This is a genomic window from Neorhizobium sp. AL 9.2.2 (assembly GCF_013317225.1).
In the GTDB taxonomy this organism is placed as follows: domain Bacteria; phylum Pseudomonadota; class Alphaproteobacteria; order Rhizobiales; family Rhizobiaceae; genus Neorhizobium; species Neorhizobium soli.
Window position 1 is genome coordinate 1 of sequence record NZ_JAALXU010000006.1, and the last position, 114,126, is coordinate 114,126.

105 protein-coding genes, 1 tRNA gene and 6 pseudogenes (1 of these 112 only partly in view) are annotated in these 114,126 nt (G+C 59.5%); 56 read left to right on the forward strand and 56 right to left on the reverse strand.

What is annotated here, in order from left to right; genetic code table 11:
• The first annotated feature begins 21 nt into the window (after window positions 1-21).
• Window positions 22-98 (forward strand) — tRNA-Met (locus tag G6K99_RS13975).
• Window positions 99-378: 280 nt separating this feature from the next.
• Here G6K99_RS13975 and G6K99_RS13980 read toward each other — a convergent pair.
• Window positions 379-543, reverse strand: coding sequence for a hypothetical protein (locus tag G6K99_RS13980; RefSeq protein WP_174196884.1), 165 nt, complete (start codon window positions 541-543; stop codon window positions 379-381).
• A gap of 413 nt (window positions 544-956) precedes the next feature.
• Here G6K99_RS13980 and G6K99_RS13985 point away from each other — a divergent pair.
• Window positions 957-1,414: pseudogene (locus G6K99_RS13985) on the forward strand (hypothetical protein); the annotation flags it as partial.
• A 45-nt stretch (window positions 1,415-1,459) separates the two neighbouring features.
• Here G6K99_RS13985 and G6K99_RS13990 read toward each other — a convergent pair.
• The 10 genes from G6K99_RS13990 to G6K99_RS14035 all read right to left on the reverse strand — a co-directional run bounded on the left by G6K99_RS13990 (window position 1,460) and on the right by G6K99_RS14035 (window position 10,982).
• The gene (locus G6K99_RS13990; RefSeq protein WP_174196885.1) at window positions 1,460-2,266 is read right to left on the reverse strand and encodes a GntR family transcriptional regulator; all 807 of its coding nucleotides are present in this window, start codon (window positions 2,264-2,266) and stop codon (window positions 1,460-1,462) included.
• Window positions 2,267-2,331: 65 nt separating this feature from the next.
• Window positions 2,332-3,183, reverse strand: a complete 852-nt coding sequence (locus tag G6K99_RS13995; RefSeq protein ID WP_174196886.1) for an amidohydrolase family protein — start codon at window positions 3,181-3,183, stop codon at window positions 2,332-2,334.
• Window positions 3,184-3,200: 17 nt separating this feature from the next.
• Window positions 3,201-3,971, reverse strand: coding sequence for an ABC transporter permease (locus tag G6K99_RS14000; protein WP_113110307.1), 771 nt, complete (start codon window positions 3,969-3,971; stop codon window positions 3,201-3,203).
• A gap of 23 nt (window positions 3,972-3,994) precedes the next feature.
• Complete coding sequence (locus tag G6K99_RS14005; protein WP_174196887.1) at window positions 3,995-4,834, reverse strand: ABC transporter ATP-binding protein; 840 nt, start codon at window positions 4,832-4,834, stop codon at window positions 3,995-3,997.
• The gene (locus G6K99_RS14010) at window positions 4,821-5,453 is read right to left on the reverse strand and encodes a cysteine hydrolase family protein (RefSeq protein ID WP_174196888.1); all 633 of its coding nucleotides are present in this window, start codon (window positions 5,451-5,453) and stop codon (window positions 4,821-4,823) included. Before G6K99_RS14010 ends, G6K99_RS14005 begins: the two co-directional genes overlap by 14 nt.
• The gene (locus G6K99_RS14015) at window positions 5,453-6,481 is read right to left on the reverse strand and encodes an ABC transporter substrate-binding protein (protein ID WP_174197010.1); all 1,029 of its coding nucleotides are present in this window, start codon (window positions 6,479-6,481) and stop codon (window positions 5,453-5,455) included. Before G6K99_RS14015 ends, G6K99_RS14010 begins: the two co-directional genes overlap by 1 nt.
• A gap of 37 nt (window positions 6,482-6,518) precedes the next feature.
• Window positions 6,519-7,340, reverse strand: coding sequence for an acetoacetate decarboxylase family protein (locus G6K99_RS14020; protein ID WP_174196889.1), 822 nt, complete (start codon window positions 7,338-7,340; stop codon window positions 6,519-6,521).
• Between the two features lie 132 nt (window positions 7,341-7,472).
• On the reverse strand, window positions 7,473-8,651 hold the full coding sequence (locus G6K99_RS14025) for a serine hydrolase (protein ID WP_174196890.1): 1,179 nt from the start codon (window positions 8,649-8,651) through the stop codon (window positions 7,473-7,475).
• Between the two features lie 22 nt (window positions 8,652-8,673).
• On the reverse strand, window positions 8,674-10,122 hold the full coding sequence (locus G6K99_RS14030) for a class I adenylate-forming enzyme family protein (protein ID WP_174196891.1): 1,449 nt from the start codon (window positions 10,120-10,122) through the stop codon (window positions 8,674-8,676).
• Window positions 10,122-10,982 (reverse strand): amidohydrolase family protein, encoded by an 861-nt coding sequence (locus G6K99_RS14035; protein WP_174196892.1) that lies wholly within the window; start codon window positions 10,980-10,982, stop codon window positions 10,122-10,124. Before G6K99_RS14035 ends, G6K99_RS14030 begins: the two co-directional genes overlap by 1 nt.
• A 157-nt stretch (window positions 10,983-11,139) precedes the next feature.
• Between G6K99_RS14035 and G6K99_RS14040 the strand changes: the two genes are divergently transcribed.
• The 4 genes and pseudogenes from G6K99_RS14040 to istB all read left to right on the forward strand — a co-directional run bounded on the left by G6K99_RS14040 (window position 11,140) and on the right by istB (window position 15,682).
• Window positions 11,140-12,099: a carbon-nitrogen hydrolase family protein gene (locus tag G6K99_RS14040; protein ID WP_162728294.1), complete on the forward strand. Its 960-nt coding sequence runs from the start codon at window positions 11,140-11,142 to the stop codon at window positions 12,097-12,099.
• Window positions 12,100-12,350: 251 nt separating this feature from the next.
• Window positions 12,351-13,226 (forward strand): oxaloacetate decarboxylase, encoded by an 876-nt coding sequence (locus tag G6K99_RS14045; RefSeq protein WP_113110316.1) that lies wholly within the window; start codon window positions 12,351-12,353, stop codon window positions 13,224-13,226.
• 136 nt (window positions 13,227-13,362) lie between these two features.
• Window positions 13,363-14,879 (forward strand): annotated as a pseudogene (gene istA, locus G6K99_RS14050) (IS21 family transposase).
• Window positions 14,869-15,682, forward strand: a pseudogene (gene istB, locus G6K99_RS14055) (IS21-like element helper ATPase IstB). The pseudogenes istA and istB overlap by 11 nt, the downstream one beginning before the upstream one ends.
• A 100-nt stretch (window positions 15,683-15,782) precedes the next feature.
• Here istB and G6K99_RS14060 read toward each other — a convergent pair.
• Entirely contained in the window at window positions 15,783-16,259 is a 477-nt protein-coding gene (locus G6K99_RS14060) for an Lrp/AsnC family transcriptional regulator (RefSeq protein WP_174196893.1), read from the reverse strand.
• Between the two features lie 124 nt (window positions 16,260-16,383).
• Here G6K99_RS14060 and G6K99_RS14065 point away from each other — a divergent pair, with 124 nt between their 5' ends.
• The gene (locus G6K99_RS14065; RefSeq protein WP_174196894.1) at window positions 16,384-17,577 is read left to right on the forward strand and encodes a saccharopine dehydrogenase family protein; all 1,194 of its coding nucleotides are present in this window, start codon (window positions 16,384-16,386) and stop codon (window positions 17,575-17,577) included.
• A gap of 302 nt (window positions 17,578-17,879) precedes the next feature.
• On the opposite strand, the gene G6K99_RS14070 is transcribed toward G6K99_RS14065, so the two are convergent.
• The 12 genes from G6K99_RS14070 to G6K99_RS14125 form a co-directional block, all read right to left on the reverse strand.
• Complete coding sequence (locus tag G6K99_RS14070; RefSeq protein WP_174196895.1) at window positions 17,880-18,662, reverse strand: SDR family oxidoreductase; 783 nt, start codon at window positions 18,660-18,662, stop codon at window positions 17,880-17,882.
• Window positions 18,662-19,591: a dihydrodipicolinate synthase family protein gene (locus G6K99_RS14075; protein ID WP_174196896.1), complete on the reverse strand. Its 930-nt coding sequence runs from the start codon at window positions 19,589-19,591 to the stop codon at window positions 18,662-18,664. Before G6K99_RS14075 ends, G6K99_RS14070 begins: the two co-directional genes overlap by 1 nt.
• Window positions 19,588-21,048, reverse strand: a complete 1,461-nt coding sequence (locus G6K99_RS14080) for an amidohydrolase family protein (protein WP_174196897.1) — start codon at window positions 21,046-21,048, stop codon at window positions 19,588-19,590. Before G6K99_RS14080 ends, G6K99_RS14075 begins: the two co-directional genes overlap by 4 nt.
• Entirely contained in the window at window positions 21,045-22,514 is a 1,470-nt protein-coding gene (locus tag G6K99_RS14085) for an ABC transporter substrate-binding protein (RefSeq protein WP_174196898.1), read from the reverse strand. The genes G6K99_RS14080 and G6K99_RS14085 overlap by 4 nt, the downstream gene beginning before the upstream one ends.
• On the reverse strand, window positions 22,511-23,539 hold the full coding sequence (locus G6K99_RS14090) for an ABC transporter ATP-binding protein (protein WP_174196899.1): 1,029 nt from the start codon (window positions 23,537-23,539) through the stop codon (window positions 22,511-22,513). The genes G6K99_RS14085 and G6K99_RS14090 overlap by 4 nt, the downstream gene beginning before the upstream one ends.
• The gene (locus tag G6K99_RS14095) at window positions 23,539-24,516 is read right to left on the reverse strand and encodes an ABC transporter ATP-binding protein (protein WP_174196900.1); all 978 of its coding nucleotides are present in this window, start codon (window positions 24,514-24,516) and stop codon (window positions 23,539-23,541) included. Before G6K99_RS14095 ends, G6K99_RS14090 begins: the two co-directional genes overlap by 1 nt.
• Window positions 24,517-24,533: 17 nt before the next feature.
• Window positions 24,534-25,406, reverse strand: coding sequence for an ABC transporter permease (locus G6K99_RS14100; protein WP_174196901.1), 873 nt, complete (start codon window positions 25,404-25,406; stop codon window positions 24,534-24,536).
• A 7-nt stretch (window positions 25,407-25,413) separates the two neighbouring features.
• Window positions 25,414-26,379, reverse strand: coding sequence for an ABC transporter permease (locus tag G6K99_RS14105; protein ID WP_174196902.1), 966 nt, complete (start codon window positions 26,377-26,379; stop codon window positions 25,414-25,416).
• An 83-nt stretch (window positions 26,380-26,462) separates the two neighbouring features.
• Entirely contained in the window at window positions 26,463-28,031 is a 1,569-nt protein-coding gene (locus G6K99_RS14110; RefSeq protein WP_113110326.1) for an ABC transporter substrate-binding protein, read from the reverse strand.
• Window positions 28,032-28,077: 46 nt separating this feature from the next.
• Complete coding sequence (locus tag G6K99_RS14115; protein ID WP_113110327.1) at window positions 28,078-28,473, reverse strand: VOC family protein; 396 nt, start codon at window positions 28,471-28,473, stop codon at window positions 28,078-28,080.
• A complete protein-coding gene (locus G6K99_RS14120) occupies window positions 28,470-29,849 on the reverse strand; it encodes an amidohydrolase family protein (protein ID WP_113110328.1) in 1,380 nt (459 codons plus the stop codon). The genes G6K99_RS14115 and G6K99_RS14120 overlap by 4 nt, the downstream gene beginning before the upstream one ends.
• A complete protein-coding gene (locus G6K99_RS14125) occupies window positions 29,846-30,505 on the reverse strand; it encodes an aspartate/glutamate racemase family protein (RefSeq protein WP_113110329.1) in 660 nt (219 codons plus the stop codon). The genes G6K99_RS14120 and G6K99_RS14125 overlap by 4 nt, the downstream gene beginning before the upstream one ends.
• A 191-nt stretch (window positions 30,506-30,696) precedes the next feature.
• Here G6K99_RS14125 and G6K99_RS14130 point away from each other — a divergent pair, with 191 nt between their 5' ends.
• Window positions 30,697-31,404, forward strand: a complete 708-nt coding sequence (locus G6K99_RS14130; protein ID WP_113110330.1) for a GntR family transcriptional regulator — start codon at window positions 30,697-30,699, stop codon at window positions 31,402-31,404.
• Between the two features lie 1,086 nt (window positions 31,405-32,490).
• Entirely contained in the window at window positions 32,491-32,997 is a 507-nt protein-coding gene (locus tag G6K99_RS14135; RefSeq protein ID WP_113110332.1) for a DUF427 domain-containing protein, read from the forward strand.
• 243 nt (window positions 32,998-33,240) lie between these two features.
• On the opposite strand, the gene G6K99_RS14140 is transcribed toward G6K99_RS14135, so the two are convergent.
• Window positions 33,241-33,921: an FCD domain-containing protein gene (locus G6K99_RS14140; protein ID WP_180215536.1), complete on the reverse strand. Its 681-nt coding sequence runs from the start codon at window positions 33,919-33,921 to the stop codon at window positions 33,241-33,243.
• Between the two features lie 170 nt (window positions 33,922-34,091).
• Here G6K99_RS14140 and G6K99_RS14145 point away from each other — a divergent pair, with 170 nt between their 5' ends.
• The 11 genes from G6K99_RS14145 to G6K99_RS14195 all read left to right on the forward strand — a co-directional run bounded on the left by G6K99_RS14145 (window position 34,092) and on the right by G6K99_RS14195 (window position 47,356).
• Window positions 34,092-35,156 (forward strand): zinc-binding dehydrogenase, encoded by a 1,065-nt coding sequence (locus G6K99_RS14145; protein ID WP_174196903.1) that lies wholly within the window; start codon window positions 34,092-34,094, stop codon window positions 35,154-35,156.
• Window positions 35,153-36,154, forward strand: coding sequence for an NAD(P)H-quinone oxidoreductase (locus G6K99_RS14150; RefSeq protein ID WP_174196904.1), 1,002 nt, complete (start codon window positions 35,153-35,155; stop codon window positions 36,152-36,154). Before G6K99_RS14145 ends, G6K99_RS14150 begins: the two co-directional genes overlap by 4 nt.
• Before the next feature lie 29 nt (window positions 36,155-36,183).
• Window positions 36,184-37,929 carry an acetolactate synthase catalytic subunit gene (locus G6K99_RS14155; RefSeq protein ID WP_371816194.1) on the forward strand — a complete coding sequence of 582 codons (1,746 nt, stop codon included), beginning with the start codon at window positions 36,184-36,186 and terminating at the stop codon, window positions 37,927-37,929.
• Window positions 37,930-37,973: 44 nt separating this feature from the next.
• A complete protein-coding gene (locus tag G6K99_RS14160) occupies window positions 37,974-39,176 on the forward strand; it encodes an ABC transporter substrate-binding protein (protein WP_113110337.1) in 1,203 nt (400 codons plus the stop codon).
• Window positions 39,177-39,263: 87 nt separating this feature from the next.
• Window positions 39,264-40,151 (forward strand): branched-chain amino acid ABC transporter permease, encoded by an 888-nt coding sequence (locus G6K99_RS14165; protein WP_113110338.1) that lies wholly within the window; start codon window positions 39,264-39,266, stop codon window positions 40,149-40,151.
• A 35-nt stretch (window positions 40,152-40,186) separates the two neighbouring features.
• The gene (locus tag G6K99_RS14170) at window positions 40,187-41,968 is read left to right on the forward strand and encodes a branched-chain amino acid ABC transporter ATP-binding protein/permease (protein WP_174197011.1); all 1,782 of its coding nucleotides are present in this window, start codon (window positions 40,187-40,189) and stop codon (window positions 41,966-41,968) included.
• Window positions 41,955-42,659, forward strand: coding sequence for an ABC transporter ATP-binding protein (locus tag G6K99_RS14175; RefSeq protein WP_174196906.1), 705 nt, complete (start codon window positions 41,955-41,957; stop codon window positions 42,657-42,659). Before G6K99_RS14170 ends, G6K99_RS14175 begins: the two co-directional genes overlap by 14 nt.
• Window positions 42,660-42,661: 2 nt before the next feature.
• Window positions 42,662-43,471, forward strand: a complete 810-nt coding sequence (fabG, locus tag G6K99_RS14180) for a 3-oxoacyl-ACP reductase FabG (RefSeq protein ID WP_174196907.1) — start codon at window positions 42,662-42,664, stop codon at window positions 43,469-43,471.
• Window positions 43,472-43,515: 44 nt separating this feature from the next.
• On the forward strand, window positions 43,516-44,331 hold the full coding sequence (locus G6K99_RS14185) for a shikimate dehydrogenase (RefSeq protein ID WP_174196908.1): 816 nt from the start codon (window positions 43,516-43,518) through the stop codon (window positions 44,329-44,331).
• Window positions 44,328-45,731 (forward strand): FAD-binding oxidoreductase, encoded by a 1,404-nt coding sequence (locus G6K99_RS14190; RefSeq protein WP_174196909.1) that lies wholly within the window; start codon window positions 44,328-44,330, stop codon window positions 45,729-45,731. The genes G6K99_RS14185 and G6K99_RS14190 overlap by 4 nt, the downstream gene beginning before the upstream one ends.
• On the forward strand, window positions 45,728-47,356 hold the full coding sequence (locus tag G6K99_RS14195; protein WP_174196910.1) for a GMC family oxidoreductase: 1,629 nt from the start codon (window positions 45,728-45,730) through the stop codon (window positions 47,354-47,356). The genes G6K99_RS14190 and G6K99_RS14195 overlap by 4 nt, the downstream gene beginning before the upstream one ends.
• Window positions 47,357-47,563: 207 nt before the next feature.
• Here the strand turns inward: G6K99_RS14195 and G6K99_RS14200 are convergent, their stop codons facing one another.
• Window positions 47,564-48,502, reverse strand: a complete 939-nt coding sequence (locus G6K99_RS14200; RefSeq protein WP_162728295.1) for a GntR family transcriptional regulator — start codon at window positions 48,500-48,502, stop codon at window positions 47,564-47,566.
• Window positions 48,503-48,779: 277 nt separating this feature from the next.
• Between G6K99_RS14200 and G6K99_RS14205 the strand changes: the two genes are divergently transcribed.
• Genes G6K99_RS14205 through G6K99_RS14250 form a run of 10 tightly spaced genes read left to right on the forward strand, consistent with a single transcriptional unit; the run spans window position 48,780 to window position 58,144 of the window.
• Window positions 48,780-49,589, forward strand: a complete 810-nt coding sequence (locus G6K99_RS14205) for an ABC transporter substrate-binding protein (protein ID WP_113110346.1) — start codon at window positions 48,780-48,782, stop codon at window positions 49,587-49,589.
• Window positions 49,590-49,622: 33 nt separating this feature from the next.
• Window positions 49,623-50,351 carry an amino acid ABC transporter permease gene (locus G6K99_RS14210; RefSeq protein ID WP_174196911.1) on the forward strand — a complete coding sequence of 243 codons (729 nt, stop codon included), beginning with the start codon at window positions 49,623-49,625 and terminating at the stop codon, window positions 50,349-50,351.
• Window positions 50,352-50,380: 29 nt separating this feature from the next.
• The gene (locus G6K99_RS14215; protein WP_174196912.1) at window positions 50,381-51,130 is read left to right on the forward strand and encodes an amino acid ABC transporter ATP-binding protein; all 750 of its coding nucleotides are present in this window, start codon (window positions 50,381-50,383) and stop codon (window positions 51,128-51,130) included.
• Window positions 51,131-51,143: 13 nt separating this feature from the next.
• A complete protein-coding gene (locus tag G6K99_RS14220) occupies window positions 51,144-52,307 on the forward strand; it encodes a M20 family metallopeptidase (protein ID WP_113110348.1) in 1,164 nt (387 codons plus the stop codon).
• Window positions 52,304-53,401, forward strand: a complete 1,098-nt coding sequence (locus G6K99_RS14225; protein WP_113110349.1) for a mandelate racemase/muconate lactonizing enzyme family protein — start codon at window positions 52,304-52,306, stop codon at window positions 53,399-53,401. Before G6K99_RS14220 ends, G6K99_RS14225 begins: the two co-directional genes overlap by 4 nt.
• Entirely contained in the window at window positions 53,398-54,567 is a 1,170-nt protein-coding gene (locus G6K99_RS14230; RefSeq protein WP_113110350.1) for a Xaa-Pro peptidase family protein, read from the forward strand. Before G6K99_RS14225 ends, G6K99_RS14230 begins: the two co-directional genes overlap by 4 nt.
• Before the next feature lie 26 nt (window positions 54,568-54,593).
• The gene (locus tag G6K99_RS14235; RefSeq protein WP_113110351.1) at window positions 54,594-55,802 is read left to right on the forward strand and encodes a gamma-glutamyl-gamma-aminobutyrate hydrolase family protein; all 1,209 of its coding nucleotides are present in this window, start codon (window positions 54,594-54,596) and stop codon (window positions 55,800-55,802) included.
• 36 nt (window positions 55,803-55,838) lie between these two features.
• Complete coding sequence (locus G6K99_RS14240) at window positions 55,839-56,252, forward strand: VOC family protein (protein ID WP_113110352.1); 414 nt, start codon at window positions 55,839-55,841, stop codon at window positions 56,250-56,252.
• A 32-nt stretch (window positions 56,253-56,284) separates the two neighbouring features.
• Window positions 56,285-57,220: a glyoxylate/hydroxypyruvate reductase A gene (locus G6K99_RS14245; RefSeq protein WP_113110353.1), complete on the forward strand. Its 936-nt coding sequence runs from the start codon at window positions 56,285-56,287 to the stop codon at window positions 57,218-57,220.
• A 57-nt stretch (window positions 57,221-57,277) separates the two neighbouring features.
• Complete coding sequence (locus G6K99_RS14250) at window positions 57,278-58,144, forward strand: D-amino-acid transaminase (RefSeq protein ID WP_174196913.1); 867 nt, start codon at window positions 57,278-57,280, stop codon at window positions 58,142-58,144.
• A gap of 212 nt (window positions 58,145-58,356) precedes the next feature.
• On the opposite strand, the pseudogene G6K99_RS14255 reads toward G6K99_RS14250, so the two are convergent.
• Window positions 58,357-60,715, reverse strand: a pseudogene (locus tag G6K99_RS14255) (hypothetical protein).
• Window positions 60,716-60,922: 207 nt separating this feature from the next.
• Between G6K99_RS14255 and G6K99_RS14260 the strand changes: the two are divergent.
• On the forward strand, window positions 60,923-62,029 hold the full coding sequence (locus G6K99_RS14260) for a Fic family protein (protein ID WP_174196914.1): 1,107 nt from the start codon (window positions 60,923-60,925) through the stop codon (window positions 62,027-62,029).
• Between the two features lie 142 nt (window positions 62,030-62,171).
• On the opposite strand, the gene G6K99_RS14265 is transcribed toward G6K99_RS14260, so the two are convergent.
• The gene (locus G6K99_RS14265) at window positions 62,172-62,843 is read right to left on the reverse strand and encodes a GntR family transcriptional regulator (RefSeq protein WP_174196915.1); all 672 of its coding nucleotides are present in this window, start codon (window positions 62,841-62,843) and stop codon (window positions 62,172-62,174) included.
• A 240-nt stretch (window positions 62,844-63,083) separates the two neighbouring features.
• Between G6K99_RS14265 and G6K99_RS14270 the strand changes: the two genes are divergently transcribed.
• The 9 genes from G6K99_RS14270 (at window position 63,084) to G6K99_RS14310 (ending at window position 69,838) form a co-directional block, all read left to right on the forward strand.
• Window positions 63,084-63,560 (forward strand): ureidoglycolate lyase, encoded by a 477-nt coding sequence (locus G6K99_RS14270; protein WP_174196916.1) that lies wholly within the window; start codon window positions 63,084-63,086, stop codon window positions 63,558-63,560.
• Window positions 63,560-64,492 (forward strand): polysaccharide deacetylase family protein, encoded by a 933-nt coding sequence (locus G6K99_RS14275; RefSeq protein ID WP_174196917.1) that lies wholly within the window; start codon window positions 63,560-63,562, stop codon window positions 64,490-64,492. Before G6K99_RS14270 ends, G6K99_RS14275 begins: the two co-directional genes overlap by 1 nt.
• A 2-nt stretch (window positions 64,493-64,494) precedes the next feature.
• On the forward strand, window positions 64,495-65,349 hold the full coding sequence (locus G6K99_RS14280) for an ABC transporter substrate-binding protein (protein ID WP_174196918.1): 855 nt from the start codon (window positions 64,495-64,497) through the stop codon (window positions 65,347-65,349).
• 60 nt (window positions 65,350-65,409) lie between these two features.
• Entirely contained in the window at window positions 65,410-66,075 is a 666-nt protein-coding gene (locus tag G6K99_RS14285; protein ID WP_174196919.1) for an amino acid ABC transporter permease, read from the forward strand.
• A 14-nt stretch (window positions 66,076-66,089) separates the two neighbouring features.
• Window positions 66,090-66,764, forward strand: a complete 675-nt coding sequence (locus G6K99_RS14290; protein WP_174196920.1) for an amino acid ABC transporter permease — start codon at window positions 66,090-66,092, stop codon at window positions 66,762-66,764.
• A 3-nt stretch (window positions 66,765-66,767) separates the two neighbouring features.
• Entirely contained in the window at window positions 66,768-67,763 is a 996-nt protein-coding gene (locus G6K99_RS14295) for an NAD(P)-dependent oxidoreductase (RefSeq protein WP_174196921.1), read from the forward strand.
• On the forward strand, window positions 67,760-68,515 hold the full coding sequence (locus tag G6K99_RS14300) for an amino acid ABC transporter ATP-binding protein (protein WP_174196922.1): 756 nt from the start codon (window positions 67,760-67,762) through the stop codon (window positions 68,513-68,515). The genes G6K99_RS14295 and G6K99_RS14300 overlap by 4 nt, the downstream gene beginning before the upstream one ends.
• 9 nt (window positions 68,516-68,524) lie before the next feature.
• Window positions 68,525-69,295 carry an SDR family NAD(P)-dependent oxidoreductase gene (locus tag G6K99_RS14305; protein ID WP_113110363.1) on the forward strand — a complete coding sequence of 257 codons (771 nt, stop codon included), beginning with the start codon at window positions 68,525-68,527 and terminating at the stop codon, window positions 69,293-69,295.
• Window positions 69,296-69,424: 129 nt separating this feature from the next.
• Window positions 69,425-69,838, forward strand: a complete 414-nt coding sequence (locus tag G6K99_RS14310; RefSeq protein ID WP_113110364.1) for a VOC family protein — start codon at window positions 69,425-69,427, stop codon at window positions 69,836-69,838.
• Between the two features lie 197 nt (window positions 69,839-70,035).
• Here G6K99_RS14310 and araH read toward each other — a convergent pair whose 3' ends face one another.
• The 4 genes from araH to G6K99_RS14330 form a co-directional block, all read right to left on the reverse strand.
• Window positions 70,036-70,989 (reverse strand): L-arabinose ABC transporter permease AraH, encoded by a 954-nt coding sequence (gene araH / locus G6K99_RS14315; protein WP_174196923.1) that lies wholly within the window; start codon window positions 70,987-70,989, stop codon window positions 70,036-70,038.
• A 16-nt stretch (window positions 70,990-71,005) separates the two neighbouring features.
• The gene (gene araG, locus G6K99_RS14320; protein ID WP_113110469.1) at window positions 71,006-72,511 is read right to left on the reverse strand and encodes an L-arabinose ABC transporter ATP-binding protein AraG; all 1,506 of its coding nucleotides are present in this window, start codon (window positions 72,509-72,511) and stop codon (window positions 71,006-71,008) included.
• 71 nt (window positions 72,512-72,582) lie between these two features.
• On the reverse strand, window positions 72,583-73,563 hold the full coding sequence (locus tag G6K99_RS14325) for an arabinose ABC transporter substrate-binding protein (protein ID WP_113110366.1): 981 nt from the start codon (window positions 73,561-73,563) through the stop codon (window positions 72,583-72,585).
• A 101-nt stretch (window positions 73,564-73,664) separates the two neighbouring features.
• A complete protein-coding gene (locus G6K99_RS14330; RefSeq protein ID WP_113110367.1) occupies window positions 73,665-74,438 on the reverse strand; it encodes a FadR/GntR family transcriptional regulator in 774 nt (257 codons plus the stop codon).
• Window positions 74,439-74,685: 247 nt separating this feature from the next.
• Between G6K99_RS14330 and G6K99_RS14335 the strand changes: the two genes are divergently transcribed.
• From G6K99_RS14335 to G6K99_RS14365, 7 genes are all read left to right on the forward strand, one after another.
• Window positions 74,686-75,657: a substrate-binding domain-containing protein gene (locus G6K99_RS14335; RefSeq protein WP_174196924.1), complete on the forward strand. Its 972-nt coding sequence runs from the start codon at window positions 74,686-74,688 to the stop codon at window positions 75,655-75,657.
• Between the two features lie 97 nt (window positions 75,658-75,754).
• A complete protein-coding gene (locus tag G6K99_RS14340; protein WP_174196925.1) occupies window positions 75,755-77,281 on the forward strand; it encodes a sugar ABC transporter ATP-binding protein in 1,527 nt (508 codons plus the stop codon).
• A gap of 12 nt (window positions 77,282-77,293) precedes the next feature.
• Window positions 77,294-78,301, forward strand: a complete 1,008-nt coding sequence (locus G6K99_RS14345; RefSeq protein ID WP_113110369.1) for an ABC transporter permease — start codon at window positions 77,294-77,296, stop codon at window positions 78,299-78,301.
• A gap of 7 nt (window positions 78,302-78,308) precedes the next feature.
• Window positions 78,309-79,199: an aldose 1-epimerase gene (locus G6K99_RS14350; protein WP_174196926.1), complete on the forward strand. Its 891-nt coding sequence runs from the start codon at window positions 78,309-78,311 to the stop codon at window positions 79,197-79,199.
• Between the two features lie 27 nt (window positions 79,200-79,226).
• A complete protein-coding gene (locus G6K99_RS14355) occupies window positions 79,227-80,855 on the forward strand; it encodes a GMC family oxidoreductase (protein WP_174196927.1) in 1,629 nt (542 codons plus the stop codon).
• Window positions 80,856-80,868: 13 nt separating this feature from the next.
• Window positions 80,869-82,017, forward strand: a complete 1,149-nt coding sequence (gene dgoD / locus G6K99_RS14360; protein ID WP_174196928.1) for a galactonate dehydratase — start codon at window positions 80,869-80,871, stop codon at window positions 82,015-82,017.
• Between the two features lie 10 nt (window positions 82,018-82,027).
• Window positions 82,028-82,807, forward strand: a complete 780-nt coding sequence (locus G6K99_RS14365; RefSeq protein WP_174196929.1) for an SDR family oxidoreductase — start codon at window positions 82,028-82,030, stop codon at window positions 82,805-82,807.
• A 361-nt stretch (window positions 82,808-83,168) separates the two neighbouring features.
• Here the strand turns inward: G6K99_RS14365 and G6K99_RS14370 are convergent, their stop codons facing one another.
• Window positions 83,169-84,188 (reverse strand): NAD(P)-dependent alcohol dehydrogenase, encoded by a 1,020-nt coding sequence (locus tag G6K99_RS14370; protein WP_174196930.1) that lies wholly within the window; start codon window positions 84,186-84,188, stop codon window positions 83,169-83,171.
• A gap of 12 nt (window positions 84,189-84,200) precedes the next feature.
• Window positions 84,201-85,421 (reverse strand): MFS transporter, encoded by a 1,221-nt coding sequence (locus tag G6K99_RS14375; protein WP_174196931.1) that lies wholly within the window; start codon window positions 85,419-85,421, stop codon window positions 84,201-84,203.
• Between the two features lie 162 nt (window positions 85,422-85,583).
• Here G6K99_RS14375 and G6K99_RS14380 point away from each other — a divergent pair, with 162 nt between their 5' ends.
• A complete protein-coding gene (locus tag G6K99_RS14380) occupies window positions 85,584-86,135 on the forward strand; it encodes a TetR/AcrR family transcriptional regulator (protein ID WP_202048830.1) in 552 nt (183 codons plus the stop codon).
• A gap of 101 nt (window positions 86,136-86,236) precedes the next feature.
• Here the strand turns inward: G6K99_RS14380 and G6K99_RS14385 are convergent.
• Window positions 86,237-86,666: pseudogene (locus G6K99_RS14385) on the reverse strand (PIN domain-containing protein).
• 145 nt (window positions 86,667-86,811) lie between these two features.
• Between G6K99_RS14385 and G6K99_RS14390 the strand changes: the two are divergent.
• Both G6K99_RS14390 and G6K99_RS14395 read left to right on the forward strand, forming a co-directional pair.
• Entirely contained in the window at window positions 86,812-88,446 is a 1,635-nt protein-coding gene (locus G6K99_RS14390) for an FGGY-family carbohydrate kinase (RefSeq protein ID WP_113110471.1), read from the forward strand.
• 36 nt (window positions 88,447-88,482) lie between these two features.
• Window positions 88,483-89,031 (forward strand): annotated as a pseudogene (locus G6K99_RS14395) (SDR family NAD(P)-dependent oxidoreductase); the annotation flags it as partial.
• A 126-nt stretch (window positions 89,032-89,157) separates the two neighbouring features.
• On the opposite strand, the gene G6K99_RS14400 reads toward G6K99_RS14395, so the two are convergent.
• The 6 genes from G6K99_RS14400 to G6K99_RS14425 form a co-directional block, all read right to left on the reverse strand.
• Complete coding sequence (locus G6K99_RS14400; protein ID WP_174196932.1) at window positions 89,158-89,796, reverse strand: dihydroxyacetone kinase family protein; 639 nt, start codon at window positions 89,794-89,796, stop codon at window positions 89,158-89,160.
• Window positions 89,797-89,806: 10 nt separating this feature from the next.
• Complete coding sequence (locus G6K99_RS14405) at window positions 89,807-90,808, reverse strand: dihydroxyacetone kinase subunit DhaK (RefSeq protein ID WP_174196933.1); 1,002 nt, start codon at window positions 90,806-90,808, stop codon at window positions 89,807-89,809.
• Between the two features lie 20 nt (window positions 90,809-90,828).
• The gene (locus G6K99_RS14410; RefSeq protein WP_113110379.1) at window positions 90,829-91,863 is read right to left on the reverse strand and encodes an ABC transporter permease; all 1,035 of its coding nucleotides are present in this window, start codon (window positions 91,861-91,863) and stop codon (window positions 90,829-90,831) included.
• Window positions 91,860-93,413 (reverse strand): sugar ABC transporter ATP-binding protein, encoded by a 1,554-nt coding sequence (locus tag G6K99_RS14415; protein ID WP_244631481.1) that lies wholly within the window; start codon window positions 93,411-93,413, stop codon window positions 91,860-91,862. The genes G6K99_RS14410 and G6K99_RS14415 overlap by 4 nt, the downstream gene beginning before the upstream one ends.
• 91 nt (window positions 93,414-93,504) lie before the next feature.
• Window positions 93,505-94,515 (reverse strand): substrate-binding domain-containing protein, encoded by a 1,011-nt coding sequence (locus tag G6K99_RS14420; RefSeq protein ID WP_174196935.1) that lies wholly within the window; start codon window positions 94,513-94,515, stop codon window positions 93,505-93,507.
• A gap of 20 nt (window positions 94,516-94,535) precedes the next feature.
• Window positions 94,536-95,567, reverse strand: coding sequence for an ABC transporter permease (locus tag G6K99_RS14425; RefSeq protein WP_174196936.1), 1,032 nt, complete (start codon window positions 95,565-95,567; stop codon window positions 94,536-94,538).
• Between the two features lie 197 nt (window positions 95,568-95,764).
• Between G6K99_RS14425 and G6K99_RS14430 the strand changes: the two genes are divergently transcribed.
• Window positions 95,765-96,859 carry a LacI family DNA-binding transcriptional regulator gene (locus tag G6K99_RS14430; RefSeq protein ID WP_113110382.1) on the forward strand — a complete coding sequence of 365 codons (1,095 nt, stop codon included), beginning with the start codon at window positions 95,765-95,767 and terminating at the stop codon, window positions 96,857-96,859.
• A gap of 69 nt (window positions 96,860-96,928) precedes the next feature.
• Window positions 96,929-97,990 (forward strand): aldo/keto reductase, encoded by a 1,062-nt coding sequence (locus G6K99_RS14435; RefSeq protein ID WP_174196937.1) that lies wholly within the window; start codon window positions 96,929-96,931, stop codon window positions 97,988-97,990.
• A 96-nt stretch (window positions 97,991-98,086) separates the two neighbouring features.
• Here the strand turns inward: G6K99_RS14435 and G6K99_RS14440 are convergent, their stop codons facing one another.
• The 6 genes from G6K99_RS14440 to G6K99_RS14465 all read right to left on the reverse strand — a co-directional run bounded on the left by G6K99_RS14440 (window position 98,087) and on the right by G6K99_RS14465 (window position 104,055).
• Window positions 98,087-98,962, reverse strand: a complete 876-nt coding sequence (locus tag G6K99_RS14440; RefSeq protein ID WP_174196938.1) for a hypothetical protein — start codon at window positions 98,960-98,962, stop codon at window positions 98,087-98,089.
• Window positions 98,963-99,035: 73 nt separating this feature from the next.
• Complete coding sequence (locus tag G6K99_RS14445) at window positions 99,036-100,064, reverse strand: hypothetical protein (protein ID WP_174196939.1); 1,029 nt, start codon at window positions 100,062-100,064, stop codon at window positions 99,036-99,038.
• 443 nt (window positions 100,065-100,507) lie between these two features.
• Window positions 100,508-101,323 (reverse strand): ABC transporter ATP-binding protein, encoded by an 816-nt coding sequence (locus G6K99_RS14450; RefSeq protein ID WP_202048831.1) that lies wholly within the window; start codon window positions 101,321-101,323, stop codon window positions 100,508-100,510.
• A 3-nt stretch (window positions 101,324-101,326) separates the two neighbouring features.
• Window positions 101,327-102,355: an ABC transporter substrate-binding protein gene (locus tag G6K99_RS14455; protein ID WP_113110386.1), complete on the reverse strand. Its 1,029-nt coding sequence runs from the start codon at window positions 102,353-102,355 to the stop codon at window positions 101,327-101,329.
• 31 nt (window positions 102,356-102,386) lie between these two features.
• Window positions 102,387-103,178 (reverse strand): ABC transporter permease, encoded by a 792-nt coding sequence (locus tag G6K99_RS14460; RefSeq protein ID WP_113110387.1) that lies wholly within the window; start codon window positions 103,176-103,178, stop codon window positions 102,387-102,389.
• Window positions 103,171-104,055, reverse strand: coding sequence for a shikimate dehydrogenase (locus G6K99_RS14465; RefSeq protein ID WP_174196940.1), 885 nt, complete (start codon window positions 104,053-104,055; stop codon window positions 103,171-103,173). Before G6K99_RS14465 ends, G6K99_RS14460 begins: the two co-directional genes overlap by 8 nt.
• 247 nt (window positions 104,056-104,302) lie before the next feature.
• Here G6K99_RS14465 and G6K99_RS14470 point away from each other — a divergent pair, with 247 nt between their 5' ends.
• Window positions 104,303-105,055: a 3-ketoacyl-ACP reductase gene (locus G6K99_RS14470; RefSeq protein ID WP_174196941.1), complete on the forward strand. Its 753-nt coding sequence runs from the start codon at window positions 104,303-104,305 to the stop codon at window positions 105,053-105,055.
• Between the two features lie 2 nt (window positions 105,056-105,057).
• Here the strand turns inward: G6K99_RS14470 and G6K99_RS14475 are convergent, their stop codons facing one another.
• From G6K99_RS14475 to G6K99_RS14490, 4 genes are all read right to left on the reverse strand, one after another.
• Window positions 105,058-106,146 (reverse strand): LacI family DNA-binding transcriptional regulator, encoded by a 1,089-nt coding sequence (locus G6K99_RS14475; protein ID WP_174196942.1) that lies wholly within the window; start codon window positions 106,144-106,146, stop codon window positions 105,058-105,060.
• Window positions 106,147-106,243: 97 nt separating this feature from the next.
• Window positions 106,244-107,080: a fumarylacetoacetate hydrolase family protein gene (locus tag G6K99_RS14480; RefSeq protein WP_174196943.1), complete on the reverse strand. Its 837-nt coding sequence runs from the start codon at window positions 107,078-107,080 to the stop codon at window positions 106,244-106,246.
• Between the two features lie 13 nt (window positions 107,081-107,093).
• Entirely contained in the window at window positions 107,094-107,789 is a 696-nt protein-coding gene (locus tag G6K99_RS14485) for a DUF4286 family protein (RefSeq protein ID WP_174196944.1), read from the reverse strand.
• Entirely contained in the window at window positions 107,789-108,262 is a 474-nt protein-coding gene (locus G6K99_RS14490) for a MaoC/PaaZ C-terminal domain-containing protein (RefSeq protein WP_174196945.1), read from the reverse strand. Before G6K99_RS14490 ends, G6K99_RS14485 begins: the two co-directional genes overlap by 1 nt.
• A 151-nt stretch (window positions 108,263-108,413) precedes the next feature.
• On the opposite strand from G6K99_RS14490, the gene G6K99_RS14495 reads away from it, so the two are divergent.
• Genes G6K99_RS14495 through denD form a run of 3 tightly spaced genes read left to right on the forward strand, consistent with a single transcriptional unit; the run spans window position 108,414 to window position 111,822 of the window.
• Window positions 108,414-110,012, forward strand: a complete 1,599-nt coding sequence (locus tag G6K99_RS14495) for an acyl CoA:acetate/3-ketoacid CoA transferase (RefSeq protein WP_174196946.1) — start codon at window positions 108,414-108,416, stop codon at window positions 110,010-110,012.
• A complete protein-coding gene (locus G6K99_RS14500; protein ID WP_174196947.1) occupies window positions 110,009-110,818 on the forward strand; it encodes a hydroxypyruvate isomerase family protein in 810 nt (269 codons plus the stop codon). Before G6K99_RS14495 ends, G6K99_RS14500 begins: the two co-directional genes overlap by 4 nt.
• 35 nt (window positions 110,819-110,853) lie before the next feature.
• Window positions 110,854-111,822, forward strand: a complete 969-nt coding sequence (gene denD / locus G6K99_RS14505) for a D-erythronate dehydrogenase (RefSeq protein WP_174196948.1) — start codon at window positions 110,854-110,856, stop codon at window positions 111,820-111,822.
• 746 nt (window positions 111,823-112,568) lie between these two features.
• Here denD and G6K99_RS14510 read toward each other — a convergent pair.
• From G6K99_RS14510 to G6K99_RS14530, 5 genes are all read right to left on the reverse strand, one after another.
• Window positions 112,569-112,853, reverse strand: coding sequence for a hypothetical protein (locus G6K99_RS14510; protein ID WP_174196949.1), 285 nt, complete (start codon window positions 112,851-112,853; stop codon window positions 112,569-112,571).
• Between the two features lie 37 nt (window positions 112,854-112,890).
• A complete protein-coding gene (locus G6K99_RS14515; RefSeq protein WP_174196950.1) occupies window positions 112,891-113,202 on the reverse strand; it encodes a hypothetical protein in 312 nt (103 codons plus the stop codon).
• Between the two features lie 77 nt (window positions 113,203-113,279).
• Window positions 113,280-113,486: a hypothetical protein gene (locus G6K99_RS14520; RefSeq protein ID WP_174196951.1), complete on the reverse strand. Its 207-nt coding sequence runs from the start codon at window positions 113,484-113,486 to the stop codon at window positions 113,280-113,282.
• 90 nt (window positions 113,487-113,576) lie between these two features.
• The gene (locus G6K99_RS14525; RefSeq protein WP_139283871.1) at window positions 113,577-113,813 is read right to left on the reverse strand and encodes a hypothetical protein; all 237 of its coding nucleotides are present in this window, start codon (window positions 113,811-113,813) and stop codon (window positions 113,577-113,579) included.
• Between the two features lie 280 nt (window positions 113,814-114,093).
• A protein-coding gene (locus tag G6K99_RS14530) for a LysR family transcriptional regulator (RefSeq protein ID WP_062463095.1) crosses the window boundary here: on the reverse strand, window positions 114,094-114,126 show its final stretch. 864 nt of this gene lie beyond the right edge of the window; the window shows 33 of its 897 coding nt (coding positions 865-897); its start codon lies beyond the right edge, outside the window; its stop codon occupies window positions 114,094-114,096.

Here is a 114,126-nt window from a genome sequence, read left to right on the forward strand (position 1 = left end):
GGCAACGCCAAATTCGCTTGGCGCGGGGTGGAGCAGCCCGGTAGCTCGTCAGGCTCATAACCTGAAGGCCGCAGGTTCAAATCCTGCCCCCGCAACCAACAAAACGTGTAACAGCATCCATTCCTGCTTGCGCTCGGCCAGCAAGGCTTCGCAGCGCAGGAATTTTGTTTTGTCCGCCAATGACTTGAATTCGCCAGCGGAACTCTTACGGCCAAACTCCGCCGATTGTTCACTGCGTAGTTCCCGTGAGACATCTCGCCACGCTTCTTGCGCCGCCAGAATGGCCGCGAGGCGGCCATGGATCGTCAACTCAGCCGACTTGCCATCGGCGGATGGTGCGATCACCACCTTTTGCACGAGTTGTCGAGCAATCGATATTCAGCCTTCCTCGACCCCATTCTCCCGCGTTGACACCATAGCCTTGACGGCGGATAGCGCGCTCTTGAGCATGCCGACATTAAGGGGATGGGTCACGTCAGGCGCGGACGAGGAAGGCACTGCAGCCAACTGCGCGGCCACGGTCAGCCTAATATTCCAGTTCATCGAGCATGTGATCCAAGGCCGGGATGGCGGCGTGTCCGGCCATGAGACGTTCGGGGATCTTTTCACCGATCGCCTTTTGCTTGGCTTCGATCGACTTGATCTCGCCACGGAGCCGTTCTGGTCCCGCCGCTGCTTCCGATTGGCCACGTACGATTGCCGATTTGATGTCGCGGTTGTTTCGATCGAGATTGCCTGCACACCTGCGCTTTCGCTTTTGGGTTCAACTGGCCATCGGCAATCTCACCTACCAAGGCATGGCCCTTCGGCCCCCACGCCCAGCCGTTGCTGGTCGTCATCAGCAGAACCGTAACGCATGTCAGAATTCGCAAGATCATCGCACATCGCCCAACCCCTTAGCGTTGAGGTTGCAACATCTCGCGCTCTTCTAATTTTTGTCAAAGAAATTCGGTGGTGGCCGTCGGTTGATGGCCGCGGGCCTCGTCCTCGTCCATCAGATGCCCGGTTCGGCCAAGTGTGGGATGTTCCTGACGATCGAGGACGAGACCAGTCCGGCAAACATCTTCGTGTGGCCAAAGCTCTTCGAGCGGCGCCGGCGCGTCGTGCTCGGATCGAGCATGATGGCGATCAACGTCCGCGTTCAACGGGAAGGGATGCCGTGCATCTCATCGCCCAGCAACTGTTCGATCTCTTTATCCGCGTTGGCGGATCGTGACGGGGACTTCAAACTGCCGACGGCCGCGGCGACGAGTTTGCTCACGCGCCGGGCAGCCAAGACGCGCGGGATCGAGCGTCGGCGGTGAAGCCGAGGGATATTGTAATCCTGACTTTTCATATCGTACTCGCTTTCAGAACCATTGTTGCCCGATCCTTCAGCGCGGCATTGAAGGACTTCGCCTCGGGATGGGCGTAGACGATAAAGGCTTTCACTGCAAATCCACGATACTTGGCAGGCGGATCAGCCGCCGTTCTTGATCTGCGTGCCGGCCGCGGTCTTGAAGCGCGAGGAGCCTTGCTTGTCGCGCTCCATTGTCATCCGATACTGGTAGCGGTCGGTGCGGTAGAGGATGCGGATGTATTCCACCCCGCGCTCCTCTATGTCCAGGACGGTGCGGGTGATGGCGAGCAGCGGTGTACCGACCGGAACGGCGAGCGCCTGGCCAATCTTGGGATCCGCGAGCGCTGCGCTGAAGCTTTGCCGCGCGCTGCCAATCTTGATGCCGTGTCTCTCGAACAGGCTCATCAGCGAGCCAGCATTCATGTCTTCCTCGGACAAATGTTGACCGATGTAACCGGGCACGAAACTAGTGAGATATGAAAATGGCTCGCCATTGTGGCTGCGCACGCGCACTGCCCGCTGGACAAGCTCGTTCGGCCCGACTTGGAGTTCCTGCCGGGCTTCGAGCGGCGGCAGCACGAAACCGAATTCCAGCACCTTGGCCTTGGTGCGGTTACCCATGTCCGCGAGGTTCTCTAGCAGTCCGTCGATGTTGGCAGGCACTGGCGGTGGCAGGTCACGGGTGACGATGCGGGTGCCGGCACCGCGCCGGCGCTCGACGAAACCCTGCTGCGCCAACTCATTGATGGCGCGCGCAACGGTTATGCGAGAGACGTCGAATTCCCGCGCCAGTTCCATCTCCGCCGGCAACATGCCGTTCGGCCCGTAATAACCCTGCTCGATGCGTTCGCGCAGCACTAAGTGAACCTGATGATAGAGCGGGGTCGGAATTTCGCCGGCCGATCGCACCAGCGGACTGTCTGCCATTTAAAATCCTTCCTGCCAAGGTTCCGCAGCCACGAACGCTTGTCCGGGCCTGCGGGCCGTCCTTGTTACTTTTCCGCCGTCACGTCGAGCTTCAGGATCCTGATGGCGTTTTCGCCGAGCAGGCCTTCCAGAGCTTCCTGCGGGATGCCCAGCGCACGGACTTCTTCAAGCGATTTCGTCAGGTTCTGGACAGGCCAGTCCGTGCCCCACATGACCTTGCGTATTCCATCACGATTAACAAATCCGGTCTTGGAAACATAGTCGATGAAATGCTGGGACCAAGTGCTCGGCGGATGCGCGTCGGCGATGATGTAGACGTTCTCGTGCGAAATTGCCGCGCTGGTCATTTCCCAGTCGAACGGCACGCCAATATGAAGACCGATCAGCGTAAGTTCTGGGAAGTCGAAGGCCGCATCCTCCAGCCATTCCGGCTTGGCGCAGAGCTTGGCGCCCGAGCGCGGCGACTGGCGGCCGACCTGTAGGGTGATCGGAACTTCAAGCTCGCAGCATTTGGCATAGATCGGCCAATAGGTACGGTCGTTGATCGGCACGCCGAACCAGTGCGGATAGACATGCACGCCCTTGAATCCGAGTTCCTTCACCGCGTATTCGATGTAGCGCAGTGTTTCCATGCCGCCGAGCGGATTGATGCCGCACCAGCCGAAGAAGCGGTCCGGATGTTTCTGCAGCACCGGATACACTTCATCGACATGGGTGGCGAGCAGTTCGCCCCTCACGCCGTTCTGCACGACGTTGGCGATGACGCCGGTCATGGTGACGGCATTGCGGTCCATCTCGGCGATATAGGTTTCCGCGTCGAGCTTCTGGGCCTTGGAGCGGTCGATGCCGAGCACGTCGTAAAGTTTCAGCTGGGTATGCGGCTTGAAATTTGTCGAGACGTCAATGATGCAGGCCACTTGCCTTCCTCCGTTTTTCAATCGCGTGTGGCCGCAGCGTGCCACGGGGTCAGGTACCGCCGCAGCATGACGACAAGGAAATACAGAATCAGTCCGAGCACCGTCAGGATCAGGATGACGCCGAACATCGACTGCACGTCAAAGGCATTCAGCGTTGCGACCGCCATGTAGCCAAGCCCTTGGCTGCCGCCTAGATATTCGCCGACGATGGCGCCGATGGTGGCAAGGACGATGCCCACTTCCATTCCGGTCAGGATGAAGGGCAGTGCGCTTGGCAACTCGACGTCGCGGAAGGTCTGCCAGCGGCTGGCATTGAGGGCCAGCATCACATCGCGGTGGCCCGTTTCCACCGACTTAATGCCGAGGATGGTGTTGGTCATGATTGGGAAGAAGGAAATGACGGCGGCAAGCACGATCTTCGACGTCACGCCAAAACCGAACCAGACGATGAAAAGCGGGATTAGTGCCACCTTGGGCATCACCTGCAGGCCGACGATCAGCGGGTTGAGTGTTTGTTCGAGCCAGCGGATCTTCCCGAGGAAGCCGCCGAACACGATACCGATGATGACAGCCAGGATGAAGCCAAAAACGATCTCGTAGAGCGTGATGAGCGTGTGGCTCCAGGTCCGTGGATCGGCGACCAGCACCAACACGGCCTGCCAGACAGCAAGCGGTGACGGCAGGATGAAAGGTGAGACCGAAAAGATTGTCACGTAGCCGTGCCAGATGGCGACGAGGACGATCAGGACGAGAGGGGTCGCGATCCAGGAAGTGTTGAATTTGGGCATGGGATGAAATCCTATTCCTGCGGTCAGGCGAACGTATCGAGGCGCTTGCGCAGTTCCAGCTCATAAGCTTGGAATTCCGGCGTCGACTGGTCGTAGCTGCTGCGTGGTCGCGGGATGTCGATGTTGCGCAAGGTGTCCATCTTGCCCGGCCGCGGCGACAGTAGCAGCACCCGGTCGGCCAAGAAAACAGCCTCGCGGATCGAATGGGTGACAAGTACCACGGTGCAGCCGCTCTCCATCCAGATGCGTTGCAGTTCGAGGTTCATCTGCTCACGGGTCATCGCGTCGAGCGCTCCGAAGGGCTCGTCCATCAGCAGGATCTGCGGCCGGCAGCTGAGGGCGCGGGCAATGGCCGCCCTTTGCCGCATGCCGCCGGAAAGCTCGCGGGGCCAGCGTTTCTCGAAGCCCTTGATTCCGACGAGCTCGCAAAGTTCGCCTGCCCGCTTGCGCCTCTCGGTCTTGGAGACGCCGCGTAGTTTGAGGGGCAGGGCGATATTGTCCTCGATCGTTAGCCAGGGGAACATGTTGGCATCCTGGAAGACGACGCCGAGTTCCTGCATGACCTTGTCGTTCCGCCGGTCCTTGAGCCACAGCGGCTGGCCGTCGATCTCCACCGTTCCGCCAGTCGATTTCAGAAGGCCGGCGACGATGCGCAACAAGGTGGTCTTGCCACAGCCGGACGGACCAAGCAGCACCAGGAACTCGCCCCTGCCGATCTCCAGGTCAACGCCCGTCAGCGCGAGCACGGAGGACGACGGCGCGCCGTAGCGTTGCTCGACACCCTTGAGCTTGATGCCTGCTCCCTTGGTTCCAATGCCTGTGGCGCTGGCGCGATCGAGGCCTGATTGTTCAGTCACGCTCATTCGATGTCCTATTCAGCAAATGCTCGGCCTCGGTAAGGCTTAGCGGTTTAGCAAAGCCGAATTCCATCGATGCAAGCGACGCCTCGTGCCTTGCTTGATCGAAATCGGCGCAACAATCGGCGACGAAAAAGGTCTTGAAATCGCGCTGCCCAAGATCCCGCACCGTGCTCTCGACACACATCGAGGTCGTCACGCCGCCGACCAGCACGCGCTCGATGCAACGCTTGCGCAGCACCGCCTCCAGTTCTGTCCCGATCAGGGCGGAATACCGTGTCTTGTCGAGAACGATGTCCTCGGCTTGCGGATGCACCACTTCCGAGAGGCACTCGTCGCCGCTGCCGCGTTTTAACGCCCCGATCGTTACGAGCCCTGGCCGGATGGAACCGGTGAGCTCGCCACCATCGGAATAGTCCGGCGCAAACACCATGCGCGTCCAGATCACCGTGGCGCCGCTCGTACGCGCCTTGTCGGCCAACAGGTCGCATCTTTCAGCGGCGGCCCGCATCGTCTCTATCGACCGGCCCTGGCGCGCCATCGATCCCTCGGCGTCGCAGAACGACACCTGGAGATCGATGACGATAAGGGCTGTGGCAGTGGCGCCCAAACTCGCCTGAGGCATCAGAGGAATGCCATCTCGCGGGCAGAGTCGTCGTAGAAGTTCTGATCGGCCAGTTCGGGAATGAGCTTGGCTTTGACCATCAGCGCATAGGCCGACTTCCACGCTTCGGCGTTCGACTTGAGCTTTTCCGTATGGGCACGCTTATAGTTGTCGGACGCGTATTGGAGAACTGCCAAGCCCTTGTCGGGACGGGTGCCTTCAGCAAGCTGGTACTTCTCGCTGACCGAGGCGAGGACAGGCGACAGATCCTTCGCGTTTATCATCTCGCCAAGCGATTCGTAGACCGCCGCCATAAACTTGGCGATGGTTTCCTTCTTCTCCTTCAACTGCGCCTTCGAGGTCATGTAAACCTGGCCCGGGCAGAGGGCGACATCGTCGGTCGACCATGCAGTAACTGGTTCGCCAGCGGTCTGCAACTGGTAGGCCGTATCGTTGGTGGCGATGAAGCCGGCGATGCGCCCTTGCTTTATCAGCTGAAAGGCGGCTGGTGCATTGCCGACGACTTCGCGCTTGACGCTGTCTTTTGAAACATCCTTGGCGGCCAGCATCATGTCGAGGATGTTTTCGGTGGCACCGGCGGCGGAAACGATGCCAATCGTCTTTCCGGCCATGTCTTCCGGCTTCTGGATGGGCGCATCCTTGGAGCTGATCATGTAGAAGATGTCGCGCTGGTAGATTTCGCCGACCGCAACAATCGACGGATCCTTGGCATAGGCCTTGATCAGATCGGTACCGCCGGTACGCGAGACGAGCGCATTTCCGGCAGTGACCTGCTGGACCGCCATCGAAGAACCGCGCCCGCCTTCGACAGTAACGTCGAGGCCGTGCTTCTTGAAGATACCGGCGGTATCCGCATACATCGTCTCGGCGAAACCTACGATATAACCGAACGGTGTAAGGTAGGTCATCTTGGTAAGGTCGGCGGCGTGGGCAATCCCGGGCACGCTTAGGCCCGGCAACGCAGCACCGATAGTCAGCGCCTGCGCCCCGACCAGGAAATTACGACGGTTTATCTCGAATTTCTGCATTGTTCCCTCTCTTGTTGGTCAGCACTTCCCAGGCAGTTCAACCTCTTTCCTTGCCCGCATAGTCGTGAAGCAGCGTGGCAGTCCGGTCGGTCGTCCAACCGCGCTGGTAGGAAAATCCGCCGGTGATCTCGACTTTGCCGAGAGAACTCAGTTCTTCGTTCGGCGCATCGAAGAATTCGAGCGTACCTTGTCCGGCGCGGATGTTGCGCATAGAGACGTTTGTGAAGGACAGTTCCATCAGTTGCTCGACCTCCGGAATTTCCGGGCCGGGGCTGGCGATATAACGGTAGAGGAAAGTCGAACCGCCGTGGCCGGGCAGCGCCGCCAGCGTTTCCCCTTCGCCGTCGAAAGTCACCGACATGCGCAGGATTGCGCTACCATAACGGGTCACAGTCCCGCCGAGGCGTTGGGTTTCGCCGGCCAGCGCCGGATTGGCGAGCTGCGCTCGTGTCCGGTCGACCGCGGCAAGCCGCTTGCCCCATCCGAAGATTGCACCCATGCCGAGCGACCAGTCCCGATCCACCCAGACAAGCGCGCTGTAGCGGCCGATCTTCTCGCCAAACCGGCAATAGAAGCCGAGCACGCATTCGTTATAAGAGGATCGCGCCGGATCCTGCCACATTTGGTCTAGATTGCTGGTGCTGACCTTGGCCATTTCGGCGATCATCACCCAAGCGTCTCCACTTTCGAGCGGCTCAACGCCAGGCGGCAGGAAATTTGCGACCAGCGCCGGGTCAGTGCGGAAATTCACATGCAGCGCGTCGCAGCTGATATGGTGCGGCAGCCGCTCAACCAGTGATGAAAAACCCGTCGATGTGCGCGGTAGGGATTGCCCCGCCCACGGCCTTGAAGCTGGCATGTCACCCTCGTTTTTTCTTATATGTTATATTGGCATAACATTATGTTGAAGCCGTTTCTCTTGCAATAGAAAAGATCGAATTCGTCGTTGTTTGGCCCCTGAAAGCCTCCCTAGGAAAGGGCCTCTCGGGTCTCAGTTAAGTGCGGCATAGGTCATACGCCGGATGACACTGCGGTAGTGATCGTGCCGGTTCGGCGACTGCATGAGCAGTAGCCCGGCAAGCTCGTGGGCGGGATCGACCCAGCAATAGGTTCCCGAAAGCCCGGACCAGAAGAAATCGCCCGCTGAACCCGGCAAAGGGTTGCGGCCGTCATCAAGGCGAATGGCAAAACCGAGGCCGAAACCCTGGCCGTTGGCGGGCGTCGGCGCCAGCGGTCCGAAGGATTCGATGTCAGGACCATAAGCGCAATCGGGCGACAGATGGTTGCTGACCATCCAGGTGAATGTCTGCGGCGAAACGAGGCGGGCGCCGTCCAGCGTGCCGCGACCCCGCAGCATCCCAGCAAAACGAGTGAAATCGCTGGCGGTCGAGAACAGTCCGTGACCGCCCGAAAGCCAGCCGGCCTCGTAAAAATCGCGAGACCCGAGAACCGGAACCTCGCCGGTCAAGGGATCGATCTGCGACTGGGCTATGTTAGCTAGCCGGAGCTGCGGTGGCCGGAACCACGACGACGTCATGCCGAGCGGACCGGTGATGGTGTGGGCAACTACGTCCTCAAGGTCACGGTCGGCGAGCTTTTCCAGCACCCACCCTAGTACGTCGGTAGACATGCCGTATTCGAAAGTCGTACCGGGCCGGAAGGCAAGCGGCAAGCCGGCAAGCTTGTCGATGATGTCGTCGCGGCTCTGTTCGTGGGCCGAAATGCCTGCCTCGCGATAGGCTTTCTGCACTAAAGAATCGGAGAACTGTCCGTAGGTGAGGCCCGATGTATGCCGCAGCAGATCATGGACAGTCATCTGCCGACCGGCGGGTTCGAGCACGAGGCTCGCCGTGCCGTCTGCGTCCCGCCTGGTGACGCCAACCTTTAGATCGGCAAGCGTTGGAAAGAAGCGGGATATGGGGTCGCTGAGGTCGAGCTTGCCGGCCTCCACAAACGTCATCGCCGCGACCGATGTCACCATCTTGGTCATCGACGCGACCCGGAACAGCGTATCGCCCCTCAGCGGCAGGCCGGCCGCGCGGTCGCGATACCCGCCCATCCATTCGAAGCGTTCGCCGCGGTAAAGCACGCTCAGATGAGCGCCGGGAATGTCTCCCGCCTCGACCGCTTCGGAAAAGAACTGCGCCAATTTATGGAAGCGGTCGGTCATCGTCTTATCTCACATTTCTAGCTCACAGCGGCTGAAGCTTTGAGGCGAGCGAAACCTTGAGCACCTTGCCCGCGCTGTTTCGGGGAAGGTCGCCGATCTGCAGGAAAGTTTTCGGCAGCTTGTAGGGCGCCAGCCGCTCGGCGCACCAGGCCCTCAGGTCGGCTTCATCAATCGGCGCCGGCGCTACCACGAAGGCGGCGATCTCCTCGCCGAGCCGGGAAGACGGCCAGCCGACCACGGCCGCCTCGCTGATGGCCGGATGTTCGCGCAAGATCATCTCGATTTCACCCGGATAGATGTTGATCCCACCGCGGATAATCAGGTCCTTGGAGCGACCGCGCAGCAGGACATGCCCCGCCACGTCGATCTCGGCGAGGTCGCCCGGATAGAACCAGCCGTCTCGGAACGTATCCTGGCCGACATCCGCTTCGTTGAAATAACCGCTCGCGACGCCGGGCCCGCGATAACGCAGGCGGCCGATCATGTCGGGGGGGAGCGGCAGGTGATCCTCGTCGACCACTTCGACATCGACGCCGAAAACCGGGCGGCCGACGGAATTCGGCTGCAACAACCGCGTGTCGCGGGTGCCGATCGATACGCCGCCGCCTTCTGTCGAAGCATAGTATTCGATGAAATTGACACACAGCGCGTCAATCGCCACCCGCTCGTCGGCATCGAGCGGAGCGCCGCTGGAAATCAGCAGACGCAGCGCGCGAACCGGATCCAGGCCGTCGCTGTCATGGATGAGCAGCTTGCGGATCTGCGTCGGCACAAGAAAGGTGCTGGTAGCCGAGACACGTAAAAGTTCGGCGCAAAGTTCGGACGCATCGAAGGGCGGCGGAAACAAGATGACCGTACCGCCGGCAAAGAGCACCGACATTGCGAAGGTCCGACCGCCGCCAAAATAGAGCGGGGTCGCCGACACGTATCGATCTGTGCTGTTGAGGCCGAGATTGATCCAGTGCGTCCAGAAACGCCGCAGCATTTGGTAGTGACTGATCCTTGGCCCCTTGGGCCGGCCGGTTGTACCGGATGAAAGCGACAGCAGGAGCGGGATTTCCACCGCCTGAAATACTTCCTTGTCCTGCATTTCGGAGGCCGGCGGCAGATCCGCGATGGCTAGCGTTTCAATTGCGCCGAGCGGTGCAGCGCCCTCTTCGGCAATCACCAGGCGAGCACCGAAATGCTCGACCAGCCGGGTCTTTTCGGCATCCGTCCAGCGCACGTCCATCGGCAGGATCACCGCGCCGATCCGGGCGATCGCATAGATGAAGACCATGTGGTCGATAGTGTCGCCGAGGCAGAGACCAACGACATCGCCGGCGCTAACGCCCTTTGCCGTAAGGCGGCCGGCCGAAAGCCGGACCTCATCCGCCAGTTCGCGATAGGTGAGCTGACGGCCCTTCTCGATCAGGGCGACATGGTCCGGGCGCCCCTTGGCGTTGACCTCGATGGCCTCGGCAAGGTTCATCACTTGTCGAGACCGTAGATGCGCAGCGTATTTTCGCGTAGGAGCTTTTGCTTCGGGCCCGGCCTGAGATCGAGCTCGTCGATCTGTTTTATGGTTTCCTGGAAGTCGAGGACTGGGAAATCGGTGCCGAAGATTACCTTATCCTGGCCGTATGTGTTGATGTAGTGGATCAGCGACTGCGGCCAGTAGCGCGGCGAATGTGCATCCGTGCCGATGAAGACATTCTCGTGTTTCCAGGCCATGGCGATCATCTCGTCTGTCCAAGGGATACCGATATGGATTCCGATCAGCTTCAGCTCCGGGAAATCGCAGGCGACCGAATCGAGCGTGATTGGCCGACCGACGCTGCGGCGTGGAAAGCTCTTGTCGTAAATCAGCGACTGGCCTACCTGCAGCTGGATCGGCACGTCGAGTTCGACGCATTTCGCATAGAAGGGATAATAGCGTGCATGGTCGGGCGCCAGTTCGAACCAATGCGGATAAAGATGCGCGCCGATAAAGCCGTATTCGCGCACCGCCTTTTCCAACTCGCGTACGCCCCGCATGCCTTCGGTTGGATCGACGCCCGCAAGACCAAGAAACCTGTCAGGATATTTCTGGACGGCTTCCGCTACCAGCGAATAGGGGACGTGGTAGCAGGCGCGGTGATCTGCCGAGCCGACCTTGGCGGCGACCAGCATCGAGCGCTCGATGCCGGCCTCGTCCATGCGATAAAGCATTTGTTCCAGCGATACGCCATCGAACGTGCCGCTCTCGACCTTCACCTTGCCGGTGTAAAACTCTTTGCGGTCCGGGCGGCCTTTTAGCGCTTCCTCGGTCCAGATGTTCACTACCGCGTCAATAACGCCCCTACTGGTCATGCCAAGTCCCGTCCCGTTATGAATGCTATAACAATATGCACAGGATTTAGCCCTCGGCAAGCTGCACTTGGTCATGCCGTCCGAGTGTTTTCTTAACATCGGCTAGTGAATCTGATATTGATATGTTCTAGATGTAGAACATATGAGAGAGACCTGGATGAAGGTAAAGCTTGCCGCGGCGCATGCCGCTTCGGTTCTGCTCGACAAGCAGGCCTCGATTGCCAAGGCTGCCGATCTTATTGCCAAGGCGGGCCAGCAAGACGTGTCGCTGCTTTGTTTTCCCGAAACCTTCGTTCCCGGCTTTCCTTACTGGATCAACCTCTACCCGCCGGGCGATCAGCACGGCATCCATCTCCGTTACCTTTCCCAGTCGGTGGACCTCGTCGGCGACGACCTGGCGCCCGTCTGCGAGGCTGCGGCGAAGGCTGGCGTCTTCGTCGTGCTCGGAATAAGCGAGCGGGACGGGGCGACGATGTACAATGCTCAGGTCTTCATTGGCAAGGACGGGCGGATCGTCGGCAAGCACCGTAAGTTGCAGCCGACCTTTGCCGAACGTATGCTCTGGGGTCAGGGTGATGGCTCAACGCTTCAGGTGTTCGACACGCCTGTCGGCCGCGTCGGCGGCCTGATCTGCTATGAGCATATGCTGAACCTGGCACGCCAGGCGCTGATCGACCAACGCATGCAAATCCACTGCGCCAGCTGGCCCACCTTCGCGCCCTTGGTCGGGCGAGGCGCTGCCTATGACATGACAGTAGATGCGATCATGCGCGCCCACGCGATCACCGGCCAGTGTTTCGTGGTCGTGGCGCAGAACCCGGTCACCCAGGACTATCTGGAGACGATCGAGAAGGCCCTCGGGCCGCAGGCGGTATTGAAGGTCGGCGGCGGGTCTTCGACCATCTACGGACCGAACGGAATGACACTCGCTGGTCCGCATGTCGGTCTCGAAGAAAAGCTGATCACCGCCGAAGTGGATCTCGACCAGATCCTCGGTGCGAAGGTGCTTGCCGATACGGCCGGCCACTACGCCAGACCGGAAATCCTCCACCTGACGGTCGACCGGCGGGTGCAGCGGAACCTGCATGAGATCCGCGAAGAGGTGATGAAACCGTGATGCGAGGATGCAGCCCATAAGGGCCTGTTGCGGGCAGTCCAGATCGGCGCGGAGGTCGCAGATGGTCGCCATTGACGCGATCTGGCAGGCCTCCTATATCAAATTTGTATTAAAAATAAGATAGGTTAAGAGCGGGTCTTGGCGCTGGCGGCACTGCCCCCCGCCTGCTTGTTTCAAGCGCGATGCCAAGCTCCCTCGACACCCATGACACGGCCCGCAGAGGCCGGAAGAGAAACGACAAGGAATGAACCATGACCCTGCGCGGTTTACTTGAAGGCGGCGGCGCGATCGTAGCGCCGGGCGTGTTCGACGCATTGACGGCCTCGATTGCCACGGATGCCGGTTTCAAGGCACTTTATCTAAGCGGCGCGGCGATAGCCTATACCCATCTTGGCCGGCCGGATATTGGCCTAGTGTCGATGACGGAAGTCGCCGACCGAATCGCGACGATCTGCGATCGTGTGGCCACCCCGGTGATCGTCGATGCAGACACCGGGTATGGCAATGCGCTCAATGTGCAGCGCACCGTCCGGCTGTTCGAGAAGATGGGCGCGCAGGGCATCCAGCTGGAAGACCAGACGACGCCAAAGCGCTGTGGCCACCTGAACGACAAGTCGGTGATTCCGGCCGCCGAGATGGTCGGCAAGATCAGGGCAGCCGTCGATGCGCGGGCAAGCGAAGACACGCTGATCATAGCCCGGACCGACGCGTTGCAGATGGAAGGTATCGAGCGGGCGCTCGAAAGGGCGCACCTTTATGCCAAGGCCGGCGCCGACGTGCTGTTCATCGAGGCACCGAAATCGGGCGACCAATTGGGTTCGATCGCCTCGGGTATGAAGGGAGTCAGGCCGCTCGTCGCCAACATGGTGGAGGGCGGCACGACTCCGATCCATAGCGCCACCGAACTCAACCAGCTCGGTTTCCAGATCGTCATATTCCCGGGCGGCATCGTGCGTGCCATGGCGCGGACGGCGACCGAATATTACGCCTCGCTCGCCAGCTTCGGCTCCAACGCGCCGTTCGGCAATCGCATGTTCGATTTCAACGGCCTGAATGAGCTGATTGGAACACCGGAAATGCTGGCGCTCGGCAAGGCCTACGAAGGCGAGATGGTATCGTCAACTTAACGGAATGTGGTATTTGATGTGCGATTGTTGATTTCCACTGAAAGTTGACCCGGCGCAGCCTTCTATTTCCATTGAGAATTGACCCATGTTTCAACCGTCCCCTGCGTGTTTTCAGCGGGGGCTTGGAGTGATCGACATGGCGTTACTGAGCGTGATCCGGCGCTGGCATTTTCGAGAGCATTTATCGATCCGGGAGATTTGTCGCAGGACCGGCTTATCCCGGAATACCATCCGCAAATATCTGCGTTCTGATGGCGTAGAGCCGAAGTTCGCTGTCCCGGAGCGGCCGAGCAAACTCGATCCTTTTGCGGATCGACTATCGGCCTGGCTGAAGACGGAATCCAAGAAGGGCCGCAAGCAGAAGCGGACGATGAGGCAGTTGCATGCTGACTTGGTCAGCCTGGGCTACGAGGGGTCCTATAATCGCGTGGCGGCATTTGCTCGCGAATGGCGCGATGATCGACAACGGGAATTGCAGACGACTGGCCGTGGCACCTTCGTTCCACTGGCGTTCGAACCCGGCGAAGCGTTCCAGTTCGACTGGTCGGAGGACTGGGCGATCATTGGCAATGAGCGCACGAAGCTGCAGGTCGCTCACACCAAGCTGAGCTACTCCAGGGCCTTCATTGTACGGGCCTATCTGCTGCAGACGCACGAGATGCTGTTCGATGCCCACAATCATGCATTCCGCATCTTTCCTGGTCGCGGCATCTACGACAACATGCGCACGGCGATCGATAAGGTCGGTTGTGGCAAAGAGCGCGACGTCAACGTCCGCTTCATGGCGATGGCCAGCCATTATGTGTTCGAGCCCGAGTTCTGCAATCCGGCTTCCGGCTGGGAGAAGGGACAGGTCGAGAAGAACGTTCAGGACGCACGGCATCGCTTCTTTCAACCGATTCCACGCTTTCCATCGCTGGAGGCATTGAACGATTGGCTTGAGGTTCGATGCAAGGAATTCTGGGCGAAGACACTCCACGGTCAGTTGCGTGGCACTATTGCCGACATCTGGTCTGAGGAAGTCCCAGCTCTCATGCCGCTCTCCAGGATGTTCGACGGGTTCGTCGAATTACGAAGCGGGTCACGCCCACCTGCCTCGTGCATCTGGAGCGCAATCGCTACAGCGTTCCAGCATCCTTCGCCAATCGACCGGTGAGCCTCCGGGTCTATCCGGATCGTGTCGTGGTCGCCACAGAAGGCCAGATCGTCTGCGAGCACCGTCGCGTCATCGATCGTTCCCATGATCGGCCAGGACAGACCATCTATGACTGGCGTCACTATCTGGCGGTGGTGCAGCGTAAACCCGGTGCTCTTCGCAACGGTGCTCCATTCGTTGAACTTCCCGAAGCCTTCCGGACGTTGCAACAATATCTCCTCAAGAAGCCCGGCGGCGACCGCGAGATGGTCGATATCCTGGCCCTTGTGCTCCAGCACGACGAACAAGCAGTGCTGTCGGCCGTCGACATGGCGCTGAAGTCCGGTGTTCCGACCAAGACGCATGTCCTGAACCTGCTACATCGCCTCGTGGACGGCAAAACCTTCACGCCGCCGACCCTCGACGCACCTCAGGCACTGACGCTTACCAACGAGCCCAAAGCCAATGTCGAACGATACGATACCCTGAGAAAGACGGAGGTTCGCCATGCGTCATAACCCGGCAAGCGGCGCGATCGTCATCATGCTGCGACAGTTGAAGATGCATGGCATGGCCCATGCCGTGGGTGATTTGACCGAGCAGGGATCGCCGGCGTTCGAGGCTGCCATTCCGATCCTCTCCCAGCTTTTGAATGCGGAGACCGCGGAACGAGAGGTCCGATCGACAGCCTATCCGCTCAAGTCGGCACGCTTCCCGGCCTACCGTGATTTGAATGGCTTCGACATCGCCAGCAGCGAGATCAACGAGGCCCTCGTGCAGCAGCTACATCGCTGCGACTTCCTCGACAACGCCAACAACATCGTCCTGGTCGGCGGTCCCGGCACGGGCAAGACGCATATCGCGACTGCGATCGGTGTCCAGGCCATCGAACATCACCATAAGCGAGTTCGGTTCTTCTCGACCGTGGAACTCGTCAACGCTCTGGAACAAGAGAAAGCTCAGGGACGTCCAGGCCAGATCGCCAACCGTCTGACACATTCCGATCTCGTCATTCTCGACGAGCTTGGCTACCTGCCCTTCAGCGCTTCAGGCGGCGCACTGCTCTTCCACTTGCTGAGCAAGCTCTATGAGCACATCAGCGTCATTATCACGACCAACCCTGAGCTTCAGCGAATGGGCGAGCGTCTTCGGCGACGCCAAGATGATGACCGCGCTGCTCGACCGGCTTACCCATCACTGCCACATCCTGGAAACAGGAAACGACAGCTTTCGCTTCAAGAACAGCTCAGCTCATGAGCCCAAAACGGCAAAGGAAAAACGCAGGAACTTGACCACCACAACCAATACGAACGATACCTAAGGCGGGTCACTTCTCGGTGGAAATGCCGGGTCAGCTCTCAGTGGAAAATAACACGCTCCACTTTCTCAGAAGTTGGAGCCTCCGGCGAACCCGGCCCGGTTTAGGGGTCAGGCAAGGGTCGTAGCGTTCTCTGCACGCCACATCTTGAACGTACAATCCGGTCGGAGAGGATGATGGAGGAAAGCGTGCGCTCCACGCCAGGCAGTTCCCCAATAAGGTCAATCAGCCGGTCCAGATGGGCGATGGACGGCGAGGCGATAACGGCAATCAGATCGTAGAGCCCATTTACCGAATGCAGTGATCGGACTTCCTGTATCGCTTCAAGTTCTACAGTAACGGCAGCAAGTGCTTTCGGGGCAATGGTGATCAGCACATGGGCGCGGATCAGCCCTGAAAGATACTCGTCCGAGAGCCGCACGGAATAGCCTGCGATGACGCCTTCTCTTTCCAGCCTGTCCAAACGGGCTTGCACGGTGGTGCGCGATAGCCCCAGCCGCCTTGCCAGTGTTGCCACAGGCATTCGGGCATTTTCAGCGAGCAGGCCAAGAAGCTCGCGATCTTTCGCAGTCACTTGCATTTCGTACAGAGCCTCAAATCGATTTGCACAAATTGATAGCGTATTTAGTCGATTTCGCCGCTATGAATCGGAGGTGCCACATAAGAGTGTCTGTCTGACAGCGAATTCGGAGGCATGGGTTCAAATGAAGCAGATCGTTATTGTCGGCGCAGGAAAAATTGGCGGCGCGGTTGCTCGCATGTTGGCAGCCACGAAGGATTATCAAGTCACATTGTCCGATGCGAATGATGCTCAACTCGCAGGCTTCAATTCACTTGGCGGGATCACAACGTCCCTCATCGATATCAAAGATCACACCAGTCTCGTATCTCTTCTCACGGGCAAATTTGCAGTCTTGTCTGCTGCACCTTTCCATTTAACCGGTCTCGTGGCGAAAGCTGCAGTTGACGCAGGTACTCACTATCTCGATCTGACGGAAGACGTGACAACCACTCGGAGGGTAGAAAGCCTCGCTGAGCAAGCAAAGTCTGCACTGATTCCTCAATGTGGTCTTGCACCCGGCTTCATCTCTATTGTCGCGGCCGATCTTGCAGGCCGGTTTGATACGCTCGACAGCGTGCGAATGCGTGTAGGCGCATTGCCGCAGTATCCATCAAACGCTCTCAACTACAATCTTACCTGGAGCACGGACGGCCTGATCAATGAGTACATCGAGCCCTGCGAGGCTGTAGTTGAGGGGCGCTTAATCTCGGTTCCTGCAATGGAGGAGCGGGAGGAGTTTTCGCTCGACGGAGTGACCTACGAAGCGTTTAATACCTCTGGTGGTCTCGGGACCTTGGCAAAGACCCTCGAGGGCAAAGTGCGGACAATGAACTATCGCACCATCCGCTATCCGGGTCATCAGGCGATCGTGAAGGCTCTTCTCAACGATTTCAATTTGCGCAACCGCCGTGACGTGCTGAAGGACCTTTTCGAGAACGCTCTACCAGCGACCAATCAGGATGTCGTCGTGATCTTCGTTACCGTTTGCGGCTGGAGGGACGGGCGATATCTTCAGGAGACCTATGCCAACAAGATCTATGCTGGGACGGTGGCAGGCCACAGGATGAGCGCCATCCAGATCACCACCGCTGCAGGTATTTCCGCGGTGCTCGATTTGCTGGCTGAAGGTCAACTGCCGGCGTCCGGGTTTGTCCGGCAGGAAGAGATCAGACTTGGCGCCTTCCTGTCAAATCGTTTTGGGCAAATGTACGCGCATAGATCTTCGAGCATTGAAAGTAGCAAAGGCTTTGAAACGCTTCCTGAGCTGAAGGACGCTGACGTTTTGGGACTTGCGCGGCACGCCAGTCCGGCAGAGATCGGGCGGGTCCTTCCGTAACCCCACAACCCAAGGCTATCCGCTTCTGCGCCCCCACAGCTTAGTGATTTCCGAGGTATTCAAGTCCGCAGGGCCGCTTGATGAGCACCGCAAGACCGCGCACTACTTGGAATGCGTCCGCCTCCTTGATCCCACCATCACGGGCCCGCGTACAAAAACCTACTACAATGTGGAGATGGCGGATTCTGGCGCCTGATCCATCGATCTGGCGAGGCCTTGCATGTCCGATGGCACGTCGTGCTCAGGGCGAGGGAGTTTCGGACGGACCTATTGGATGTGCGTCCGTTTTGCTTAATCCGGCTTCAGACGGATCTGATGGCCCCGCCATCCACGCGGATCTTGCTTCCCGTCACATAGGAGGCTGGCTCGGAGGCTAGGAAGACGGCAACGGCGGCAAATTCCTCCGGTCGCCCATAGCGTCCTGCCGGAATGCCGGCTGCGGATTCGGCGGCGACCTCCTCGACAGTCTTGGCTAAGCGGCTGGCTGCGGCTGCATCGAGTTCGTCCACCCTTTGTGTGTGAATGCGCCCCGGAAGAAGGACGTTCACGGTAACGCCGTCTGTGGCCACTTCCGCAGCAAGCGTCTTCGACCAGCCGATCAGGGCCGAGCGAATACCGTTGGACAGCGCCAGCCTGGCGATCGGCTGCTCCACCCCTGAGGAGGCGACCGATATGATCCGCCCCCAGCGTCTTTGTCGCATACCGGGCAAAAGACCGGTGGTCAGATGGAAGATGTTGGCGGCCATCGTCTCGAAATGATTGAGCCAGTCCGTCCGTTTTGCATCCACGGCTGCAGCCGGAGGCGGGCCGCCAGAATTGTTGACGAGGATGTCGACACCCCCTGCCGCAACAAGAGAGGCAATTGTCTCATTCACGCTGTCGATGTCGGAGAGATCGAGCTGGAGTGGGATTACGGTACCTGACGTCGGTGCGAGCTTGGAAGCCCACTCCGAGATGGCCGAGGTGTTGCGGGCAGCGGCATGGACTGTCACCCCCTCTTCGGCGAGCCCGCGGGCGATCGCGGCACCCAGTCCGCGGCTTGCACCTATCACGAGAGCCGTTTTGTTTTTCAAGCCGAGTTCCATCAGCCGAGCTCCTTCAGTCTTCTGTCCTGCCGCGCGACGAGGCGCTCGATCTCGCTGACATCGGCGGGAGAAAGGGCTCCTCCCGGCTTGCGCAGTGTCGGCGTCGCGATCGCGCCACGTTTCGCCATGATGTATTTCCGGATGGAGAGGCCAAGGCCCGGTTGCTGTTCGTAACGGGCGAGGGGGAGATAGGCGTCGAAGATGTCCTGGGCGCGCTCGGCATCGCCGCTCTCATGGTGGAGGACGACGTCGCGCATCATCTCCGGATAAGCAAAGCCGGTCATGGCGCCGTCTGCCCCGCGCGCCATCTCCTCGGGTAGGAAAACGCCGCCATTGCCGCACAGGATCGAAATGCGGCGGGTACCGTTGGTCTGCGCCTGCGTGCGCAGAGCCGTGATCTTTGCAAGTCCCGGCCAATCCTCGTGTTTCAGGCAAACGCAGGTCGGGATCTGGTCGATGATCGTCTGGATGACGGAAACGGGTATGGTGACGCTCGTAACAAGCGGAAAATCCTGCAGCACGAACGGCGTATCACCGATGAACTCCGCCGCCTGCTTGTAGTAGCTGACGATCTGCTGATCGTTGCGCAGCGACGATGGCGGAGCAATCATCACGCCTGCCGCACCGTCGTCCATCACCATTGAGGTCAAGACCTGCATCTGGGCAAAGCCTGCAGCAGAGACGCCCGCAACAACCGGCACGCGGCTGTCGACCCTGTGAAGGATACGTCGCACATAGGTATGCGCTTCCTCGATGGTGAGCTTTTGCGCTTCCCCCATCATCCCAAGCACGGTCAGTCCCGTCGCACCGCGCTCAAGGTAGAAATCGACCATGCGGTCCGTGCTTTCCAGATCTAGATCACCCGTATCCGTGAAAGGGGTCAGGGCAATAACATAGACGCCTTTTGCCTCTTCATTCAGCCTCATCATTGGCTGTCTCCTTGATGTTTTGGATATCTTGCATGGCCAAAAAAGCCTTCCGGCTGGCCGATCATTTTTTCGAGGCCCATGCGCTCGATGAGCAACCGGGCTTGCCTGTCGGCCTCTGCAATGACCTCGTCGAGGTCGGTCAGCAGAGGGCGGCCACCTTCAAGCAGGATCTGCCCGTCGGTCACGACGGTGTCGACGTCATTGCCATTGGCGAAGTAAGCAAGGCGGAAGATGGGCATCTGGAAGGGCGCTAAGTGGGGGCGCTTCATGTCGACCACCACGATATCGGCCTTCTTGCCGACTTCGAGGGATCCGAGGTCCCGATCGAGCCCGAGGGCAGTCGCTGCATCGATCGTCACCATTTCGAGGGCCTTGCCCGGAGGCAGGACCGAGGGATCGCGGAAATGCGTGCGGTGATAGTGCATGCATTGCTGCATGTGCCGGAACATGTCCGCCGATCGGTCCGGCGCGGTTGCATCGGAGCCGATCGCGACCACTGCACCTGCCTCGATCAATTCGATCGCCGGGCACCGGCCAAGGATGGAGGCGATGGCGCTTGGGTTATGGGCGATGCGGGCGCCGGTATCGGCAATAATGCGGATCTCTTCTGGCGTGATGTCGATGGCATGAGACAACAGCGCGTCCGGTCCGAGAATTCCGAGCTTTTCGGCGCGGGAAACGGAGCCCTTCCAATGACCATCTTGGGTGAACACCACGCCCGCGTCGCGCGAGAGCGCCCGCACGGCCTTAGTCTGGGCGATCGCGGCTTCGTAGTCTGCGGTCGACATGCCGCGCTGATGTTCGTCACGCAGGACAGGGGTGAGCAAAGCGATCTTCAGGCGTCCGCGCCCATGCCACAGGTCCAGCAGTTTCCGGCTGACGGCAAACTGCTCCTCGAAGGTTACAGGTCGTTCTGACGCCTTGCCGTCTTGCCAGGATGCATAGGTTCGCGGATGCGGGGGGCGTGTCGGTCCGACGGCGACCACTGAGCGCGTGCCGACTGCGCTTACTCCCTCGCAGTGGGCATTTCCGTAGGCGACATCATCCGTGCGCATGATCGTATCGCCGCCACCAAGAAGCGAAACGCCGGTGGTGACGCCGAAGCGCAGCCGCTCAAGGGCTGCAAGCCGTGCTTCTGCGAACCAGAATTCCGGTGTCGAGCCGACGGTATAGGCCGCGTTGCAGATCTCTTCCCAATGATTGCCTTGCTCCATGCCCATGGTTTTGATCAGACCATGGCCTGCATGGGCATGGACGTCGATCATCCCGGGCATGACCACCTTGCCGTTGGCGTTGATATGGCGCTCGGCCTGGTATTCTTTCGCGATCTCGTCCGCGTGCCCGATCGCGACAATGCGATCGTCGAGAACCGCGACCGCACCCTGGTCGAGAACGCGGCGACTCCCGTCCATGGTGAGGATGGTTCCGCCGCTGATGATCAGATCGACGCGCCTCATGGTGCTGGTTTCCCGGATTGGAAATTAGGGAGCCGAGTCACGTCGAGCACGCAATCCTGACGCATGCGCCAGTCCGGCCAGGACCCGGACAGGCCTGTCACCCTCAATGGATTGTAGAGATATAGCCATGGAGGATCCACTTGCAGCGCGTGAAAGGCCTTTACGAAGATCTTCTCACGTTCACTCGGATCAACAGTTGCCCGCCCCGCGTCGAGCAAGTCTTCGGCTTCGGCATTGTGAAAGCCCAGCCACCAGGAGCCCTTAGCCCTTTGATCGATTTTTTCGGCGAGGATGCGGAAGGTGCTCAAGGGGCTTGAATCGAAAACGCACATGTCGCGCACCTGCTTCAAGCGGACACCATGCGCATAGGCTTCGCGGTCTGTGTGGCGGTGAACGTTCAGCGTCACACCGATTGGGGCGAGCTGCTCCGCAAGAGCCGCCGTCAGGGCCTCGGCTTCATCGGGCAGGCGTGTCGGGCTGTCAACCTCAATGGTCAGACCCTCGGCAAATCCAGCTTCTTCGAGCAGCCTTTTTGCCTGATCCAGATCAGGGCGCAGATCCTTCGATGGCATGCTGCCGAAATGCACGGGGCTGACGAAGCCGGTCAGTGGCTTTGCTGCACCTGCGACCACCCGATCAATCAAGGCCTGGCGGTCGATCGCCAGGTTAAGGGCGCGGCGAACGCGGCTGTCCTTGAGCGGTCCCTTGAAGGCATTGAAGAGGTAGATGATGGCGACCGGGACGAGTGATGTCACCCGCGTATGGTGGCCTGTGTCTTTTAGCGCTTCAGATGCTTCGTAGTCGAGGCTGTTTGCCACCTGCGCCTGGCCGGAGATCAACATTTGCAGTCGTGCTTCCCGGTTCGGCTCCAAGCGGAAGGTCAGTTCAGCATTGGCTGGTCGCTCGCCATGCCAGCCTTCGAAACGCTGGAGGTGCAGGGCGCGACCGGGTTTGTAGGAAACCAGGCAATACGGGCCTGTACCGACTGGCTGCGATGTATCTCCCGCCTCGTAGCGGTCCAGTGCTGAGGGAGCAACCACGTAGCCGTAAACCAAGATGTCGAGGAGATCGGCGATCGGCTTCGAGAGGCGGATCGCGACGGTCAGGGGATTGATCGCCTCGATCTCCGCGTCACCAAGATACTGATGCCAGACCCCGGGCGCACCGAGTGTGTAGCCTTTGTCGGGATGGGCCATGCGCGTCAGGGATTGGCAGACGGCTGCCGCATCGCAGGGGCTGCCATCGTGAAATCTCAAGCCTTCCCTCAGCCGAAAAGTCCATTGTCGCGCATCCGGGGTGGCATCCCAAGAGCTTGCGAGTGCTGGCACGTAGCCGCCATCCTTGCCATAGCGCACAAGCCCGTCGAACAGTGCATCGAAGACAGCCAGCATGTCGTTCGCATCGGTGCAGTCGTGCGGATCTTCGAGGGCGAGGCGGGGTTGAACAATGACGGCGGGCGAATTCACTGGCTTTTCCTTTCGGCATCATTCCGATCATGGAGGTGGCATGCAACAGCGCTCCCATCCGGTTGGGGCTTTAGTACGGGACGCTCGATCGCGCAGCGATCAAAGGCCATGGGGCACCGGGTTCTGAAACAGCAGCCGGAGGGCAGCCGCAGTGCGCTTGGCACTTCGCCGACGATCTCAATCTTCGGTTTTGCAAGGGACTTGTCGATGGTCGGCGCGGCCGAAAGCAGAACCTGCGTGTAGGGATGTTTCGGCTGACTGAACAACTGATCACGGCTGGCCGTCTCAACCATGAAGCCGAGATACATGACCCCGATACGGTCGGCGATGTGATGAACCACCGAAAGGTCATGCGAGACGAACAGATAGGATAGGCCGAACTCGTCGCGCAGGTCCATCATCAGATTGAGGATCTGCGCCTGGATCGAGACGTCGAGCGCCGAGACGGGCTCGTCGGCAATGATGATCTTTGGCCGGACCGACAATGCGCGTGCGATGCCGATCCGCTGCCGTTGACCTCCTGAAAACTGATGCGGGTAGCGGCCGGCCTGTTCGGAATTGAGGCCGACCTTTGCCAGAAGTGCAATGGCCTCGTCATGGAGTTCGCGTCGGCTGAGTTTGCCCTCGGCCTGAGCGCGTCTTGGCTCCATCACGATGTCCCTGACCCGCTGCCGCGGGTCGAGAGAGGCATAAGGATCCTGGAAGATCATCTGCAGCTTGCGGCGGATCGGACGCATTTCGCGAAATTGCATGCGGGAAATGTCTTCTCCGTCGATCCGGATCTCGCCTGCGGTCGGCTCGTAAATCCTGGCAATCGTCTTTGCCACGGTCGACTTGCCGCAACCGGATTCGCCCACCAAGGCCATGACCTCGCCAGGCGCAATCGACAGGTCGACACCATTCACCGCTCGCAATTGTTTCTGGGGAGCGAGGAGCTTTCCCTTTCCGAACTGTAGCCGATCGAAAAGACCTCCCACAGGAAAGGCTTTGACCAGGCCTCGAACATCGAGCACGGGGGTCGTCATTAGGCCGTCTCCTCCAGCGGAAAGTGGCAGGCTGCTTCGAGCGAGCCGCGCACGGGGGTGAGCGCCGGCGTTTCTGCCGAACAGATGGCCTGGGCCCGGAAGCACCGGTCCCTGAAGCTGCATCCTTGGCCGAGCGTGCGAATGTCCGGTACGGTGCCTGGGATCTGACTGAGGCGTGCCCGGCGATCGGTGATCTTCGGAATGCTGTCCAGGAGCCCGCGGGTATAGGGATGGGCAGGCGACTGGATGATCTTGCTCGTAAGCCCCCTTTCCACGACCTTGCCGCAATAAAGCACGACGACCCGGTCCGCCATTTCGGAGACAACGGCGAGATCGTGCGTCACAAGGATCATGGCCGCTCCGCGCTCGACGATCTGGCGACGCATGAGCTTCAAGATCTGGGCCTGGACCGTGACATCAAGGGCCGTGGTGGGTTCGTCCGCTATGATCAGCCGGGAACCAGCCAGCAGCGCAATGGCGATGACAACGCGCTGGCGCATACCGCCAGAAAACTGGTGCGGGTAGGCGTCGAGGCGGCTGGCGGCCTCCGAGATGCCGACATCCTCGAGCATCTCGATGCAGCGCGCACGTCGCGCTTTCTGATCGAGATCCGTATGCAAGCGCAGCATTTCGTCCATCTGGCGTCCGACCGTGTAGACTGGGTTGAGCGACGTCATGGGGTCCTGGAACACCATCGCGATCTCGCCGCCGCGCACCGCGCGCATCTGGTCCTCGCTCATGCGCGTCAGATCTTTGCCGGCAAAGAGGATATTGCCGGCTTCGATCCGTCCGGGCAGGTCGATCAGGCCGAGAATGGAAAAGCCAATCACGGATTTGCCGCCGCCGGACTCACCGACGAGCCCGACCACCTCGCCCGGGCGGACGTCGAAGCTGACGCCGTCCACGGCTTTCACCACGCCGCCGAATGTATGGAAATGCGTTTTCAGATCCCGGACTTCGAGAAGTGCTTCACCCATGGTCACCGTCTCCTTCGTCATCTCAGGCGTGGATTGAGTTCGTCCCGCAGGAAGTCGCCGAACAGGTTGATGCCGAAGACGAGGAACATGATGAACAGCCCGGGAAAGGCAGAGGTCCACCAGATGCCCGAGAAAAGGACATCGAACCCCTCCTTGACGAGCAGGCCTAGCGAAGGCTCGGTGATCGGAACGCCGACACCGAGGAAACTCAGCGAAGCTTCGATCAGAATGAAGGTGCCGACCTGGATCGTGGCAACCACGATGAGCGGCGTCATGACGTTCGGCAGCACGTGGCGCAGGATGATCTCGCCGTTTCCAAGGCCCGCCACCTTGGCCGCCTGGATGTATTCCTTCTGGATCTCGCTCAATGTCGATCCGCGAACGGTGCGGGCGTAAACCACCCAGCCGACAGCGGTGAGCGCGATCAGAACCATGCCGATGCCGGTCCCGAAGGCCGACATCAGGAAGAGCGCAATCAGCATGGAGGGAAACGACAGCTGGATGTCAGCGATGCGCATGATGATGCTGTCGACGATGCCGCCATAGTAGCCCGAGATCAGGCCGAGTGCCGTCCCGATCACGCAGGAGAAGATCATGGCGGCCAGGCCGATGAAGGCGGAGATCCGCGCGCCGTATACGATGGATGCGAGCACGTCGCGGCCCTGCCCATCCGTCCCGAGCAGATATCTGCTCTCGCCACCCTCCAGCCATACCGGCGGCTTGAAGCTGTCCATCAGTTCCAGCTGTGAAACGTCGTAGGGGTCCTGGGACACGAGAAGTGGTCCGAGGGTCGCAAGCAGGGCGAAGAAGGCGAGCAGTGCGCTGCCGAAGACCGCCGGCAGATTTCGGCGGTAGTGAAAGAAGAATTCCGAAGAGAAGAACCCGGTCATGCGATCCTCACTTCACGGTAATGCGCGGGTCGATCAGCGTGTAGACGATGTCGACGACAAAATTGATGGCAACGAAGATGAAGGCTGTCAGCATCAGGTAGACGACGATGACGGGGCGATCGCCGCGGTAGATCGAGTCGATCAGCAGCTTGCCTGTGCCTGGCCATGCGAAAATTGTTTCGGTGATTGTTGCAAAGGCGATGAGGTCACCCAGCTGGAGGCCGAAGATCGTGACGACCGGAATGAGGGCGTTCTTGAGCCCGTGCCTGAACAGGATGTTCTGGCGAGAGGCGCCTTTCGCGCGGGCGAACCGCATATAATCCTGCCGCATCACCTCCATCATGCCCGCACGGGTCATGCGCAGCATGATCGCGAGGGTGGCAAGCGCCAGTGTGGCGGACGGCAGGATGATGTGCGACCAGCCGTCCGCCGTGAAGATGGATATGCGCATGCCGAGGATTTCGACCGTATCGCCGCGTCCAGACGAGGGCAGAAACTGGTAGCGGACGGAGAAGAAGAAGATCAGCATCATGCCCACCCAGAAGCCAGGTAGGGAAATGCCAAGCAGCGAGCCTGCCATGATGCCGCGAGACACCGGATTGTTCGGATTGGCGCCTGCATAAACACCGAGCGGCACGGCGATCACGGTTGCCAGCATGATCGCCACCAGCACCATTTCGATCGTTGCCGGCAGGCGCTCCAGGATGAGGTCCATGGCCGGCTGGCGGAACACATAGGAGCGCCCGAAGTCGCCCTGCAGCATGTTGCCGAGGAAGATGAAGTATTGGCTCAGCAGGGACTGGTCGAGACCCAGAAGGCGGCGGGCCTGTTCAATCTCGGCGGTGGTGGAATCGATCGGGATCACCATGAAGACGGGATCGCCGGTAAAGCTCATCATCAGGAAGACGATGATTGATACGCAAAAGAGTACCAGCACCATCTGCAGGAGCCGCTTGATCGTGTAACCCAGCAAGGCAGTGTCCCGTCATGAAGAAGTGAGAAATTCGGGACTGTCTTCCTCAAGGTCGACAGTCCCGCGTTCGTTCGGGTTGAGGCTTATTCCTTGACGTCGATCTCGTAGGCCCAGAGGAACTTGTCCGCACGCGGTGTCATCTCGACATTGGTCTTTGCGGCGTAGAGATCCTGCTCGTAGTGGATCGGGATCATCGGGATATCTTCCATCAAAATCTTGGTGACTTCCTGCAGGTACCCGTCGCGCTCTTCGAGCTTGGAGGTCGAATCGGCCTTGTCGATCAACTCGTCCACCTTCGGATTGGAATAGGACCCGCGGTTGACTTGGCCATAGCCTTCCTTCTTGTCGCGCGAGTAGAACATCACGCTGTACATCGAGCCGCCGTCACCGGAGGGAACGTCCCAGCCGCTCATGATCATGCTCGACTTGTCGCTCGGGACCCGGATGTAGCCGAAGAAGTTGGACTTCGGCATGAGGTTGAGCTTGAGATCGACTTTGATCTTGCCGAGCATCGAGGCAAGCGCCTGGGCGATCTGCTGATCGTTGACATAGCGGTTGTTGGTGGTGTCAAGGGTCACCGTGAAGCCATCGGCATAGCCGGCCTCAGCCATGAGCGCGCCCGCTTTCTGAAGATCGAAGGGATACATGTCGCGGAAGCTTGCGCCATCAACATAGCCCGTATGGGAAGCGGGGACATATTGCTGTGAGGGTGTCGACAGGCCGTTCATGATGATCTTGTTGATCGCATTGACGTCGATTGCGCGGACCATGGCTTCACGGATACGACGATCCATCATCGGGTTCTTGTCGAGCGCGATGGTGGGGCTCTTCTCACGTTGGTCGATCGACACAACGACATTGAGCAGGCTCGGCCTGGTCATGACTTTGTAGCGGTCGTCAGCCTTGACGCGCGCAACGTCGCGGACGTTGAGATCCTGGATGACATCGACTTCACCGGTCAGTAGGGCTGCGGTGCGGGTGGCGCCATTGGTGATTGGGCGGAACGTGACCTCTTCGATCTTCGGTGCGCCGGCGAAATACTCAGTGTTGGCGGCGAGCGTAATGTGATCTTCCTTGATCCATTCGACCAGCTTGTAGGGGCCGGTGCCGATAGGCTTCAGGTCCAGCTGCTCGTCGCCCACTTCCTTCGCATACTTCTCGCTGAGGATCAGGACGGCTGCCAGATCGTTCGGCAGGACTGCGTAGGGCTTGGGTGTCTTGATCTCGACCGCGTAGTCGTCGACCGCTGTGAAGGAAGCGATGTTGGCGCCAAGATTGGCCATCAGCGACTTCTTCAGACGGTCGAGGGTGAAGACAACGTCCGACGCCTTGAAGTCCTCGCCATTGTGGAACTTGACGCCTCGGCGCAGCTTGAAGACCCAGGTCGTGTCGTCCTTGAGCTCCCAGCTCTCCGCAAGGCCGGGTCCGAATGAAAGGTCGGCATTGCGGCGGACCAGGGGATCGTAGATGTGGTAGAACAGGATGTTGCTGGACAGTTCCTCGCCCGCCTGGGGGTCGAGGTTTACCGCGTCCGACGTCAGCCCGACGGTCAGTTCCTTGGCCTGGGCCAAGCCGGTAAGTGCCGTCGAGCTCACGAGGACGAATGCGGCAAGCGCCGCGATACGTCCGGATTTCATGCGAAGATTCAGCATTTTCGTTCCCCTTTTTTGGTATGCCGACACGTTTGCATGCGCGTTTTCACCGAAGTGCGGATTGCACCTCGATCTGGTAGCCTTCCGGGTCTTCCAGCACGAAGGCTCGAATTCCCAAGGAGGCGCTGTCCTTTGGTTCTGTCAGCCCGATCGCGTCCTGGCTCGAGAGATAGCGGTGCCAGGCATCGACATCCGGCACGCGGATGCAAAGCTGCACGGGCTTGATTGGATTGGCGCGATGCATGCCGCGGGTCTCGTCGACAAGACCGACATAGGCATGCTCTGCAATTCTCAGGATCTTTGACCAGCCCTGATCGATCTCGAGCGGAAAGCCCATGACCTCTGTGTAGAAGTCGAACGCTCTGGGCAGATCGACATAGTAGAAGAATGTGATCGCCTTCTCGACGATGCCGTGATCGGGCCGGGTGGCTGCCTCAGTCATGTTGCGAGTTCCTTCGAAAACCATTTGCTTTCGCCGCGGCACAGATAGCGTCCGCTGCCGGGTGTGTTGAGGACCGAATGGCCGTCATAGGCGAGCTTGCCCGCGTGAAAGGTCGCGGCAACCCGAGCGGCGAAACGCCGTCCGTCGTAAGGGCTCCAGTTGAGGCCATCCTGGGCACGGCTCGCGTCCCAGACATCGTCACCCTCGGCGAGGATCGTGATGTCGGCATCGGCACCCGGGACGAGAGCCCCCTTGCGAGGATAAAGGCCGAAGAAGCGGGCAGGGCGTTCTGCGAGATATTCGGCGCAGAAATGCGCCGCGTCGACGCCGCGCTGTTTTGCGACGGTGTAGAAGGCAGGCAGCAGGGTCTCCATCCCGGGAACTCCCGCTCCGGCATCGAAAATGCTGGCGGTAAACTTGTTGTCGATCGGCCAGCTGGAATGATCGGAGCTGACAAATGCAATCCGGCCGTCGACCAGTTCCTGCCAGAGCCGGTCGATCTGGCCGGGACGAATGGGTGGGTTTACCTTCATCCGCGCACCGAGCTCTTCGCCGTCGCGTTCGGGATCGAACCAGAGATAGTGGACGCAAAGCTCGCCGGTCGCCCTGAAGCCCTCTCGCGCATAGTCATCCACCAGCTTGAAGCCGCGCGGCGTGCTGATATGGACGATATGCGCATGGCCGCCAGCACTGGCGGCGAGTTCGAGGAAATGCACGGACGATGCCAGTTCTGCGACTTCAGGCCGACTCGGCGAATGCGCGGTGATGCCGTTTCGGCCCTCATCCCTTGCGCGCGAAACCCGTGACCGCACGATTTCCTGGTCTTCGTTGTGCAGGCCAAGCGGCAGGTCGGTCGCCGAAAGCGCTTCCAGCAGATCGAGGGCGAGAGCCGCATCGATCCTCGGAAAGCGGGTGGGGCTGCTTTCGAAGGCGGAGATCTTGAAGGCGACGACGCCACCATCGGCGAGCGATCGCACCTCGTCGAGGGATTGCCCCGGCATGACTGTGCCGTAGAGCGCCACATCGCAATGGGCGAAGTGTTCGACCGCTGCGACCTTGGCGTCGAGGTGCTCCCTGGCGCTCAGAGGTGTCGGGTTGTCGTAGGGCATGTCGACGATGGTCGTGACCCCGCCGGCAATGGCAGACCGTGTCGTCGGCTCGATCCCCGGGAGGCCGAGATAGCTGCCCGCATGGGTCTGGCCGTCGACGATGCCCGGCAGGACAAAGGCATCTCCTGCGTCGTGAACGGTGGCTGCGGCAGGGGCTTCGCCCTCACCGATCGCGTGGATGAGCGAGCCAGAGATCGCGACCCAACCATTGGGGATGGTCATCTGAGGTGTAACGATACGCCCGCGAATGACGAGATCAATGCTCACAGCGTTCTCCTGCGGTAGCCGAGTTCAGCCTGCATGCAGGCAAGCGCGACGCCGGCTTGAACCGGGTCGATGACGGGCAAGCCCAGTTCCGCCTGCAAAGCCTCCCGGTAGGTCCCAAGACCGGCACAGCCGAGGATGACCGCTTCGGCACCGTCTTCATCGCGAAGCACGGAGGCGATCCGCGTGACGGGAATGACCGCGTCTTGGGCGACGAGTTCTGCAACCGTCATGTCGATCGAACGATCGCCTGCAAGCCGACCGTCAAGTCGCAGGGCTTCAAGGTAGCGTCGGTGGCGGTCGATCGAGGAGGGTCCCATCGAAACGATTCCGAAACCCCGACTTAGTCCGAGTGCTGTCAGATAGGCTGCTTCGGCGATGCCGATGACCGGGACATTCGTGGTGGCGCGTACGGCCGAAATTCCGGGATCCGAGAAGCAAGCGATCACAATGGCGTCTGCCTTTGCCGCACGCACAGCTTCGATCAGCATCGGCACGACTTCGGCGACATGGGCATCCGTCTCGATACCAACAGGCGCGCCCTCGAGCTCAGTGCAGCGGATTTCGTGGCCATTGCCTTCAAACGGCTTCAGGCACGCCTCCATCGAGCGTGTGACGGCCTTCGAACTGTTCGGATTGATCACAAGGATCTGTGCCACGGTTCCTCCCAAGGGCGGCTCTCTCAAGCCGTCAATCCCTGATATGCATCGTGATATACTACGAAATATTTCATGTCAAAGGCTGGCCGTCTTGCGAAGTCATAAAAAGTGGAGGAAGAGAGAAAGGGGCGTGAAGCCTCATGATCCGCGAGCGGGTCCAACATATCCCACGAGCTTGGAGAGAAGCCGTCTTGCAGAGCCTTAGCGTCGAAAGTGATACCTCGCCGGCCCGGCAGAAGAAAATTTCTCTGACGGAAACCGCTTATGTTTCTCTGCGTGCGCGCGTGCTCTCCGGCGCCTTGAGGCCCGGAGCCGAGTTTTCCGAGCTCGAGCTGGCAGAACAGCTTGCCATGAGCAAGACGCCGGTACGGGAAGCGCTCGGTCGCTTGGTGGCGGAAGGTCTGATCGAAGCGTTTCCGCGACGGGGCTACCGGGTAACGCCCGTGACGGTAAAGGACATCAACGATCTCTTCGCCATCCGCGCGATGACGGAGGGCACCGCCGCTGCCATGGCCGCTCTCAATCTATCAGCTGAAGATCTCGATCGGCTCGAAGCTCTGGCGGAGGCTCGCTACGACCCGCAACAGGGCGAGAGCGTCCAGTCCTTCGTCAAGGCCAACCGTGATTTCCATCTGGCGATCGCCGAGGGAGCGAACAATTCCCGGCTGTTGACGCTGGTTGCCGCACATCTCGACGAGTGCACGCGGCTATTTTACCTCGGCGCCGTCAGCCGAGACGTCAATCCGGAAACCAGCGCGGATCATCGACGTATTGTCGATGTCCTGCGTCTGCGCGACCCGCATCTTGCCCGAGCGGCGATGGTCGAGCACAGCGACCACACGCAGAAGGGTATCCTCAAGGCGTTGATTTCAAGCGACACCACGGCGTTGACGCTATAGTCGTTCAGAGTGACGGCGTCTTTAACCTGTAAATGGCGCCTGAGGAGATTGCATATGTCGCCAATGAACCAATAGCTCACAGCTATGACTATAGTTCTTGCGCTAAAGGCCCGGCCTACTGCACGATGTTTTTAAGGTTTTACAACTCTCCGCGCGATCAGGCCCGTCGTTGGCACATGCGAAAGAAGCGGCTCGCTGGTGCGGAAGGTCTATGGATGCTAAACCAGTCCGCTTTCAGTGCCTGTTCAAAACGGAAATAATTACCGCTCCCGATGTGGTTCTTGCTAAGCGCGACATCGGGCCTGAATTTGCCGACACCGCTTTTTGAACGCAGTGCGTGATCCTTCCAGAACTCTGGCCGGATCGTCAGCGATCTGCTGCGCGTCGGAGGGAGCCGAGTCGCTGCCTTCCCCGATAGTCAGGTGGACCCAGCCCACGACTGCTACCAGGAATACGGCGAGCGCAACCATTGCCCACCCGGAATGTCCCCGTCCGGTTCGGTGGGTGTTGCTGTGTGTTGTCTCATACTCGGTGGAGGTGCCGTCGGATCCGTCCCGCTCCTTCGATGTGCCGAACATTGCCGACGTATGATAGTTCCGATCAACGGGAGCACGTCAATGGTAGGTGTCCAAAGCTTTAGAGTGGCGTGCCTCCATAGTCTCTGGTGCTCAAACGTCACAGAACGCCTGCAGTTCATCGGCTTTCATCGTTGCTGGTTCGCTCCTTCTCTTCAGTGGATAGCTGTTTCAGTCGGTAGCAGACGTTAACGTTGAGACCGCGGTACGACTAATTACTGATCAATAACCGTCCTTGCGCGAACGACAGCGATCCCTTCATTGGCGCAGAACCGGACAGTCGCCTCTCGGCCCCATATCCGCCGTTCACCGTGAAACAAACCGACGTTCGTCGCTGTCGAATTTCAGCCCGTCAGCCCTATCCAATAACCGGGTAAATGGTTCAGATCCCTTCAAGGCGTCTTGTTGCGACGGCCAGGTACGAGAACGAGCCATATAGCCATTCTGCGAAGCAGGTCCAGCCTTGCAATTCACCGCTGCTGCTGCAAGTTGGCTCGGACTGGAGGACATTATGGTAACGCTTACTCATCCCGTTCCAGACCCATGCCTGCCCGGGCAAGAGAGCGTTTGGTCCTTCCCAAGGCCGAGCATCGCCCAGCCGGTGCGCAATCATTTGAAGATCATCTACAACGGCCACGTTCTCGCGGAGACCACGGCCGCAGTGCGCACGATCGAAACAAGCCACCCGCCGACCTATTATTTTCCGCCCGCCGACGTAGATCTCTCTATGCTCCGTGAGGGCAGCAGCAGGTCGATCTGCGAGTGGAAAGGACAGGCGCGCTATTTCGATATCCAATCGGATGACAAAACGAGCCGGAACGCGGCCTGGGCCTATCCGCATCCCACGACATCTTTTGCCCTGATTAAGGATTTCATTGCCTTCTATCCGCAGGCCATGGACTTGTGCCTCTTAGACGGCGAGGCCGTAGTCCCCCAGGCCGGGACGTTCTACGGCGGATGGATCACCTCAGCCATTGCTGGGCCGTTCAAAGGTCCGCCTGGGACAGAGCGTTGGTGAATGGGCGATACCACGTCCAGTAGGCTCGGGTTGAACGATCGATACTTCGGACCGATAGATGGCTGAGTTTGCTCAGAAGACTTTTAGCCAGCTCGAAGCGCTTCGGCTCATGCCGCTTGCTCGAAAGTCAAGCGGCATCCTTCGCCGCCATCACCTGCAGCTTTAGATATTGGGTTAGTAGTTCGAATTTCTTCAAGAGCGGGGACCGAACAGCCAAGGTTGCGATTATTGCTCCGTCTCTTGCTATGCCGTGTTGTCCTTGGCATGCATCAGCAACCCTTTTCCGCCAAACTCGATGTCGTCACGAATTGCGTAGCGAGCAGTCTGAGCATCTTTTGCCCGCAACGCTGCTATGATGCGTAAATGCGGGTGTGGTTCCCAGTCCGGTAGCCCGGCGTCGTAAAGATGGGATAAAATCGGTCCGCACCGTATCCACAGTGTTTCAATAATATCGTAGACGATCGGAAGTCTCCCCATTCGACACAGGTTGAGGTGAAATTCGGTATTGAGGTCCACTGCCTTTTCGAAGTTCTTTGCTCTATGACATTCTGCGATCAGCAGATGGATCGCGTCCAGGTTGGCAATCTCCTCTCCATTCGCAACGACCGCGGCCGCCGCGGCTGCACGGCCCTCGAGATCGATGCGAATACTGCGGATTTCCAGCAACTGGTCGAGCGTCAGCGTCGGCACGGTCACCGTCCCGCGTGCATCGAGAGTGAGGGCCTTTTCGCTGACGAGCCTGAGTAGCGCCTCGCGCATGGGCGTAGCGCTGATGCCGAAACGCACTGACATCGGCCGCAGGCGCAGCATTTCACCTGGCTTCAACTGGCCCCGCATCAACGCCTGTCGAAGACCGAGATAGGCACGGTCGCTTAGATTTTCCTTGACGATGGGCTGGGCCCAATCTGCTTCCATCATCGGCATACTGTTATTTTCCAATGGACTTCTTGACACCCGTCACCTTCACGCGGATAGTGTTATAACAAATAACATACAGCAACCTTCGGCGTGTGCGAAGCATAATCGTACACCAAAGACCGGCGAGGAGGCCAGTCGAAGCCAGGGCGAGCTGTTGGATTGAACTGGAGGAGTTCATGATAGCGCTGCGCAAGACCGCGCCCGCATTCGGGCTCGAGCTGGTATCGCTCGACCCAATGCAGGCGCCGCTGCCAGGTCAGGTTCTGATCGATGTCGCGGCGGCCGGTATCTGCGGCAGCGATCTCCATGCTTATGAATGGACGCCGGGTTACGAATTCATGACCGCCAGTCTGCCGGTCACGGTCGGACACGAGTTTTCTGGCGTGGTGCGCTCGGTGGGAGATGACGTCAAGGATTTTGCCGCCGGTGATCGTGTCGTTTGCTGGCCTACCAAGAACTGCGGCAGCTGCCCGGCATGCCTTGCCGGCGAGCCGCAGAACTGCAGCCGTCGCCGCATTATCGGTTTGCACTGCGATGGCGGATTTGCCGACACTGTCATTGTTCCCGCCCGTAATTGCCGCCATGTTCCGGATGATCTGGATCTTGCCATCGCCGCACTGACGGAACCCTTGGCGGTCGCCGTCAATGCGGTCGATGTGGCCGACGTGCAGGCCGGTTCGCGGGTCGTGGTGCTTGGGCCGGGGCCGATCGGTCTCGGCATCGCGTGGGCCGCAGCCCATCGCGGCGCGCACGTGCTGATCGCTGGTTTCGGTGACGAGCGGCGCCTGTCGCTGGCGCGTGACATGGGTATCCATCACGCATCCGACTTGATGGACGAGACCCTCGAACAGGCGGTTTCGCATGCATTTGGTCAGCCGGCCGATCGGGTGATTGAGGCGACCGGCATTGCCCGGTCCGTCTCGGACGGGCTGGCAGTACTAAGACCGGGCGGCATCTTCGTCGTTGCTGGCATCCATTCTCAACCGCTCAGTCTCGATCTTACCCGGTTCGTTCGCGAAAAGAAGCAATTGCGCGGCGCCCATGACACTACAGAGCGGGCACTCGGCGAGGCGATCCGGCTTCTCGCCCAAAACTCGCAGGCGCTGTCGGCTCTGATTACTCATCGCCTGCCACTGTCGGAGGGTATCGAGGCATTTGAACTCGCCCGTAGCCGGCAGGCGGTCAAGGTCCTGCTGTTGCCGGAAGGTAATGGCGTCAATATCCAAGGAGAGACCGCATGAGTGGCTTAACACGGGCGGTGATTGCCACAGGTGCGGGCGGGCCGGAGGTTCTGGCGATCGTCGATCGGCAGCTGCCAGCACCTGGCATCGGCGAGTTGGTTGTGCGCGTAAAAGCTGCCGGCATCAACCGGCCGGACGTAATGCAGCGCCAGGGTAATTATCCGCCACCGCCGGGCGCCACCGACGTGCTCGGCCTTGAACTTGCCGGTGTTGTCGAAACGATTGGGCCGGGTGTTGCGCGTTTCAAGGCCGGAGACCGGGTCATGGCGCTGGTCCATAGCGGCGCCTATGCTGAGCGGGCCCTCATCCAGGAAGCGTCCGCACTGCCGATCCCGGACGCAATGTCCTTCGTGGAGGCCGGCGCTTTTCCGGAGACTTATTTCACCGTCTGGAGCAATGTATTCGAACGGGCAGGCCTGAAGCGGGGCGAAACACTGCTGATCCATGGCGGCACCTCCGGCATCGGTACGACGGCTCTGAAACTTGCAAAAGCTTTCGGCGCACGGGTGATTGTCACTGCAGGCTCGGCGGAAAAATGCCAGGCTTGCCTCGATCTCGGCGCCGATGGCGCAATCGACTACCGCCGCGAGGATTTTGTCGCCCGGTCGAAGGAACTGACCGAAGGACTCGGCCCAGACGTCATTCTCGACATGGTCGGTGGCAGCTATATCCAGCGCAATCTAGAAGCAATCGCTGCCGATGGTCGCATCGCCCAGATCGCCTTCCAGCAGGGGTCCAAGGCCGAGCTCGACTTGCTGCCGCTTCTGATGAAGCGCGTCACCATGGCTGGTTCGACGCTGCGAGCCCGCCCGCTGGAGATGAAGGCAAGGCTTGCGGCCACATTGGAGGCGAATGTCCTGCCGTTGCTGACACAATCTGCTGTCCGGCCGCTGATTGATTCCACATTCGCATTCGACAAGGTGGCCGACGCTCATGCGCGCATGGATGGCGGTAGCCACACGGGCAAGATCGTACTCGTCATGGAGGATCGGGCCTAACTTTTCGGCCCGCATAGGAGGAAATGAGCATGAACGTCATGAGCAAGCCCGCGACGCCGACCACTACGGACAACATGACCGGCGCCCATGTTCTGGCTGCGGCACTCAGCCGCCACGGCGTCAAGGAGATCTTTGGGCAGAGCATTCCCTCGGCCCTGTTTCTCGCCGCGCCTGACTATGGGATCCGCCAGATCGGTTACCGTACGGAAAATGCAGGCGCCGCCATGGCCGATGCCTTTGCGCGGGTCTCCGGCAAGGTGTCGGTCGTCACCGCCCAGAATGGTCCGGCCGCGACACTTCTGGTTCCAGGCCTTGCCGAGGCGCTGAAGGCGTCGATCCCGATCGTTGCCATCGTTCAGGATGTGTCTCGCCGTTTCACTGACAAGAACGCCTTCCAAGAACTAGATCACTTCGCGCTATTCGGCGGCGTCGCCAAATGGGTGCGCCGCGTCGCCGACCCGGCGCGCATCGACGACTATGTCGACATGGCCTTTGCCGTTGCGGCCACCGGCCGGCCTGGTCCGGTCGTGCTGCTGGTGCCGCTCGACGTCCTAGACGAACGGCCGGACATCGATCCGGAGGCGCCGCGCCGCGATGCGCGGCTTGGGACGTTCCCGCTCGATCGCACCGTTGCCGACCCGACCCGGATTGCTGAGGCAGCCAGACTGATTGCCAAAGCCAAGCGTCCACTGGTGATCGCCGGCGGCGGCGTGCATTCCTCGCAGGCTGCGGCCGAGGTCGAGGCGCTACAGTCGCTCGGCCTGCCGGTCGCGACGACCGTCATGGGAAAGGGCGCCGTCGACGAGACCAACCCGCTTTCGCTCGGTGTTGTGGGTTATTTCATGGCTCCTCGCGGACGCTCGTCGCACCTGCGCGAGCTGGTGACAGAAGCCGATGTTGTCCTCCTGATCGGCAATCGCACCAATCAGAACGGCACGGACAGCTGGTCGCTCTATCCAAAGGACGCGACCTTCATCCATCTCGATATCGACGGCGGGGAGATCGGCCGCAACTATGAAGCGATGAGACTTGCCGGTGATGCCAAGCTCACGGTCGCAGCGCTCACGCAGGCACTGAGAGGCGAGGATCTGTCCGCCATCACCGACCGTCGCAAGGCGTTGGAAGACAAGATCGCTGCCGGGCGGGCCGCGCATCAGAACGACATGAAGAAGCTGGTCGACCTCGATGCGTCTCCGGTTCGTCCGGAACGCCTGATGGCCGACCTCGATAGCGTACTAACTCCTGATAGCATCGTCGTCGCCGATGCGAGCTACTCGTCGATCTGGGTTGCAAACTTCCTCACCGCCCGCAGGGCCGGCCAGCGGTTCATCACGCCGCGCGGGATTGCTGGCTTAGGCTGGGGACTGCCTTATGCTCTGGGCGCCAAAACAGCCCGCCCCGATGCGCCGGTTGTCTGCCTCACCGGCGATGGTGGTTTTGGCCATGTCTGGTCTGAAATGGAAACCGCACGACGAATGAAGCTACCGGTCGTGGTGATCGTCCTCAATAACCAGATCCTCGGTTACCAGAAACATGCCGAACTCAGTCTGTTCGGCAACTTCACCGATGTCTGCGATTTCGAGGCCGTCGACCATGCGGCAATCGCCCGCGCCGTCGGCTGCCGCGGTGTGCGCGTCGAAAAGCCGGAGGAGTTTCTGGGTGTGCTGGTGGAGGCGCTGGCCGCCGACACGCTGACCGTCATCGATGTCGTCACCGACGAGCGCGCGCATCCGCCGATCACCAGTTTCCAGGGCAAGGAGGCCCTCGATTACTAGGACTTGATACCAAACGCATTCACAGCTTTTCTCGGGAGGAAAACATGAAATTGCCGGTACTGTTGAAGATCACCGCTGCAGCCATCGCGCTGTCAGCATCCGCAGCCCATGCTGACGTCAAGTTCGGTGCGCTGTATCCGTTCAGCGGCCAGCTCGCGCTTCTTGGGGAGGAGAGCGCGCGCGGTCTGGAGATCGCCGTCGATGAGATCAACGCCGCAGGCGGGATCCAGGGTGAGAAAGTGGTGCTCGTGAAGGGCGACGCCGTCGACAATAACCAGGCAATCGGCGAGGCCCGCAGGCTAATCTCATTGGAAAAGGTCTCGGCCATCTTCGGCACCTATTCGTCGGCGCGTTCGATCGCTGCAAGCCAAGTGGCAGAGCTTACCGGCATTCCCTATTTCGAACTTGGGGCCGTGGCCGACGAAGTCACCGGCCGTGGCCTGAAATACCTGTTCCGCACCAATCCTTATGCCAAGGACATGGGCAAGCTAGTGATCGACATGGTGGTCGACAAGATCGCACCGGGCCTTGGGAAGAAGCCCGAGGAGTTGAAGATCGGCATCATCTACGAGGACTCAAGCTACGGTACCTCGGTCTCCCAGCACGAGACGACCTATGCCAAGGAAAAAGGTCTCAACGTTGTCCTGTCCTCCGGTTATCCAGCAGCGACTGTCGATATGTCGTCGCTGGTTCTGCAGCTGAAGCAGGCCGGCGCCGATGTCGTCCTGCAGACTTCTTACCAGAACGACTCGGTTCTGTTCCTGCAACAGGCCAACGAAGCGGGCTATAAGCCTTCGGCAGTCATCGGCGGCGGTGGCGGCTACTCGATGCAGCCGACCGCTGATGCCGTCGGCCATGACGTGATCGAGAACGTGCTTGATGTCGACTTCACCCAGTTCCTGGTCAACACCAAGGCGACCCCGGGGCTTGAAGCCTTTGTTGAAGCCTACAAGAAGAAATACGGCACTAGCCCGCGCTCCGGCCATTCGCTGAACAATTATGTGGGCGCCAAGGCGCTGCTGGAATCGATCGGCAAGGCGAAGGACTTCGAGCCAGACACGATCGTCGAGGCTGTCAAGGCGATCGACATTCCGGATGGCTCGACTGCTGCCGGCTACGGCATCAAGTTCGGCGAGAACGGCCAGAACGAACGGGCGGCGATGATGGGCATGCAGTGGCAGGGCGGCAAGCTGATTGCCGTTTATCCGGATGCCGCCGCCGTCAGCAAGCTCAACGTGGTGAAATAGGCTTCAGAGTCGAGGAGGGCGGCATGCGTTGCCGCCCTCCGACGCCTGGCGGTCGTTTTGCCCGCCACCTGCCGGAGGAGGAGGCATATGGAAACGTTTTTGCAAGTGCTCGTAAATGGCCTGATGCTGGGCGCGTTGTTCGCGATCGTCAGCGTCGGGCTGACCATGATCTTCGGCATCGTCAAGGTCGTAAACTTCGCCCATGGCGAGTTTCTGATGCTTGGCATGTATCTGGTCTATCTGTTCACCACGAAGCTCGGCATCCACCCGCTCTTGACCTCCGTCATCGTCGCGCCGCTTCTTTTCGTCGCCGGCGTTGCCACCCAGCGCTTTATCATTCAGCCGCTGATGTCGGCTCGGGATGACCATATCCAAATTTTTGCAACCGTCGGCCTGTCGACCGCGCTGATTAATCTTGCATTGCTTATCTTTGGCGCGGACATCGCTAACACACCGCCATCCGGGCTCCGTCTGCCGATCGTCATTGGTCCGGTGCGCGTACTACTTGGGCAGTTGGTCATCCTGGCGGCTTCGATCCTGCTCGTCATCGGCCTGCAGGCCTTCCTGAAGCGGACCCAGACCGGCCGTGCCATCCGTGCCGTCGCGCAGAACCGAGCTGCGGCCCAGCTGATGGGTATCAATGTCAACCGCATGTATATGCTGACCTTCGGCATCGGTGCGGCATGCGTCGGGCTCGCCGCCTCGATGGTCGCGCCGCTCTATCCGACATCTCCGAATATCGGAACCTATTTTGTGCTGACGGCCTTCGTCGTCGTTGTGCTCGGGGGCCTCGGCTCGCTCGGCGGCGCCTTTGCCGGCGCCATGATCATCGGCCTAATCGACAGCTTCGCCGGTTTCTACATCGGCTCGGATGTCCGGGAAGTCGTCGTCTTCGGCATGTTCCTGCTGATCCTGATCCTGAAGCCGGCCGGCCTGTTCAGCGATCGCCTTAATCTTTCGCACGTATCTCCATGAGGAAGACCGTGACAGACACAACACTTGATACCACCATGACATCCGCGCGCCAGACGACGCTGCCCTGGAAGCGGCTGTTATTATTCTCGGTCGTCCTGCTCGCACTGCTCGTGGTCCCCATCGTTATAGGCGATCAGTTCATCGCGCATATCTTTGTCACCATTTTCATCTTTGCGGGACTTTCAACCGCATGGAATATCGTCGGCGGTTTCGCCGGCCAGCTGTCGCTTGGACATGCGATCTTTTACGGGATTGGCGCATATGCCGGCATCATCCTAATGAACGTCGGCATCACGCCGTGGCTAGGCATGTTCGTCGGCGCTGGGGTGGCGGCGGTCGTTGCGGTCGCGATTAGTTATCCCTGCTTCCGCCTACGCGGTCCGTTTTTCTCTTTGGCCACTATCGCTTTTCTCGAAGTTTTCCGGGTCCTTGCGCTGCATTTCCGCGAACTTACCGGCGGTGCCACCGGCCTGATGATCCCGCTGAAGATCGGTTGGGAATGGATGGTGTTCCGGGATCGCACACCAGGCTTGCTGATCGCCTTCGGAATGTTGCTGGTTACGCTCGCCGTCGCCTGGTGGATCCGCTCGCGCCGGCTGGGCTTTTATCTAGTCGCGACGCGCGAGCGCGAAAGTGCCGCCCAGGCGGCCGGCGTAAATACGGTCAAGGTACGCTTGATAGCCGTCGCCGCTTCCGCGGCACTGACGGCCATGATCGGTACGTTCCACGCGATGTATCTCACCTTCATCGATCCAAGCTCCGTGTTTTCTCTGACAACCTCGATCCAGATTGCCATGTTCGCGCTGATTGGTGGACTCGGCACCATCATCGGACCGCTGATCGGCGCCATTTTCCTTGTGCCATTATCGGAGCTAGCGCGCGGCTGGCTCGGTGCGCAGGCTCTTGGCCTTCATGGTTTCGTGTATGGCGCGGTTTTGGTTCTTGTAGTGCTGTTTATGCCGAACGGCATCGTCGGGCTTACCAGCCGCTACCTTGGCAAATCGACTAACAAAAGGGGCGTGCAAGCGGAGTCTGTCGCCGCTACCCCACGGCTGCCTACCAAGCCGGTGATCGGCAACGATCTTCTGGTCGCAGAACATCTCGATAAGCATTTTGGCGGCCTACATGTCACCCGCGACGTCAGCCTTACGCTGAAGGAAGGCGAGATCCTTGGCCTTATCGGGCCGAACGGGGCCGGGAAGACCACCGTCTTCAACATGCTGTCCGGCTTTCTCAAACCTTCAAGCGGCACGGTGCAGATCCGATCCGTCGACGGCACGATGATGACGCCGGTGACGCCCGGCGACTTCGCAGCCGTCGGTGTGGGCCGCACCTTCCAGATCGTTCAGCCGTTCGCGGCGATGACGGTCGAAGAAAACATCATGGTCGGTGCCTTCCACCGGCATGCCGATGTGCGCGAGGCGCGCGAAGTTGCGCGCGAGACGGCTTTTCGCATGGGTCTCGGTCCCTGGCTGGATGCCGAAGCGCAGGGACTGACGATCGGTGGCTTGAAAAGGCTGGAAGTCGCGCGCGTGATGGCCATGAAACCGCGCATTTTGTTGCTGGACGAGGTGATGGCCGGCATAAACCAGACGGACGTCCGCCGCGCCATCGACTTGATGCTGTCAATTCGCGATACCGGCGTGTCGATCATCGCAATCGAACACGTGATGCAGGCGGTCATGTCGCTTTCCGACCGGGTCGTGGTGCTGAGCTCAGGCCAGATAATCGCTGAGGGTAAACCGCAGGACGTGGTGCGCGACCGGCAGGTCATCGAAGCTTATCTTGGAAAGGATTTTGTTCATGCTGAGGCTTGAGGGCATCCATGCCGGCTACGGGCCGACCACCATTCTGCAGGACATTTCACTCTCCGTCGATCAGGGCGAAGTGGTGACGATCGTCGGAGCCAACGGTGCCGGCAAAACTACAACCCTGCGCACCATTGCTGGTCTGATCCAGCCGACAAAAGGTAAAATCTTCTTCGAGGATCGAGACATCACCAGCATGCCTGCCCATGAGGTCGTCGATCTCGGCATTACTCTCATTCCGGAAGGCCGGCAGCTTTTCCCCGACATGACTGTCGAGGAGAACTTGTTGATGGGCGCCTACCGCAAGGACGCGCGCGGTCGCCAGGGTGAGACGCTGGAACACGTACTGTCCCTTTTTCCGAGGGTCAGGGAGAGGCTTGGTCAGAGCGCCGGGTCGCTGTCCGGCGGCGAGCAGCAGATGGTGGCGATTGCCCGTGGCATGATGGCTCGGCCAAACCTTCTAATGTTCGACGAGCCGTCGCTGGGGCTTGCCCCGATCATCGTGCAGCAGGTCTTCGAGGTGATCGAAGCGATCACCTCGACCGGCACCACCGTTCTCATCGTCGAGCAGAACGTATTCAACACGTTGAAAGCTTCTGATCGTGGTTATGTGCTTGAAAACGGCGAGATCGTGCTCTCGGATACATCCGAAGCGCTGCTGACCAACGATCATGTACGTCAAGCCTATCTGGGAATCTGAATATGCCGCACAGAGAGAATAATCCACAAGCCATCGCTACTCGCCCGAGCCATGCAGGCCGCCGTGTGCTTGTAACAGGGGCAGGCCGCGGAATCGGCAGGGCTATCGCTATGGGTTTTGCCGCGAGGGGAGCGACCGTGGGCGTCGCTGACCTGACTGAAGCCGATATCGCCGAGACTGTAGGGTTGATCGAGGCGGCAGGCTACGGGCAGGGTTTGCCGCTGGTGCTTGACGTTTCGGACTACGAGGCCGTGTCTTCGACGCTTGGAACAGCAGCTGGCATGATGGGCGGTGCCTTCGATACGGTCATCAACAATGCCGGTATATCGCCCAAGCATGACGGCGTAGCCCATAAAGTGTGGGAAATGGACCCGGCCGAATGGAACCGTGTCGTCGCGGTCAATCTCGGTGGCGTCTTCAACACCATCCGGGCGCTGTCGCCGTCGATGCGCGAGGCCGGGCGCGGCTGGATCGTCAACATGTCGTCGGTCGCGGGGAAGACCTATTCGCCGATCGTGGCCTGCCATTATGCGGCAACCAAGTCGGCGTTGATTGGCTTCACCAAGCACCTTGCGGCAGAACTTGGCCCGTTCGGCATCCGCGTCAATGCGCTCGCGCCGGGGCGGATCGAAACGCCGATGGTGCGCGGCGTCGCGGCCGAGATCAACGACGAGCAGGTCAAGATGACGCCGCTGGCGCGGCTCGGCCAACCGGAGGAGGTCGCTGACGCTGCAGTCTACCTGACGTCGCCGGAATCCAGCTTCGTGACCGGCCAGACGATCGACGTCGCCGGTGGTCTCTACATGACCTGAAGCACGACCGCATCGTTGAAAGCAGGCAGATCGAGCATTTGGCCATGAATGAGAAGAACCACAGCACGATAACCGGGCGCACCCTGATCTACGGTATCCTGGCCGACCCGATCTATCATGTGAAGACGCCACAGGTGATGGCCGAGGTGTTCCGTCGGCATGGTCTGGACGCGGTTCTGATCCCCTTCCACGTCAAGCCCGAGGGACTGGAAGCTCTGCTCAACGGCTTGTCGGCCATGGAGAACTTCGGGGGGTTCATCGCTACCGTTCCCCACAAGTCGGCAATGCTAGACCTCTGCGATGATGTCACCGACGAGGCGAGGCATATCGGTGCCGTCAATTGTGTCCGGCGGGAAGCTGACGGCCGGATGATAGGGACGATGCTGGATGGGCTCGGCTTCGTTATCGCGCTGACGACCCTTACCGGCTTCGATCCGCACGGCAAAGCGGCGTATATCGCGGGTGCGGGCGGTGCCGCCTGCGCCATGGCCTTCGCGCTTGCCGATGCCGGCGTCCGCCGCCTGACGATCGCCAACCGGACGCCGGACAAGGCGCAAGCACTGGCGGCAAGGCTGCGTCAGGTCCATCCCGAACTTGAACTCTCGACTGACGCCGGTTCGGTGGCCGACCATGACCTGGTCGTCAATGGTACGTCGCTTGGAATGAAACCCGAAGATCGGCCGCCGCTCGATTTTTCGCTTTTGTCGCCGGATCAGGTAGTGGCCGATGCGATCATGGATCCGGTGATGACGCCGTTGCTGAAAGCCGCCGAAGCAAAGGGCTGCCGTATCCAGCGCGGCCTGCCCATGCTCCAGTGCCAGATCGAGTTGATGGCACGGCATATGGGAGCGATCGCATGACGATCTTGCTGATCGAGAAGTTGCGTGACATCTGCGGCGCCGCTCACGTTCTGACCGCAGCCGCAGATATTGAACCTTATGCTACTGACTGGAAGCGCAGCTCGCGGGGAACGCCGCTCTGCGTCGTGCGCCCTGCCGACAGCCAGGCGGTTGCCGCGGTGGTTAAGACATGTCGCAGCCATGGCTCGTCGATCGTGCCGCAGGGTGGAAATACAGGCCTTGCCGCGGGGGCGACACCTGGTGAGGACGCAGACGAGGTTGTGCTGTCTCTCACCCGCATGAAAGCGATCCGCGCGCTCGATCCAGTTGCCATGACTGTTGAAGTCGAGGCAGGGGCTATTCTGCAGGTTGTAAAGGAAGAAGCGGAAAAACACGGCCGGTTGTTGCCTGTAAGCCTTGCGGCCGAAGGGTCGGCAACCATCGGCGGCATCGTCTCCACCAATGCCGGCGGCATCAACGTTCTGCGTTACGGTATGACCCGTGCCCTGGTGCTGGGGCTTGAAGTGGTGCTTTCGGATGGCACAATTGTCGATTGCCTTCGTCATCTGCGCAAGGACAACGCCGGCTACGACTGGAAACAGGTTTTCGTCGGCGCCGAGGGAACACTCGGCATCGTCACAGCCGCTGTCCTGCGCCTTGTGCCGCTGCCACGCGAAACCGTTACCGCACTTCTGTCGGTCGCCGATGTCGGCACGGCACTCACGCTCTTTGCGCTTGCCCAGGATACGGTTGGTGAGGCGCTTTCAGCCTTCGAGCTGATTTCGGCAACCTCCATCGACCTTGTCGAACGGCATGCCGGGTTGAAGAGCCCGATCGCTGCCGGCGAGTGGTATCTGCTGGTGGAGGCTGCTTCGAGCCTGTCCGGACTGGAACCGGCGATGGAGAAGCTGCTGTCCGATGCTTTCGAACAGGGGCTTGCGCTTGATGGCGTCGTTGCGTCGAGCCGACAGCAGGCGCATGCCCTCTGGGAATTGCGCGAGCATGTTACGGAGGCGGAGGCCCGCGAGGGCGGGGGGTTGAAGCATGATATTTCGGTGCCGCTCGGGGCGATGGCGGATTTCCTTGGGGATGCCGGAAACGCGGTGTTCGAAGTATGTCCCGGCGCTGGCTTCAACATCTTCGGCCACCTGGGCGATGGCAATCTGCACTACAACGTGCTTCTGAACGGCGCGACGAATGCGGACGCCGTCAACCGCGCCGTCCATGATGCCGTTGTTAACCATCGCGGGTCGATCTCGGCAGAACACGGCATCGGCCGGTATCGTCTTTCCGAATGGCTGCGAACCAAGCCCGAAAGCGAGCAGCGACTTTCGCGGGCGATCAAGCAGGCAATCGATCCGGAAGGTCTGTTCAATCCCGGCAAGCTCCTGCCAAAACAGGCGAAGGGAGACGCCGTATGACATCGGACACTGAAATTTTCGACTACATCATTGTCGGCGGCGGCAATGCCGGCTGCGTGCTCGCAAACCGGTTGACCGAAAGCGGTCGCCATACGGTACTGCTTCTGGAAGCAGGCGGTGCTGCGCGCAGCGTTTGGATCGGCATCCCTGCCGGTTTTTCCAAGCTGCTCGTAGACCCGGTCTATAACTGGCGTTTCAAGTCCGAGCCCGAACAAGCCACCAACAACCGGGTCATCTCGGTGCCGCGCGGAAGGGGGCTAGGCGGTTCGACGCTGATCAACGGCATGATCTACGTGCGCGGCCAACCGGCGGATTACGACGGTTGGGCGCAGGCTGGTTGCCGCGGCTGGAGTTTCGACGATGTGCTGCCATTTTTCCGCAAGCTGGAGGATTACGATGGACCTGACCGCGGACCTGTAAGCCCATTGAGGGCAAAGGGCGGGCCGCTACCTCTTACAACAGTTGCTATCCGGCCGGCAATCGGTGAGGCCTTTATCGATGCGGCAGGCGAGGCCGGTTACGGCCGCAATCCGGATTACAATGCCGAAAGCCAGGATGGCTTCGGATATTATCAGGTTAATCAGAAAAACGGCCGGCGGATCAGCGCCGCAGACGCCTACCTAAAACCGGCCATGAGACGTCCCAATCTCAAGGTCCTCACCAATTCGCATGTGCTCACCGTTGACCTTGATGGCAAACGCGCCATTGGAGTGACGGCCAAAATTGGGGGTGAACGGCGCAGCTTCAGGGTGCGAGGCGAGGTAGTCCTCACGGCAGGCGCTGCCCAGACACCGCAATTGCTGGAACTTTCCGGCCTCGGCAGTCCGAAAGTCTTGCATGCGCTTGGCCTCGAGGTGAAGCATGCGCTGCCCGGCGTCGGTGAGAATTATATCGACCATTTCTGCACTCGCATGAACTGGAGGGTCAAACAGAAGGTCACGTTGAACGAGCAGACTCGCGGCTTGCAGCTAGTGAAAGCTGTCGCACAGTACGCAGCGACGCGTCAGGGGATATTGACGCTCGGGACGGGGCTGGTGCATGGTTTCGTGCGCAGCCGCGAAGGCCTTGACGGACCGGACGTGCAATATTTCTTCATGCATGCGAGCTACGCAAATGCAGCGGAACGGGTTCTCGATAATCATCCAGGCATGACGCTCGGCGTCACTCAGTTGCGGCCACAGTCACGGGGTTCGATTCACGCCGCTTCCCCAGACCCTTCTATCGGTCCCGTGATACGACCAAATTTTCTGGCTGCCGAGGAAGACCGCCGTGCGATAGTAGAAGGCATGAAGATTGCCCGGCATATCGTCGAGCAACCGGCCATGGATACCTATCGCGAGCGCGAAACGAGCCCGGGCGCCGAATGCCGCAGCGATGAGGATTGGCTCGCCTTCGCGCGCGCCAACGGCCAGACCATCTACCATATTGCAGGTACCTGCCGAATGGGCGGCGATCCGGCAGCAGTCACCGATCCGACCCTGAAGGTCAACGGGATCGCCGGCCTGCGGATCGCCGATGCCTCCATCATGCCGACGATGGTTTCCGGCAACACCCAGGCTGCCGTTTTCATGATCGCTGAAAAGGCTGCAACCCTGTTGCTTCGTGCTGCGACTTCAGCGGTATGATCGGCAGCATTGTATCTCACCATAAGCGGGTAGCCTGGCTGAGAATACCGGCGATCCTGCGTGACTGGGCAGTTGCCGAGGGGCCTTGGGATCGTTCGTATTTGCAGCCGTGTCCGCAACGATAAAAACAAGGCTTTGATCTCTCGATTAAGATGTCGCCGGTTCGGATCCCTTCAAGACCTGAGGTGTTGTTGACCTAGCAACGGCTTAGGACTTCTCATCCCACTTTGGATAGTGCCGTGCGGCTCCTCTCGCCTCACTGAGATGGTTCAACATCAACGCCGACGCTCTCTCCCTGGCACCCTCTGAAATAGCCGAGATGATGTCGAGGTGCTCGCGGCACCAGTTGCGTACACGAAGTCTGTTGGAGTACCCACCGAATTCGAGAAGCCGCCGCAGCCGGTTCTGCTGCTGAATGGCTTGCAGGAAGAAAATGTTGCCGCTGAACGCGGCGATCATTTCATGAAACTGCGCATCCGTTTCGAACAGCTGGCGCGGATCGACGCTGGCTATGTCGGGATGTCCTTCAAGGTAGAGGTGTTCCAGACGCGATCGCTCAAGCAGGCCTGCGTCGAATTTAAAACTGCTCAACAGCAGCCCGGCCGGCTCCAGAGTGCTGCGGTAGTCATAGCTGTCCCGCAGGGCGACCTTGGAATCGAGCGTCGGCCGAAATGTCCAGCCGCGGCCGCTATTGCGGGAAAGCAGCCCGTCATTGACCAGATGCGTCAGGGTTCGCTGCAAAAGTGTCCGGTCGATATTATAGTGCCGTGTGAGTTCAGCCTGAGTGATGCTGTCGCCGAGAATGCCGGACAGCCTGTCTTCCACAATACGCGCATAGAGATCCTGATCGGCCGTGGCCGGCACTTCTAACTCGGTCCGATGAAGCGCGACCTGTTGCGCCTTCAGGAAAAACCCCTGGTTCTTTCTCGCCTCGACAATGCCGCGGTCTGCCAGCAGGTTGAGGGCCGCTCTGACTGGCGTCCGGGAGACGCCAAGCATGTCGCCAAGCTGTTGTTCGCGTAGATGATGCCCGATCTCGAATTTCGCGTCGCGAATGAGGTCGAGAATCTGGTTGGCAAGGCGATGCCGACCCTGCTGTGCATTTGTCGTAACCACCGGTGCGATTTTTGTATTTTTGACGGACATATTGTACAATCGTGTGGCTGATAACCGTGTGCCTGACTAAAAGGCATGCATAAGGAAAAGTCTATCCCTGGATAAATTGCCTGCGCTGAATTGCGCGTAGAACGTCGGTTTAGGATTAGACGCTCATAGTATGCAACGATAAAGATCAGCAAGATCAAAAAATAGGCATAATTTAAGAGTGCATAATATTTCACTTTCTTGCTTGACTCTCGAATTTTTTGGATTGTATTGTTGTAGTTAGAAAATGCAATGTTGACTTAACAGTAAGGGAACTCGCATGCTCAAGAACGTCCTCGCCGCATTGATCCTGCCGCTCGGTATTGCCGCCTCGGCATCCGCTGCCGAGCTTCCGGCCAGCGGGCTGGCAGAGAAGGGGGCGCTGACATACGGTGTCGCCGCGACCTTCGCTCCGTTCGAATTTCAGAAGGACGGTCAGCTTGCCGGTTTCGACATCGATCTCATCGCTGCTCTGTCTAAAAAGCTGAAGGCTGAGACGAAGCCGATGAACATGGAGTTCAAGGGCCTCATTCCGGCGCTGATCGGCGGTCGCCTCGATCTCATTAACTCGGCCATGTACATCAACCCGGCCCGTTCCGAGCAGGTCGATTTCATCCCCTATCTGAAGATCGGCAATATGGTGATCGTCCAGGCGGGCAATCCGAAGAAGATCACCGGCCGCGATGACAGCCTGTGCGGCAAGACGGTCTCCGTCACGCTCGGCGGCATTCAGGAAAGCCAGGCGCGTGCCGACGATGCACGCTGCAAGGCCAAGAACCTCGAAGGCGTCAAGGTTCTGACCTTTCCGACCGCCCAGGATTCCGCGCTGACCCTGCGTCAGGGCCGCGCCGACGCGACCTTCGATTCCACACCGGGCGCCGTCGTGCTGCAGAGCTCCGTTCCCGGCGTCTACCAGACGGTCGGCGAAGAATTCGAATCCAACACCAGCATCGGCATGGCATTCCGCAAGGGCGATGCAGCAGTGCAGAAGTCGATCAAGGATGCCCTGAGCGAGATCGTCACTGACGGCACCTACAAGACCCTGATCGAAAAGTGGAAGCTGCCGGCATCGGTCGCGATCTTCAACTGATCTGTCCGATAACAAAGAGAAAAGGAGAGCGGGATGTCGCTTGATCTAGTCTTCGACTATGTCTTTTCACCCGCTTTCTTCCATGGCGCGCTGCTGACGCTTGTCATCACGATAGTCTCGCTGTTCTTCGGAATGATTGCCGGGCTGGTGATCGCTCTGCTGCAGGAATCGCGCATCAAGCCGCTGCAGATCTTCACGCTGATCTATCTATGGCTGTTCCGCGGCACGCCCGTCCTGTTCCAGATCATCTTCATCTACAACGTGCTGCCGACCTTCGGCATCATGCTGTCGGCTTTCGTCAGTGCGGTCATTGCGCTCTCCCTGAACGAGGGCGCCTATATGGCGGAAATCATCCGTTCCGGCCTGCAGGCGGTCAAGAAGGGGCAGCGGACGGCGGGTCTGGCGCTCGGCATGAGCCGGTTTGCCGTGATGCGTTACATCGTCGTCCCGCAGGCCGCCCGCATCGTCCTGCCGCCGACGGGCAACCAGATGATCGGCATGCTGAAGACGAGTGCCCTCGTTTCGGTCGTGGCCGTGGAAGAGCTGCTTCTCGTCGCCAACCAGACGGCAAGTTCCAACTTCAAATATTTCGAGGCGCTAACCGCGGCAGGCATCTATTACCTACTGCTGACGACGATTTTCATGGGCCTCCAATATCTTCTCGAACGTGCTCTCGACCGTAAACGGCCGCGTGAAAAGCGTCGCTCCGTTCCCTTAATGGCGCGCCTGACGGCGCTCACCGAAAAGACAGAAGCCCGATGAAGGACAAATCCTCGATAAAGGATAAGGCGATGACAGCTTGCGACCGCCAGCCGCTACTCGAAATCATGGGGATCAACAAGAGCTTCGGCGATCTCCAGATCTTGAAGGCCTGCAGCCTGAATGTCCGCAGTCGCGAGACCATGGTCATTATCGGCCCGTCCGGCTCCGGCAAGTCGACCCTGTTGCGCTGCATCAACCTGCTGGAGCCGGCCGATGACGGCAATATCTTCTTCGAAGGCAATGACATTGCCCACGAATTGCGTCGCGCGCCGGAAATCCGCCGCCAGATCGGCATGGTGTTCCAAAATTTCGAACTCTTCCAGCACCTGACGGCGATCGAGAACATCATGCTGGCTCCGATGAAGGTGCTTGGCATGAGCCGCAGCGATGCCCATGACGTCGCTATGGATCTTCTGAGGAAGGTGCGCATTCCCGAGCGAGCCGATTTCTTCCCCGACGAACTTTCTGGCGGCCAGCAGCAGCGCATCGCGATTGCCCGCGCGCTCGCCATGAGGCCGAAGCTGATGCTTTATGACGAGCCGACATCGGCACTGGATCCCGAAATGATCCGCGAAGTGCTGGACGTGATGGCCGAGCTCAGCAGCGAAGGCATGACCAGCATCGTGGTGACCCACGAAATGGGCTTCGCCAAGCGCGCGGCAGACCAGATCGTTTTCATGGAAAACGGAGAAGTGATCGAAAACGCCTCGCGGGATTCCTTCTTCGGCGGAACCGTCAATGAACGGGCCACACGCTTCCTCGACCAGATCCTGCACTAGGTGCCATGCAATCATGACCAATACGCCAGACATCAAACGCATGAAGCGCGAGCTTGCGGAAATCATCGCCATCCGCAGCGAAAACCCGCCGGGTGGCGAGGCCGATGTCGCCGTTTATGTCGAGCGGCGTATGAAGGACGAGGGTTTCTCGGTTTCTCTTACCGAATACAAGCCGGGACGGTTCAATGTCGAAGCCAGGCTGGAAAACGGTCCGGGTCCGGTCTTTGCCTTCAATACCCATATGGATACGGTGCCTGCCGGCGAGGGCTGGACCTCCGACGCCTTCACGCTGCGGGAGGAGGACGGCAAGCTTTTCGGGCGTGGTGCCTGCGACTGCAAGGGACCGTTGATCGCCATGATCGAAGCGATGCGGATGCTGGCGGCGGACCGCACGACTTGGTCGGGCACGCTTCTCGGCGTTTTCGTCGGTGACGAGGAGATCGCCAGCGAAGGCGCTAAATATTATGCCGCGACCAAGCCGAAGATCGACTTTGCGGTGGTCGGCGAGCCGACATCCAACACGACCTATTCGGCCCATAAGGGCAGCCTGCGACCGGTCGTGCGCGTTCATGGGGTCACAGCCCATTCCGGCACGCCGCATCTCGGCGACAGCGCCATCTATCGCGCCGGCCGGCTTCTGACCCTGATCGAGGCCCATCACAACGAGGTCGTGCGCAAGCGGACGCATCCTCTGGTCGGTGAAGCGAGCCTGACCGTCACGCGTATTGCCGGTGGCCATGCGGACAACGTGCTACCCGGCTCCTGCGACATGCTGCTAGACCGGCGCATGGTGCCGGGAGAAGACGAGGATGCGGTAAAGCAGGAATTCGCCGCTTTGCTCAAAGATGCCCGTGATCGTTTCGGCGTGAAGGCTGAGATCGTCGATTACAAGGCGACCACGGGCAGCGCAACGGAAACGGCCGGTGACCATCCGGTCGTGCTCGCAAGCCTGGAGGCATGCAAGGAGAATGGCACGGCCGATCCGGGCCCGTTCGGGTTCCAAGGCGGCTGCGATCTGGTGCATTTCCGCTCCCTCGGCGCGCAGGGAACGGTAATCGGGCCCGGCAGTCTTTCCGTGGCCCATAAGGCGGACGAATTCGTGGCGCTGGACGAATTCGTCACCTGCAGCGTCATCTATCGCGACGTTGCCAAAAAGATGCTGCGGCCGAACCCATGAGAGCCTCCCTCCACAGAGCCATGCTCCGATATGGCGGCGGGCTTCTCCTTCGTACGGCCTCGTCTGGTCCGATCGGCGGTCTCGACACGCTTTACCTGAGGCTGGAGCATGGCGGGCATACCGGGATCGGCGAAGTCCGCATCAATGTCGCCTATCTAAACGGCATGAGCCCGGAGACCTGCCTCGAACAGGCTTTGAACGTGCTGGATGGTTTGGACTGGTCGCTGGACCCCGTCGCGATGCAGGCCGAACTGGCCGTGCAGGCGGATGTAATCGCGCCGGTGCGGATGCTGATCGATATCGCCCTTCACGATCTGATTGCCCGTGAGAAGGGTGTCACGGTTTTTGCAATGCTCGGCGGCAGTGCTGCGCCGATCGTGCGTTACGCCACCAACCAGACCCTGTTCATTTCCTCGACGGAACTGTTCTTGGCGCAGGCGGAAACCTATGTGGCACGCGGTTTCCGCGATCTGAAAGTGCGCGTCGGCGGGGGTGACTTTGCCGAGGACGTTGCACGGCTTACAGCCCTGCGCGACCGTTTCGGCGATTCGGTCAAGCTTGCGGTCGATGCCAACGGTTCGTGGAGCGAAGAGGAGGCCGCTGCAAATCTTCAGACGCTCGCCCACTTCGGGCTCGCCTATGTCGAACAGCCGGTCGCGCCGGGCGACTGGGACATGCTGAACCGTCTGGCGACGGCGAGCCCGCTGCCGCTGATGCTTGACGAAAGCGTTGCCACATCCGCGGATATCGATGCGATCGTCGCCGCCAAGGGTCATCTCTGGGCGCATTTGAAGCTCGTCAAACTCGGCGGCATCGCTGCCAGTCTGGCTGCTGCAAAGCGGCTCTCGGAGGCAAACATCCCGTTCATGGTCGGGCAAATGAACGAAGGCGCGGTCGCGACGGCGGCGGCACTTCATCTGAGCTGCGCGGTCGGTCCCCGGTTTGCCGAACTTTATGGAGCCGATGGTCTGGAGAACGATGCGGCGGCCGGGCTGGTCTACCGGGATGGCGGTGTCGAAGAACCTGCCACCATGGGTTTGGGTTTGGAATTCGATGCGTCGAAGGCGCATCTGGTCAAGGAGTTTGAAGCATGAGCATTCAAGGCGATATCGTTCAGGGACAGGAATCCGCATTCCCGAGAGAAGAATACGCACGCCGTCAGGCACTCGCCCGTGAAGGGCTTGCGGCGGCAGGTCTCGACGCGCTGGTCGTCACCGGCCCGGAAAACATCTTCTACCTGACCGGCCAGCAGACGCCGGGTTATTATACGTTCCAAGCGCTGATCCTGCCGGCCGACGGCGATCCAGTGTTCCTGATCCGTCAGCTCGAATATTTCAACTTCATCGCCAACACGTTCATTTCCGACGCTGTCGTCTACCAGGACGGCGAGGATCCGCTCGGCCTGCTGGTGAAGCTGATCGAGAGCCGCGGTCTGGCCGCCAAGCGGATCGCCATCGACAAGCGTGGCTGGTTCCTGCCGATTGCCGTTTATGAGGCGCTGCAGGCCCGGCTTGGCACGATCGGCGATGGCGCCGGCGTCATCGAGAAATTCCGCGCCATCAAGTCGCCGCTCGAAGTGGAAAAGCTCGAAAAGGCTGCAGCCTACGTCGACGAAGGCATGCGCGCCGGCCTCGCCGCCGTTCGCGTCGGTGCCACCGAAAACGATCTCGTCGCCGCGATGATGGGATCTGCGATCGCGGCCGGTTCCGAATATCTCGGCATGGAGCCGCTCGTCTCCGTTGGTCCGCGCACCGGCGTGCCGCACGGCACCTGGCGCCGCCGCGCGATTGCGGCCGGCGATCCGGCATTCCTTGAAATGGCAGCCTGCCATGATCGTTACCACGCAGCCCTGATGCGCTCGGCGTGGATCGGCGAACCGCCGGCGGAAGCGGCCGACATGATGAAGGTCTGCCAGGAGGCCTTGCAGGTTTCCCTAGATGCCATCCGTCCGGGCGAGGCATGCGAGGTGCCGCATATCGCCTGCCAGAAGGTGATCGATCGTGCCGGTTATACTGAAAACTTCAAGAAGCGCCTCGGATACAGCGTCGGCATCTCCTTTGCGCCGGATTGGGGCGAGGGCGCCATCCTCAGCCTGAATGCGGGCGTAAAAACCGAGCTGCAGCCGGGTATGACTTTCCACCTGCCGCCGGCCCTGCGCATCTACGGCCGCTTCACGGTCGGTGTCAGCGAAACGATCGTCATCACCGATACCGGTTATCGCGCGCTTGGCACGATCGACCGCGATCTGCTGATCGTCTGAAACATGCGGATCGAACGGAGCTGACGATGGGCTTGATCCTCGTTCACCATGATACCGACAGTCCGGCTCTTTATGGGGCTGTTGCAGCAGCAATTGCTGCAACACGGAACTGCGTGTTCCTGCACATTGCTGCTCGTTTCGATACGTCCCGTCATGCCGATGCCGAACAGCACGTGGTGGCGACCGGTGGACTTGCTGCGAGCGGACTTTGCTGGTTCGAGCGGCTGTCGGGAAAGCCGGTATCGCCGCCCGCAACGATAGAGGCTGTGCTCGATGCAGCCCGCCTCACCGATCTCGTCGTGCCCGTTCATCCGGCTTTCATGGCTGATGACGATGCGGCGAAGACTCTTTCGGCAAACGCGGACGAAATGATTACCGTGGTGGGCCGCGGCGATCATTTCGTCGATCGGGAGACGCAGACAGTTCTTGCCTGGCGGGATCGCTTCGGTCGCATCATGCTGGAACAGCCCGAGACCGCACCCGCTGCCGCGCTGAGGATCGCGCTGGTCGGCGCAAGCCGCGATCATCTCGGTGTATACCCGGCAGCCCTGGCAAGCCTGGGCGACGCTGCGGACAGTCTGTCTGTCGCGGTGGATATAGATTTCATCGATCCGGTCGCGTTCCGCGAAGCCGATGCGGACAGGCTGCTTCGACCTTATGCCGGCGTTCTTCTGCCGGGCGGGTCAGACATGAAGAATGTGGCCGGGCAGACGGCCGTGGCCGCCTTTGCGCTCGACAACGGACTTCCGGCCGTCGGCCTCTGCCTCGGCATGCAGACCATGGCAACCGCCGTCGCCTGGAAAACCTTCGGCCGCCGCAATGCCAATCTGGCCGAGGCCGATCCCGATGCCGGCATCAAGACTTTCCTTTCCATGGCCGGTGAAGAAAAGGCCGATGGCGGCTTGCTGTCCGGACACCGGAGCGGCGATCAGACAACGCGCGCAATGCCAGGCACCCGGCTGGCGGACCTGATTTCCGAGGATACGGTCATTCGGTGCAATCACCGCTTCAGGCTCAATCCGAACCTTGTCGGAGATCTGGAAGCACACGGTCTGCAGGTTTCCGCCCGCGGCGTCGATGGAGCGGTCGTCGATGCGATCGAGGTGGTCGACCATCCGTTCTACATGGGCATGCAGGGACATCCTGAACTGTCGTCACGTCCCCGCGCCCCCCATCCGCTGATCGTCGCCTTTCTACAGGCGGCGCTTCTCAAGCAATCGCGGGCGGCCGACTAGCAGCCGTTTCTTCCTCAAAAAACACAGGAAACATCCATGCGCTCTCTTTTCCATCTCGCCTATCACGTCACCGATCTTGATGAGACCCGCCGTTTCTACGGGGGCGTTCTGGGTTGCCAGGAAGGGCGTAGCACCGACACCTGGGTCGATTTCGATTTCTTCGGCCACCAGATCTCCATGCATCTCGGCAAGCCTTTCGAGACGGCTCGTACCGGCAAGGTCGGCAATCACATGGTGATGATGCCGCATCTGGGCGTGGTCCTGGAGCTCGACGCCTGGCTGGCGCTCGCCAAGCGCCTTGAGGATGCCGGCATCGCCTTCGACATCCCGCCGGTCGTCCGTTTCGAAGGTGAACCGGGCGAGCAGCGCACGATGTTCTTCTTCGATCCAAGCGGCAACCCAATCGAGGTCAAGGGTTTCAAGGATTTCGACAGCGTTTTTGCGCACTGAGCTCATAAGGCAAGCAAAGGGGAGACTGTGCGATGATTGCGCTTGTGACGCGTATGACCGCTGACGTGGAACAGCTCTGGCTGACTGCGCTTTCGCAGAAACTGCCGGTTGAAACGATCATCCCGTTCCGAGAACTCGACGAGGCGTCGCGGGAAAAGGTCGATATCGCGATCGTCGCCAATCCCGATCCGGCGGATATTGCGCAGCTGCCGGGCCTGAAATGGATCCACAGCGTCTGGGCCGGTGTCGAACGTCTGGTCGGCGAGCTTGGCGACAGCCGGCTGCCGCTCGTCCGCCTCGTCGATCCGCAACTGAGCCGGACCATGGCCGAAGCGGTGCTGGCCTGGACATATTATCTGTTCCGCGACATGCCCGCCTATGCGCAGTTCCAGCGGCAGCGTGTCTGGCAGCAGCTCGCCTATAGGCGACCTGAGCAGGTCACGGTCGGTCTCCTGGGTCTCGGTGCGCTCGGCGCCGCGTCCGCGGCCCGGCTGAAGGAAGCCGGCTTCAACGTCATCGGCTGGAGCCGGGCTGCCAAATCGCTGGAGGGTGTCGAAACCTTCCACGGCGAACAGGGCCTCGACCAGCTTCTGAGCCGCCCGGAAATTCTGGTCTGCCTGCTGCCGCTGACCGGCGAAACGAAGGGGCTGCTCGATGGCGACCGGCTTTCCATGATGCCGAAGGGCGCCTCCCTGATGAATTTCGCGCGCGGTCCGATCGTCGTCACCGACGCGCTGATCGCGGCGCTTGGTTCGGGTGCCATGAAACACGCGGTTCTCGACGTCTTCGACGTCGAGCCGCTGCCTGCCGACCATGCCTTGTGGGATCATCCCGCGATCACCGTCCTGCCGCATATCTCAGCTCCGACGGACCGGGAGACGGCGGCCGCGATCGTCGCCGGCAATATCTTGACCTATCGCGAAACCGGCGCTCTTCCATCCACCGTCGATCTGGCGCGCGGCTATTGAAGCATGCCGCGCCACGGCCCGACCATCACAGCATCATCTCTTGGGAACGGAACGAACATGACCTCTTCTGAACGCATCGTCTATGTCGATGGACATTATGGCCCGGAATCGCAGGGCAAGGTTTCGATCTTCGACCGTGGTTATCTCTTCGCGGATGCCATCTACGAAGTGACCTGCATCATCGGCGGCAAGCTCGTCGATTTCGACGGCCACATGGTCCGTCTCGTGCGCTCCCTCAAGGAACTCGACATGCCCATGCCGATGAGCCCGCGGGAACTGCTGGCCATCCATCGCAAGCTGGTCGCCGACAACAATGTCGCCGAAGGCCTGATCTACATGCAGATATCGCGCGGCAATGCCGATCGCGATTTCAACTTTCCATCCAAGGATACGCGGCCGGTCGTGGTCATGTTCACCCAGGCCCGTCCAGTTTTGGAAAGCCCGCTTGCCAAGCGCGGCCTCAAGATCATCACGCTCCCCGATATTCGCTGGGGCCGCCGTGACATCAAGACCGTACAGCTTCTCTATCCTTCGATGGCGAAGAATGTCGCCTATGAAGCCGGTGCCGACGATGCCTGGCTTGTGCAGGACGGTTTCGTTACCGAAGCCTCCTCCGCGAATGCCTATATCGTCACCGCTGACGGCAAGATCGTCACCCGTGGACTATCCGCCGACATTCTTCACGGCATCACCCGTGCAGCCGTTCTCGGCTTTGCGCAGGAAGCGGGCTACGTTCTGGAAGAGCGCCCGTTCTCCGTCGCAGAAGCACTTGAGGCGAAGGAAGCCTTCATCACCTCGGCAACATCCTTCGTGATGTCGGTCCTGACGGTCGACGATCATATAATCGGCGATGGCAAGATCGGTCCTGTCAGCAGCCGCCTTCGGGAAATCTATATCGATAAGGCCGTCGGCGCGCGGATATAAGTCGAGCCGCAATTCGATCGAATTGGCCGCGCATTCCGGAAAGCGCGCGGCCTTTACAATTCCCATTCGGAGCCATTTTCACAACGAAAGCAACACGGCGGATTTCAGGGTGTTAAGAGGGTGAAGGTTCGATTCCCTTCAAGGCGGAGACGAGGACGCTCGGCACAGATGCAACATGTTCTGAGTGTCCGAGCCGAGCATCTCATTCGATCTTACGCAGCTTCCCAAACCTGATTGAGGATCTCGGCGGCCAGTGCGGCCTTGTCTTGCGGAAGGAAGCGGCCGTAGTGCTGCTGCACGACATCGGGCGTATCTTGAATGGCATAGCTCGCCTGCTCGTAGGATCCGGTCTGCTTCAGAATATGCGTCGCAAGAATGTCCCGCAGGTTATGCGGTCCATGCGGCAGGAGGCCCTTGATCGCACCCCGTCCGGTATAGGGATTATAGATGCCGTAACGTTGGATGACAGTCCGCCAAGCCTCGTAGAATGTGGTCGAATTGTAAGCAGCATCAATACTGGTCGTCTTCACCGTCTTGACGAATAGCGTTTGGGGATTTTTCGCACCGCCAAGCAGAGCTCCACGATGCCTGTCGATGTAAGCGTCAAGGTATTTGTAGAGATCGAGAAGGTCGGGCAAAATCAACCGGAACGGCTTCTGTCCGAAGAAAGAAGAGCCAGAGTTTTTGAACGCGACCGATGGGATAAGGACCTCCCACCCATGATCGCGGTCGTTCCAGCGCAGCTCACCGCACTTCATATCCTCCAGCCGGCGTTCTGACGTCGGATAGTGTTCACGGGGGCAGACACGAAGTTGGCGAAGGTTCTTCTGTCTGAGCCCAAGGTGCAGGCCCAGCCGAAGCAATAGGAATGATCTAACGGCTTCGGCGGCCGGTCGTGGATATCTCTTCTCATCCGGCATGTGTCTCACGATCTCGTCCGTGATCTTACGATATTCCGCCAGCGGGCTGTCCGCTTCAAGTACACACATGATCGGTTCAAATGGATCGCGATGCACGCGCATCACTCGCTGGATCTCCTTGGAACGGTTAGCGGCATGTCGGTGAAACGCATCACAGCCGCCATGCCAATCGCGAGCCGCGAAATCGATTTCTTCCTGCTCAATCAAGCCCGCAATGGGCCTGACATTCCAGAGCAGCTCCGGATGCTGCCGGATCCAACCGACTTCCGCGCGAGATAGGGCTTCGGCGACCATCAGCATGTCTTCTTCCCACTTGGTGTAGAAGCCACGTCGCTGTTCCCGCCACTGCAGATACCAGTCCCAAACGCCAGGGAAGACGAGAAGGCCGAAGCTTAACTGGCTGACTGGCACACCGAAACCCTTCACGACACCGTTTGGCGAGGCAGCAAGCGCACCAAACATCAAGCCGAGGTGCTAAATCTTCTGGGAGGCCGTTTCTTCACCCCAGACGCCGTTCCGTTGGAACCCAATCGCCGTCAGCGTCGAAGTCTTGAAGCGGATGAGATCAGCCATTTCCATGGCAAGTCTCGGCGGTGCGTCGGCAATGCCGGAGAGCAGATCAGGGTCATCAAGTTCTGCGGCAACGTTTTGATTGGTGCCGGCCGCCGATGCCAATGACCGAGAGGAAAGAAAACTGCTGCCATAGGTGACGCCGGGAAATCGGATGGCATATCGCTGCTTGCTGGCCGCCGCCTGATAGCGGCGATATCCCGTAGAGCCGGAAATGATCACCCGGCGCACCCAATCGAGGATCTCCTCGCGCTTGGTAAAGGGCAGGCTGTTGAAGTCTTCGGGCAGGTGCAGTGAAATCCGTCGACGCTCAGCTGGGCTGATGTCACCGAGATCGTGACCATACAGCGAGCGTGCCTGATGCGGCAGTTTCTCTTTGAAATATCCCTCTGAAAGTCGATAGCGTCGCTCGATGCGGCGGAGGATGTTGAAACTGGCAACAGATCGGGGCACGCGCCCTTCGTGGATCCAGGATAGCAGCGTCTTGTTGTCGAAGGTCTCATTCAGATGAACAACGGCGCGGTAAAGCTGCCAATAGGTGTCGCCGAACCGACGCATATGGTAAGACCAATGCGTCCTGAAAGCTCGCCGGATCTTCTGTCGCTTCAAATAGTGCTTCTGGGAAAGGGCTTATCGGTTTTGGTGCTGGGCCGGGCGATGTTGACGCAGACCGGACAAAGGTGCCAGCGATCGCCGCGCGTTGTGGCTGTCGGGCGGAGCATGCGGAAGCTGCCTTCTTGGCGGGCGTCATTTTACCCGTGCTAACTGTCGGCTTTGGTGGTCGTCGTTCTTCGGTAGCTGGTGGTGCGCCGAGCCAGCGGATGATTGCATCCAAGCCTGGCCGGACCTGCTTTTTGAGTTCTGCCGTTAACTCGGCTTCGATCCCACAGGCCTGACCGATCATCTTCCAGTCGATATGGCCATTCAGAAGCGGGGGCGATTTGCTGTAGATGATCAAACTGGCCAGATAGGGCCGTATATCTTCGAACACCCGCCTGGATGCGACTGGAGCGATACGAAGCTCGCAGAATTCCGAAATTTTTCGCTGAAAATGTCGTGATGAAAGGTCGTGTTTGGTCATGCTTATTCCTTTTCGCTCGGCACCAGTGCCGAGGGCGAGCGGAAATAGGGGGCGCCCATTAACAAAATATGTTTAGGGCAAGAGGTTAGCTGTCGATCGCTGCTTCTTGAATGGAGAGATGCAGATTGTGGTGCTGAGCGATAGACGGGCTTGCAATAGCTCATTTCAAGCAATAATTATGAGCTATAGAGAGGGATTCTATAACTCATGAAATGGAACTGGCAAAACACTGACTGGCCAAACTTCAGATACGACACCGCAAGCCTGATATCGTTGGAGCAGAAATTCTTGCAGTCCGCCGGCGAGGTTATCGGTGCTGTTCGACATTTCAACGATGACGACAGCAACCAACTTCGCATTGAGTTGCTAAGCGACGAAGCGGTCAAGACCTCAGAGATTGAGGGGGAATTTCTGGACCGCGTGAGTGTCCAGTCATCACTCCGCCGGCAGTTCGGGCTAAACACTGATGATAGCCAGATCCGCCCCCAAGAGCGGGGGATCGCCGAGATGATGGCGGATGTCTATCGAAGTTGGCATAGGCCGCTGTGTCATGAGGGACTGTTCCACTGGCATTCAATGCTGATGGCCGGAAACCGATATATTGAAACGGTTGGTGCTTACCGCACGCATGAAGACGCCATGCAGATTGTATCGGGTCGATTGGCCAAACCCACTATCCACTTCGAGGCTCCCCCATCTCGCCAGGTTGCCGCTGAGATGGAGACCTTCAGCACATGGTTCAATCAATCCGGGCCAGATGGTCAAACGTCGCTTCAAGCTTTGACGCGCGCCGCAGTAGGACACCTTTACTTTGAAAGCATACATCCATTTGAGGATGGCAACGGCCGAATTGGACGCGCGCTCGCCGAGAAATCCCTAGCGCAAAACATAGGGCAGCCAAGCCTCATTTCACTCGCCTTCACAATCGAGAAGCGCCGGAAGGCCTATTACTCAGAGCTTGAGCGGCACCAGCGCACGCTTGATATCACCGACTGGGTCATTTTCTTTTCAGAAACTATCCTGGATGCTCAACAGGCGACGCTTGAGCGCGTAGATTTCTTCATCCAGAAAGCAAAATTCTATGATCGTTTTCGGGACAAGCTGAACGAGCGGCAAGAAAAGGTAGTCGCGCGCATCTTCAAGGAAGGCACGGCTGGCTTCAAGGGAGGTCTAAGTGCCGAAAACTATATCTCGATCACAGATACATCCCGCGCTACAGCAACACGCGACCTTCAGCAACTCGTGGAGATCGGTGCACTGACGCGTACGGGTGAACGTCGGCATACTCGGTATTCACTGTCATTGCAGAAATAATTCGCTACCACTCCAATGAACACCACCAAAGTCATTATCTAGGCGAACGGCTGTTCGAGTCCTTCAAGGCGACACCGATGGTCTTGACGCTCTCGTTCGCAACTCGCGTTTTCAGTAGCGTTACCGAAATGTCGGTTCGCGCTCATGAGGTGAAATACCATCTGACGAACCGATCCTTTACGCCGTCGACATGCCGTTCCATCGCTTGGCGCGCCCTGACTGAATCGCCCGAGGCTATGGCCTCCAAGACAGCAATATGCTCAAGGGCCTGTTGCTCGAAATTCTTTTCCATGCGAACGACGTGGCACATGCGCGCGCGTTGGCGAATATTCTGCACATGCTGCTTGAGAATGGGCCGTCCGCTGGCATTGGCAACAAACTCGTGGAATTCGTCGTCATATTTCCAGAACGGCTCGAAATCCATTTCAGGATGTCTCGCGAGTTCACGGCTCTTTTCCAGGATACTGTCAACGCTGTTGACTGTATGTCTTTGAGCCGCCTGAGCCGCGGCCTCGCCCTCGAGAAGTCTGCGAATGATCAGGATATCCATCAACTCCTCGATCGCGACCTGCTTAATGACGATCGTACCATTTGAAAGTCTCTCTACTAGCCCCTCGCCAACAAGGCGGTTGATGGCGGCGCGCATCGGGGTTCTCGACGCATTCAACTGATCCGCCAATGCGCGTTCCGTAAAGACTTCGCCGGGCTGTAGTTCCTGCGCCAGGATGAGACTCCGCACATACTGATACGCCTGCTCCGTCAGGCTTGCCGGTTTGCGCGCGGTGTCTTTCATTTTTGTCGCAACGTCATCCATCTGAAGCAAGCTCCTCCGCTTTGATGTACGGTTTCCGATCATTTCCAACCGCCGTTTCCTTAAACCACTGTCACCATAAGCGCCAGTTGCGCAAATTTTAGCCTCTGAATAAAAAATGTGCTTGATCTGACTTCAATCGCTTTACAGAAGCGCCAATGGCGCATAGAAATCCCAAGCGTATCCTTTTGGGATACCACGTGTACTCACGTGTCGCAAAGCGCCCATACTCGGAGTCCAGCCTTGAATTTGCATGCTCAGTCATTGTCGGTGGACGAGTTCTCAGAATTCGGAGAAGTGATAGAGCATCACGGAAACGAACGCCGACATCAATTTGCGATGGTTGCCGACGACGGCGTTCAACAGGCCTACTGGGTGACCAAGGTTACGAGCGCCATCACGTTTCCGTTCGAAATTGACCAGCTCGAATACCACCCCCATACGGACCAAGCGTTTTTCCCGCTTTCGGGCCAGCGTATGCTGGTGGTGGTTTGCCCCTCGCTCGAAGATGGTGCCCCAGATCTCAAGAAGGCGAAGGCGTTCGTGAGTGCGCCGGGACAAGGCGTTCTCTATCGTCAAAACGTCTGGCATGCGGGCATGTCGGTCCTTGAGCTTCCGTCGCAGTTCGTCGTGACAATGGCGGTCGGAGCCGACCTGCAAAACGATGTGTTCCGGAAGCTTGCCGAACCTCTGACGGTCGATTTTGCGGGGTGTGTCTGATGCCTGCAGATCACCTCAAGCGCAATTTTAAGGGTTACGGTAGCCGCCCGCCGAACCCGATGTGGCCTGGTGGCGCAAAACTGGCGCTCAATTTCGTCGTCAATGTCGAGGAAGGATCGGAGCCGTCGATCGACGACGGCGATCCTGAAACCGAATCCGGCCTGACAGAAGGCGCGTCGGGCAATTTCAAGGTCCGGGACCTGGCTGCGGAATCGATGTTCGAGTTCGGCAGTCGCGTCGGCTACTGGCGGATCGTCCGGCTGTTCGAGGAGCGCGCCATGCCGGCGACCATCATGGCGTGTGCCCTGGCCCTCGAACGGAATCCGGATATCGCAAGCCACGTGCGCCAAACCGCGCTATTCGACGTCTGTGCACACGGATGGCGATGGGAACATCACCGCGGCCTTGACGTCGCGGAAGAACGCTTGCGCATTGCACGCGCGGCTGCATCCATCTTTAACACCACTGGCAAGACTGCGGACGGCTGGTACTGCCGTTACGGGCCAAGCATCAACACGCGCAGGCTGCTCAGCGAGGCCGGTTGTTTCCTCTACGACAGCGACGCCTACAATGACGAGTTGCCATATTGGATTGACGTCGACGGCAAACAGCACCTTGTCGTGCCCTACAGCCTGACGAACAACGACGCCAAGTTCATGCGCGGCTCGATCGACAGCGGCGAGGCGTTCTTCCGCATGCTGCGGGAAAGCTTCGACATGCTGATGTCCGAAGGCCAGATCGCGCCGAAGATGATGTCCGTCGGGCTCCATCTGCGGATTGCCGGGCATCCCGGCCGTGCCGCCGGCCTCCGGCGTTTCCTGGACTACGTCGCAACCCACGAAGATCAGGTCTGGGTCTGCAATCGCTCCGATATCGCCAGACACTGGCACACCCATCACCAGCCAGAACCAACAAGTAAAAAAGGGAACTGAACATGCGGAAATTGCTTCTTTCGACGCTTGCTTTCGGCATCGCGCTTGCGACGTCCGCGACCTTGCCGGTCACCGCGTCCGCCCAGGACGGCGCTTCCCTTGTTGTCGGCTCCGACTTCGGTGTTGCTCCGTGGATGGTGCGTGGCACCAATGGTCCGGAAGGTTTTGGTGTCGATTTGATCAATGCCATCGGCGCCAAAATCGGGCGTCCGAAAGTCGAGATTACCGACGTAAATTTCTCGGGCCTCTTCGCAGCTCTGTTCGCGAGCCGCATCGACATCACCGTCAATCCACTCAACATCACCAAGGATCGCAGCGAAAAAATGCTTTTCGCCGAGCCCATCTTTGCGACAGGCAACGGCTTCATCGTTGCCAAGGGTGACAAGATCGGCGGTTTCGAGGACCTCAAGGGCAAGGCGATCGCCGTCAACCGCGGGACGCTTTCCGACACATGGGCAACCGCCAATGCCGAAAAATACGGCTTTGACGTGCAGCGCTACGAAACCTTCCCGGACTCCGTCCAGGCTGTTTTGACCAAGCGTGCGTTCAGTGCCCTTAACGAAATTCCGACCACGGTTTATGCCGCCAGCAAGAACCCACGTATCGAAGTTGCCTTCAAGGATTTCGACGGCCGCAAATTTGGTTACGCATTCCGCAATGACAGTGTCGAGCTTCGTAACAAGGTCGAAGATGCGATCGAGTGCCTGAAGCGGGAAGGTGTACTCGTGGCACTCTACAAGAAGTGGTACAACGAAGAGCCGGCTGCCGACAGCCCGCTCAGCACCGTCTATCCCGGTTACGGCGCGCCCGGCTTCACCGGCTACGAAGAAAAGCCGCATGAGCTTTCCTGCAAATAACAGTTGAGACCCGAAGCCGTATGACGAGATGTCACACGGCTTCGGTGCGGAGCCTCCGACATGCAGCAGATCCTAGACAACTACCTCAATCTCGAAATCATGCGGGAAGCCTTTCCGGAGGTGCTTCGCGGATTTTGGGTGACGGTTCAGGCGTCGATCGCCGTGATCATCATCGGGCTTGCCAGCGGGCTCGCGCTTGCGATCTGCCGGTGCATGCGCAATGCGATCATCGATTGCGTGATCACATCATATGTAGAGATTTTTCGCACCCTTCCACAATTGGTCGTACTGATCTTCCTGTATTTCGGCCTGCCCTACATGGGCCTGACCCTGTCGCCGTTCTTCGCCACTGTGTTCGGCCTCTCCGCTGTGCTTTCGGCGTTTTCGGCGGAAATCTTCTGGGCATCGATCGTCGCCGTGCCGAGAGGCCAGTGGGAAGCGGCCTCGGCGCTCGGCTTCAAGGCGTGGCGTACGCTGACATACATCATTCTACCACAGGCCGTCAGGCTTGCCCTGCCGCTGGTGACCAACCGCTCGATCGCCATCACCAAGGGCACGGCGCTTGGGGTCGCGCTGTCGTTGCAGGAAACCCTGGGAAGCGCTCAAAGCATCATGTCGATCAAGGCCAACCCGTCGCCGCTCACGCTCGCAGCCTTCTTCTATCTTCTGTTCTTCATTCCGCTGGTGGCCTTCAGCCGCTACGTCGAACGTCGGTTCTCGCACTAGGATTGGGCTTTGATATGGAACTCTTTCTGCTCAATTTTGCGGATGTCGATTCGTTCATGTTGATCTATCCTCTGTTGCTTCAGGGGCTGCAGCTCACACTTCTGCTGTCGATCGTATCGCTGCCACTGGCGCTCCTGTCCGGTCTGTCGGTGGCGGTCCTCTACAGTTTCGCAGGCGCTCGGACGCGCCGGCTGATGGTCATGATCATCGACCTGCTGCGCGCATTTCCCGTCTTGGTCCTGCTGGTCCTGATCTATTACAGCTTGCCATTTTTCGGACTGACGCTTGAAAGTTTCGCGGCCGTCGTCGTTGCGCTGGTGATCAACAACACCGGATATTTCAGCGAAATTTTTCGTGCTGGCCTCGAATCCATTCCCAAGGGTCAGCATGAGGCGATTGCCGCGCTCGGCTTTCATCGGTTTCGCGGTATGATCTACATCATCCTGCCGCAGGCGGTACGCAAGGTGGTGGCGCCGCTCGCCAGCAATTCGCTGGAACTCGTCAAGACAACCTCGATCGCTTCGCTGGTCGCTCTGCCAGAATTGCTGCGCTCGGCCCGCGTGGCGCAGGAGCAGACCTACAACCCGACCCCCCTGACTGCGGCGGCCGTCATCTTCTTCATTATGCTCTGGCCGTTCTCCCACTGGGTTTCCCGTCTGGAACGCAAGGCGATTATCGGGAGGGGCTGACACATGCGGGTACTGATCACGGGCGGCACCGGTTTTATCGGGCTGGCAACCACCGAAGCGCTCCTGGCGCTCGGACACGAGGTGTTTCTGTTTGCGCCGGCACCGCTGTCAGCGGCTTTCGCCAACGCGCCTACCCTCACGGGTGCGCGACTTCTGCTGGGCGACATTCGCGCGGAGGCCGATATCGTCTCGGCTCTGACCGCGGCCCGCCCGGACGCTGTTCTGCATCTCGCCGCCATCACGCCCGACGCGGATGCCGAGAGCCGCATGCCGGCGATGGTCATCGAGGTCAATATTGGTGGCACCGCAAACCTGCTGAAGGCCCTGAGCGACACGGGTGGCACCAACCGCCTGGTGACGACCAGCAGCGTTGCCGTATACGGACAGATAGACGCAGGGATCATCCCCATCGTCGAGGATATCTCGCTGCCCGATCCGAACGGGCTTTACGGCATTACCAAACTCGCGGCCGAAAAAACCGCGATCCGTCTTGCCGGGCTCTATGACATCGATGTCAGGATCGCCCGTCTCGGACCTGTATTTGGACCCTGGGAACACGGGACCGGCGTCAGGCCGCTGCTTAGTCCGCATGCCCAGGTTCTCCAGCAGTGGCGACAGGGTGAGGTTGCGAGGCTCCCCCGACCGATGAGCGGTGATTGGCTTTATAGTCGTGACGCCGCAGCCGGGCTTGTCGCCCTGCTGACCGGTCAGCGCCTCCAGCAAGTTGTCTACAATATAGGGCCTGGCTGGACTGAAACGGTCGAAGCGTGGGCATTGCACCTCTCGCAGATGGTCGCGGCGCCCGGCGTTCGCTTGACGATGGATAATGAGCAGCCGACCGTCCGTATCTCAATGCCACGTGACAGGGCAGCCTTGTCCATCGACAGGCTTGTGGCCGATACCGGTTTTACGCCGCACTATCGCCTCGAAGAGGCTGCGACAGATTACGCGGACTGGCTGAACAACTTTGATCCAATCACAAAAGGGACGCCCGAATGAACAGCATCAATGTCGGACGCGCCGTCATCGAAATGCGCGCGGTCGAGAAATCCTTCGCAAGCTTCAAGGCGCTCGATGGCATCGACCTCAGCGTTGCGCGCGGACAAAGAATTGTCATCTGTGGTCCGTCGGGATCGGGGAAATCGACGCTGATCCGTTGCATCAACGGCCTGGAAACTTTTGATATGGGAGAGGTCCGGGTTGACGGCGTCGCGATCGACGGCAAGGCACGCAACATCGACAGGGTGCGGCAGGAAGTCGGGATGGTTTTCCAGCACTTCAACCTCTTTCCACATCTGACAGTCCTTCAGAACCTGATGATTGCCCCGATGAAAAACCGCGGCAAGCCTCGCTCGGAGGCGGAAGCGCTGGCTCGGCATTATCTTGAGCGGGTCCGCATCGCCGAACATGCCGACAAGATGCCTTCGCAGATATCCGGTGGTCAGCAGCAGCGCGTTGCCATTGCCCGCGCGCTGTGTATGCAGCCGCAGATCATGCTGTTTGATGAACCGACCTCTGCACTCGATCCCGAAATGATCAAGGAGGTTCTCGATGTCATGGTCGAACTCGCAAAAGAGGGAATGACAATGGTCTGCGTCACCCATGAGATGGGCTTTGCCCGCAGTGTTGCCAGCGAGGTGGTGTTCATGGATCGTGGCAGGATTGTCGAACAGAACACACCGGACGAACTTTTCAAGAACCCGCAGCATGAGCGAACCAAGGCGTTCCTCGAGCAGGTCATCAGGCATTAGGAGGCAGAGATGAGACTTGCCGAAAAGACCGCCATCGTGACAGGTGCATCATCCGGCATCGGGCGTGCCATCGCATTGCTGTTCGCGCAGCAAGGGGCAACGGTCGTAGCTGTCGATGTCACCCCGGATGTGGTCGAGGGTGGAACTCCCGTCATTGACGAACTCGCAAAGGTCTCCGACAGGGCAGTCTTCCTGCAGGGCGACATTTCAAATGCGAATGACGTGCAGCGCATCGTCGATGATGTGGCAGGCCGTTTCGGAAGGGTCGATATCCTGGTCAACAACGCGGTAGTGCGCGGCGGCGCCTCGCTCGTTGACACCGACGAGGCGGAATGGGATCGCGTCACCGACGTCAATCTTAAGGGCGCTTATCTTTGCCTTCGCGCCGCCGTTCGGCAGATGCTGACGCAAGAGATCATCAACGAGGCACGCGGACGCATCGTCAACATAACGTCCCAGCATGGGATGATCGCCGCACCCAACGATTTCGCGTACGGGGTGAGCAAGGCCGGCATGGTCTACATGACGAAACAGGTGGCCTCCGACTACGGCAAGGACCACATCATTTGCAATGCCGTCGCGCCGGGCAAGATCCTGACGGGTAAAGGTGGCAAGGCCATCGATCCGGAAATGTTAAACTATTCACGCGAGCGCACGCCGATGCCTCGCCTTGGTACCCCGATCGACGTCGCCCACGCCGTTCTGTTTCTTGCGAGCGACGAAGCCACCTACATCACCGGACATAACATGATGGTCGATGGCGGCTGGATGGCACGATGACAATTGAATGTGCTGCGTGGCAGCGTCGTCGAGCATGGAAAAAAGCTGCGGCTATGCGCCTCGCAATGCCGTAGCGAGCATAAGTGTTGGCCCCAAATATTACTTTATCAAACCATCAGGAGGTACATAATGCGTTCACTTTTCCATTTGGCTTATCACGTCAAAGACCTCAACGACTGCCGCCATTTCTACGGGGATATCCTCGGCTGCACCGAGGGTCGCAGCACGGAGACATGGGTGGATTTCGACTTCTTCGGGCATCAGATCTCTCTGCATCTCGGCAAACCGTTCGAGTCGACGCGAACCGGCAAGGTCGGCGACCATATGGTCATGATGCCACATCTGGGTGTGGTCTTGCCTCTGGAAGACTGGTTGAGCCTTGCGTCGCGTCTGGAGAGTTTCGACGTCAAGTTCGACATTCCGCCGGTTGTTCGTTTTGAAGGTGAGCCCGGCGAGCAGCGGACGATGTTCTTCTTCGATCCCAGCGGCAACCCGATCGAGGTGAAGGGCTTTAAGGATTTCGACGGCGTTTTTGCGCATTGAGGTACCGTGTGAGGTAACGGGCATGGAATGTATTGCCCTTGTACCTACCTCATATCCTCGACCGCCAAGGCATTGGCGTCACTGCTATAAGAGGCCAACGGCAACTACGTCCAGCGGGTCGGTGGTTCAGCTCCCATCAAGGCGTTCACGATGGAACTAGCTAAACATCGCTTGCTACTCACCTTTCTTCAGGTCTTTCACGCTCGGCCACGTCCGGCGGCAGTCGAGCGCATGTTGTCCAGCAGCACTGCGATCAGCAAGATCAGACCGCGTACGACATACTGGTAGAAGGCCTGGATGTTGAGCAGGTTCATGACGTTCTCCGCGATACCCATGATGAGAACGCCTACGATGACGCCGGTCATCGCGGCGCGGCCGCCGGCAAGCGAGACGCCGCCGAGCACACAGGCGGAAATGACCGAGAGCTCCAGCCCTGTTGCCGCGTTCGGCTGGCCGGAGGTGATGCGCGAGGCGAGCAGGATGCCCGCAATGGCACAGACCAGACCCTGAAGCGCGAAAATCCAGATACGCATCCGTACGACGTTGACGCCGGCAAGCCTCGATGCTTCCGGGTTGCCACCGATCGCCAGCGTATTTTTCCCGAACACCGTGCGGTTCAGCACAAAGCCGAAGATGATGAACAGAGCGATCATGATCCAGATCGGCGTCGGGATGGTGAAGAAACGGGAGAGGGCCAGCTGGTAGAACGACGGGTCGTTAATGCCAACGGCCCGGCCATCCGACGCGATCAGGGCGAGCCCACGGACAATCTGCATTGTGGCGAGCGTCGTGATGAGGGCGTTGACGCGAAACTTGGCGATGACTACCCCGTTGACGAAGCCGACGGCGCTGCCAGCCAGAAGAGCCGCCAGAAGCCCGAGCAGGATCGAGCCGGAGGCATTCGACACCATCACGGCGATCATGCCGGAGAACGCGACCGTGGACCCGACCGAAAGGTCGAAATCCCGCGAGGCCAGGCAGAACATCATGGTGCAGGCGACGATGCCGATCGTCACTACCGACTGCAGCAGACCGAGCATGTTGCGCTCGGACAGGAAGTTCGGGACGAAGATCGACACGATCACGAAAGCGACGGCGAAGATCACCACAAGCCCCTGTTCGCCGAGTAGTATCTTTTTCAACGCGTTCATCGATATCGTTCCTGGATTAAATGGTGCCGGCGGCATTCTTGTCGGGGAGGGCCGCGGTGAGGATGGCACGTTCATCGAAATTGTCGCGGGTGACATCCGCGGCAACGCGACCCTGGCACATGACCATGATGCGATCGGATATGCCCATGACTTCCGGCAGTTCGCTGGAGATGACGATGATGGCCATGCCATTGGCGGCAAGATCGTAGAGGATCTCGTAGATTTCGGATTTTGCGCCGACGTCGATGCCGCGCGTCGGCTCATCGATGACGAGCACCTTCACCCCCTGTTCCGACAGCCAGCGGCCCAGAATGACCTTCTGCTGGTTGCCGCCCGACAGGTTGATGATGTCCTGCTTGCGCGAGGGCGTGCGCACGCGAAGCTTGGCGATGAACTGATCAGCCAGCGCCGCTTCTTTCTTCGGCCTCAGAACGCCAAAGGGCGAGAAATGGCGGCGCGATGAAATAACGATGTTTTCTTCGATCGAACGACCCTGCACGATGCCGTCGAACTTCCTGTCTTCGGGGCAAAGGACCATGCCGGCATTGATGGCGGCCTTCGGGTTGTTCGCAGCCACAGCGACGCCATCGATGCCGACGCTTCCCTGCTGGCGTTCGTCGGCCCCATAGAGCAGCCGCGCCATCTCGCTGCGGCCAGCGCCGATCAGCCCGAAGAACCCGAGGATTTCCCCTTTGCGCACCGAAAAGCTCACCGGGTTGCGCAGCCGCGGACCCGAGAGGTTCTCCACCTTGAGCCTGACATCGCCGAGCGGACGCTCGCGCCAGCCCCAGATGTTGCTGATTTCGCGTCCGACCATTTCTGCAATGATCTGCTCGCGGGTGGTATCGGCGACGTCCGGATGATGGGCGGCGAGTTTGCCGTCGCGCAACACCGTCAGGCTGTCGCAGAGGCGGAAGATTTCGTCCAGGCGGTGGGAGACATAAAGGATGACTGTGCCCCTGGCCTTCAGCTTCTCGATCAGCGAAAACAGGATCTCGCTTTCGCGCGAAGAGAGGGACGAGGTCGGCTCATCGAGGGCGATGACGCGCGCTTCCAGCATGACGGCCTTGGCGATTTCCACCATCTGGCGGGCGCCGATCGAAAGCGTGGAGACCTTCGCATTGGGATCGACGTCGATGCCAATCTCGTCGAGCCTCGACCGGACCGTTTCGATCAGGGTGCGGCTGTCGATCACTCCGGCTTTGCCCGGGAACCGACCGAGCCAGAGGTTTTCTGCGACCGTGAGCTCGGGGACGAGCTGGAGTTCCTGATGGATAACGATCACGCCGGCATGGAAAGCGTCGCGGGCGGACCGGTATTGCTGCTCTTCGCCATCTATCGAAATGCTGCCGGCGTCTGCCGACTGGTCGCCCGAGAGAACGCGGATAAGCGTGGACTTGCCAGCACCATTTTCACCCATCAGCCCGTGCACCGCGCCTTTTTGGACAGCAAACGAAATGTCGGACAAAGCCTGGACGCCGGGATAACCCTTGGAAATATTCCGGAATTCGAGGAAAGCCATCATTGCCCCATGGATGAAAGAACTGCCCCGGCAACGCGGACGCCGCCGGGGCAAGGATTTCTTGCGAGACCTTATTCGACGCCGAGATCCTTGCGGACCTTCTCGTAGTCGCCGCGCAACGCAAGCGAACCGGCTGTCAATGTCAGCATCGGCGGTGCCTTGTCGTTGGCGATCCACTCGTACATGTTCATAGCGGTCTCGTATCCGTGACGTTTCGGCGAGATGATGACGGTGCCGAAGAAGCCGGTGGCAGAGGGTTTCTTGAACTCGTTGATCGCCGATTCCGCGCCGCCGATACCCACGCCGATGATATTGCCGGTCGCAATACCGACCGATTCCGATGCGCGAACCGCACCGAGGACGGCCTCGTCGTTCAGCCCGAACGCTACCCAGTATTTAACGTTGGCATGCTTGTTGAGCACGGTCGTCGCGGCATTGAGTGCGGCTTCCGTATCCGTCTTGGCCTGCGGTGCATCGTAGATTTTCTCAGCTGGGAAGCCGGCCGCTTTCAACACCGAGATCGCGCCCTCGACACGGTCGACTGCCGTTGGAAGCTGGTCGTAGGAGACCCGTATCGCGCCGACCTCCTTCATGTCCCAGCCGCGCTTTTTGATCTCGTCGACTAGCGCCTGGCCGACGGTCTCGCCGATCTTGGTGGCGGAGATACCCATATGGGCGACGTCTTCCAGCGGCTTGCCATCTGCGCCGACCAACCGGTCGTCGACGGTCATCAGCTTCAGATCGTTGGCGGTCGCTTTCGCGACGATACCCGGGCCGAGCTTCACGTCGGGAACGCAGATGATGAAGCCTTGGGCGCCCTGGGCACCCAAGTTGTCGATCGCGGACTGGACTTTTTCACCGTCTTCGGCGCCGATCTTGACCAGAGTGAAGCCCTTTTCCGTGGCGGCCTGTTCGGCGAACTTCCATTCGTCCTGGAACCATGGTTCTTCGGCCTGCTTGACGACGAAGCCGATCTTCACATCCGCCGCCCAGGACGCGCTTGCCACGAGTGCGACCGCGCTGGCCAGCAACAATGTCTTCAATGAACGCATTGAATTTTCCTCCTTCTTGCCCGCGTGCCTCCGCGCGGTAGAAGCTCAACTATCCATCAAATATCATACGCGTCAACATATATGTATGATTTTTCTTTTCGTTATTTTCCCTCGGTGACTTCGGCAGCCTTGCGGGCTCGGCGCAGGGCATCTGTCATTTCGCTTCGCGCAACGCCAATGAGCTGTTCCATCGCATGGCGGGCTGCGTCTGGCCTGCGCATCCGGATTGCTTCCAGCACGTCCTGGTGGGTGAGGATCGCCTGTTCGTGGCTCTGGCTGGCGCGGTTGGTCAGCCGGAAGCTTGCGAGCAGGGCAGCGCGGATGGCGCTGGCGAACTGGCGGTAGACCCAATTGCCGCTGGCATTGATGATCGCGGTGTGAAACTCGAGGTCGGCGCGGCTCCAGTCTTCCGTATCTCTGGAGTTGGCCTCGACCATGTCCTCGAAAGCCTTGGAGATCTGATAGAGCTGCCGGGCATTGGCATTGGCTGCGGCCTGTGCCGCAGCGGCGGGCTCGAGCAGCTGCCGGGCATCGATAAGTGAGGAATAGAAGGCGTCGTCGCCGCCGACGGTCAGCATGACGTCGAGCACGATCGGATCGAGATAGTTCCAGTTTTCGCGTGGAAGCACGATGGTGCCGGCCCGTGTGCGCGAGCGCACCATGCCGAGCGCCGAGAGATATTGCATCGCCTCGCGCAGGCTGGTGCGGCTGACGCTGAACTTCTCCGTCAGCTCCGCCTCATTCGGCAGCGTGGCATTCTCCGGAAAGGCGCCCGAGACGACCATCTCGACAAGACAGTGCAGCAGCGCCTCCCTCACGCTTCGCTTGCCGCGCTGGGCAATCGGTGCCCCATGTTCTGTCAAAATCCGTGTCATGGACGCGCTCTTCACTTGGTCCGCTCTCCGTTAATCCGTGTATCTGGCGCCCGATCCGGCTCCGCTTCTAATCCGGGACTGGCCTCGAGCGCTCGGCCACTATCAGTAGTATGGATGATCTCAGTTTTCCGATCAAATCCAAAAATAAATCATATTTATATTGACATATATCTGACCGATCTTATTTTGCCATTCGCCAGCGATGGAGAGCATTGCCGGCATCGACGTCAATTCGAGGGAGGAGAAGATGAAGATCATCAGGCAGGCAGCGCTTCTGGCCGCTGCAGTGCTCGCAGGGGCAACGACTGTGATGGCGCAGGAAGATCTCAAGGTCGGTGCCATATACATGGACGCCCAGGGCTTTTACGCCGGCGTTCGCAAGGGCATCCAGACCGGCACCACGGACGCAGGCCGCAAGCTCGACATCGTCGAGACCAACGCCCAGGGCGACGTCAGCAAGGAATCCTCCTTCATCGATTCGCTTATTTCGGCCGGCGTGCAGGCGATCATCGTCTCTCCGGTCTCAGCAGATGGTTCCTACCGGGCCATCCGCCGCGCCCATGACGCCGGCATTCCGGTCGTCTGCTACAACACCTGCCTCAACGATGCGGACATGAAGGAATATATCTCGGCCTACGCGGTCGGGGATCCCTTCGAGTTCGGCCACAAGCTCGGCGATGCGGCGGCAGAGTATTTCATCGGGGCAAAAAACGAGGCGCCCAAGATCGCCGTGCTCAACTGCGAATTCGTCGAGGTCTGCGTCACACGGCGTAAAGGCTTCGAGGAGGCGCTGAAGGCAAAGGTGCCGGGCGCACAGATCGTTGCCAATCAGGAAGGTGCAGTTCTGGACAAGGCGATTTCCGTGGCCAGCACAATGCTGTCTTCCAATCCGGATATCGACGCCTTCTTTGGCGAGGCCGGCGGCGCCACTCTAGGTGCTGCTCGAGCCGTCAAGAGCCAGGGCAAGACCGGCAAGGTCGTTGTCTTCGGTGGCGACATGACGACCGAGATCGCCCAGGAGCTTTCCGATTTTTCAGTGATCAAGGCGGTCGTCGATATTTCCGGCCAGGGCCTTGGCAAGCTTGCGCTGGCGCAGGCGGTGAAGTCGATCGACGGCCAGCCTCCGGAAGGGATCAGGGTCCCGTATGATATCGACGTCTACAAGTCCGCCGATGACGGCAAGGCCTGGCTGAAGGCGCATGCCGACGGCATTCCTTGATCCCGGGCGATAATCCTATGACCTCCAGGTTTCCCCTGGACGCAAGCCGTCAGATGTCGCCGGCAATTCGGCGCCGTCTTTTTCAACGGAAAGATCGATGACCTCTGTTTCCCAGACAAGGCCGGCAGACATCTCCGCGGTCGCGTCCGTCAATGGATGTACGCGGCGTTACCCTGGTGTGCTGGCGCTCGACAATGCCACGTTCAACGTGGCGCCGGGCGAAGTGAGAGCGCTGCTCGGCAAGAACGGCGCGGGCAAGTCGACGCTGATCCGCATGCTGACGGGCGCCGAAATCCCAGACAGCGGTACAGTGCTGGTCGACGGTTCCGAGCTCACTCAGACCGGCTCCGGCCGTGCGCAGGAATCCTTTAAGAAGGGGGTGCGCGTCGTCTACCAGGAGCTCAGCCTCGTTCCCGGCATGACGCTTGCCGAAAATCTCTTTCTCGGACGATGGCCGCGCAAGGGCGGCGTCATCCAGTATGCGGCGATGGAAGCGGAAGCGGCAGACGCGATGGGCCGTCTCGGGCTCGATCTCCCGCCGGACCGTCTGGTCGCGGGCCTCAGTCCCGCCGAACGGCAGCTTCTTGAAATCGCCCGGGCCATGCTGGGAAAACCGAAGCTCGTCATCCTGGATGAGCCGACGAGTTCGCTGGCGGCGGCCGAGGCCGAGAAGGTGATGGCGGCCGTGACCAGGGTCGCGGCGCAGGGAATCGCCGTGATCTACGTCAGCCACCGGATGAATGAAATCCGCCAGATCGCTCATTCGGCAACAATCATGCGCGACGGCCGGATCATCGATACGGTTGACGTCAAGGGAGCCGATACGCGCGAGATTGTTCGCCTTATGCTCGGTTCGGAAAGCGTTCAGGCCGCCGCTTTGGAAGACAGAAGCCAAGCCGAGGTCGTGCTCGAGGTCCGGGATCTGGCACTCGCGCCGAAGCTCTCGTCGATTTCCTTCTCGCTCAGGAAAGGCGAGGTTCTGGGCATTGCCGGACTTCTCGGCGCGGGACGGACAGAGCTGCTGCAGGCGATCATGGGCGTACGCCGCTTCGATGCCGGCGATGTTCTGGCAGGGGGGAAGTCTGTGCGCTCGGCCGGTTACAGGCAAATGGTCAGGCGCGGATTCGGTTATACGCCTGAGAGCCGCAAGGAAGAGGGCGTTGTGCCGCTTCTCGGCGTCGACGAGAACACGCTGTCCACCAACTTCGCCGGCGTCAGCAGCAACGGTATCCTGTCGTCGCGCCGGATGGCTGAAGCGACCCGCAAAATCATCGACCGCCTCCATATCAAGACGGCACGCACGGATACGCCGATCGGCACGCTGTCCGGCGGCAACCAGCAGAAAGTTGTGATCGGTCGCTGGGTCTATGCCGGCAGCAGCGTCCTCCTTCTCGACGAGCCGACCCGCGGCGTTGATATCGAGGCCAAGGCACAGATCTATTCGATCATCCGCCAGCTCGCCGCTGAAGGCCGAAGCATCATCTTCGTCTCCAGCGAAATCGAGGAGCTGCCGCTTGTCTGCGACCGCGTCGTCGTTTTGAGAGATGGCGCGCTGCAGGAAGAATTCAAATCACCCAACATCGATCAGGACAGCTTGATGGCGGCCTGCATTACCGGACATTGAGGGAGACATAAGATGTCACTCGACCATGCTGCCAAGCCGGCGGCTCCTGAAAAGGCGAAGGCGCCGCGGTTCACGTTCTCGCAGCATATGAACGAGATCAGCCTGTTCTTCGCGATCGTCGTTCTCTACGTGATTTTCGCGTTAACAGCGCCGGGCTTCATCTCGTTCAACAACCAAGTCAATATCCTGCGGGATGCGGCAACGATTGGAATCGCGGCCTGGGCCGTGACGCTGATCATCATCGCCGGCGAAATCGACGTGAGTGTTGGTCCGATGGTGGCCTTCATCTCGGTCGAGCTTGCGTTCCTGCTCCAGATGGGCGTGCCGACTCCCTTGGCCTTTGTGCTGGCGATTGCCTTTGGCGCACTGCTCGGCGCGATACCTGGCATATTGCGCGCCTATTTCGACGTGCCCTCCTTCGTCGCCACACTTGGCATGTGGAGCGCGTTGCGCGGAACGGCCCTGTTCGTGACGGACGCGCTGCCGGTCTCGATCGGCCGCAACGACATGCTGGATGCGCTCGACCGTTCGCTCTTCGGCATTCCTCCGGCAGCGATCATCATGCTCATCCTGTTTGGGGTCTTTGCCTTCGTCAGCCGCAAGACGGCATTCGGACGCTCCGTCTTTGCCGTCGGCGGCAATGCCCATGCGGCATTTCTGAGCGGTATCAACGTGTCGCGGATCCGGGTGGCGCTTTTTGCCATTGGAGGCGCGATGGCTGCAATCTCCGGCATTCTCCTCGTCTCGCGGCTCGGCTCCGGCAACGCCACGGCTGCCAGCGGGCTGGAATTCGACGTGATCGCGGCGGTCGTCGTCGGCGGCACGGCGCTGTCGGGCGGCCGCGGTTCCATGCTCGGAACGCTTCTCGGAGTTCTGGTCATTACCTTGATCGGCAATGGTCTCGTTCTTCTGGGCATCAATCCGTTCTTCCAGCAGGTGGTGCGGGGATTGATCATCGTCATTGCGGTGCTCGCCAATATCCAGGCGATCAAGCGCAGCCTTTCGCGCAACAAGGGATAAAGCCGGCATGGCAGTCTTGGGTCTAAAGGTTGGCTCTCTTTCGCTGCGTGTATCGACCGCTGGCGGACTGATCGTCGGCTTCTGGAAAGATGACAAGAATGGCCGCGTGCCGCTGCTGCGGGATGCTCCCGCCGAAGCAGATGCGCTCTCATCGTCTTGCTATCCCCTTGTCCCCTTCGGAAACCGGGTGAAAGGCAATCGTTTCGCGTTCGACGGGCAGGAGTATCATTTCAGCCCCAACACGGACTGGGATCCCCATTACCTGCATGGCGAAGGCTGGCAGTCAGAATGGTCGCTCGACGAACAGGCGGACGACAGGGTCGTGATGAGCTTTGCCCAACAGCCGGGTGGGCATACGCCCTATACCTACCGCGCCAAGCAGACCTTTATGCTAACAGACGACGGGCTGGAGCTCACCCTGTCCGTCGAGAACGCGGGCGAGAAAGCCTTGCCGTTCGGGCTCGGCTGGCATCCCTATTTTCCGTTGACGCCCGAAACGACGCTGCTAGCACCGGCGCGGAAATTTTGGACCGAGGTCGAAGGCTGGCTTCCGGGCGAGGCGACGGACATCCCGGCCGATCTCGATTTCAGCGAGGCCCTGGCTCTGCCGCAGCGATGGGTCAACAACGGTTTGGAGCAATGGTCCGGCGAAGCGACGATATTCTGGCCCGAACATGGCACGAAACTTCACCTGACGGCCGATCCGATCTTCCGGCATGCCTTTATCTTCGTCTCTGACACCGACTTCGACCCGCAGTTCAAACGCGACTATTTCTGCTTTGAGCCGATGTCGCACCTCGCAAACAGCCATAACCTGCCGGATCTCGGCGATCTCCAGGTCCTGAAGCCCGGCCAGCGATTGTCGGGCAGCATCCGGCTTCGGCCGCAGGAGATTTGACCGTGCGCATATCCCCGAGGAGAAGAAATGTCTGAGGAACGCCCGTTCGACTTTATCATCGTCGGTGGAGGCAGTTCCGCCTGCGTGGTGGCCGCGCGTCTTGTCGCCGATGGCGGGGCACGGGTGCTGCTGCTGGAACGCGGTCCGGCCAAACCCAACCCGATCATGAACTTTCCCGCCGGCTACATGAAGTTCCTGGCGAAGGACACCTATCTTTCCATGCACAAGACGGCGCCACAGCCGCAGCTCGACGGGCGCGGCCCAATCGTGCCGCAGGGCAGGGTGTTGGGCGGCGGCAGCACGGTCAACGCGATGGTCTATATGCGCGGGCAGGCGGCCGACTTCGATCTGTGGAATGAACTTGTGACGGCGCCCGGATCCGACAACGACGATTCCTGGTCCTATCGGGACCTGCTTCCCTACTTCAAGGCGCAGGAGGACAACGACCATCTTGCCGGTGACTATCACGGCGTCGGCGGTCCGCTGAAGATCTCGCATCTCGGCCATACCAGCCCGATGACCCGCACCTATATAAAGACGCTGCAGGGCATGGGTATCCCCTACAACCCGGATTTCAACGGTGCCGCGCAATTCGGCGTCGGTTTCATGCAGCATACGATCGACTGGCAGACCCGCAAGCGGTCGAGCGCCGTCGATGCCTTTCTGGCGCCTGTCATAAACGATCCGAACCTAACTATTGAGACGGGCGCGACCGTGACCGGCGTTCGCATGGACGGCGATCGTGCCGTCGGCGTCGATTACGTGCAGAACGGCACCCCCAAATCTGCCCGGGCGGGAACGGAAGTCATCCTTGCGACCGGCGCCTACCAGACGCCGAAGCTGCTGATGATTTCCGGCATTGGCCCGCAGCGCGAACTTGCAAAGCACGGTATTACGACAAAAGTGGCGCTGCCCGGCGTCGGCCGGAACCTTCAGGATCACTACGAATGCCCGGTGGTCGCGACGACCAAGGGAGCTTTTGGTTACTACAAGCAGGACCGCGGCTGGCCGATGATCAAGGCCGGCCTGCAGTACCTGCTGTTCAAGTCCGGTCCCGTCTCGACGACAGGTGTCGAGACATGCGCCTTCTACGATCCGGAAGGCAACAACGATCGGCCGACCATCCAGATGTTTTGTGTTCCGACTGTCTATCTTGACCGCGATGTGATGGGAACCGAACCCGGCGACGGCGTGACGATAAACTCTCTGCTGCTACGACCCAAGGCGCGGGGCTCGGTAACGCTTGCCTCGAGCGATCCGTTTGACGATCCAATCGTTGATACCCAGATCTTTGCTCACCCCGACGACCTGAAGCTGACGATCGAAGGCTTCCGCTTTGCCCGCAGGGTGCTCTCGGCATCGCCGATGCGGGAACTCATCGACAAGGAGATTTTCCCAGGTGCAGACGTGGTGAGCGATGAGGCAATCGCCGCCCACTGCAAACGAACGGTGAAGACCGGCTACCATCCCGTTGGAAGCTGCAAAATGGGCCGCGACGACGATCCGGACGCGGTCCTCGACATGGATCTCAAGGTCCGGGGAACGCGCGGTCTGCGCGTCATAGACGCCTCGCTTATGCCCACTATCGTCAGCGGCAACACCAATGCCGCCGTTCTTGCCGCCGCCGGCAAGGCGGCCGACCTCATTCTCGCCTGATCGGAACAATCTCATGAAGATCACCAAGCTTACCACCTATATTGTTCCTCCGCGTTGGTTGTTCCTGAAGATCGAGACCGACGAAGGCATCGTCGGCTGGGGCGAACCGGTCGTCGAAGGTCGCGCTCTAACGGTTCAGGCCGCCGTTGAGGAGATGGCGGATTACCTGATCGGCAGGGATCCCTTCCTGATCGAGGATCACTGGACGGTGCTCTATCGTGGCGGGTTCTACCGGGGCGGCGCCATCCATATGTCAGCACTTGCCGGAATCGACCAGGCGTTGTGGGACATCAAAGGTAAGGCTCTCGGCCAGCCAATCCACTCGCTTCTCGGCGGCCAGCTGCGCGACCGCATCAAGGTGTATTCTTGGATCGGCGGCGATCGTCCTTCCGACGTTGCGAAGAATGCCAAGGACGTGGTGGCGCAGGGCTTTCAGGCAATCAAGCTCAACGGCTGCGAGGAAATGCAGATCGTCGATACGAACGAGAAGGTGGAGAAAGCGGTCGAGACGATCGCCATGATCCGCGAGGCGGTCGGGCCGAATATCGGTATTGGTGTCGATTTTCACGGGCGCGTTCACAGGCCGATGGCAAAGGTGCTTGCAAAGGAACTTGAGCCTTACAAGCTGATGTTTATCGAGGAACCGGTTCTCTCGGAGAACAGGGAAGCGCTTAAGGAAATCGCCAACCATTGCTCGACGCCGATAGCACTCGGGGAGCGTCTCTATTCGCGCTGGGATTTCAAGCAAGTGCTATCGGACGGTTTCGTTGATATCATCCAGCCGGATCTGTCCCATGCGGGGGGCATAACTGAATGCCGAAAGATAGCGGCCATGGCCGAGGCCTATGACGTGGCGCTTGCACCGCACTGCCCGCTTGGACCGATTGCGCTTGCGGCCTGCCTGCAGATTGACGCCATCAGCTACAACGCATTTATCCAGGAGCAGAGCCTCGGCATCCATTACAACCAATCGAACGACATCCTCGATTATCTGGTCAACAAGAATGTCTTCGCTTATGCCGACGGTTTCGTCGCCATTCCTCAAGGCCCGGGCCTCGGTATTGAGGTTGACGAAGCCTATGTGATTGAACGAGCCAAGGAAGGTCACCGTTGGCGCAATCCGATCTGGCGCCATCCCGACGGCAGCTTTGCAGAGTGGTAAGGAGCAGACGATGACGGGACGGCTTGCGGACAAGCGAATATTCGTGACCGGCGCAGCGCAGGGCATCGGCCTTGCGACAGCAAAGGCTTTTCTACGCGAGGGAGCGGCGCTCTACCTCATTGATCGCGATGGCGACCTTTTGGAATGCGAGGCGTCGGCGATGAAGCAGGGGGGCGGCAAAGTCGCCTGGCTGTCGGCGGATATCACCGATGCCGGGGCTATTGCCAGCGCGGTTCAGCAGGCAGCAAATGAACTTGGGGTGATCAACGCGCTCGTCAACAATGCCGGTGTCAACGTCTTTGCTGAACCCCTCGAAACGTCCGATGAGGAATGGAACCGCTGCTTCGACATCAATCTCAAGGGCGCGTGGAACTGCTGCAAGGCGGTGCTGCCGGGGATGATCGAGACGGGCGGTGGCGTGATCCTCAATATCGCATCAACCCACGCCTTCACCATCATACCGCATACATTTCCCTATCCGCTGGCCAAGCACGCGCTGCTTGGCATGACAAAGTCTCTGGGTCTGGAGTATGCGCCGAAAAATGTGCGGGTGAACGCGCTTGCGCCGGGTTACGTCGCAACCCAAAAGGTCATCGACTACTGGAACGGCTTCGCCGATCCGGAAGCTGCCAGGGCCGAGACGATGAAACTCCATCCGGGCGGGCGGATCGCCTCGCCGGAGGAAATTGCCATGGCAGCCGTGTTCATGATTTCCGACGAATGCCCGTTCATGAATGCGACATGCCTGACCGTCGATGGTGGGCTGAGCGTCCAGCAGCATGCCGTTTAATCGGCGCTAAAGGCGCAACCGTAGGGCAGAGGTTCAGATCCGTTCAAGAGCTCCATACAGAGATTACCGTCGAGTCATCCTCGGCATGCGAGGCGGCTCGTCTCAGAGTATGCCTACCCACTGCCAGTGCGGCCTTTCAGTAACTCTCGAATCGCGACTGCGCGTTGGCACGCTTCATCCCAATGCGAGGGAATTGCTCACTCACAGCAGAACACCGTCGATTGCGTCGATCGTCTGATTCTCACATTAAGTAATCAGATCCGAGCAAAATTCTTAAGTTGAGTGACCATTTTCATATTAAGTGCCCCGCTGTCGACAATCGCGCACGTCCGATCAGCCACTCGCCGGTTTTTTGCTGTCATCAGCCCGGCATCGATATCATCACTCTCCCGATATGCTTTCCTTCGGCGTAATAGGCAACAGCCTCCTTCGCCTTGTCGAACGGGAAGGTGCAGTCGATGAATGTTTCGATTCCAAGACGATCTATCGCGGCAAGAAGATCGGAGAACATGCTTCGATTGCCGTTGGCGATGCCGCGAATGGTGACGTTGCGCAGAATGAGCGCGGTATAGTCCGGAATTGGCGACGTGGTGCCAGGCGTCACGCCGATAATGACAATACGCGCGTTGGCAGCGGCAGCCGCAATTGATTGCCCCAATGTATCTTGACCGCCGGTCTCTATGATGATGTCCGCGCCTACGCCGCCGGTTTGCGCCATCAGTTCCGCGGCCCATTCGGGATGGGTAAGGTAGTTGATGAGAATGTCGGCGCCCATATCTCTTGCGACGGCCAGTTTGGCGTCGCTGGAAGATGTGATCGCGACACGCGCACCGAGCGCCGTCGCGAGTTTCAAGGCGAAGAGTGACACGCTGCCAGTACCCAGGCACACGACAAGCTCGCCTGCCTTCACCTTCGCAACCTCAAGAAGCGCATTCCATGCCGTAAGGCCGACAGAAGCAAGCCCGGCAACGCGTGTATCGTCGAAATTGTCTGGGACGCGGATTAGCGCCTCTGCTGGAAGGACAACCCGCTCTGCCAGCCAGCCATTGTGTGTCACGCCGACGTCGTGAGAGAAGACGTCTGCCCGGAAGGGGCCGTCGAGCCATCCGGCGAAGTGTCCGCACACGACACGGTCACCCTGTGCGACGTTATCGACGCCCTCGCTAACAGAGACAACGACACCAACGCCTTCCGACATTGGGATCCGGTCGGGTGACTGGCGCGGTCCGTAAACTCCGCGCAGGATCTGCACATCGCGGCTGATCAGACTGATCAATCGCGGTGCGACGACAACCTGCCCTGGCGCGGCAACTGGATCCGGACGATTGACTGCGGTCAGGCACTCGAGACCATTCTGGTTGCCGATCTGGTAAGCTTTCATGGACTTTATTCCTCAGGAAAATTTGTGGGTCCGAGGACCCGGTACGAATGCGTGCGTGCGAGCTGTCGTGGCAATTATCAAGGCTGCTGCTGCCAGCAGAAGAGCCGCCCAGGCGAGGCTATCCACACCGCTATGGCCGAGCAAAATGCCACCGATCAGCCCGCCTGCGGCAATCGCGCTGTTCCACATGGTGGTCAGCATGGCATTGGCCAGATCCACTCCGTCACCAGCCGCATCGGCAAGCGCTGTCTGTAGCTGCGTGGCGACACCACCGAAAGAGAGACCCCAGACAACCATGGCCGCGATCACGAGCGGTGTAGAGGTAGCAAACAATGCCAGGGAGAGGGCCGTCGCACAGAAGGCGATGAGACTACCGAGAACAAGTGCGCGCAACATCCGATCAATCAACACCCCTGTGAACCAAATACTAGCGATTGCCGCCAGTCCGAACGCGAGAAGCAGCACATCGATGTCATCGTTCATGCCAGAAAGTGCCGCGAAAGGCGTAACATAGGTATATAGGATATTGTGGCCGGTGACCCACAGAAACAACACAGTGAGAACGGTTCGTACCCCCGATGTCCGCATGACCCCGGTAAGAGAGAGCCGCCGCTCAGCGGGTTGCCCCGGAAAATCTGGCATCTTCCAGATAACCCAAATGAACAGAAGCAAGGTCGTCGCGGACATGAAGAGAAACGCCGATTGCCATCCGACCGTGGCGCCGAAGAAAGCGCCAGCGGGAACCCCAAGCGCCAGCGCCAGAGGCGTACCTACCATTGCAATCGCCAGCGCCTTTCCCTGTAGGGGCTCGATCACCATTCGTCGCGCATAGCCCGAGACAATACCCCATCCAAGCCCCGCGGCCATGCCTGCCAAGAAACGAGCTACAAGTGTAATGGCATAGGATGTCGATAGAGCCGTGATGGTGTTGAAAATCAGGAAACCGGCAATTGCAAGGAGCAGAGCCGGCTTGCGTCGCCAGCCCTGCGTCCACAATGTCAGCGGGATAGCAGCGAGGAGTGAACCAACGGCATAAACAGTGACGGTCTGACCCGCCAGCGACTGCGAAACGTTCAGACCCTCAGCCATCTGCGGCAGAAGGCCTGCGGGTAAGGTTTCCGTCAGGATCGCGGTAAAACCCGTCATGGCCAATACGAGCAATGCTCCCACGGGCAGATGCTCCTGCGGCGCCGCAAACGGTTTCCTGCGCTGGATTGCAAAAGTATCTGCCATGATTTTCCTTATTTTTTGGATATATCGTTCCGGAAGTCGCATCATAGGCTTTGCTTTGTCAAGCAGATATGGAATGATCGCTCTACAAGTAGAGGGCGGACAAGGATGGCGAGAACTGGTAGGCCAAGGCGTTTCGATCGCGACGAAGCAGTGACGCATGCGATGCTTCTGTTCTGGCAGCATGGCTATGAGGGAGCCTCGACGGATCGACTGCGGATCGCCATGGGGGGAATTTCTTCAGCGAGTTTCTACGCGGCCTTCGGTTCGAAGGAGCGGCTTTTTCGTGAGAGCTTGCAACGGTATATGGATATGCATGGTGGCGTGGTGGTAGCTCTTCGCGACACGAGCCTTCCGCCGCGTGAACGTCTTGAACAGGCGCTTCTTGCTTCGGTAACGGTCCAGACAGAGACATCTCATCCGTCCGGCTGCATGCTCACCCTTTCTGCGACGATCCTCTCAGAGGCGGGAGCGACGTTGCAAGCCTTGACTGGGGGTCACCGCGACGAAACTCGAAGAGCGATCGCCGACTGCATTGCTGATGGCGTTTCGAGCGGTGCGCTGAGCGTGGTAACCGACGTTTCCTCTTTGGTCTCACTCTACGATGCAATCTTGCTCGGCGTCTCGATCCAAGCCCGCGATGGCGTATCGGTCGCATCGATCCGTGGGGCCGTCAGGTCGGCGATGGCAAGCTGGGATGCTGCGGCCAATGGCTAGGGAAGCCGCGATCATAGTGGGTACCTGATTATATTGCTACTCAAACGAAATGGGTCGTGAAAGTATGTGCCGATAGTCCGTTCAAGGCGAGTAGTTGTGGTTCAGTCCTCGCCGGTACGAAGCGGGTTGATTATTTGTATACCGTGAAAGTTCTTCTCATTGTGATCACGACGATGCATCCGTTCGCCTGAGCGGTGGCCGCGATGATGGTATCAAGGCCACTACGCGATCGCCCGCTTGCTTTCCCCTCAGCCATCAATCGCGCCCATATGAAAGCCGCCGTTTCGTCAAAGGGTAGGATACGATTGGCAAAATGACGCTGCGGCCCATCGTCGCCGACAAACCGGTCTTAAGAGAAGTTCGCTTCTTGCCTGTTGGCTTCTCCAAGACGCCTTTGTGGATTTCAGCCACAGTCTGCGAAGCGATATAAAGATCTTCGTCGGTCTGTTCCTCCAGCCATGTCATTAGTGCCACCGATGGCTCGGGCTTCGTGATGTTACTCAGGATATTGGTATCGAGGCGGTAACGCATTAAATGTCGATCTCACGACCTTCTTCGCGTCGACGAGGGAATTTAATATCAGCGCCAACGAGTGGCGAGCGGCGAAGCGCTGCAAGAATTCCGCCTTTTTTGGCGGCTCAACATTGATCGCATCATCAGCAGAACGGAGGATGTCATGGGAATGCACTTTATCGGCGTTGACGTCGGCACGGGATCAGCGCGCGCGGGGATTTTTGATGCCGCCGGCACGATGCTGGCTTCTGCCAAGAAGGACATCCTCATTTTTCGTGACGACCATGGCCATGTCGAGCAGTCGAGCGCGCAGATCTGGGTCGCCGTCTGTACCGCTATCCGGGACGCCGTTGCGGCTGCGGGTATCGATCCGGCAAGCGCTGTCGGTCTCGGTTTCGACGCGACCTGTTCGCTCGTGGTCGAAGGCGCAGTTGGCGGTGTCGGCGATCCCGCCCATCCCGAGCGTGACGTCATCGTCTGGATGGACCACCGGGCGATTGGGCAGGCGCAGCGCATCAACGCCACCAATCATGCGGTCCTGTCTTATGTCGGCGGGGTAATTTCGCCGGAGATGGAAACGCCAAAACTGCTCTGGCTCCGGGAAAACCGACCTGAGGTCTATTCGAGTGCCCGCAACTTTTTCGACCTGACCGACTTCCTGACCTGGAAAGCGAGCGGCGCGCTGGAGCGATCCTCCTGCACGGTTACCTGCAAATGGACATATCTCGCCCACGAGGATCGCTGGGACGAGAGCTATTTCAGGGAAATCGGCCTGGAAGACCTCGCCGCCGAAGGCTTCAGACGTATCGGCGCGCGCATTGTTCACCCCGGGACGCCTCTCGCAGCTGGATTGACCCCCGAGGCTGCGGATGCGATGGGTCTGCTACCTGGTACCTCCGTTGCGGCAGGGCTGATCGATGCACATGCGGGCGGCATCGGTACGGTCGCTGCGCAGGGGGGCGCGCAGGATGCCGCCACCTGCCTTGGCTATGTGTTCGGGACCTCGTCCTGCACGATGACCACCACAACCGAAGCAAAATTCGTACCTGGCGTCTGGGGACCCTATTATTCCGCAATGGTGCCCGGCATGTGGCTCAACGAAGGTGGCCAATCGGCAGCCGGCGCGGCCATCGACCAGTTGCTTGCCCTGCATCCCCGTGCCGCCAAAGCCAAGGAGGAAGCGGCGCGCGATGGTCTCGGCCTGCCGCAGTGGTTGGCTTCACATGCCTTGGCATCAGTGGATGATCCGTCACAGTCCGTGCGTCTGGCTGGACAGTTGAACATCGTGCCGGAATTTCTCGGCAATCGTGCCCCGTTTGCCGATCCCTCGGCGCGCGCAGTTCTCATGGGGCTCGGCATGGAAAACAGCGACGAAAGCCTCGTCGCAATCTATGTCGCCGGCCTTTGCGGCCTTGGATACGGGCTGCGCCAGATCGTTGAGACCCAGGCCGAAAACGGTGTGCCGATCTCGACGATCTCAGTCTCCGGCGGTGCCGGCACGCACAGGCTGACCCGCCAGATCTTGGCCGATGCCACCGGGATCCCGGTCGAGGTCACGGCCTGCTCCGAACCGGTGCTGTTGGGATCAGCAATGCTCGCCGCCGTTGCGGCAGGCACCTATCCCGACCTGCAGGCGGCCATGCCTGGCATGTCGACCGTTGCCGGTCGCAGCGAACCGGCATCCGGACCAGTCCGCGCCCTGCACGACGCCCGCTACCGGGCATTTCTGCAGATCCAGTCACTCGCACGCGAGGTGCGCAACGACATCGAGCCATTGTTGCAAACTAGCACGCACTAGTTCGCTGCCGCACTATTATATCGAAAGGACCATCTCATGCAGTTCCCAGGTAAATCCTTGATCGTGACCGGTGCCGGCAAGGGCATCGGCTGGGCCTGCGCAGAATCATGGCGGAGCGCGGTGCCAAGGTGATCGCTCTCAGCCGTACTGCCTCCGATCTCGACAGCTTGCGGGCCGAAATAGGCGGGCGCTCTGTCACAGTCGATCTCTCTGATCCGGCAGCAACACGACGGGCGATGGCAGAGGCGGGCACCCCCGACTTCCTCATCAACAGTGCCGGTATCAATGTGCTGGGGTCTAGTTTCGATATGACGGAGGCCGGTTATGATGCCATCATTGGCATTAACCTGCGAGCGGCTCTCATTACCTGCCAGGAGTTCGGCCGCGGCCGGAGGTGGCGGCGCAATCGTCAATATCACCTCAATTGCCGGACACCGAGGTTTTGCCGAGCACCTCTGCTACGCGGCTCCGAAGGCATATCTTGAGGGAGCAACGCGTGCGCATACCAAGGAATTCGGCCCGTACGGTATTCGCGTCAACGCGGTAGCACCGACGATTACGCTGACCGAACTCGCACTCGCTGCCTGAAGCGATCCGGTCAAGTCGCAGCCGATGATGGTGGTTTTCTCGCCGTCTGAAACACCACGCACCTGTCCGGTGGAGCAGGTGCGTGGTGTCTCGCCTCATTCGGGGAGATCAGTTTTCCGGAGTTTATGCGGATGCGAAGTCGCTCAGCTTTCTGAGAATAAGCGCACCGACCGTTGCACCCGCGTCCTGCAACCCGACGGTCTTTTCCTGGAAGGCTGCAGCCTTGCCATGCTGTGCAACCATCGTCTTGGTGTTTTCCAAGGCTTGCTCCGCCGTGTCGGCCGCGGCAGAAAGAGCTGCCGACAACGTGGCGTTGTTGAACGCCTGTTGTTCGAGTGCCCGTACCGCTGGGTCGAGAACGTCGATGATCGTCTTGTCGCCAACTTTGGCCTTGCCGCGTTCGGCGATGCCGTCACGGTAAGCTGCCCAGAATGCCGCCATTTCGGCCGCTCCAAGAGAAGTTGCAGTATCGACAGCCTTGCTGGCGCGCAGGAAACCGGTCGCGGTGAGGGTGCCCATCGTCGAGGGTGCCGTTCGCGCCATGACCGCACCCGCAGTGCGCAGAAGCTTGGCGATCCCTGCAGCCTCGCCTTCGACAGCAACAGCCTCGGCCGCTGCAGCGAAAGACTTGGCCATGGTGATGCCCAGATCGCTGTCGCCGACCTTGCCGTCGAGAGCGATCAGAAACTCCCGCTGCTCTGCGAAAAGCTGCTTCCAGGCCTCGAACAGGCGTATCAGGTCGGATGCTGTAATGGCGTCCATGTGCTTGTCCTCAGGCAGAGATATGTTTGAAGAAGGGCGTGTTGGCAGGGGCCGCGACGAGCCGGTCCAGTTCCGCATCCAGATGCAGGATGGAGACAGACGAGCCAGCCATTTCCATCGACGTCGCGAACTCGCCGACCCAGACATGCTTGGCAGTGACGCCGCGCTCCTCGAGCAGTTGAGCAACGCGGCGGAAGAGGATGTAGAGTTCCTCCAGCGGCGTGCCGCCGAGCCCGTTAATCAATACCGCGACCTCGTCGCCGGACTTGTAGTCCGTCTCCGAGAATATGCGTTCCATCATTTCGTCGATGACGGCATCCGCTGCCGCAAGCTTCTTGCGCGAGATGCCCGGTTCGCCATGGATGCCCATGCCGATTTCCATCTCGTCCTCACCGATCGAGAACGTGGCGTGGCCGATTTCCGGCACGACGCAACTGGAAAGCGCGACACCCATGGTGCGGGTGCGAAGCCTCGCCTTTTCCGCGATCCGGTGTACTTCATCAAGCGAAAGGCCTTCGGCTGCAGCCGCGCCCGCCGTCTTGTAGACGAAGTAGATGCCGGCAACGCCACGGCGCTTGTGCTCCTCGCCGACTTTCGACGATGCAACGTCGTCATTGCCGATGCACTGCTTGACCTTGATGTCGTCGAGATCGGCCAGTTCGGCGGCCATGTCGAAATTGATGATGTCGCCGCTGTAATTGCCGTAGATATAGAGAACGCCGGCACCCTGATCGATCGCCTTGGTGACCTGATACATCTGCTCGGAACTTGGCGACTGGAAAACGCCGCCGACGGCCGCACCGTCCAGCATGCCGTCACCGACGTAACCAAGGAACAGTGGCAGGTGGCCCGAGCCGCCGCCGGTCGCGATGCCAACCTTTCCGGTCTTCGGCCGCGAGGTCACCATACAGCGCCGGTCGTCGGCCACGTAGGTGACACCGGGATGGGCGCGGTAGATGCCATCCAGCATCTCGTCGACGAAGTTTGCGGGATCGTTGAGAAATTTTTTCATCAGTGGGTCCTCCGGGAAAGCTATTTCTTGCGCTGGCGCGTCACGAAGAACGCCGCGGCCAGCAGGATGAAGACGCCGACCACAAGCCGCTGCCAGGTGCTGGGAATTCCGACCAGCACGAGCACGCTGTTGATGACGACGATGAGAAGCACACCGAGTATCGTACCGAGCACGGTGCCCGTGCCGCCGGTGATCTTGGCGCCGCCGAGCACCACTGCGGCGATGACGTTGATTTCGGTGCCGACGAGGTCAAAGGGATTGGCCTGCCGGTTGGCGCAGACGTGAATAATGCCGGCAAGGCCTGCCAATGCGCCGGCATAGCCGAACAGAAATACATGCACCTTGCGCAGATCGTATCCCAGCCGGCTGGCGATATTCGCATTGCCACCCATCGCAAAGATCGCGCGGCCCATCAGTGTCCGGTTGAGAATGAACCATGTGACGACTGCGGCGATCGGCAGAACCAGGAAATAGAAGGGCAGGGTGATCGTAGCGCCATTGGCGGATTCGAACTGCAACAGCGGAAGGCGGCCGAATGCTCCCATCTGCGGCGGCAGCGACATGATCCAGACCGTGCCGATGAAGGACAGGAGGAAACCCCGGAACAGGTATTGCGTGCCGATAGTGACAATCAGCGACGGCACCTTGAGATGGTGGACCAGAAGTCCGTTGATCATGCCGAGCAGAGCCCCGCCAACCGTCGCGATCAGGATGATGACGGCAATCGGCATGCTTGGGAAATGGTTCTGAACCAGAACCGTCAGGGAATACATGGTGAAGGCCGCGATCGCCGTGAAGGACACGTCGATGCCGCCGGCGGCGAGAATGACGAAGACGCCGAGCGCGAACAGCCCCATCACGACACTGGCCCGGCCGATATCCACAAGCGTCGATGGCTGCAGGAAGGCCGGATTGGCGATCGCGACCATCACGCAGATCGCCACCAGAATCATGAAGGTGATGATTTCGGGTCGCCTGCGTACAAGTTCTAAGAAGCCGGATCCCTGACGCTTCGTGGCTCCCTGCTGCAACTCTTCCAGTCCTGGAGTGTTCATCGGTTTGTCTCCAGCCTGGATGCCAGCATTGCCTGGTAGAGTTGATCCTCGGTTGCCTGTTCGGCATTGAACTCGGCAACCACCCGGCCGCCGTTCATGACAAGAATCCTGTCCGCGTTCTGCAGCAGTTCCGGCAGGTCGTCGCTGACGATGACAAGGCCAATGCCCTTTTCCGCAAGTGCCTGAATGGCACGGTAGATCGTATCCTTTGATCCGACATCGACGCCGACGGTCGGTCCGTGCAGCACCAGAAGTTTTGGTTCGATGCTCAGCCAGCGACCGATCAGGACACGCTGCTGGTTGCCGCCAGACAGCGCGCCAACCGGCAGGTCGAGATTTTTCGTGTTGAGGCGCATTTCCTCCGAAAGCCTGGCGGCAGTCGCGCGGCCGGCATTCTTGTCGATGATGCCAAAGCTGTTGCTGAGACGGGTCAGGATCAGCGCGATCTCGTTTTCGAGTATCGACTTGTCGAGGAAAAGCCCTTCCGCGAGGCGATCTTCGGGAACGTAGCCGATCCCCTTGTCGATCGCATCGGCGGGGCGACGGATCGAAACTGTTTTCCCAGCGAGCGTGATCGTTCCAGATCGGGCCGGAGCCACACCGGTAATCGCCATCGCCAGTTCGTTGCGACCAGAATCGGCGAGCCCTGTCACGCCGAGAATTTCTCCCTTGCGCAGGCTGAAACTCATCGGCTCGAAGCCGCCGGCGCTCAGGCCTGCCACCGAGAGCAGTTCGCCCTCTTGAAGCTGACCGGTGCGATAGCGCTCGGAGTCGATCGTCCGGCCTGTCATCAGCTCGGAGATCTGTTTTTTTGAATACTGTTCTATCGGTCCCTGCGCGACGCATTGACCATCCCGAAACACAACGGCATTGCCGCCGATCCGGTAGCATTCATCCAGCTTGTGGGTAACAAATAGCACCGCGACGTTTTCCCGGCGGAGCTTTTCGACAACGCCGATCAGGTTGTCGACTTCGCGGCGGGTGAGCGATGTCGTGGGTTCGTCCATGATCACCAGCTTGGCACGGGTGGCAATGGCGCGCGCGATCGCCACTAGTTGCCGTGCTGCAAGGGGCAGATCGGAGACGACAGTGTTCATGAAGGCCAAGTCGGTCGGAAGTCCCGCTGCGGCCAGCGCCGTTTCCGCGGTCGCCTTCAATCGCTTCCGATCGAAGATCCGCCCGAGCCGTCCCTTGCCAGACACCAGTTGTTCATTAAGCGCGACGTTTTCGGCGACGGTCAGGTTCGGCAGCAGGGAGAGATCCTGATAGACCGTCTCGATGCCGGCGCTCAGCGACTGGATCGGCGTCATCGCCGCATGCGTTTCACCTTCCAGAATGATTTCGCCGGAACTCGGAGCAATTGCGCCGGACATAATCTTGATCACGGTGCTCTTGCCGCAGCCGTTCTCGCCGAGCAGATGATAGGCCTGACCGAGCTCGAGCTTCAGATCGATGCCGCGCAGGGCATGCACGCCGCCGAACCATTTCTGGATGTTTCGAAGTTCCAGAAAGCGGCCGGGCGTGTTTGGGGTAGTGAAATTCGCCGACAATGGAAGGTCCTCTATCATTGCGCATCGCGACAGGTGGCAATGCTGTCCGACCGGCGCGGGGTGCGCCGATCGGTTTTCAGAGAGCAAGGATCTAGAACAAGTGTTCCTTAAAGGTGGCCTTGTCGGCCAGAACCATGCCGTTGCCGATGACCAGCAAACCATCGCCGGCACCCTTCTTGACGGTCACCTTCTCGTAGCCCGGTACGCCGAGATCCATGCCGTCAACGACCTGCTTCTTTTCGAGCAGAAGCCTAGCGACTGCGTTCATGGCCATGCCGGCCTTCTGCGGATCCCAGAAGCCGATCGCGGTGATAGCGCCGGACTCCAGCAAGTCGGCCGAAGGGTTCGGAAGACCGGTTCCAACAAGGCAGATCTTGCCGGAAAGGCCGGCTTCGTCGATGGCACGTCCAACGCCCAGCACGTCGTTGCCTGCCGATGTCTGGAAGCCCTTAATATCCGGGTGCTTGCGCAGGATTTCCTTGGCCTTTTCATAGGTGCCGTTGGCATCGTCGAAGGATTCGTTGTTCGGATCGACAAGCTGCATGTCAGGGTGCTTTTTGGCGTTTTCTTCGCCGGCGGTAACCCACTGGATGTGCGTGCGGCTGCCGAGAGAACCGACGAACGTCGTCCATTTGCCCTTGTTGCCCATGCATTCGGCAAGGCGCACGTTGAGGGCCGAACCGTAGTCGCTGTTGTCGAATGCCTCGACGTCGGCCTGCGTGTTCTTTTGGTTGTCGGCTTCATGGGTGACGACGACGATGCCGCGATCCATGGCCCGCTTGAGCGTGCCTTCGATGACGGCCGGATCCATTGGCACGACAGCGAGTGCATTGACGCCCTTGGCGATCAGGTCTTGGATGATCTGCAACTGCTGGGCAGCGTCGGCTGTTGCCGGCCCGCTCTGCGTTGCAACGACGTCCGGATTGGCCTTCTGGTAGGCCTCGACACCGGTGTTCATACGGTCGAACCACGGAATGCCGCTGATCTTGACCACTGTTGCGATGACCGGCTTCTGCTGGGCCATCAGGGTCCCGGCAGTGCCGGTGAGAAGGGCAGCGATTGCAACGCCGCCGATCAGGATACGCTTCGATACTGTCTTCATTTTCTCCTCCACGAGAACCCTCAGTTATTTGGCTTCGGCGCTTGAGGGCGCGGCACCGAAGAGTTGTCTTGACGGTTGAAAGGGCTCAGGAAGCCGACGACGTCGTAGCGGCCAACCGCCAAAAAGGTGAGGAGCAACAGGCCCCAGGCAAAATCGCGAACGAAGTTGGACAAGCCGCCGAAATTGAGCAGGCTCGACATCAATTGCAATGCGACCGCACTTAGAACCACGCAGACAACACGGCCATATCCGCCTTCCGGCTTCACCCCGGCCATCACCACGACAAGGATGGCGATCAGCAGATACGAGCTGCCGTAATCAAACTTCACGTTGACGTTGCGGGCAGCAATGATCATGCCTGCAAGGCCGGACAACATGCCGCTGATTGCGTAGGTCGAGACGATGATGCCCGTCCTGGGGAAACCCGCATAAAGGGCGGCCTTCGGATTGGAGCCCATCATCATCAGCCAGAGTCCATAGGGTGTGAACTTGAGGGCGGCGGCAATCAGTCCGGCGACCGCGAGAAAGATCAGGAAGCTGATCGGCACTTCCATGAACATGTCGTTGCCAATGCGCGACAGCAGGTCCGGGCTACCGACGGTCACAGCTCTGCCGCCGGAAACGACGACTGCAAGACCCATGAAAGCCATCTGCGTGCCAAGGGTGCAAAGTATGGGTGTGATGTTGAGTTTCGAGATCAGCAGCCCGTTTATCACACCGCCGACGAGGCCTACTCCAACCGTCATCGCCATGAAGGAAAGGCTGAAGGCCAGCTCGTTATCAACGCTCGACATAAAGGACGAAAGCACGACGGCCGAGAGCACGCCCGAGAGATTGGCAAGCGCGATGCCCGACAGGTCGATGCCGCCGTTGCCGGCGCACATGGCAAGCATCACACCGACCGCAAGCAGACCGATTTCAGGGACCTGACTGGCCATAGACTGAAGATTAAACAGGGAAAGAAAATTGCCGCCGGAAATCCCGGCGCCAACAGCCAGCAATGCGCAGTTGATCACGACAAGCATGACCAGCTGTTCGCCGGTTTTGTGCATGGTCTCCTCCCCATGTTTAGTAAACAAGCGCAAACTTTACTAAATGGCTATCAAAGCATTTTTGGCTTAGCAAGCGGTTTTTTGCGTATGTTTGCGGTTGCGCACCTTGGGGATTTGGCCTAACCCTCGAAATGGAGACTGGGCTGTTTACTAAACACTTTTTTGTGTTTTAACCGATTTGAAGGTCCAGATTGCGCATGAAGCCAGCGAAGAAATTGACGATACGCGATATCGCCGGGGCTGCCAGCGTCTCGCCGGCCACCGTTTCTCTTGTCCTCAACGGCAAGGGCGAGATCTCCGGTGTAACCCGTGCACGGGTGCTGGAAACGGTTGCGCGGCTCAAATATGTCCCACGCAACCTCAAGGGCGGCAACGAGGGCGGCGGAGAGACGCTGCGATTCCTCAAAATTTCCAAGCACGGCCATACGGTTAACCGCGACCACAGCGTGTTTATTTCCGATTACATAGACGGCATGTCGGCCGAGGCCACCCGACGAAACTACACGCTGGAAGTCGTCAGCTTCGAGGGACAGTCGATCAGCTCGGTGGCGGAATCGCTTGCCGGTGCGCCGATCAGCGGAGTGATCGCGCTCGGCACCGAGTTGTCCGAGGACGACATCATGCTCATCCAGAGCGTTGGCTTTCCAACGGTGTTCATCGACACTTTCTACGACGTCGTCGATGCCAATTTCGTCGACATGAACAACGAGGATGCGGTCTACAAGGTACTGTCGCGGTTCCTAAGCCATGGCTTCGAGCGGATCGGCTTTGTCGCAAGTCATGTCGGCACGACCAACTTCCGGCTGAGGCAGGAAGCGTTTTTCAAGAACATGGCGCGGCTTGGCCTGAAGGTTCGCGAGAGCGATGTGCTGTCCATAGAATCCACCCACGAGGGGGCCTATGAAGACACCCGTGCGCTGATGGAAGGCGGGCTCGATCTTGCTGACTGTTATTTCTGCACCAACGACATCATCGCCTACGGCTTCATCAAGGCACTCAAGGAGTTCGGCATCCGGGTTCCCGATGATGTCTCGATTATCGGCTTCGACAACCTGCCGCAAAGCGCCACGAGCGATCCGTCGCTGACCACGATCGACGTGTCGAAGCGCAAGATCGGCTATCTCTCGGTGACGATCCTCGACGATCTCATCAATGCCGCCGAAAGCCAGCCTTCGGTGAAAATGCTGGTCGGCGCCGATCTTGTATTGCGCGCCAGCGATGCTCGGGATGCACCGCGACCGGCTCCGATGCAGCAGCGAAACCGTGTCGGCAAAAAGCAGTTGGCCGAATGACGGTAGCCTGCCCGCGAGTGGAGGTTCGCCAGTAGGGCAAGGAAAAGATTTCGACAGGAGGAGGCAAGGATGGAATATCGCGTTCTAGGAAAGTCGGGCCTTAAGGTCTCGGCAATCTCGATGGGGACTTTCTCGTTCGGCGGGGTAGGGGCGTTTTCAAAAGTCGCCAGCCAGGACGTCAGCGATGCCCGGCGTCTCGTCGACGTCTGCATCGATGGCGGCGTGAACCTGTTCGACACGGCCAACATGTATTCGCTCGGCCGTTCCGAGGAAATTCTCGGCGAGGCGCTTAAGGGCAGGCGTGACAGCGTGCTGATTTCGTCGAAGGCGCGGATGCGGATCGGCGACGGCCCGAATGACGAGGGCACCTCGCGTTTCCACCTTATCCGTGAATGCGAACGCAGCCTGAAACGACTGCAAACCGATCACATCGACATCTATCACATGCACGAGTGGGATGGCGTGACGCCGCTGGATGAGATGCTGTCGGCGCTGGATAGTCTCATTCGTTCCGGCAAGGTGCGTTATATCGGGTGCTCGAACTATTCCGGATGGCATTTGATGAAGGCGCTTGGCGTGGCAGACCAGCGGCGTCTGCCCCGCTTCGTCACGCAGCAGATCCACTATACGCTGGAAGCGCGCGAGGCCGAATACGAGTTGCTGCCGATCTCGGTCGATCAGGGGCTGGGCGTTACAGTCTGGAGCCCGCTGGCCGCCGGCCTGCTTTCAGGGGCCTTCGGCCGCAACAAGACGCCGAAGGATTCAAGGCAAGCCGAAGGCTGGTCGGAACCTCCCATCCGAGACAAGGATCGCCTCTGGGCAATTGTCGACATCCTTGAGGAGATCGCCGCAGAAAGAGGTATGACGGCAGCACAGGTGTCGCTCGCCTGGACGTTGACCCGGCCTGCCGTGTGCTCGCTCGTTGTCGGCGGACTGACCGAGCAACATTTCCGCGAGAATATCGCAGCGGTCGATCTCAATCTCGATGCGGAGGAGCACGAAAAGCTCAATCAGATCAGTCGGCCGCCATATATCTACCCGTACTGGCATCAGCACAATTTCGCCAGAGAGCGCTTTAGCGACGCAGACCAGGCACTGCACAGCAATTACAAAGACCTCGGCTTGGTTTAGCCGGAACTGCCGATTCCGAGATGGTAACAGAAGTGGATGCCTCTCACGGCGGCACCCTCGGAGCATTCGAGATGAGTCAGTAAGAAGCGCTAACGCCTAAGCAATGGTCATTGTCAAACTAAGCGCGTTCGTCGTTGGTGAAGCCGATGAAGAGCCGAAATCACCCATAGGAAGTAGCGGGAAATCAAGGTCTTCGACGTCGTAGCCACTTGGCGGCAAGAGCCGGGTATTCAAGTGGCCGTCGTCCACGAATCGATCTTGGCAGGCGGCGTGGTCGACTTCCAGCCGGCGGCTGAAGCCATAGCCGCCTCGCCGGGCTCCTCTGGACGCCTCCGCGGAAGGAGGAGCCGGCGCATGCTCCTGCAAACTGGCTCGCTGGTTGGCGGACGCCGCCAACGCTTCCAGCACTGCGACGAAACGTGGTCTCGGACAATCGGAGCCAACCTCCTGCAGGACGTCGTCGCCATCGAACAGGGCGATGCTGCAAAGTTGGTCCGTCGGCTCACCGAGTACTGGCGGATCGGAGCCCGGCATGATCCAGACCTCATTTCCGGATGCAATCACCTTGCGCCGCTCGTCATCCGAAATGGCATCGGTGCGTTCGCTTTGGATCTCCACCGGCCCTTCCGCATCGGACAGACGGGTTGTTGCCTGCCGGATCGTCATGAGGTCGAGATCAATGACGATCCAGCGAGCCAGCGGCGACAGGACGTTGCCGGTCGTGACCAGCATCCCGCGACGGGGCAGTTCACCGACAGGAAAGGCGAGACGGACGCCCGCGCGGCTAGTGCGTGCGTGCGAGGCGATCTTTGCGTCGGCGTAACCGGGCTCGTGCGCCTCCGCTGCGACCGGCAAGACGAGAAGGAGGACGAGAAGCTCCAAGGTGCCCAGCCGTCGTAAACGGTCAAGCACTCCTTCGCGCCACTTGGTTCCGGTCTCGGTCCGGTATGCGCCCGGCCTGCTGCCTTCCATTAGCCAGCCCGCTTCTGTTCGTTTCGCTCTGGCGCTCTTATCGACACTGGTCCCAGCCGTCATCCATACATGGTCAGCAATCAGGGTAGTATAGGCTGACCTCGATCAAACAACCGAGCCGCTTGCCGAGTTCTTGCCCAAGCGCCGTCATGCCGTCGGGATCGCTGTGCTGCGCCAGGAACACAGACTGGTTGTCCGCGCCGGGTGCATGCGTGTAACAATGGGCATGAAGCGACGAGCCGCCCCCGCCCTTGGCCGGCGTCATACTAATGACCTCAAGATGCAGAATGTCGGTGCGGTGCATGACGAAGAGCTGATCCGAAACCACAATCAGCGCTTCGCCGTCTGCTGACAGCCCAAGCATTCGCTGCCGGTCCTCGACCAGGTCTTCTGGGTCGCGCACATATTCGAGCTCCGTCTCGCCCGGCGCAAGGCGGCCAGCCTGTGCCATGCGCGCTGTCCCGACATCCCCCTCGAATGCGAGAGGCACGGAGCTTGTCACCCATTCTCGTTCTCTTGCGCTTAGAGGCAGGCGGAAGCCCGTCGTCAGCGTCACGTGGCAGGCGGTCCTAAGGCGAGGGTCGCGATCCTCGGACGGGTTCTGCAGACCTTGCGATTGCCACTCCGGCGGCCAGGCTGTCAGCGAGACCTCAGCCAGCCCCGAGCGCCACGCGGCGACGACGGTGTTCCACCGCTGGCCGACCAGCGTGGGCCCGAGTGATGCCGTTAGATTGTCAGCGACGCGCCGAAGGTTCGCGTGCGCGTCGTCCTCGAACCACGCAAGGGCGGTGAAACGGCTAATCGGGAACTGGGGTGGGATGCGCTCAAAGGCGCTTGCCGTCCAGGGCGCAAGTGCGCCTGGTGGGGGTTCGGCGTCATTCAAGACGAGCGCTGGCCATTTGTAAAACGGATCGGGCAGAACGCCACAGCGCGCCAAGACCTCCGTGCGCGTTTCGTGACGGGGTAAGCGCCAATGGTCTGCAACGCGTAGGATCGGGTTCATGCCATCGGCAAGCAATGGAACCTCCGCCGGCTCGGGGCCGTCGGGCCAGGACGTCAGCGGCACCAGTGCGATCTGCATGCGGCGCAAGAGGCCGTTCAAGAATTGTATCGCGGCCTCCGTTTATGCTCGCCGCTCGGCAACGTGTCCAGGCAGGATAAAAGATATGCGCTGCCGATGTCCACCATCCAAACGTCTTGCCCGCGAGTGGATCAAAAACCTCTCGGTGACAACGGATGATTCCTCGGAACAGATTAGACTACTCACGGCCCATAACGGCCATGTCGAGTGCAATTGATTGCTGGGTTAGATGATCTAATGCGAGGATAGCGACCGGGTCCAATTCCCATCAAAGCGTAGGAGGGAGAGATAGCGCGTAGGCGGAGATAATTCCCCCGTACGCCGGATGGGTTCACATCCATTCAAGACCTTGTACTCTGATTTGTGCTGGTGGCATTTCTGCCACCAGCGTTCGCCTGCGAGGAAATTGCAGCGTCTCCGAGGCCAGGCGAAAGAAATCCTACGCTCACGATAATCGATAGCAGTTATCTATGAATGACGCCGAGGCGCGCGAAGTGATCGTAGATGCGCTTGGAGAAGGCCGACAGTTCGGGCTCTTCGCCTAAGGAAACCGGACGTGGGCGGGGAAGGTCGATCTGGATTTCGTCTACGAACTGACCTGGCGACGGAGCCATGACGAGGACGCGGTCGCCCAGCCCGACCGCTTCTTCGACGCTGTGGGTAATGAATAGGACTGTTGGGCGTTCGGCCATCCAGAGCTGTTCAAGATCGTGACGAACCTGCACACGTGTCAGCGCGTCCAGCGCCCCGAACGGCTCGTCCATGAGAAGGACGGAGGGCTTCAACACCAGTGCTCGCGCCAGAGATACTCGCTGGCGCATGCCGCCCGATAGTTGGCTGGGATACCTGTATGCAGCCTTCGTCAGGCCCAGGCGCTCGAAGAGTTCCTCTGCACGCCTCCTGACCGGCGCCAGAGGAAGGCCTCGGATAACGCCCTGGAGAAGGACGTTATCCATAGCCGTTCTAAACTCGAGCAGAAGATGATCCTGGAAAGCGATGCCGACGTCAGTCAATGCTCCTGACAGGGGTTTTTCGTTAATACGGATCTTCCCGCTCGAAGTATCCATGAGGCCGGCCACCATCAGCATCAGCGTGCTCTTCCCGCAACCGCTAGGCCCCACGACGGAAACGAATTCACCCGGCTTGATATCGATCGTCGTCGGTCGGAGCGCTTCGAAAGCACCAAACTTTTTTCCGACTTCCTTGATCTCAATTCGGACGCCGCTGAGTTCGCTGCTTGGGTTTGTTTTCTGTAATGCTTGCATGGCGGACAGCTTCATCTCTTAGGTCAGGGGGCAGGGGCGAAGGTCGGACTCCGGCGGAAGGTAATCATAGGTGTAGTAAGTCGTTGCTTCCTTGTCCGCGGGTAGCATTCCGATCTTTCCAAGGATGCTAACAGTGTCTGCCCATTGTTCAGGTGTTGCCTTCCCAACAAACTTGGCACGGTTGACGCACATCAGGTACTTGGTCGCCTCAAGCTGTGCGGGAGCCTGAGCTTCAGAAGCGTCGGGGAACATTTCCTTCATCGCGGCAACCGCTGCCTTAGGGTCGTCGATGGCCGCGTACCAACCTTTGAGGCTGGCGGCTACGAAAGCCTTTGCCTGTTCCGGGTTCTTCGCGAGGTAGCTTTCCGAAGCAATAATTGACGTCGAAACGGTTGGCGCGCCATTGTCGATGAACGGGAAGTCTGCGGTTTCGGCGCCGAGGTCCTTCAATTGAATCGCGAAGAAATCGATGGAGCCGAGGATGGCATCGACCTGGCCTTGCAGGAGGGCCGCCACCATCGACTCCTTTGGCATGTTGACCTGCTTGATGTCGCTCGCAGTCAGACCATTTGCCGCCAATACCAGCGGGAACATAGCAGCCTGGGAACCGCCATTGGGGATCGCGACTGACTTGCCCTTGAGGTCCTTGACCGCAGCGATACCCTTGCCCTTCAGCGCAGTGATCTGGTTTGGATTGCCCTGCAGAATGGTCGCCAGAATTTTGATCTTTGCGCCTTCGGAAATGAGCTTCATCACCGGCGCGGAATCAGCAAATCCGATTTCTGCCTTGCCGCTAGCAATAAGCTGGGCGGTGATCTGCGAACCGTTGCCGGGTTCGATCTTCACATCCAGACCTGCTGCCTTGTAGTAGCCGTTCTTCGAGGCAAGCTCGTAACCCGCGTTGAAGCCGGCAGCCGGATAGTTGAGCCAGAACGTCAGGGGTGTCTCCTGAGACACTGCGGCCATAGACGAACCTAGCAGGGCCGTGCCGGTCATTGCCGCCAAGGCAATTGATCTAAGCGTCTTTAATAGTCTGTTCGGATTCATCTTCTTCTCCTCCTTGAGTTGATGAAACTAATCAGTCGCGGTTTTGATTTCTCCGCCATGGGGTCATGAAGTATTCGGTGACCTCGACAATGCTGTTCAGAGCCAGTCCGATGATGGTCATGACGAACAGGATTGCGAAGACGAGGGTTGTATTCATCACCCCTGTCGCCTGCAGCAGCAGGTAGCCGAGCCCCTGGTTCGCCCCGACAAATTCAGCGACGATAGCGGCTGTCGCGGCAATGGTAGCCGACGTCTTCAGGCCACCGAAGATCACTGGCAGGGCTGACGGGAAACGCAGATAGCGAAAGGTCTGCCAGGTCGTCGCCCCCATTGACTTGGTGAGGTAAAGATAGCGCTGATCAAGGATCTGAAATCCCGCGATGCTGGCAAGCAAAAGCGGAAAGAAGGTCAGGAGCAGCGTCAGCATCACCTTCGACGTCGGCCCAAAGCCGATCCAGACGACAAACAGCGGCGCGATGGCGATCTTGGGAACGAGTTGGATGAATACCAGAAGCGGATAGAGCATGCGCTTCGCCGTTGGCGACAAGGCGATCAGCAGACCAAGCGGAATTGCTGTCACGACAGACAGGCCAAAGCCGAGCACGATTTCCTGGATCGTTACCAAGGAATGGTTCCACAGGCTCTGCCGTGATGCGATAAGCTCCGGAATGACGGCCTGCGGCGGAGGCAGCAGATATTTGGGAATATCGAATGTCACCACGGCGAGCCACCATAAGATGATCAGGCCGATGAAGACCGAGGACGACATCAGTGCCGAACCCACCCAGCCAGACAGCCTGGAACCTGAACCGTTCTCATTCATGCGTAAACTCTCCCTGAGAAGCCTGGCGCAAATCTGCGTTTCCGTCAGCTAGCGCTTCAAAAGCCTCGATTTTGTTCAAGAAGCGGAGGACGATACCCGTCTGTCCTTCCACCATTGCGGATCCGCTGAGCGTTAAGCATCCAAGAGCGGCGGCCCTGCGGAGAAGCTCTGTGTCGCGGCCTGGCACGATATCGATGACAGCTGTGCGAGCCGTCATCCCGTCGATCGGCATTGGAAGACCATCCGTGTCCTGCAGGCCGACCTGGGTAGCATTGATCAGAAGCGAGATGTCCTTGAGCGGGGAATGGCCCGGCTCGACACTGCAATCCGGATACCGGGTCTTCACGCCGTTGACTAGCGCATCGCGGCGGCCGGCATCCGTGTCGGCAATTGAGATGCTGATAGCCCCTTCGGATGCCAGTGCGTAGGCAATCGCACTCCCGGCGCCACCGGCGCCGATCAGCTGCGCCCGACCACTCTTCGTGACAATTCCGCGTTTCCGAGCACCTTCGATAAGGCCATGGCCATCGAACAATGCGCCAGTCCAATGACCGTCTGCTTCCCGACGCAGCACGTTCACCGCTCCTAAAAGTTCTGCCATAGGCTCGAGAGTTTTTGCGAAAGCCACTGCCCGCTGTTTGTACGGAAAAGTTACGACCACGCCATCGACATTGCGGGTCTCCAGGAGACCTCGCATCACCACGTCGAATGTCTCCGAGGACGCGTGCCACGGAACGAGGACTGCGTTCGCTCCTGCTGCAGCGAGCATGCGGTTGTAATAGATCGGCGACTTCACCTGCGCGATCGGGTCGCCGATAATCGCGATCAGGCGGGTCTCGCCATTAATCTCGGCCCGGCTTGATCTTTCAATAGTCATAGGGCTCTGCCTCCTCCCGGCCTCGCACCTGCCAAGACGCCTCGGCTGAACATTATGTATCCGTTTACATTGTTGGGAAACTATGTCAAGTATGCACGAATGGTGCTGTGTGAAAACATCAGCCCGGAGCGCACGAAAGCACTGATAAATCGGTATTAATCGCTATTTATCACGATAACGCTACGTCTCGCGTCATGATGGAAAGGGAGCTGCATCGAATTCTGATGAAACAGATATGAGGTTTGTAATGTCACAGGGTTACAGTGTTGAAGAGAGGCGACGTGGCGGCATTTTGGTGACCGGAGGGGCGGCGGGGATCGGCTTTGCGACTGCCATCCGGCTGGCGTCCGAAGGTTTCGACGTCACGGTCGCAAGTCTCGAGACGGAAGCAGGTCTTCCACCGGAGATCCGTTATGTTCAGACGGATGTGACCCGCCTCGAGCATCACCAGGCACTCGTCGCATCTATCCAACGACCTGTCGCCCTGGTGAACTGCGCCGGGGTCACATCACTTTCGCGCGCTGACATGCTGGACCTCCCGGCCGAGAGCTTCGACAGGGTTATGGATGTCAATGTCCGCGCGACCTTCTTCCTCACGCAGGCCTTTGCACGCCACACGATGGCCTGTGGGCGTGCTGAGGATTATCGCGCAATCATCTTCGTGGGATCGATCAACAGCGAGGTCGTTGGCGAAAACCGCGCCGACTACTGCATGTCGAAGGCCGCGGTGTCGATGATGTCCAAGCTCTTTGCGGCGCGCCTCGCCGCCGACGGCATCGTGACGCATGAAGTCAGGCCCGGCATCATTCGCACCGGAATGACGGCTCCTGCTCTCGAAAAATACGACAGGCTTATCGAGGAGGGGGGTGTCCCCATGGCGCGCTGGGGCATGCCCGAGGATGTTGCGGCGGCAATCTCCGCTCTGGTCCGCGGAGACTTCCCTTATGCAACCGGAACCGTCACCGAGATCGCCGGCGGATTGCAGCTGCACCGCGTGTGAGGTCAAGCCTGGGGCGAGCGCGGCGGCGCGGTTGAGGCGCGCAGAACCAGTTCCGGCTTGCATTCGAATTGGGTGTCCTCCTCGCGTCCAAGGATCCTTGCGAGGATGTGGCTGGCGGCGCGGGTGCCGATCTGGTCGCTGGGAACACGAACCGTTGAGATCGGGACCGGCAGTTCCGACATGATTTCGATGTCGTCGTAGCCGATGATGGACACATCTCCCGGGATCGACAGGCCCATGGCAAGAGCCTCTAGTTCCGCGCCGACGGCATGGTAGGAATTGCCGCAGATGATGGCTGTGGGCGGGGAGTCCGTGCTCATCATACGCCTAAGAAGTGACTTGGCTTCGCCGATGCTGGAGAGCTCCTTGGCGATCTGGTAAGGCCAGGCGGACAGGCCATGCGCCGACAGTGCGTCGCTGACGCCTGCCAATCGCTCTGCCGCGCGATCATTGTTTGCGACGGACTGCCAGATCACGCCGATCCGCCGATGTCCGAGCTCGATCAGGTAGTTGGTTACGTCGAACAACGCCTTCCTGTTATCCGGACCGATCGACCGTCCATGCGTTGCCTGGTTGTAGACGAAGGTGTTGATGGACGGGACCTTCTGGCGGCTCAATAGCTTTTCCAGTTCCGGCAGATGCTCGTTGCCGACCAGCACGATGCCGTCCACGCCGCGCTCCACGAACTTCCTGACCTGTCGCAACTCCTGCTCCGGGTCGTATTCCGAGCAGGCGAGCAACAGCGTGAAACCTTCTGCCAGAAGTTCGTGTTGAAGGATCGTTGCGGTTCGGGCGAAATCGCCATGGGTGAGTGTTGGAAAGACCGCGCCTACGGCGCCTGATCTGCGGGTCGACAGAGCGCGGGCGGCCGCATCTGGCACCCACCCGAGGTGTTCGATGACCGCTTCGATGCGCAGTCTGAGTTCCTCGGAAACGATATCAGGCTTGTTGATGGCGCGTGAGACGGTGGCAGTCGACACGCCCGCCGCCTTGGCGACATCCCGCAGCCCGACGGACGTCCTGGCAACGATCTCGGTCCCTGTCGGCGTTCCGGTCTTGGAAGTTCGCTTACGCTTCGGGGCTGAGGTCATAGGTTTTTCCGTTTGTGACGACGGGTCGCCGGGAAGAGGTGCTCTTCGCCCTAATCCCGGCAACCGGCCGATGCAAGCGTTTACATGGCTGCTATCATCATATCACGCGCTGCTCCTGAACGCCCAGCTTCTCGACGCCAAGCTTCATCGTGTCGCCGCGCTTGAGGAAGCGAAGCGGAACCATGCCCAGGCCGACGCCCGGAGGCGTGCCTGTCGTGACGATGTCGCCCGGCTCGAGGATCATATACTTGCTGATGTAGGATACCAGCGTCTTGATCGGGAAGATCATGTTGCGGGTCGTGGAGTTCTGCAGCCGTTCGCCGTTGACGTCTAGCCAGAGCGACAGATCCTGCGGATCTCCGACTTCATCCGGGGTGACGACCCAGGGGCCGATCGGGCCGAATGTCGGGCAGCACTTGCCTTTCACCCACTGGCCTTCGCGTTCCAGCTGGTATTCCCGCTCGGAGACGTCGTTGCAGATGAAGTATCCGCCCACATGATCAAGCGCCTCGCTTTCGGAAACATAGGATGCCCGCTTCGAAATCACGAAGGCGATCTCGACCTCCCAGTCGGACTTCGTCGAATCCGGCGGCAGGATGACATCATCGTAGGGACCAACGATGCAGGAACGAGCTTTGTTGAAGAGAATGGGTTCCTTGGGAATTTCCGCATTCGTTTCGGTTGCGTGGTCGGCATAGTTCAGGCCGACGGCAATGAAGTTGCCGACCTGCGCGATGCAGGGTCCGAGCCGAGCACCTTCGGGCGCCAGGGGAAGGGCGGAGATGTCCACCCCTTTCAGACTTTCGGAGAGCCGACCATCGAGGGCGTCGCCGGTGATGTCGGTTACCAGGCTCGACAGGTCACGGATCTTGCCCTGCTCGTCCACCAGTCCCGGCTTTTCCTGACCGCTGTCGCCAAATCTCACAAACTTCATGGTTCTCTCCCGTTTACGTTGAGGTGGTCGTGACCTGGCTGTGTGCCAGGCTGTATTGAAGCGAGTAGATGCCTTGGCGCAGGTCCGCATTGGCGCCCGCAATCGAGAGTTCATCGGAAAGCGGGCCGTCGCTTTCGAGAGCTGCGAGCCTCCCGGCATCAGTGCCTTCGATCAGAAGGATCCAGGCCGCGGTCTCATCTGGGCGGTCGCGCAGGTCTTTCTCGGCGGTCGGCGTGCCACCTGCACTCGTGTCTCCTTCGAGCAGATGAACGCCGACAATGCCGGGTGCCTGCATCAGTCTCGACGCGAGCTCTCCGAGACTGCGTGCGAAGTCTGCTTTCTCGAGGCTTGTCGAAATCTGCAGCGTCATGATGGCCGCGCCATCCCCAAGGCCTTGGGTAAATGCGACCGTGCAGACCGTGCGCGACGTATCGGTGAAATTGCTTACCACGGATCGCGTCCATGCGGTGGGAGCGTTCAGCCTCGCGACATAGGCAGCCGACGACAGCACGGTCGCGTCCTCGGTCTCATAGAAGTTGAAATACTTCGGTTGCCCCGACACTGCCACATAGCGGCGCCCGCGAAGAAAGCCGGGAAGGCCGACCCGTTCGGGGATATGCTCCTGGATATGCCAGGAAACGAATGCGTCCTCCGCTTCCGACTTGATGCCGTTCCAGATGGCAAGGACCGCAGATCCTGAGAGGGCCATCAGGCAGCCTCCGAGGCCGACGCAAGCTTCTTTGTCCAGCGCATGATGTGCTCGCTGACGGCCACCAACTCGTCGTGCTGGTTGAAGACCTCGACCTTGGCGACACTTCTGCCGCGTTCCTTGTCGACGGTAGCGATCGTATAATGCGCAGTGATTGTGTCGCCCAGGACAACCGGCTTGAGGAAGCGGACACGGTCGTATCCGGCCGACACCGGAAAGTCGGTCAGTCCCTCCCGGTGGATGATATGAGCGATGCTGATGGTCGAGACCGTGCTCATGTATCCGACAGTCAAAGCACCATGTGCGATGCGTTTTCCGATCGAGGATTTCTCCTTCATGTACTGATCGTTGACATGGGTATCGCTGAAGTCACCAGTGATCCCGGCAAACAGCACGATATCGGTTTCTCCAACCGTCTTTGCAAACTTAAATACCTGGCCGATATCGACAAAATCCAATCCAGAATTCGCCATCCTGTCATCCTCCTATTACGGTGTTCCGCCTCACTGTCCATCCGATCAACTGCTTGACATAGCCTGATGTCGAAGAATATGTATCCGGTTACATAAGAAATGCTTGGTGGTCAATGGTCGGACTGCTTTCTGGAACGGCCAGGGAGGAAACATGAAACTGATTTCTGCTGAGGAAGCGGCGAAACTCGTGCGGGATGGCGACAGCGTTCTCGTCAGTGGTTCCGGAGGAGGGCATGCCATTCCGGAGCGCGTGCTGGAGGCGATCGAGGCCCGATACCTGGAGACAGGGAGCCCCAAGGCGCTGACCCTCGTGCATATCGTCGGCCTGGGTGACCGGGCGACCAAGGGTGCCGCACGCTTCTGCCACGAGGGAATGCTGCGTCGGTCAATCACCAGCGCGTTGATCGATTCTCCCGTGCTGATAGACCTTGCAGCCGCTGACCGGATCGAATCCTACACGTTGCCGCAGGGCGTGCTGTCCCAATTGATGCGGGAAATGGCGTCGGGCCGTCCGGGGCTCATCACCAAGACGGGTCTCCATACATTCATCGATCCGCGGCAACTCGGCGGCCGTCAGAGCCCCAGTGCAAAGGAAGATCTCGTCGAGCTCATGACGATCGACGGCGAGGAGTATTTGCGCTTCAAGCCCTTTCCGCTCGACATCGTCTTCCTGCGCGGCACCACCGCGGACGAGGATGGCAACATCAGCATGGAGCAGGAGGCGATCTTCGGTGAGATGCTCTCGACGGCACAGGCCGCTCGCCGCAACGGCGGGATTGTCGTGGTTCAGGTCAAGCGCATGGCAACGCGCGGCGCGCTGCCTGCCAAAACCGTCAAGATCCCTGGCATCCTTGTCGACTACGTCGTTGTCGATCCTGATCAGCGCCAGACCTATGCAACTGATTACAATCCGGCCTATTCCGGCGAGCTCAAGGTTCCCCTCCATGCCTTGCGCCGGCTTCCGTTCGATCATCGCAAGATCGTTGCGCGCCGCGCCGCGATGGAAATCGTGCCCGGCGCAATCTGCAATCTTGGGGCAGGTATCTCGACCGGAATTTCGGCCGTTGCGTCCGAAGAGGCAGTCCTTGACCATATCGTGCTGACCAACGAGCAGGGCTTCATCGGAGGTGCTCCGCTGACGGGCCCGGATTCCGGCGCGTCGCAAAACTACGATGCCATCGTCGATCAGCCCTACCAGTTCGACTTCTATGACGGAGGCGGGCTGGATATCGCTTTCCTGTCCTTTGCAGAGGTCGATCCCGGCGGCAACGTCAATATCAGCCGTTTCGGTTCCAAGATCGTCGGTGTCGGCGGCTTCATCAATATAAGTCAAAATGCCAAGCACATGGTGTTCAGCGGAACGTTTACCTCCGGCGGGCTGGAGCTGAAGACCGGGCAAGGAGAACTTGCCATAGCCCAGGAGGGGCGGCACAAGAAATTCGTCAACCGCATAGAGCAGATCTGCTACAATGCCGACTTCGCGAGAAGAGAGGGGCGCACGGCCCTGTTCGTCACGGAGCGCGCGGTGTTTGACGTGCTGGACGGCGGCCTTCAGCTTGTCGAGATAGCACCAGGTATCGATCTCGAGCGTGATATCCTTGCACACATGGCATTCAAGCCGGCCATCTCGCCAGAGCTCCGGCTGATGGACGCACGACTGTTCCGTCCAGAACCGATGAACCTCATAAAAAACATCGAGGCCAATCGGAACAGGCGCGCATCGCACCCGGCGAGGAGGGCCGCGGAATGAGCAAGGACTGTATCGATCTCAGATCAAAGCTGACCGCGAACATCGCGTTCATGTTCGCCGAGATGCCGTTCATCGAACGCATTCCGGCGGCCGCGGCCGCGGGCTTCAGGTTCGTTGAGTGCCACTTTCCCTATGACATCCCCGTGGAACGGCTTGCAGCCGTGCTCGATGCCTCAGGCGTCCTGATGACGGGCATCAATACCGCTCCCGGAAATCTGGAGCGCGGGGAATGGGGGCTTGCTGGGATCAGGGGTCAGGAGGCGCAGTTCCAAGTGGATTTCGACCAGGCTTTGGAATACGCCGTTGCGCTTGGGGCGAGAGCGATCCATGTCATGGCAGGTGTGGTTGGCGATCCGGCTGATCGAGCCGAAGCACTGCGCCTGTACGTGGAGAACCTCCGGCGCGTTGCGAAACTCTCAGACCGGCACGGCATCACGCTTCTCCTGGAACCTTTGAACACGCGCGACAAGCCTGACTACCTTGTCAGCCGCTCGGATGATATCGTCGACATCATCACCGAGATCGCTGAACCCAATGTGAAGCTGCTGATCGATGTCTATCACGTGCAGATCATGGAGGGCGATCTGACCCGGCGCATCAAGCGGCATGCGCCGTTCATCGGCCACGTCCAGCTTGCTTCCGTCCCGGACCGATGGGAGCCGGATCTCGGCGAGGTCAACCTGAGGCACGTCCTCGCGGTGCTCGAAGAGATCGAATACCCGGGCCTGATCGGTCTGGAATACAGACCAAAGAGCGACACAGTCGGCGGGCTGTCGTGGATTGACCGCACGAGTTCCGCGAACTGATCGCCAGACAGAATTAGAGACATGGGAGAAGACCAATGCGCATTGCCATCCTGGGTGCAGCCGGAATGTTGGGCAGACGGCTGACCGAACGCCTTGCGTCGGAGGGAAAGCTTGCCGGACAGGCCATCACCGCATTTACCCTTCACGACATCTATCCGGCGCCACTCGTTTCCGGGAATTTTGAAGTCGAAGTGTTGACTTCTGATTTCTCGGAGGACGGAGAGGCGGAGCGGATTGTGTCGCATCGCCCTGACGTCATCTTCCATCTTGCCGCCGTGGTGTCAGGCGAAGCGGAAGCCGACCTTGACAAGGGCTACCGGGTCAATCTTGAGGGCACCCGCGCGCTGCTCGATGCCGTTCGCACAGTGGGCGGCGGCTACCGTCCGCGCTTCGTGTTCACATCCTCGCTTGCGGTCTTTGGTGCGCCTCTTCCAGACGTCATCTCTGATGACTTTCTCCTGCGTCCACTATCGAGCTATGGCGCGCAGAAGGCGATGGGGGAGCTGCTGGTGGCCGATTATGCCCGGCGCGGGATCATCGATGGCTTGAGCATTCGCCTTCCGACAATATGCGTGCGGCCTGGCAAACCCAACAGGGCTGCATCGAGCTTCTATTCGGGCATCATTCGCGAGCCACTAAATGGGGAAGGAGCCGTCCTTCCGGTGCCGCGCGACATGCGCCACTGGTTCGCGTCGCCGCGAACGGCGATCGGTTTTCTCATCAGAGCTGCCGAAGTTGCAGGCCCGGACCTTGCCGTGCGGACGCTGACGATGCCTGGCGTTTCGGCGACAGTGGAAGACCAGATCGAAGCTCTGCGGAAGGTTGCCGGGGACGAGGCGGTCGCGCTCATCCGCGAGGAACCGGATCCGGCCATTCATGCGATTGTCAGCACCTGGCCTAAGGCCTTCGATGCTCGCACCGCGCTGGATTTTGGCTTTGTCCCGGATACCAGTTTCGAGGAGATCGTGCAGATCTATTGCCGCGATGAACTCAAGCGTGCCTGACATCCAAATCGCAAGAAGGGGAACACCATGCTGCTAGGCGTCATCGCCGACGATTTCACGGGTGCAAGCGATATCGCAAACTTCATTAGCCGGCTCGCTTGCGAAAAAACGGCAGGTCGAAGGTTCAAGTCCGTTCAAGGCGGCCGATTTTACAAGTCTCCGTGCGTTCAGGCCCCCGCAACCAAATCATCATTATCGAAAAACACCCGTAGCGAAAGCTGCGGGTGTTTTGCGTCGGGGATTACTTTACTTGCGAGGCTGGAGCGAAGTCTCCAGCCGTAACCCGCACTTGTGATCCTGTGCACCGAGCCGTCAGACAATGCCGAGTGCCTTCACCTACGAGGCAGGCGTTGTTGGCTTCATGTCCAGGAGTTCGGGGCCCCCCTTTCCCAAAAACCTTGCGGCCGCAACGCTGCAGGGCATTGCCGATGTTGTCCTAGTCTTGCCGGCGCATCTCGGCTTCCGTGAGGACCGCTCCAGCCGCCCGGACGGTCGAGGCTGCGCTCCGGGTGCGGGAGCGTCCGCGAAGGCAAAATCAATGCGGCTCTGCTGTGACAAAATGGAGGCCCGTTCGATCACGTTCAAAAACTCGCGGACATTGCCCGGCCAGGCATATCGCTGCAGGGTCTGAAGGTTGGCGTTCGACAGCGTCAACTCGCGCCGGTGGGCGACGCTCTGCCGTCCCATAAAACGCTGGGCGATGAGGGGAATGTCTTGCCTCAGGTCCCGCAGAGGCACCGACTCGATTAAGAGCACCGCCAGACGGAAGAAGAGGTTTCCCGAAACTCCGGGTTCTGCACGGCCTGCTTCAGATCGAGATCGGCGGCTACGCTAATCCGGAGAATGCCCAGATCGATCTCGACGCTACTGTTCGCAATGATGCCAGACATCAGGTGGGCGGCCAGTTCCGCGAGGACGGCCGCGACTGAATTCGTGCTGCCATCATGCGTCGACTGTCGATGTCGCGACTTGGGATAACGCGTCCGTGATGCCTTGTTGGCAGCAAAGAACACGGTTTGGATAAAACCCATCAGTCGGGAAGTCAGCCGTCAAGGTGCCGCTAGTACGTTATCTGGGAGATATACACTTCGACTGGACGCCGCCTTCGCCGATGTGGACGTCATTGACTGCATCGTAGCTCAGCCGATACCGGGCGGCGCACCATGTAATATGTCGGACTTCGCTCGGCGACAGCTTGGAGGAATTCGCGGTCGCCGAACCTTGTCCATTCTCGGCATATGCCGAGACCGAGTTCCCACCGAAAGCTTCTGCGTTCGCCTGGGGCTCAGGGAACTGAAACGCATTGGCAGGGGCCACGAAAGCGGCAAACATGAGACTGCTGAAGGAGACGATGGAGGCGAGCTTGGCGACGTTGCGCATCTGAGAACCGATCTTCTATTCACTTGGAGAACGGATGTTGCGCGATTTTAGTTCCTTTCGTCGGTGCTGCGGGCTTCTTAAGAGAATTTCGGGAACCAGAAAGCGGGATCAGACGGTGGAAATTGAGAAGACAAGCCTCGCTCAGGAAGAGCATCCATCAGATCCTTAGGAAGGTCGAGCCACACTGCCGCGTCCTCAACGACCTCCGATCGTGGTTGCGCCTGCTTGAAGTCGATCACCCGCTTACTGCCCAACGGCGTGATCATCGCGAAATGGTCGTTCACATCCGACTTCCAGCAAACGGGTATTCATCAGACCACTCCCACCTATCCCAAGTGGCAGCCTTGCCCGCACCAGAAGATAAGAAGACAGGTTTAGCGCGCAGGCAGCATGGCTCGGCCGGCATTTCTAATTGTGAGCGCTGAGTCCGCCATGGGTGCGATAAGGCCGCTTGCTATCGCTGAAGCGAGGGCCTCTGTGAATTCGGCACCTTCGAGGCCATGCTTCTTCGAAAAGTTTTGCACAGCACCGCGTGTCGAAGTCGGTGATACGCCAAACTTGTTATTCTTAAAAGCGTTGACGATAATTTGGTTTGTTTCGTCCAGGGTCATGATCATTCCTATGTGATGCAACGTGCTACCAGCAACCGGATCACCTTCATAGCACCTAAACTGTCGAGCGTGTCCTTTCGTGCTCAGAGCGAGAGATTGATCGCAGGAGGCGTGTGTATGACATTGGTTTATCGCAAACTCATTTTCGCCATCCTGCTTTTCCCTCTCGCGGACAACACCATCTTCCTCAATGTCGCGCGATGCGGTCGGGTCAAAACGGTGAATTACTGGTCGCTCCTTCTGAAAGGCTGGGAAGCAATCTTTCGCATCGGCCGATCGTCTAAGAGCTCCTGGCTTTCATGAAATCGATGAA

Bases quoted from the DNA above. Each gene is read 5' to 3' on its own strand.
- G6K99_RS13980 (WP_174196884.1), bottom strand. From the start codon at position 543: ATGAACTGGAATATTAGGCTGACCGTGGCCGCGCAGTTGGCTGCAGTG.
- G6K99_RS13990 (WP_174196885.1), bottom strand. From the start codon at position 2,266: ATGGCAGACAGTCCGCTGGTGCGATCGGCCGGCGAAATTCCGACCCCG.
- G6K99_RS14000 (WP_113110307.1), bottom strand. From the start codon at position 3,971: ATGCCCAAATTCAACACTTCCTGGATCGCGACCCCTCTCGTCCTGATC.
- G6K99_RS14005 (WP_174196887.1), bottom strand. From the start codon at position 4,834: ATGAGCGTGACTGAACAATCAGGCCTCGATCGCGCCAGCGCCACAGGC.
- G6K99_RS14010 (WP_174196888.1), bottom strand. From the start codon at position 5,453: ATGCCTCAGGCGAGTTTGGGCGCCACTGCCACAGCCCTTATCGTCATC.
- G6K99_RS14015 (WP_174197010.1), bottom strand. From the start codon at position 6,481: ATGCAGAAATTCGAGATAAACCGTCGTAATTTCCTGGTCGGGGCGCAG.
- G6K99_RS14020 (WP_174196889.1), bottom strand. From the start codon at position 7,340: ATGCCAGCTTCAAGGCCGTGGGCGGGGCAATCCCTACCGCGCACATCG.
- G6K99_RS14025 (WP_174196890.1), bottom strand. From the start codon at position 8,651: ATGACCGACCGCTTCCATAAATTGGCGCAGTTCTTTTCCGAAGCGGTC.
- G6K99_RS14030 (WP_174196891.1), bottom strand. From the start codon at position 10,122: ATGAACCTTGCCGAGGCCATCGAGGTCAACGCCAAGGGGCGCCCGGAC.
- G6K99_RS14035 (WP_174196892.1), bottom strand. From the start codon at position 10,982: ATGACCAGTAGGGGCGTTATTGACGCGGTAGTGAACATCTGGACCGAG.
- G6K99_RS14040 (WP_162728294.1), top strand. From the start codon at position 11,140: ATGAAGGTAAAGCTTGCCGCGGCGCATGCCGCTTCGGTTCTGCTCGAC.
- G6K99_RS14045 (WP_113110316.1), top strand. From the start codon at position 12,351: ATGACCCTGCGCGGTTTACTTGAAGGCGGCGGCGCGATCGTAGCGCCG.
- G6K99_RS14060 (WP_174196893.1), bottom strand. From the start codon at position 16,259: ATGCAAGTGACTGCGAAAGATCGCGAGCTTCTTGGCCTGCTCGCTGAA.
- G6K99_RS14065 (WP_174196894.1), top strand. From the start codon at position 16,384: ATGAAGCAGATCGTTATTGTCGGCGCAGGAAAAATTGGCGGCGCGGTT.
- G6K99_RS14070 (WP_174196895.1), bottom strand. From the start codon at position 18,662: ATGGAACTCGGCTTGAAAAACAAAACGGCTCTCGTGATAGGTGCAAGC.
- G6K99_RS14075 (WP_174196896.1), bottom strand. From the start codon at position 19,591: ATGATGAGGCTGAATGAAGAGGCAAAAGGCGTCTATGTTATTGCCCTG.
- G6K99_RS14080 (WP_174196897.1), bottom strand. From the start codon at position 21,048: ATGAGGCGCGTCGATCTGATCATCAGCGGCGGAACCATCCTCACCATG.
- G6K99_RS14090 (WP_174196899.1), bottom strand. From the start codon at position 23,539: ATGACGACCCCCGTGCTCGATGTTCGAGGCCTGGTCAAAGCCTTTCCT.
- G6K99_RS14095 (WP_174196900.1), bottom strand. From the start codon at position 24,516: ATGGGTGAAGCACTTCTCGAAGTCCGGGATCTGAAAACGCATTTCCAT.
- G6K99_RS14100 (WP_174196901.1), bottom strand. From the start codon at position 25,406: ATGACCGGGTTCTTCTCTTCGGAATTCTTCTTTCACTACCGCCGAAAT.
- G6K99_RS14110 (WP_113110326.1), bottom strand. From the start codon at position 28,031: ATGCTGAATCTTCGCATGAAATCCGGACGTATCGCGGCGCTTGCCGCA.
- G6K99_RS14115 (WP_113110327.1), bottom strand. From the start codon at position 28,473: ATGACTGAGGCAGCCACCCGGCCCGATCACGGCATCGTCGAGAAGGCG.
- G6K99_RS14135 (WP_113110332.1), top strand. From the start codon at position 32,491: ATGGTAACGCTTACTCATCCCGTTCCAGACCCATGCCTGCCCGGGCAA.
- G6K99_RS14140 (WP_180215536.1), bottom strand. From the start codon at position 33,921: ATGCCGATGATGGAAGCAGATTGGGCCCAGCCCATCGTCAAGGAAAAT.
- G6K99_RS14145 (WP_174196903.1), top strand. From the start codon at position 34,092: ATGATAGCGCTGCGCAAGACCGCGCCCGCATTCGGGCTCGAGCTGGTA.
- G6K99_RS14150 (WP_174196904.1), top strand. From the start codon at position 35,153: ATGAGTGGCTTAACACGGGCGGTGATTGCCACAGGTGCGGGCGGGCCG.
- G6K99_RS14155 (WP_371816194.1), top strand. From the start codon at position 36,184: ATGAACGTCATGAGCAAGCCCGCGACGCCGACCACTACGGACAACATG.
- G6K99_RS14160 (WP_113110337.1), top strand. From the start codon at position 37,974: ATGAAATTGCCGGTACTGTTGAAGATCACCGCTGCAGCCATCGCGCTG.
- G6K99_RS14165 (WP_113110338.1), top strand. From the start codon at position 39,264: ATGGAAACGTTTTTGCAAGTGCTCGTAAATGGCCTGATGCTGGGCGCG.
- G6K99_RS14170 (WP_174197011.1), top strand. From the start codon at position 40,187: ATGACATCCGCGCGCCAGACGACGCTGCCCTGGAAGCGGCTGTTATTA.
- G6K99_RS14175 (WP_174196906.1), top strand. From the start codon at position 41,955: ATGCTGAGGCTTGAGGGCATCCATGCCGGCTACGGGCCGACCACCATT.
- fabG (WP_174196907.1), top strand. From the start codon at position 42,662: ATGCCGCACAGAGAGAATAATCCACAAGCCATCGCTACTCGCCCGAGC.
- G6K99_RS14185 (WP_174196908.1), top strand. From the start codon at position 43,516: ATGAATGAGAAGAACCACAGCACGATAACCGGGCGCACCCTGATCTAC.
- G6K99_RS14190 (WP_174196909.1), top strand. From the start codon at position 44,328: ATGACGATCTTGCTGATCGAGAAGTTGCGTGACATCTGCGGCGCCGCT.
- G6K99_RS14195 (WP_174196910.1), top strand. From the start codon at position 45,728: ATGACATCGGACACTGAAATTTTCGACTACATCATTGTCGGCGGCGGC.
- G6K99_RS14200 (WP_162728295.1), bottom strand. From the start codon at position 48,502: ATGTCCGTCAAAAATACAAAAATCGCACCGGTGGTTACGACAAATGCA.
- G6K99_RS14205 (WP_113110346.1), top strand. From the start codon at position 48,780: ATGCTCAAGAACGTCCTCGCCGCATTGATCCTGCCGCTCGGTATTGCC.
- G6K99_RS14210 (WP_174196911.1), top strand. From the start codon at position 49,623: ATGTCGCTTGATCTAGTCTTCGACTATGTCTTTTCACCCGCTTTCTTC.
- G6K99_RS14215 (WP_174196912.1), top strand. From the start codon at position 50,381: ATGACAGCTTGCGACCGCCAGCCGCTACTCGAAATCATGGGGATCAAC.
- G6K99_RS14220 (WP_113110348.1), top strand. From the start codon at position 51,144: ATGACCAATACGCCAGACATCAAACGCATGAAGCGCGAGCTTGCGGAA.
- G6K99_RS14225 (WP_113110349.1), top strand. From the start codon at position 52,304: ATGAGAGCCTCCCTCCACAGAGCCATGCTCCGATATGGCGGCGGGCTT.
- G6K99_RS14230 (WP_113110350.1), top strand. From the start codon at position 53,398: ATGAGCATTCAAGGCGATATCGTTCAGGGACAGGAATCCGCATTCCCG.
- G6K99_RS14235 (WP_113110351.1), top strand. From the start codon at position 54,594: ATGGGCTTGATCCTCGTTCACCATGATACCGACAGTCCGGCTCTTTAT.
- G6K99_RS14240 (WP_113110352.1), top strand. From the start codon at position 55,839: ATGCGCTCTCTTTTCCATCTCGCCTATCACGTCACCGATCTTGATGAG.
- G6K99_RS14245 (WP_113110353.1), top strand. From the start codon at position 56,285: ATGATTGCGCTTGTGACGCGTATGACCGCTGACGTGGAACAGCTCTGG.
- G6K99_RS14250 (WP_174196913.1), top strand. From the start codon at position 57,278: ATGACCTCTTCTGAACGCATCGTCTATGTCGATGGACATTATGGCCCG.
- G6K99_RS14260 (WP_174196914.1), top strand. From the start codon at position 60,923: ATGAAATGGAACTGGCAAAACACTGACTGGCCAAACTTCAGATACGAC.
- G6K99_RS14265 (WP_174196915.1), bottom strand. From the start codon at position 62,843: ATGGATGACGTTGCGACAAAAATGAAAGACACCGCGCGCAAACCGGCA.
- G6K99_RS14275 (WP_174196917.1), top strand. From the start codon at position 63,560: ATGCCTGCAGATCACCTCAAGCGCAATTTTAAGGGTTACGGTAGCCGC.
- G6K99_RS14280 (WP_174196918.1), top strand. From the start codon at position 64,495: ATGCGGAAATTGCTTCTTTCGACGCTTGCTTTCGGCATCGCGCTTGCG.
- G6K99_RS14285 (WP_174196919.1), top strand. From the start codon at position 65,410: ATGCAGCAGATCCTAGACAACTACCTCAATCTCGAAATCATGCGGGAA.
- G6K99_RS14290 (WP_174196920.1), top strand. From the start codon at position 66,090: ATGGAACTCTTTCTGCTCAATTTTGCGGATGTCGATTCGTTCATGTTG.
- G6K99_RS14295 (WP_174196921.1), top strand. From the start codon at position 66,768: ATGCGGGTACTGATCACGGGCGGCACCGGTTTTATCGGGCTGGCAACC.
- G6K99_RS14300 (WP_174196922.1), top strand. From the start codon at position 67,760: ATGAACAGCATCAATGTCGGACGCGCCGTCATCGAAATGCGCGCGGTC.
- G6K99_RS14305 (WP_113110363.1), top strand. From the start codon at position 68,525: ATGAGACTTGCCGAAAAGACCGCCATCGTGACAGGTGCATCATCCGGC.
- G6K99_RS14310 (WP_113110364.1), top strand. From the start codon at position 69,425: ATGCGTTCACTTTTCCATTTGGCTTATCACGTCAAAGACCTCAACGAC.
- araH (WP_174196923.1), bottom strand. From the start codon at position 70,989: ATGAACGCGTTGAAAAAGATACTACTCGGCGAACAGGGGCTTGTGGTG.
- araG (WP_113110469.1), bottom strand. From the start codon at position 72,511: ATGGCTTTCCTCGAATTCCGGAATATTTCCAAGGGTTATCCCGGCGTC.
- G6K99_RS14325 (WP_113110366.1), bottom strand. From the start codon at position 73,563: ATGCGTTCATTGAAGACATTGTTGCTGGCCAGCGCGGTCGCACTCGTG.
- G6K99_RS14330 (WP_113110367.1), bottom strand. From the start codon at position 74,438: ATGACACGGATTTTGACAGAACATGGGGCACCGATTGCCCAGCGCGGC.
- G6K99_RS14335 (WP_174196924.1), top strand. From the start codon at position 74,686: ATGAAGATCATCAGGCAGGCAGCGCTTCTGGCCGCTGCAGTGCTCGCA.
- G6K99_RS14340 (WP_174196925.1), top strand. From the start codon at position 75,755: ATGACCTCTGTTTCCCAGACAAGGCCGGCAGACATCTCCGCGGTCGCG.
- G6K99_RS14345 (WP_113110369.1), top strand. From the start codon at position 77,294: ATGTCACTCGACCATGCTGCCAAGCCGGCGGCTCCTGAAAAGGCGAAG.
- G6K99_RS14350 (WP_174196926.1), top strand. From the start codon at position 78,309: ATGGCAGTCTTGGGTCTAAAGGTTGGCTCTCTTTCGCTGCGTGTATCG.
- G6K99_RS14355 (WP_174196927.1), top strand. From the start codon at position 79,227: ATGTCTGAGGAACGCCCGTTCGACTTTATCATCGTCGGTGGAGGCAGT.
- dgoD (WP_174196928.1), top strand. From the start codon at position 80,869: ATGAAGATCACCAAGCTTACCACCTATATTGTTCCTCCGCGTTGGTTG.
- G6K99_RS14365 (WP_174196929.1), top strand. From the start codon at position 82,028: ATGACGGGACGGCTTGCGGACAAGCGAATATTCGTGACCGGCGCAGCG.
- G6K99_RS14370 (WP_174196930.1), bottom strand. From the start codon at position 84,188: ATGAAAGCTTACCAGATCGGCAACCAGAATGGTCTCGAGTGCCTGACC.
- G6K99_RS14375 (WP_174196931.1), bottom strand. From the start codon at position 85,421: ATGGCAGATACTTTTGCAATCCAGCGCAGGAAACCGTTTGCGGCGCCG.
- G6K99_RS14380 (WP_202048830.1), top strand. From the start codon at position 85,584: ATGCTTCTGTTCTGGCAGCATGGCTATGAGGGAGCCTCGACGGATCGA.
- G6K99_RS14390 (WP_113110471.1), top strand. From the start codon at position 86,812: ATGGGAATGCACTTTATCGGCGTTGACGTCGGCACGGGATCAGCGCGC.
- G6K99_RS14400 (WP_174196932.1), bottom strand. From the start codon at position 89,796: ATGGACGCCATTACAGCATCCGACCTGATACGCCTGTTCGAGGCCTGG.
- G6K99_RS14405 (WP_174196933.1), bottom strand. From the start codon at position 90,808: ATGAAAAAATTTCTCAACGATCCCGCAAACTTCGTCGACGAGATGCTG.
- G6K99_RS14410 (WP_113110379.1), bottom strand. From the start codon at position 91,863: ATGAACACTCCAGGACTGGAAGAGTTGCAGCAGGGAGCCACGAAGCGT.
- G6K99_RS14420 (WP_174196935.1), bottom strand. From the start codon at position 94,515: ATGAAGACAGTATCGAAGCGTATCCTGATCGGCGGCGTTGCAATCGCT.
- G6K99_RS14425 (WP_174196936.1), bottom strand. From the start codon at position 95,567: ATGCACAAAACCGGCGAACAGCTGGTCATGCTTGTCGTGATCAACTGC.
- G6K99_RS14430 (WP_113110382.1), top strand. From the start codon at position 95,765: ATGAAGCCAGCGAAGAAATTGACGATACGCGATATCGCCGGGGCTGCC.
- G6K99_RS14435 (WP_174196937.1), top strand. From the start codon at position 96,929: ATGGAATATCGCGTTCTAGGAAAGTCGGGCCTTAAGGTCTCGGCAATC.
- G6K99_RS14440 (WP_174196938.1), bottom strand. From the start codon at position 98,962: ATGGAAGGCAGCAGGCCGGGCGCATACCGGACCGAGACCGGAACCAAG.
- G6K99_RS14450 (WP_202048831.1), bottom strand. From the start codon at position 101,323: ATGAAGCTGTCCGCCATGCAAGCATTACAGAAAACAAACCCAAGCAGC.
- G6K99_RS14455 (WP_113110386.1), bottom strand. From the start codon at position 102,355: ATGAATCCGAACAGACTATTAAAGACGCTTAGATCAATTGCCTTGGCG.
- G6K99_RS14460 (WP_113110387.1), bottom strand. From the start codon at position 103,178: ATGAATGAGAACGGTTCAGGTTCCAGGCTGTCTGGCTGGGTGGGTTCG.
- G6K99_RS14465 (WP_174196940.1), bottom strand. From the start codon at position 104,055: ATGACTATTGAAAGATCAAGCCGGGCCGAGATTAATGGCGAGACCCGC.
- G6K99_RS14470 (WP_174196941.1), top strand. From the start codon at position 104,303: ATGTCACAGGGTTACAGTGTTGAAGAGAGGCGACGTGGCGGCATTTTG.
- G6K99_RS14475 (WP_174196942.1), bottom strand. From the start codon at position 106,146: ATGACCTCAGCCCCGAAGCGTAAGCGAACTTCCAAGACCGGAACGCCG.
- G6K99_RS14480 (WP_174196943.1), bottom strand. From the start codon at position 107,080: ATGAAGTTTGTGAGATTTGGCGACAGCGGTCAGGAAAAGCCGGGACTG.
- G6K99_RS14485 (WP_174196944.1), bottom strand. From the start codon at position 107,789: ATGGCCCTCTCAGGATCTGCGGTCCTTGCCATCTGGAACGGCATCAAG.
- G6K99_RS14490 (WP_174196945.1), bottom strand. From the start codon at position 108,262: ATGGCGAATTCTGGATTGGATTTTGTCGATATCGGCCAGGTATTTAAG.
- G6K99_RS14495 (WP_174196946.1), top strand. From the start codon at position 108,414: ATGAAACTGATTTCTGCTGAGGAAGCGGCGAAACTCGTGCGGGATGGC.
- G6K99_RS14500 (WP_174196947.1), top strand. From the start codon at position 110,009: ATGAGCAAGGACTGTATCGATCTCAGATCAAAGCTGACCGCGAACATC.
- denD (WP_174196948.1), top strand. From the start codon at position 110,854: ATGCGCATTGCCATCCTGGGTGCAGCCGGAATGTTGGGCAGACGGCTG.
- G6K99_RS14510 (WP_174196949.1), bottom strand. From the start codon at position 112,853: ATGGGTTTTATCCAAACCGTGTTCTTTGCTGCCAACAAGGCATCACGG.
- G6K99_RS14515 (WP_174196950.1), bottom strand. From the start codon at position 113,202: ATGCGCAACGTCGCCAAGCTCGCCTCCATCGTCTCCTTCAGCAGTCTC.
- G6K99_RS14525 (WP_139283871.1), bottom strand. From the start codon at position 113,813: ATGACCCTGGACGAAACAAACCAAATTATCGTCAACGCTTTTAAGAAT.